Source organism: Vibrio sp. Vb1755 (assembly GCF_033338635.1).
GTDB lineage: Bacteria > Pseudomonadota > Gammaproteobacteria > Enterobacterales > Vibrionaceae > Vibrio > Vibrio alginolyticus.
On the sequence record NZ_JAWOTA010000002.1, the window covers coordinates 288,358 to 403,700 of the forward strand.

Annotated in this window: 113 protein-coding genes (1 of these 113 running past the window's edge); 54 read left to right on the forward strand and 59 right to left on the reverse strand. The window is 43.6% G+C overall.

The window, feature by feature from the left end; all coding sequences use genetic code 11:
- Positions 1–215: 215 nt before the first annotated feature.
- Positions 216–623 (reverse strand): nucleoside diphosphate kinase regulator, encoded by a 408-nt coding sequence (rnk, locus tag R7E00_RS03840; protein ID WP_005376048.1) that lies wholly within the window; start codon positions 621–623, stop codon positions 216–218.
- 527 nt (positions 624–1,150) lie between these two features.
- Between rnk and nirB the strand changes: the two genes are divergently transcribed.
- The 4 genes from nirB to cobA all read left to right on the forward strand — a co-directional run bounded on the left by nirB (position 1,151) and on the right by cobA (position 6,031).
- On the forward strand, positions 1,151–3,715 hold the full coding sequence (nirB, locus tag R7E00_RS03845) for a nitrite reductase large subunit NirB (protein ID WP_213893396.1): 2,565 nt from the start codon (positions 1,151–1,153) through the stop codon (positions 3,713–3,715).
- A gap of 13 nt (positions 3,716–3,728) precedes the next feature.
- On the forward strand, positions 3,729–4,052 hold the full coding sequence (nirD, locus tag R7E00_RS03850; protein ID WP_054575426.1) for a nitrite reductase small subunit NirD: 324 nt from the start codon (positions 3,729–3,731) through the stop codon (positions 4,050–4,052).
- A gap of 195 nt (positions 4,053–4,247) precedes the next feature.
- The gene (locus R7E00_RS03855; protein ID WP_262606016.1) at positions 4,248–5,099 is read left to right on the forward strand and encodes a formate/nitrite transporter family protein; all 852 of its coding nucleotides are present in this window, start codon (positions 4,248–4,250) and stop codon (positions 5,097–5,099) included.
- A gap of 173 nt (positions 5,100–5,272) precedes the next feature.
- The gene (cobA, locus tag R7E00_RS03860; RefSeq protein ID WP_025767740.1) at positions 5,273–6,031 is read left to right on the forward strand and encodes a uroporphyrinogen-III C-methyltransferase; all 759 of its coding nucleotides are present in this window, start codon (positions 5,273–5,275) and stop codon (positions 6,029–6,031) included.
- 16 nt (positions 6,032–6,047) lie between these two features.
- Here the strand turns inward: cobA and R7E00_RS03865 are convergent, their stop codons facing one another.
- Positions 6,048–6,488 carry a DUF4174 domain-containing protein gene (locus R7E00_RS03865; protein WP_005387976.1) on the reverse strand — a complete coding sequence of 147 codons (441 nt, stop codon included), beginning with the start codon at positions 6,486–6,488 and terminating at the stop codon, positions 6,048–6,050.
- A gap of 119 nt (positions 6,489–6,607) precedes the next feature.
- Between R7E00_RS03865 and R7E00_RS03870 the strand changes: the two genes are divergently transcribed.
- A complete protein-coding gene (locus tag R7E00_RS03870) occupies positions 6,608–7,096 on the forward strand; it encodes an NYN domain-containing protein (protein ID WP_005387978.1) in 489 nt (162 codons plus the stop codon).
- Positions 7,097–7,184: 88 nt separating this feature from the next.
- On the opposite strand, the gene R7E00_RS03875 is transcribed toward R7E00_RS03870, so the two are convergent.
- Complete coding sequence (locus tag R7E00_RS03875; protein WP_033907036.1) at positions 7,185–8,516, reverse strand: anaerobic C4-dicarboxylate transporter; 1,332 nt, start codon at positions 8,514–8,516, stop codon at positions 7,185–7,187.
- 419 nt (positions 8,517–8,935) lie between these two features.
- Here R7E00_RS03875 and R7E00_RS03880 point away from each other — a divergent pair, with 419 nt between their 5' ends.
- Positions 8,936–9,673 (forward strand): siderophore ferric iron reductase, encoded by a 738-nt coding sequence (locus tag R7E00_RS03880; protein ID WP_005376062.1) that lies wholly within the window; start codon positions 8,936–8,938, stop codon positions 9,671–9,673.
- An 89-nt stretch (positions 9,674–9,762) separates the two neighbouring features.
- Positions 9,763–11,934: a TonB-dependent receptor gene (locus R7E00_RS03885; RefSeq protein ID WP_258460753.1), complete on the forward strand. Its 2,172-nt coding sequence runs from the start codon at positions 9,763–9,765 to the stop codon at positions 11,932–11,934.
- A gap of 49 nt (positions 11,935–11,983) precedes the next feature.
- Here the strand turns inward: R7E00_RS03885 and R7E00_RS03890 are convergent, their stop codons facing one another.
- Entirely contained in the window at positions 11,984–12,175 is a 192-nt protein-coding gene (locus R7E00_RS03890) for a DUF2986 domain-containing protein (RefSeq protein ID WP_005376066.1), read from the reverse strand.
- Between the two features lie 136 nt (positions 12,176–12,311).
- Between R7E00_RS03890 and R7E00_RS03895 the strand changes: the two genes are divergently transcribed.
- The gene (locus tag R7E00_RS03895; protein WP_005376068.1) at positions 12,312–12,821 is read left to right on the forward strand and encodes a GNAT family N-acetyltransferase; all 510 of its coding nucleotides are present in this window, start codon (positions 12,312–12,314) and stop codon (positions 12,819–12,821) included.
- A gap of 14 nt (positions 12,822–12,835) precedes the next feature.
- Positions 12,836–13,225 carry a nitrous oxide-stimulated promoter family protein gene (locus tag R7E00_RS03900; protein ID WP_025767744.1) on the forward strand — a complete coding sequence of 130 codons (390 nt, stop codon included), beginning with the start codon at positions 12,836–12,838 and terminating at the stop codon, positions 13,223–13,225.
- Between the two features lie 49 nt (positions 13,226–13,274).
- On the opposite strand, the gene R7E00_RS03905 is transcribed toward R7E00_RS03900, so the two are convergent.
- Entirely contained in the window at positions 13,275–14,435 is a 1,161-nt protein-coding gene (locus tag R7E00_RS03905) for an MFS transporter (protein ID WP_017634647.1), read from the reverse strand.
- A 176-nt stretch (positions 14,436–14,611) separates the two neighbouring features.
- Positions 14,612–15,046: a thioredoxin TrxC gene (gene trxC / locus R7E00_RS03910; RefSeq protein WP_005376074.1), complete on the reverse strand. Its 435-nt coding sequence runs from the start codon at positions 15,044–15,046 to the stop codon at positions 14,612–14,614.
- A 162-nt stretch (positions 15,047–15,208) separates the two neighbouring features.
- Here trxC and R7E00_RS03915 point away from each other — a divergent pair, with 162 nt between their 5' ends.
- The gene (locus R7E00_RS03915; RefSeq protein ID WP_053349917.1) at positions 15,209–16,303 is read left to right on the forward strand and encodes a ketoacyl-ACP synthase III; all 1,095 of its coding nucleotides are present in this window, start codon (positions 15,209–15,211) and stop codon (positions 16,301–16,303) included.
- Positions 16,304–16,389: 86 nt separating this feature from the next.
- Here the strand turns inward: R7E00_RS03915 and R7E00_RS03920 are convergent, their stop codons facing one another.
- From R7E00_RS03920 to R7E00_RS03965, 10 genes are all read right to left on the reverse strand, one after another.
- Positions 16,390–17,715 (reverse strand): DUF1501 domain-containing protein, encoded by a 1,326-nt coding sequence (locus R7E00_RS03920; protein ID WP_053349916.1) that lies wholly within the window; start codon positions 17,713–17,715, stop codon positions 16,390–16,392.
- A 9-nt stretch (positions 17,716–17,724) separates the two neighbouring features.
- Positions 17,725–19,293: a DUF1800 family protein gene (locus tag R7E00_RS03925; RefSeq protein ID WP_262606017.1), complete on the reverse strand. Its 1,569-nt coding sequence runs from the start codon at positions 19,291–19,293 to the stop codon at positions 17,725–17,727.
- Between the two features lie 407 nt (positions 19,294–19,700).
- Positions 19,701–20,963 (reverse strand): hydroxymethylglutaryl-CoA reductase, encoded by a 1,263-nt coding sequence (locus R7E00_RS03930; RefSeq protein ID WP_025767748.1) that lies wholly within the window; start codon positions 20,961–20,963, stop codon positions 19,701–19,703.
- A gap of 351 nt (positions 20,964–21,314) precedes the next feature.
- Positions 21,315–22,532 (reverse strand): mannose-6-phosphate isomerase, class I, encoded by a 1,218-nt coding sequence (gene manA, locus R7E00_RS03935; protein WP_206957547.1) that lies wholly within the window; start codon positions 22,530–22,532, stop codon positions 21,315–21,317.
- Positions 22,533–22,656: 124 nt separating this feature from the next.
- Positions 22,657–23,997 carry an MFS transporter gene (locus R7E00_RS03940; protein ID WP_053307712.1) on the reverse strand — a complete coding sequence of 447 codons (1,341 nt, stop codon included), beginning with the start codon at positions 23,995–23,997 and terminating at the stop codon, positions 22,657–22,659.
- Positions 23,998–24,003: 6 nt separating this feature from the next.
- Complete coding sequence (gene uhpB / locus R7E00_RS03945) at positions 24,004–25,506, reverse strand: signal transduction histidine-protein kinase/phosphatase UhpB (protein WP_053307711.1); 1,503 nt, start codon at positions 25,504–25,506, stop codon at positions 24,004–24,006.
- Positions 25,506–26,114, reverse strand: a complete 609-nt coding sequence (gene uhpA, locus R7E00_RS03950) for a transcriptional regulator UhpA (protein WP_005376090.1) — start codon at positions 26,112–26,114, stop codon at positions 25,506–25,508. The genes uhpB and uhpA overlap by 1 nt, the downstream gene beginning before the upstream one ends.
- Positions 26,115–26,252: 138 nt before the next feature.
- The gene (uhpT, locus tag R7E00_RS03955; RefSeq protein ID WP_021707729.1) at positions 26,253–27,647 is read right to left on the reverse strand and encodes a hexose-6-phosphate:phosphate antiporter; all 1,395 of its coding nucleotides are present in this window, start codon (positions 27,645–27,647) and stop codon (positions 26,253–26,255) included.
- Positions 27,648–28,053: 406 nt separating this feature from the next.
- Positions 28,054–28,884: a formate dehydrogenase accessory sulfurtransferase FdhD gene (fdhD, locus tag R7E00_RS03960; protein WP_085569019.1), complete on the reverse strand. Its 831-nt coding sequence runs from the start codon at positions 28,882–28,884 to the stop codon at positions 28,054–28,056.
- A 53-nt stretch (positions 28,885–28,937) separates the two neighbouring features.
- On the reverse strand, positions 28,938–29,822 hold the full coding sequence (locus R7E00_RS03965; protein WP_054730252.1) for a LysR family transcriptional regulator: 885 nt from the start codon (positions 29,820–29,822) through the stop codon (positions 28,938–28,940).
- Between the two features lie 667 nt (positions 29,823–30,489).
- Between R7E00_RS03965 and R7E00_RS03970 the strand changes: the two genes are divergently transcribed.
- Together R7E00_RS03970 and R7E00_RS03975 are read left to right on the forward strand one after the other, a co-directional pair.
- Complete coding sequence (locus R7E00_RS03970) at positions 30,490–32,814, forward strand: FdhF/YdeP family oxidoreductase (RefSeq protein ID WP_085569020.1); 2,325 nt, start codon at positions 30,490–30,492, stop codon at positions 32,812–32,814.
- 195 nt (positions 32,815–33,009) lie between these two features.
- Entirely contained in the window at positions 33,010–33,486 is a 477-nt protein-coding gene (locus R7E00_RS03975; RefSeq protein WP_054575435.1) for a DM13 domain-containing protein, read from the forward strand.
- A 198-nt stretch (positions 33,487–33,684) separates the two neighbouring features.
- Here R7E00_RS03975 and R7E00_RS03980 read toward each other — a convergent pair whose 3' ends face one another.
- Complete coding sequence (locus tag R7E00_RS03980) at positions 33,685–34,134, reverse strand: YkgB family protein (RefSeq protein WP_005376100.1); 450 nt, start codon at positions 34,132–34,134, stop codon at positions 33,685–33,687.
- A gap of 146 nt (positions 34,135–34,280) precedes the next feature.
- Between R7E00_RS03980 and R7E00_RS03985 the strand changes: the two genes are divergently transcribed.
- Both R7E00_RS03985 and R7E00_RS03990 read left to right on the forward strand, forming a co-directional pair.
- Positions 34,281–35,099, forward strand: coding sequence for a PhzF family phenazine biosynthesis protein (locus R7E00_RS03985; RefSeq protein ID WP_054575436.1), 819 nt, complete (start codon positions 34,281–34,283; stop codon positions 35,097–35,099).
- Between the two features lie 118 nt (positions 35,100–35,217).
- Positions 35,218–35,916, forward strand: a complete 699-nt coding sequence (locus R7E00_RS03990) for an aspartate/glutamate racemase family protein (RefSeq protein WP_054575437.1) — start codon at positions 35,218–35,220, stop codon at positions 35,914–35,916.
- A gap of 67 nt (positions 35,917–35,983) precedes the next feature.
- Here R7E00_RS03990 and R7E00_RS03995 read toward each other — a convergent pair whose 3' ends face one another.
- Entirely contained in the window at positions 35,984–37,687 is a 1,704-nt protein-coding gene (locus R7E00_RS03995; RefSeq protein ID WP_053349908.1) for an FAD-dependent oxidoreductase, read from the reverse strand.
- 151 nt (positions 37,688–37,838) lie between these two features.
- Between R7E00_RS03995 and R7E00_RS04000 the strand changes: the two genes are divergently transcribed.
- The 3 genes from R7E00_RS04000 to R7E00_RS04010 are packed head-to-tail and all read left to right on the forward strand — an operon-like array spanning position 37,839 to position 39,003.
- The gene (locus R7E00_RS04000; RefSeq protein ID WP_005376206.1) at positions 37,839–38,129 is read left to right on the forward strand and encodes an ArsR/SmtB family transcription factor; all 291 of its coding nucleotides are present in this window, start codon (positions 37,839–37,841) and stop codon (positions 38,127–38,129) included.
- A gap of 5 nt (positions 38,130–38,134) precedes the next feature.
- Positions 38,135–38,548, forward strand: coding sequence for a YeeE/YedE family protein (locus R7E00_RS04005; protein WP_372058356.1), 414 nt, complete (start codon positions 38,135–38,137; stop codon positions 38,546–38,548).
- 14 nt (positions 38,549–38,562) lie between these two features.
- Positions 38,563–39,003: a YeeE/YedE family protein gene (locus R7E00_RS04010; RefSeq protein ID WP_239939094.1), complete on the forward strand. Its 441-nt coding sequence runs from the start codon at positions 38,563–38,565 to the stop codon at positions 39,001–39,003.
- 53 nt (positions 39,004–39,056) lie between these two features.
- Here the strand turns inward: R7E00_RS04010 and R7E00_RS04015 are convergent, their stop codons facing one another.
- On the reverse strand, positions 39,057–39,920 hold the full coding sequence (locus R7E00_RS04015) for an endonuclease/exonuclease/phosphatase family protein (protein WP_064369248.1): 864 nt from the start codon (positions 39,918–39,920) through the stop codon (positions 39,057–39,059).
- A 309-nt stretch (positions 39,921–40,229) separates the two neighbouring features.
- On the opposite strand from R7E00_RS04015, the gene nrdD reads away from it, so the two are divergent.
- Both nrdD and nrdG read left to right on the forward strand, forming a co-directional pair.
- Complete coding sequence (gene nrdD, locus R7E00_RS04020; RefSeq protein ID WP_005388026.1) at positions 40,230–42,350, forward strand: anaerobic ribonucleoside-triphosphate reductase; 2,121 nt, start codon at positions 40,230–40,232, stop codon at positions 42,348–42,350.
- A gap of 83 nt (positions 42,351–42,433) precedes the next feature.
- A complete protein-coding gene (nrdG, locus tag R7E00_RS04025) occupies positions 42,434–42,904 on the forward strand; it encodes an anaerobic ribonucleoside-triphosphate reductase-activating protein (RefSeq protein ID WP_005376213.1) in 471 nt (156 codons plus the stop codon).
- Between the two features lie 84 nt (positions 42,905–42,988).
- Here nrdG and R7E00_RS04030 read toward each other — a convergent pair whose 3' ends face one another.
- Positions 42,989–44,374, reverse strand: coding sequence for an MATE family efflux transporter (locus R7E00_RS04030; RefSeq protein ID WP_005388027.1), 1,386 nt, complete (start codon positions 44,372–44,374; stop codon positions 42,989–42,991).
- 120 nt (positions 44,375–44,494) lie between these two features.
- Here R7E00_RS04030 and R7E00_RS04035 point away from each other — a divergent pair, with 120 nt between their 5' ends.
- From R7E00_RS04035 to R7E00_RS04045, 3 genes are all read left to right on the forward strand, one after another.
- Positions 44,495–45,352, forward strand: a complete 858-nt coding sequence (locus tag R7E00_RS04035; protein WP_262606018.1) for an AraC family transcriptional regulator — start codon at positions 44,495–44,497, stop codon at positions 45,350–45,352.
- A gap of 155 nt (positions 45,353–45,507) precedes the next feature.
- Entirely contained in the window at positions 45,508–46,695 is a 1,188-nt protein-coding gene (locus tag R7E00_RS04040) for an aromatic amino acid transaminase (RefSeq protein ID WP_017634625.1), read from the forward strand.
- Positions 46,696–46,706: 11 nt separating this feature from the next.
- Positions 46,707–47,390, forward strand: a complete 684-nt coding sequence (locus tag R7E00_RS04045) for an ATP-dependent zinc protease (RefSeq protein ID WP_005388032.1) — start codon at positions 46,707–46,709, stop codon at positions 47,388–47,390.
- A 122-nt stretch (positions 47,391–47,512) separates the two neighbouring features.
- Here R7E00_RS04045 and R7E00_RS04050 read toward each other — a convergent pair whose 3' ends face one another.
- Positions 47,513–48,049 carry a hypothetical protein gene (locus tag R7E00_RS04050; RefSeq protein WP_017634623.1) on the reverse strand — a complete coding sequence of 179 codons (537 nt, stop codon included), beginning with the start codon at positions 48,047–48,049 and terminating at the stop codon, positions 47,513–47,515.
- A 153-nt stretch (positions 48,050–48,202) separates the two neighbouring features.
- Positions 48,203–48,577 carry a YgiW/YdeI family stress tolerance OB fold protein gene (locus R7E00_RS04055; protein ID WP_005376220.1) on the reverse strand — a complete coding sequence of 125 codons (375 nt, stop codon included), beginning with the start codon at positions 48,575–48,577 and terminating at the stop codon, positions 48,203–48,205.
- A 155-nt stretch (positions 48,578–48,732) separates the two neighbouring features.
- Here R7E00_RS04055 and R7E00_RS04060 point away from each other — a divergent pair, with 155 nt between their 5' ends.
- The 4 genes from R7E00_RS04060 (at position 48,733) to modC (ending at position 52,829) form a co-directional block, all read left to right on the forward strand.
- On the forward strand, positions 48,733–50,184 hold the full coding sequence (locus R7E00_RS04060; RefSeq protein WP_262606019.1) for a cobyric acid synthase: 1,452 nt from the start codon (positions 48,733–48,735) through the stop codon (positions 50,182–50,184).
- Between the two features lie 69 nt (positions 50,185–50,253).
- Positions 50,254–51,009, forward strand: a complete 756-nt coding sequence (modA, locus tag R7E00_RS04065; RefSeq protein WP_262606020.1) for a molybdate ABC transporter substrate-binding protein — start codon at positions 50,254–50,256, stop codon at positions 51,007–51,009.
- Positions 51,010–51,036: 27 nt separating this feature from the next.
- Positions 51,037–51,726 carry a molybdate ABC transporter permease subunit gene (modB, locus tag R7E00_RS04070; RefSeq protein ID WP_064376841.1) on the forward strand — a complete coding sequence of 230 codons (690 nt, stop codon included), beginning with the start codon at positions 51,037–51,039 and terminating at the stop codon, positions 51,724–51,726.
- The gene (modC, locus tag R7E00_RS04075; RefSeq protein ID WP_005376229.1) at positions 51,723–52,829 is read left to right on the forward strand and encodes a molybdenum ABC transporter ATP-binding protein ModC; all 1,107 of its coding nucleotides are present in this window, start codon (positions 51,723–51,725) and stop codon (positions 52,827–52,829) included. Before modB ends, modC begins: the two co-directional genes overlap by 4 nt.
- A gap of 76 nt (positions 52,830–52,905) precedes the next feature.
- Here the strand turns inward: modC and R7E00_RS04080 are convergent, their stop codons facing one another.
- Complete coding sequence (locus R7E00_RS04080) at positions 52,906–53,343, reverse strand: DUF3069 domain-containing protein (protein WP_182016087.1); 438 nt, start codon at positions 53,341–53,343, stop codon at positions 52,906–52,908.
- Between the two features lie 273 nt (positions 53,344–53,616).
- On the opposite strand from R7E00_RS04080, the gene R7E00_RS04085 reads away from it, so the two are divergent.
- The gene (locus tag R7E00_RS04085) at positions 53,617–54,576 is read left to right on the forward strand and encodes a diguanylate cyclase (RefSeq protein WP_171053575.1); all 960 of its coding nucleotides are present in this window, start codon (positions 53,617–53,619) and stop codon (positions 54,574–54,576) included.
- A 252-nt stretch (positions 54,577–54,828) separates the two neighbouring features.
- On the opposite strand, the gene R7E00_RS04090 is transcribed toward R7E00_RS04085, so the two are convergent.
- Positions 54,829–56,067 (reverse strand): sensor domain-containing diguanylate cyclase, encoded by a 1,239-nt coding sequence (locus R7E00_RS04090; protein WP_130545642.1) that lies wholly within the window; start codon positions 56,065–56,067, stop codon positions 54,829–54,831.
- Positions 56,068–56,320: 253 nt separating this feature from the next.
- On the opposite strand from R7E00_RS04090, the gene R7E00_RS04095 reads away from it, so the two are divergent.
- From R7E00_RS04095 to R7E00_RS04140, 10 genes are all read left to right on the forward strand, one after another.
- Positions 56,321–56,689 carry a late competence development ComFB family protein gene (locus R7E00_RS04095; protein WP_047101090.1) on the forward strand — a complete coding sequence of 123 codons (369 nt, stop codon included), beginning with the start codon at positions 56,321–56,323 and terminating at the stop codon, positions 56,687–56,689.
- A 41-nt stretch (positions 56,690–56,730) separates the two neighbouring features.
- Positions 56,731–57,012: an HlyU family transcriptional regulator gene (locus tag R7E00_RS04100; protein ID WP_005376244.1), complete on the forward strand. Its 282-nt coding sequence runs from the start codon at positions 56,731–56,733 to the stop codon at positions 57,010–57,012.
- A 434-nt stretch (positions 57,013–57,446) separates the two neighbouring features.
- Positions 57,447–59,003 (forward strand): Re/Si-specific NAD(P)(+) transhydrogenase subunit alpha, encoded by a 1,557-nt coding sequence (locus tag R7E00_RS04105; RefSeq protein WP_213907660.1) that lies wholly within the window; start codon positions 57,447–57,449, stop codon positions 59,001–59,003.
- A gap of 8 nt (positions 59,004–59,011) precedes the next feature.
- Complete coding sequence (gene pntB, locus R7E00_RS04110) at positions 59,012–60,388, forward strand: Re/Si-specific NAD(P)(+) transhydrogenase subunit beta (protein WP_005376248.1); 1,377 nt, start codon at positions 59,012–59,014, stop codon at positions 60,386–60,388.
- Between the two features lie 155 nt (positions 60,389–60,543).
- Complete coding sequence (gene vxrA / locus R7E00_RS04115; RefSeq protein ID WP_262606059.1) at positions 60,544–61,998, forward strand: sensor histidine kinase VxrA; 1,455 nt, start codon at positions 60,544–60,546, stop codon at positions 61,996–61,998.
- Positions 61,973–62,635, forward strand: a complete 663-nt coding sequence (gene vxrB, locus R7E00_RS04120) for a response regulator transcription factor VxrB (protein ID WP_005376251.1) — start codon at positions 61,973–61,975, stop codon at positions 62,633–62,635. Before vxrA ends, vxrB begins: the two co-directional genes overlap by 26 nt.
- Before the next feature lie 6 nt (positions 62,636–62,641).
- Positions 62,642–63,523, forward strand: coding sequence for a DUF2861 family protein (locus tag R7E00_RS04125; RefSeq protein ID WP_262606021.1), 882 nt, complete (start codon positions 62,642–62,644; stop codon positions 63,521–63,523).
- Positions 63,524–63,583: 60 nt separating this feature from the next.
- Positions 63,584–64,705 carry a conjugal transfer protein TraF gene (locus R7E00_RS04130; RefSeq protein ID WP_053349901.1) on the forward strand — a complete coding sequence of 374 codons (1,122 nt, stop codon included), beginning with the start codon at positions 63,584–63,586 and terminating at the stop codon, positions 64,703–64,705.
- A 41-nt stretch (positions 64,706–64,746) separates the two neighbouring features.
- Positions 64,747–64,908, forward strand: a complete 162-nt coding sequence (locus R7E00_RS04135) for a YoaH family protein (protein WP_005376257.1) — start codon at positions 64,747–64,749, stop codon at positions 64,906–64,908.
- A gap of 809 nt (positions 64,909–65,717) precedes the next feature.
- Positions 65,718–66,107, forward strand: coding sequence for a universal stress protein (locus tag R7E00_RS04140; protein WP_042520919.1), 390 nt, complete (start codon positions 65,718–65,720; stop codon positions 66,105–66,107).
- Between the two features lie 90 nt (positions 66,108–66,197).
- Here the strand turns inward: R7E00_RS04140 and R7E00_RS04145 are convergent, their stop codons facing one another.
- Positions 66,198–66,410 carry a hypothetical protein gene (locus tag R7E00_RS04145; protein ID WP_005376260.1) on the reverse strand — a complete coding sequence of 71 codons (213 nt, stop codon included), beginning with the start codon at positions 66,408–66,410 and terminating at the stop codon, positions 66,198–66,200.
- Positions 66,411–66,706: 296 nt separating this feature from the next.
- The gene (locus R7E00_RS04150; RefSeq protein WP_262606022.1) at positions 66,707–67,546 is read right to left on the reverse strand and encodes a LysR family transcriptional regulator; all 840 of its coding nucleotides are present in this window, start codon (positions 67,544–67,546) and stop codon (positions 66,707–66,709) included.
- Between the two features lie 680 nt (positions 67,547–68,226).
- Here R7E00_RS04150 and R7E00_RS04155 point away from each other — a divergent pair.
- Complete coding sequence (locus R7E00_RS04155; protein WP_213907663.1) at positions 68,227–68,460, forward strand: hypothetical protein; 234 nt, start codon at positions 68,227–68,229, stop codon at positions 68,458–68,460.
- Positions 68,461–68,547: 87 nt separating this feature from the next.
- Positions 68,548–68,913, forward strand: coding sequence for a regulator (locus tag R7E00_RS04160; RefSeq protein ID WP_262606023.1), 366 nt, complete (start codon positions 68,548–68,550; stop codon positions 68,911–68,913).
- A 43-nt stretch (positions 68,914–68,956) separates the two neighbouring features.
- On the opposite strand, the gene R7E00_RS04165 is transcribed toward R7E00_RS04160, so the two are convergent.
- Both R7E00_RS04165 and R7E00_RS04170 read right to left on the reverse strand, forming a co-directional pair.
- Positions 68,957–69,274, reverse strand: a complete 318-nt coding sequence (locus tag R7E00_RS04165) for a hypothetical protein (protein WP_230850607.1) — start codon at positions 69,272–69,274, stop codon at positions 68,957–68,959.
- Positions 69,258–69,629 (reverse strand): hypothetical protein, encoded by a 372-nt coding sequence (locus R7E00_RS04170; protein WP_230850608.1) that lies wholly within the window; start codon positions 69,627–69,629, stop codon positions 69,258–69,260. The genes R7E00_RS04165 and R7E00_RS04170 overlap by 17 nt, the downstream gene beginning before the upstream one ends.
- Before the next feature lie 337 nt (positions 69,630–69,966).
- On the opposite strand from R7E00_RS04170, the gene R7E00_RS04175 reads away from it, so the two are divergent.
- Entirely contained in the window at positions 69,967–70,332 is a 366-nt protein-coding gene (locus R7E00_RS04175) for a regulator (RefSeq protein WP_262606024.1), read from the forward strand.
- A gap of 31 nt (positions 70,333–70,363) precedes the next feature.
- Here R7E00_RS04175 and R7E00_RS04180 read toward each other — a convergent pair whose 3' ends face one another.
- From R7E00_RS04180 to R7E00_RS04240, 13 genes are all read right to left on the reverse strand, one after another.
- Positions 70,364–71,572: a hypothetical protein gene (locus R7E00_RS04180; protein WP_262606025.1), complete on the reverse strand. Its 1,209-nt coding sequence runs from the start codon at positions 71,570–71,572 to the stop codon at positions 70,364–70,366.
- A 112-nt stretch (positions 71,573–71,684) separates the two neighbouring features.
- On the reverse strand, positions 71,685–72,377 hold the full coding sequence (locus R7E00_RS04185; protein WP_262606026.1) for a hypothetical protein: 693 nt from the start codon (positions 72,375–72,377) through the stop codon (positions 71,685–71,687).
- Positions 72,364–73,302, reverse strand: coding sequence for a HipA domain-containing protein (locus R7E00_RS04190; protein ID WP_275898636.1), 939 nt, complete (start codon positions 73,300–73,302; stop codon positions 72,364–72,366). Before R7E00_RS04190 ends, R7E00_RS04185 begins: the two co-directional genes overlap by 14 nt.
- 338 nt (positions 73,303–73,640) lie before the next feature.
- Positions 73,641–74,783, reverse strand: coding sequence for a zonular occludens toxin domain-containing protein (locus R7E00_RS04195; protein WP_140345158.1), 1,143 nt, complete (start codon positions 74,781–74,783; stop codon positions 73,641–73,643).
- Entirely contained in the window at positions 74,780–75,094 is a 315-nt protein-coding gene (locus R7E00_RS04200; protein ID WP_262606027.1) for a DUF2523 family protein, read from the reverse strand. Before R7E00_RS04200 ends, R7E00_RS04195 begins: the two co-directional genes overlap by 4 nt.
- A gap of 1 nt (position 75,095) precedes the next feature.
- Complete coding sequence (locus tag R7E00_RS04205; RefSeq protein ID WP_262606028.1) at positions 75,096–76,127, reverse strand: hypothetical protein; 1,032 nt, start codon at positions 76,125–76,127, stop codon at positions 75,096–75,098.
- Positions 76,091–76,624 carry a hypothetical protein gene (locus tag R7E00_RS04210; protein ID WP_262606029.1) on the reverse strand — a complete coding sequence of 178 codons (534 nt, stop codon included), beginning with the start codon at positions 76,622–76,624 and terminating at the stop codon, positions 76,091–76,093. Before R7E00_RS04210 ends, R7E00_RS04205 begins: the two co-directional genes overlap by 37 nt.
- A 131-nt stretch (positions 76,625–76,755) precedes the next feature.
- Positions 76,756–76,989 (reverse strand): phage coat protein, encoded by a 234-nt coding sequence (locus R7E00_RS04215; protein WP_262606030.1) that lies wholly within the window; start codon positions 76,987–76,989, stop codon positions 76,756–76,758.
- 10 nt (positions 76,990–76,999) lie between these two features.
- Positions 77,000–77,245, reverse strand: a complete 246-nt coding sequence (locus tag R7E00_RS04220; protein ID WP_017822034.1) for a hypothetical protein — start codon at positions 77,243–77,245, stop codon at positions 77,000–77,002.
- An 11-nt stretch (positions 77,246–77,256) separates the two neighbouring features.
- Positions 77,257–77,610, reverse strand: coding sequence for a DUF1293 family protein (locus tag R7E00_RS04225; protein ID WP_017822035.1), 354 nt, complete (start codon positions 77,608–77,610; stop codon positions 77,257–77,259).
- 3 nt (positions 77,611–77,613) lie between these two features.
- Complete coding sequence (locus tag R7E00_RS04230; RefSeq protein WP_262606031.1) at positions 77,614–78,762, reverse strand: replication initiation factor domain-containing protein; 1,149 nt, start codon at positions 78,760–78,762, stop codon at positions 77,614–77,616.
- Positions 78,746–78,961: a hypothetical protein gene (locus R7E00_RS04235; RefSeq protein ID WP_005488200.1), complete on the reverse strand. Its 216-nt coding sequence runs from the start codon at positions 78,959–78,961 to the stop codon at positions 78,746–78,748. The genes R7E00_RS04230 and R7E00_RS04235 overlap by 17 nt, the downstream gene beginning before the upstream one ends.
- Positions 78,958–79,569, reverse strand: coding sequence for a hypothetical protein (locus R7E00_RS04240; RefSeq protein ID WP_262606032.1), 612 nt, complete (start codon positions 79,567–79,569; stop codon positions 78,958–78,960). Before R7E00_RS04240 ends, R7E00_RS04235 begins: the two co-directional genes overlap by 4 nt.
- A gap of 126 nt (positions 79,570–79,695) precedes the next feature.
- On the opposite strand from R7E00_RS04240, the gene R7E00_RS04245 reads away from it, so the two are divergent.
- Entirely contained in the window at positions 79,696–80,064 is a 369-nt protein-coding gene (locus R7E00_RS04245; protein WP_213870928.1) for a DUF3693 domain-containing protein, read from the forward strand.
- 222 nt (positions 80,065–80,286) lie between these two features.
- On the opposite strand, the gene yciH is transcribed toward R7E00_RS04245, so the two are convergent.
- The 4 genes from yciH to R7E00_RS04265 form a co-directional block, all read right to left on the reverse strand.
- Positions 80,287–80,598 (reverse strand): stress response translation initiation inhibitor YciH, encoded by a 312-nt coding sequence (yciH, locus tag R7E00_RS04250; protein WP_005376292.1) that lies wholly within the window; start codon positions 80,596–80,598, stop codon positions 80,287–80,289.
- Position 80,599: 1 nt separating this feature from the next.
- Positions 80,600–80,986 carry a DUF3319 domain-containing protein gene (locus R7E00_RS04255; protein WP_005376294.1) on the reverse strand — a complete coding sequence of 129 codons (387 nt, stop codon included), beginning with the start codon at positions 80,984–80,986 and terminating at the stop codon, positions 80,600–80,602.
- 128 nt (positions 80,987–81,114) lie between these two features.
- Complete coding sequence (locus R7E00_RS04260) at positions 81,115–82,104, reverse strand: D-alanine--D-alanine ligase (protein ID WP_053349883.1); 990 nt, start codon at positions 82,102–82,104, stop codon at positions 81,115–81,117.
- Positions 82,105–82,253: 149 nt separating this feature from the next.
- A complete protein-coding gene (locus R7E00_RS04265) occupies positions 82,254–82,823 on the reverse strand; it encodes an SPOR domain-containing protein (protein ID WP_005390018.1) in 570 nt (189 codons plus the stop codon).
- Positions 82,824–83,059: 236 nt separating this feature from the next.
- Here R7E00_RS04265 and R7E00_RS04270 point away from each other — a divergent pair, with 236 nt between their 5' ends.
- Entirely contained in the window at positions 83,060–85,693 is a 2,634-nt protein-coding gene (locus tag R7E00_RS04270) for a bifunctional acetate--CoA ligase family protein/GNAT family N-acetyltransferase (protein ID WP_262606033.1), read from the forward strand.
- 77 nt (positions 85,694–85,770) lie between these two features.
- Here the strand turns inward: R7E00_RS04270 and R7E00_RS04275 are convergent, their stop codons facing one another.
- Positions 85,771–86,658 carry a LysR family transcriptional regulator gene (locus R7E00_RS04275; RefSeq protein WP_262606034.1) on the reverse strand — a complete coding sequence of 296 codons (888 nt, stop codon included), beginning with the start codon at positions 86,656–86,658 and terminating at the stop codon, positions 85,771–85,773.
- A gap of 231 nt (positions 86,659–86,889) precedes the next feature.
- Here R7E00_RS04275 and R7E00_RS04280 point away from each other — a divergent pair, with 231 nt between their 5' ends.
- The gene (locus R7E00_RS04280) at positions 86,890–89,028 is read left to right on the forward strand and encodes a TonB-dependent hemoglobin/transferrin/lactoferrin family receptor (RefSeq protein ID WP_033907072.1); all 2,139 of its coding nucleotides are present in this window, start codon (positions 86,890–86,892) and stop codon (positions 89,026–89,028) included.
- 335 nt (positions 89,029–89,363) lie between these two features.
- On the opposite strand, the gene galE is transcribed toward R7E00_RS04280, so the two are convergent.
- Positions 89,364–90,380 carry a UDP-glucose 4-epimerase GalE gene (gene galE / locus R7E00_RS04285; RefSeq protein ID WP_005376309.1) on the reverse strand — a complete coding sequence of 339 codons (1,017 nt, stop codon included), beginning with the start codon at positions 90,378–90,380 and terminating at the stop codon, positions 89,364–89,366.
- Positions 90,381–90,434: 54 nt separating this feature from the next.
- Positions 90,435–92,393: a diguanylate cyclase domain-containing protein gene (locus R7E00_RS04290; protein WP_025767774.1), complete on the reverse strand. Its 1,959-nt coding sequence runs from the start codon at positions 92,391–92,393 to the stop codon at positions 90,435–90,437.
- Positions 92,394–92,712: 319 nt separating this feature from the next.
- On the opposite strand from R7E00_RS04290, the gene R7E00_RS04295 reads away from it, so the two are divergent.
- Genes R7E00_RS04295 through R7E00_RS04305 form a run of 3 tightly spaced genes read left to right on the forward strand, consistent with a single transcriptional unit; the run spans position 92,713 to position 95,083 of the window.
- Positions 92,713–93,468, forward strand: coding sequence for a 5-oxoprolinase subunit PxpA (locus R7E00_RS04295; RefSeq protein WP_158173071.1), 756 nt, complete (start codon positions 92,713–92,715; stop codon positions 93,466–93,468).
- Positions 93,468–94,151 (forward strand): 5-oxoprolinase subunit B family protein, encoded by a 684-nt coding sequence (locus R7E00_RS04300; RefSeq protein ID WP_158173070.1) that lies wholly within the window; start codon positions 93,468–93,470, stop codon positions 94,149–94,151. Before R7E00_RS04295 ends, R7E00_RS04300 begins: the two co-directional genes overlap by 1 nt.
- Positions 94,148–95,083, forward strand: coding sequence for a biotin-dependent carboxyltransferase family protein (locus R7E00_RS04305; RefSeq protein ID WP_005376316.1), 936 nt, complete (start codon positions 94,148–94,150; stop codon positions 95,081–95,083). The genes R7E00_RS04300 and R7E00_RS04305 overlap by 4 nt, the downstream gene beginning before the upstream one ends.
- 28 nt (positions 95,084–95,111) lie before the next feature.
- Here R7E00_RS04305 and R7E00_RS04310 read toward each other — a convergent pair whose 3' ends face one another.
- From R7E00_RS04310 to R7E00_RS04320, 3 genes are all read right to left on the reverse strand, one after another.
- Positions 95,112–96,551 (reverse strand): FAD-dependent oxidoreductase, encoded by a 1,440-nt coding sequence (locus R7E00_RS04310; RefSeq protein WP_005376318.1) that lies wholly within the window; start codon positions 96,549–96,551, stop codon positions 95,112–95,114.
- Between the two features lie 352 nt (positions 96,552–96,903).
- Positions 96,904–99,360: an ABC transporter permease gene (locus R7E00_RS04315; RefSeq protein WP_258509111.1), complete on the reverse strand. Its 2,457-nt coding sequence runs from the start codon at positions 99,358–99,360 to the stop codon at positions 96,904–96,906.
- On the reverse strand, positions 99,360–100,052 hold the full coding sequence (locus R7E00_RS04320; protein ID WP_005376323.1) for an ABC transporter ATP-binding protein: 693 nt from the start codon (positions 100,050–100,052) through the stop codon (positions 99,360–99,362). The genes R7E00_RS04315 and R7E00_RS04320 overlap by 1 nt, the downstream gene beginning before the upstream one ends.
- On the opposite strand from R7E00_RS04320, the gene tesA reads away from it, so the two are divergent.
- The 4 genes from tesA (at position 100,051) to R7E00_RS04340 (ending at position 105,756) form a co-directional block, all read left to right on the forward strand.
- Complete coding sequence (tesA, locus tag R7E00_RS04325) at positions 100,051–100,653, forward strand: multifunctional acyl-CoA thioesterase I/protease I/lysophospholipase L1 (protein WP_005376324.1); 603 nt, start codon at positions 100,051–100,053, stop codon at positions 100,651–100,653. The genes R7E00_RS04320 and tesA overlap by 2 nt on opposite strands.
- Positions 100,654–100,735: 82 nt before the next feature.
- Positions 100,736–101,935 carry an enoyl-ACP reductase FabV gene (gene fabV / locus R7E00_RS04330; RefSeq protein ID WP_064354774.1) on the forward strand — a complete coding sequence of 400 codons (1,200 nt, stop codon included), beginning with the start codon at positions 100,736–100,738 and terminating at the stop codon, positions 101,933–101,935.
- 180 nt (positions 101,936–102,115) lie between these two features.
- Positions 102,116–104,029: a sensor domain-containing phosphodiesterase gene (locus R7E00_RS04335; RefSeq protein WP_017634164.1), complete on the forward strand. Its 1,914-nt coding sequence runs from the start codon at positions 102,116–102,118 to the stop codon at positions 104,027–104,029.
- A gap of 71 nt (positions 104,030–104,100) precedes the next feature.
- A complete protein-coding gene (locus R7E00_RS04340; RefSeq protein WP_262606035.1) occupies positions 104,101–105,756 on the forward strand; it encodes an ABC-ATPase domain-containing protein in 1,656 nt (551 codons plus the stop codon).
- A gap of 79 nt (positions 105,757–105,835) precedes the next feature.
- Here R7E00_RS04340 and R7E00_RS04345 read toward each other — a convergent pair whose 3' ends face one another.
- Together R7E00_RS04345 and R7E00_RS04350 are read right to left on the reverse strand one after the other, a co-directional pair.
- A complete protein-coding gene (locus R7E00_RS04345) occupies positions 105,836–106,456 on the reverse strand; it encodes a DNA-J related domain-containing protein (RefSeq protein ID WP_262606036.1) in 621 nt (206 codons plus the stop codon).
- A 128-nt stretch (positions 106,457–106,584) separates the two neighbouring features.
- A complete protein-coding gene (locus tag R7E00_RS04350) occupies positions 106,585–107,424 on the reverse strand; it encodes an isopenicillin N synthase family dioxygenase (protein WP_005376329.1) in 840 nt (279 codons plus the stop codon).
- A gap of 242 nt (positions 107,425–107,666) precedes the next feature.
- Between R7E00_RS04350 and R7E00_RS04355 the strand changes: the two genes are divergently transcribed.
- A complete protein-coding gene (locus R7E00_RS04355) occupies positions 107,667–108,263 on the forward strand; it encodes a DUF2238 domain-containing protein (protein WP_262606037.1) in 597 nt (198 codons plus the stop codon).
- On the opposite strand, the gene cutA is transcribed toward R7E00_RS04355, so the two are convergent.
- The 5 genes from cutA to R7E00_RS04380 all read right to left on the reverse strand — a co-directional run bounded on the left by cutA (position 108,225) and on the right by R7E00_RS04380 (position 111,270).
- Positions 108,225–108,557 carry a divalent-cation tolerance protein CutA gene (cutA, locus tag R7E00_RS04360; RefSeq protein WP_005376332.1) on the reverse strand — a complete coding sequence of 111 codons (333 nt, stop codon included), beginning with the start codon at positions 108,555–108,557 and terminating at the stop codon, positions 108,225–108,227. The two genes, R7E00_RS04355 and cutA, sit on opposite strands and share 39 nt — an antisense overlap.
- Before the next feature lie 14 nt (positions 108,558–108,571).
- Positions 108,572–108,823 (reverse strand): hypothetical protein, encoded by a 252-nt coding sequence (locus R7E00_RS04365; protein WP_005376334.1) that lies wholly within the window; start codon positions 108,821–108,823, stop codon positions 108,572–108,574.
- Positions 108,807–110,516, reverse strand: a complete 1,710-nt coding sequence (locus tag R7E00_RS04370; RefSeq protein ID WP_005386283.1) for an SgrR family transcriptional regulator — start codon at positions 110,514–110,516, stop codon at positions 108,807–108,809. The genes R7E00_RS04365 and R7E00_RS04370 overlap by 17 nt, the downstream gene beginning before the upstream one ends.
- Before the next feature lie 79 nt (positions 110,517–110,595).
- On the reverse strand, positions 110,596–110,829 hold the full coding sequence (locus tag R7E00_RS04375; protein ID WP_054575175.1) for a DUF3389 domain-containing protein: 234 nt from the start codon (positions 110,827–110,829) through the stop codon (positions 110,596–110,598).
- 6 nt (positions 110,830–110,835) lie between these two features.
- Positions 110,836–111,270, reverse strand: coding sequence for a hotdog fold thioesterase (locus R7E00_RS04380; protein WP_005376340.1), 435 nt, complete (start codon positions 111,268–111,270; stop codon positions 110,836–110,838).
- Positions 111,271–111,471: 201 nt separating this feature from the next.
- On the opposite strand from R7E00_RS04380, the gene R7E00_RS04385 reads away from it, so the two are divergent.
- On the forward strand, positions 111,472–112,260 hold the full coding sequence (locus R7E00_RS04385) for a M48 family metallopeptidase (RefSeq protein WP_262606038.1): 789 nt from the start codon (positions 111,472–111,474) through the stop codon (positions 112,258–112,260).
- A 77-nt stretch (positions 112,261–112,337) separates the two neighbouring features.
- Here R7E00_RS04385 and R7E00_RS04390 read toward each other — a convergent pair whose 3' ends face one another.
- Complete coding sequence (locus R7E00_RS04390; protein ID WP_042520855.1) at positions 112,338–113,366, reverse strand: site-2 protease family protein; 1,029 nt, start codon at positions 113,364–113,366, stop codon at positions 112,338–112,340.
- Positions 113,367–113,788: 422 nt separating this feature from the next.
- On the opposite strand from R7E00_RS04390, the gene R7E00_RS04395 reads away from it, so the two are divergent.
- On the forward strand, positions 113,789–115,033 hold the full coding sequence (locus R7E00_RS04395; RefSeq protein ID WP_161442135.1) for an outer membrane protein transport protein: 1,245 nt from the start codon (positions 113,789–113,791) through the stop codon (positions 115,031–115,033).
- 20 nt (positions 115,034–115,053) lie between these two features.
- Positions 115,054–115,343, forward strand: partial view of a VolA/Pla-1 family phospholipase gene (locus tag R7E00_RS04400; protein WP_262606039.1) — the start only. Its footprint extends 2,119 nt past the window's final position; 290 of the gene's 2,409 nt are visible here — the first part of the coding sequence; its start codon is at positions 115,054–115,056; the stop codon falls past the right edge of the window.

The following is a 115,343-nucleotide window of genomic DNA, read 5'->3' on the forward strand; positions in this document are numbered from 1 at the left end:
TCGGAGCGACAATATACGAAAAATACTTTGCAATTTCTATGATTGAGCTTGGAGATATAAATATTGAATATGCGGTAAATAATAAAGAATCGGTGATGTTACTTAAGAGCAGCAAAGTAAATGCTTGGAAAACAAAGAAGGAAATAGGGGGTAAGCGAGGGGCTCTCCTGGTGCAAAGTCTTAAATGGAGGCCTTTGCACCGGGACTACTGAGGGCTAGCGGTTTAGTGCACCACAACGCTCAGGTTGGTATGTGATATCGACAATTTCAATTGTCTTCACTTGATTATTTGGCATTGGCCATTCAAGTTTTTGACCAACAGACAAACCGATCAGTGCGCTGCCTACGGGCGCAAAAATAGAGATATCATCACTGCTTTTCAGTTCAGAAGGGTAAACCAGTGTCTTTGTCATGGTTCTATCTTCACCTGAAAATTTAAACTCTACAGTCGAGTTCATCGTGACCACGTTATCTGGCATTTGTTCTGGCTCAAGAACTGTTGCTCGGTCGAGCTCTGCTTCTAATTCCACAAGCTCCGCTGCGATGTTTGGCATTTTATCCAACAAAGCCGTGATTCGGTTCATATCTAAGCTTGAGATGTAGATAGAATTGTTTTCTGACATTTTATGACTCCCAAATAAAAGGCCGCCTCACAAAAATGGGACGGCACTCTATATGTCAATTACGGTATCAATCATATGGACGCTATTCCATATGAACTAAACCTGATTTTAGTCTTTATAGTGCGACTTAGCTAGTAAAAAATTTTTGTTGTGAAGCTTGATTTTTCTAAATCTTTCAATCACTTCAGATATTGTTCTCTGATCACCTTGAAACGGTGAAGTCAAGTGAGTGCGTCGTTTAGAAGAAAAGCAGGATTTATCGTAGGTGTGCTCGGTTTCGATGGTCAACCTAACTTCATAAAAGCAAAACGGTATAGTCCGTTGCTAGCATGGCTTCGGTTATCTCAGTTTGTTAAAACTACCAATATCCGTTAATAAATTACTTTTTATTTCGCAATAGTCAGATAAATACGTTCATCTACCCCTTTAGGGTAGTTTGAAATTGTAATTGATTTACATCATGTATTAATTTTCTTTCACAATTAACAATGAGCTCAGTGATAAGAACCTAACCCTTAGGAATTATAATGAGCAAGTTGAAGCTAGTAGTCATCGGTAACGGTATGGTAGGGCACCGTTATATTGAAGACTTAGTCGAGAAAGCTGATATGTCTAATATAGACATTACGGTTTTCTGTGAAGAACCTCGTGTCGCATACGACCGTGTGCACCTTTCCTCTTACTTTTCTCACCATACTGCAGATGAACTTTCTTTAGTAAAAGAAGGCTTCTACGAGAAACACGGTATTAACATGCTGATCGGCGAACGCGCGATTAACATCAACCGTGAAAACCGCATTGTTTACTCAAGCACTGGCCGTGAAGTTCAATACGACAAGCTTATTCTTGCTACTGGCTCATTCCCATTTGTTCCACCTATCAAAGGTCACGAAAGCAAAGACTGTTTTGTTTACCGTACTATCGAAGATCTTAAAGCGATCGAAGCGTGTGCGAAGAAGAGCAAATCAGGCGTTGTTGTCGGTGGTGGTCTGCTAGGTCTTGAAGCAGCAGGCGCATTGAAAGCACTGGGTGTAGAAACGCATGTTGTTGAGTTCGCACCGAAGCTAATGGCTGAGCAACTTGACCTTGCTGGTGGTAACCAACTTCGACAAAAGATCGAGCGTATGGGCGTGAACGTTCACACCAGCAAAAATACGCTTGAGATTGCGCCAGAAGGCACAAACGCACGCAACGTTATGCGTTTTGCTGACGGTTCAGAACTAGAAACAGACTTCATCGTATTCTCTGCAGGTATTCGTCCACAAGACAAACTAGCACGCCAAATGGAGCTAGAAGTGGCACCTCGTGGCGGTGTTGCTATCAACGACCATTGTCAGACTTCTGATGAGAACATCTACGCGATTGGTGAGTGTGCGTCTTGGAACGAAATGTTCTACGGCCTTGTTGCTCCTGGCTACAAGATGGCGACCGTTGCTGTTGACCACCTACTAGGTAACACAGAAAGCAAATTCGAAGGCGCTGACATGTCTGCGAAGCTGAAACTTCTAGGTGTAAAAGTAGGTTCAATCGGTGACGCGAACGGTCGTACTGAAGGCTGTAAGAGTTACGTTTACCAGAACGAAGAACAAGAAGTTTACAAACGTCTTATCGTTTCTAAAGACAACAAGAAACTGCTTGGCGCGGTTATGGTTGGCGACACCTCTGACTACGGTGACCTGCTTCAACTTATGTTGAACGAAATCGACCTACCAGAACACCCGGATGCGTTGATCCTTCCTGCACACGCAGGCGCTGAGAAACCAGCACTCGGTGCAGACGCTCTACCAGAAAGCGCAGTAATCTGTTCTTGTTTCGACGTAACCAAAGGCAAGATCGCACAAGCGGTTGCTGATGGTCACCACACATTGGGCGACATCAAAGCAGTGACTGGCGCAGGTACAGGCTGTGGTGGTTGTATTCCTCTAGTGACCTCTGTTCTAAATGCTGAGCTTGCTAAATCTGGTATCGAAGTGAAGAACGACGTGTGTGAGCACTTTGCATACTCACGCCAAGAGCTGTTCCACCTAATCCGTATTGAAGAGATCAAAACGTTTGATGAGCTTCTAGAGAAATACGGTAAAGGTTACGGCTGTGAAGTTTGTAAACCACTGGCTGGTTCTATCTTGGCTTCTTGCTGGGGTGAGCACATTCTTAAGCCACAACTGGTTAAGCTGCACGACACGAACGATAACTTCCTAGGTAACATCCAAAAAGACGGTACTTACTCTGTTATCCCACGTATGGCGGGTGGTGAAGTAACACCTCAAGCACTGGGTGCGTTAGCGAACGTTGCAGCAGAATACAACCTATACACCAAAGTAACCGGTGCTCAACGTATTGGTCTGTTTGGTGCTCAAAAAGACGATCTTCCAGAGATCTGGCGCAAGCTTATCGACGCTGGTTTCGAAACAGGTCAAGCGTACGCAAAAGCACTTCGTATGGCGAAGACCTGTGTTGGCTCAACGTGGTGTCGTTACGGCGTTCAAGACTCTGTTGGTCTGGGTTCTTACATCGAGAACCGTTACAAAGGCATTCGTACACCTCATAAGATGAAGTTCGGTGTTTCTGGCTGTACTCGTGAGTGTGCGGAAGCACAAGGTAAAGACCTTGGTATTATCGCGACTGACGCAGGTTGGAACATGTACGTATGTGGTAACGGTGGTATGAAACCTCGTCACGCAGACCTACTTGCAAGTGACCTAGATAAAGAAACGCTAATCAAGTACATCGACCGCTTCATGATGTTCTACATCCGTACTGCTGCGCCACTACAACGCACATCAGTTTGGATGGAAAACATGGAAGGTGGCGTTGACTACCTACGCGAAGTGATTGTTAACGACAAACTTGGCATCAACACTCAACTAGAAGCTGACGTAGCGAAGCTTGTAGACGAGTACGAGTGTGAGTGGACTGCGACCATCAACGACGAATCACAACTGACTCGTTTCGCGCACTTCATCAACTCTGACAAGCGCGATGAAAACGTCGTGTTTGTACAAGAGCGCGAACAGCACCGCCCAGCAACCTTCACGGAAAAACACCCTGAAGCGAAAGGCGACATCCTACACGTAGCGATCACTGAAGCATAAGGGAAGTTTGATTATGTCATTTGAAAAGATTTGCCAAATCAGCGACATCGTACCGGGCACGGGTGTTTGTGCTTTGGTTAATGGTCAGCAAGTTGCGGTATTTCGCCCAACACAAGCAGAAGAAGTGCTGGCGATCAGCAACACAGACCCGTTCTTCCAATCAAACGTGCTTTCTCGCGGTTTGATCTGTGAGCACCAAGGCGAGCTTTGGGTGGCAAGCCCACTTAAGAAGCAGCGCTTTAACCTGACAACAGGTGCGTGCATGGAAGACGAACGTTTTAGCGTGAAAGCGTACAAAACGCGTGTAACCAACGGCGAAGTAGAAATCTCTGCGTAAGCTTGGTTTTCATTCCCTCCTCTTAGGGGGAGGGAATGAACTGAAACCTAGATTCAATAGACAAAGGCTTTCCAAGCATCATCTCAGGGGAACAGGGAAGCGAGGTGTTGTAGATAGCGTTCAGGTGTCAACGGGAAGCCTTTCTCTATTCAATCTTTAACTTTTTAACTTTCAATTTTGGATAAGGACACATTCATGTCTACTGATTTTAAGCCTGCAGAATTCGTGCAAACCATGATCAATGTTGGTGAAGCGAAAACTAATACAAGCACGCGAGACCTTCTGCTTCGCGGTACGATGGCTGGCGTTATTCTTTCGCTTGCGGTGGTGGTTGCTATTACCGCGATTGTACAAACGGGTATCGGTCTTGTAGGAGCACTTGTTTTCCCCGTTGGTTTCGTAATTCTAAGTGTGATGGGGTATGACCTAGTAACCGGTGTTTTTGGTCTAGCGCCTCTGGCTAAGTTTGCTAACCGTCCGGGCATCACTTGGGGTCGTATCTTCCGTTGTTGGGGTCTTGTAGGCTTGGGTAACCTTATCGGTTCTCTGATCGTTGCTTACCTAGTGGCTATCTCTCTAACAGGTAACTTTTCTCTAGAACTGAACGCAGTAGCGAAGAAATTTGTCGCTGTTTCTACCGCGCGTAGCCTTGGTTTTGAAAACATGGGTATGGACGGATGGATCACATGTTTCGTACGCGGCATCTTCTGTAACCTAATGGTGTGTCTAGGCGTTATCGGCAACATGACGGCACGTTCGGTGTCTGGTCGCGTAGCAATGATGTGGTTCCCAATCTTCATCTTCTTTGCGCTAGTATTTGAACACACCGTAGTAAACATGTTCCTATTCCCACTAGGTATGATTCTAGGTGCGGATTTTGGTATCGCGATTTGGTTGAACTTCAACCTTATTCCAACCATTCTAGGTAATATTGTCGGTGGTCTCGTAATGACTTGTATTCCACTGTACCTAACTCACGCAAAAACAGCGCCTTCTATCAACGTAGTTGAAGAAGAAGTAAAAACAGAGCCTGCAATCGCAAAATAAACCGCTTTTATCTGGCCCTACCTATGGTAGGTAGGGCTGTTCAACTCATTTAACTTTCGATAAGTATTGTATTGATTTAGCTATAAAAAGTAATAACTCCTTGGGGTGATTTTAACCTTGAGTTAATGACTTGAGTGTTACTTTTTATGTCCAAATTTTCGATAGGCGTTGATATGACAACTGTTAACTCATCTTTAAACAGCGGCTTTGTTTCTCTTGTTGGTGCAGGTCCTGGTGACCCTGATTTACTCACAGTAAAAGGCTTAAAAGCCATTCAAGCGGCTGAAGTTGTTGTGTATGACCGATTGGTATCAAAAGAGATTCTTGAGTTGGCGCATGCATCAGCAGAGATGATTTATGTTGGGAAAAAGCTCGATTTTCACTGCGTGCCTCAAGATCAAATCAACCAAATCTTGGTGCAAAAAGCGCAAGAAGGTAAACGCGTTGTACGTCTAAAAGGCGGCGATTCATTTATCTTTGGTCGTGGCGGTGAAGAGCTAGAAGAGCTAGCAGAATTCGGCATCAAATACGAAGTGGTTCCGGGTATCACAGCTGCTGCGGGTGCAACGGCTTACGCAGGTATTCCATTAACACACCGCGACCATGCACAAAGCGTTCAATTTATCACTGGTCATGTACAAAAAGATGGTCGTGAGATTGAATGGCATTCACTAGCGCAATCCAACAACACACTTGTGTTCTATATGGGTTTGAAGCAAAGCGGCCATATTATGGATAAGCTGATCACTCATGGGTTAGATCCTGAGATGTCATGCGCCATTATTGAAAACGGTACGCGCCCAGAGCAGCGCGTGTTCCAAGGAAAGTTGAACGAGCTATCGATCATGGCAGAGCAAGCCGTGAGCCCAGCATTGATTGTGGTTGGCAGCGTGACTCAACTTCACAACAAGTTGGATTGGTTCGCAAAGTAATACTGCCCAGAAGTGACTATATTTTACAGGGGCTTTGTTGCCTCTGCATTTCTTGCTTACGCATAGGCATTTGATCAATGAGGTTGTTGATAAACGACCAGTCTGTTTCTGCGCCCCAGCGGTGCTTTTCTAGACCATCTTTACCAAGCAAAATAGCGGTATGAGAACCTTTTTCGACCTCATAAAGACGAGCTAGCATTTTTAGGTCGAACTCTTCTTTAAGCCAAGCAGGAAAAGTATAACCTTGCTCTGTAATGACCAGCGTGACGACATCTCTGTCTTCCAACTCACACTCATTCATAAGTGTTTCTAGCAAGAATTGTTTGACGTATTCATCATTTTCTGGCGCAAAGTAGAGCACACTTCTATGTGGCCAGTATTTGGAGTGCGCTGGATAACCAAATGCTGTCGATGACAAGATACAAGAAAGCAGTATCACTAGTAACTTTCCGCCCATGACAGTTCCCCTAGAAACCCAAATAACTTTTTATACGTTAAGTTTAGTGGAATTGGCTCATTGTGCTTTTTCCAAAACTGGCATAGGGTAGGCAGCAAATAAATTGAGCGTAGAAATAGATGAGTTCGGAAAGCAAACAAAAAATCGCCATTTTGGTTGATGTACAGAATGTGTATTACACTTGTCGCGAAGCGTATCGAAGCAATTTTGATTACAACCAGTTTTGGTATGTTGCCACACAAGGGAAAGAGGTGGTAAGTGCTCGTGCTTATGCTATTGCGAGCAATGATCCCAAGCAACGTCAGTTCCACCATATTCTTCGTGGTGTTGGATTTGAGGTGATGCTTAAACCCTACATCCAGCGTCGTGATGGCAGCTCGAAAGGCGATTGGGATGTGGGTATTACTCTCGATGCAATTGAAATTGCTCCCGAAGTTGAGGAAGTGATTCTAGTTTCGGGAGATGGAGACTTTAGTCTGCTAGTAGAGAGAATTCAGCAGCGCTTCAATAAAACGGTGACCGTTTATGGTGTACCTAAACTTACATCTCAAACTCTGATTGATTGTGCCGACAATTTTGTCGCGATTGATGACGATTTCTTGCTGTAGTTAAATAGTGTAATAAAGAAAGGCGAGTCACTCAGGCTGTACGAAAACGTACAATGACTCGCCTCTAATTTATCGTTGATTTGGCTAGTTACGAAGGAATGATCATTTGCCCTAGCAAGTAACCCAAGCAACACGCACCAATCACGCCGATTAAGCCCACAGACATGAATGAGTGGTTGAAGTACCACTTACCAATCTTAGTTGTGCCCGAGGTATCGAAGTTCACAGTCGCGATATCTGAAGGGTAGTTGGGAATAAAGAAGTAGCCGTATACCGCTGGCATCAAGCCGATAAGCAGCGCAGGTTCCAAACCTAAGCCGAGACCAACAGGCAGCATCATGCGAGCCGTTGCAGCTTGAGAGTTCACCACAACCGACACAATGAATAACGCAAGCGCGAATGTCCAAGGGTAGTTGGTTACCATCTCTACGATGCCGGATTTAAATTGAGGCATAGCGTACTGGAAGTAGGTATCTGACATCCATGCAATACCGAAGATAGCAATCGCCGCCACCATACCTGACTTAAACACCACGCCATTTGGTACGTCACGCGGGTCAGTTTTGGTCGCAAGCAAAATGATACCGCCGAAGCAAAGCATCATCATTTGAATCACAACGGCCATGCTGATTGGCTTCGCGCCATCTACGATGGTACGAATGTCTGGCCACATCGCGATAACGACGATCACCAAGATCGATGCAATGAACAGCAATACAGAGTTACGAGCACTTGTTGGTAGTACTTCATCAAGAGACGTTGCAGTTGTGTTGAGGATTTTTTCTCTCCACACAGGATCTTTCAAACGCTCTTGGTATTCTTCATCGTCGTCTAGTTCTTTACCACGCTTTAGGCTGTAAAGTGACATCAACAACGTACCGAATAAGGTTGCAGGTACAGTAACGAGCAGAATTGAGAGCAGAGTGATCTCGTGTTGAATGTCGGAGAGTTGCGCCAAGTAGTAAACCACTGCTGCTGAAATTGGCGAGGCTGTGATTGCGATTTGAGACGCGACAGAAGCGGCAGCCATAGGACGCTCTGGACGAATGCCATTTTTAAGTGCAACGTCGCCAATGATTGGCATGATAGAGTAAACCGCATGACCTGTACCAAGTAGGAAGGTCATAAAGTAAGTCACGAACGGAGCAATAAGGGTGACGCGTTTTGGGTTCTTACGAAGCACACGCTCGGCAACTTGCAGCATGTATTTCAAACCGCCAGCGGCTTCAAGAATGGAAGCACATGTTACCACCGCTAAAATGATCAACATAACGGTGACAGGAGGAGAGGTTGGCGGCATCTTAAAGATGAAGACTTCAATCACCAAGCCAATTCCGGATACGACCCCAAGGCCGATACCACCATAACGTGAGCCGATATACAGCATCACGAGCAAAAATAGAAACTCAAGATACAACATGTGGATTTCCTTATTCAAAACAGAGGGCTACATAGCCAAATTACCTCTTTGTATTGTCTCGATATTCAGAAAGAAAATACTTCATGTTGTTCACAATCCGCTGGATAAGAAACAGCAATATTCAATTATTGGCAATAACTCACGCTACACAGGGAAACTGTTAACACAGTTTTATCAGGGTGTTTTTATGCTGTGTATTTTTGCGATCATGTGAGCGTTAAATGCGAAGAGGTTTAAGAGTTTGTTGCTATTCATCGCATACGTAACCAGACCTTACAGCTTCACAGAACTCGGAAATACATTCATAACTAACCCTAAGAGTGCTTCTTTGTTATGAAAACGCAAAGGATAATAGTTTGCATTGCGATTGGTGCTTGGGTATAAAGGTGTCAGAATGACTACACCAACAATAAGCCATCATGTCTGAGCAATTTTTCCCGCAACTGTTTCAAACTTCGAGTGAGATTACACCTTACCTACACGGTGATATCGGCGAGATAGGGCAAGAAGCTATCCATATCGAGAATGATATCAACCCGATCATCCAAGGCCTTTACCAGCAAATCTCGGAGGCTCATCCGGAAGCGGGAAAAGCATATTGGTTGACAAGAACGTGGGATTTACTTTGTTGGCAGCCAGTTTATGTCGCATTCATCTCTATTTACGGTTACCACACGTTGCCAAACATTCGCGAGATAGCGCAGCACCTCAAACCTTGTTTTGTTTCTGGGTACCGATTCGCCGACGAAGCGCATATACATGGCGAGCCAGAAGCGTTGATAAAAGAGGCGGGGCGTCAAATCCGAGAACTGTTCGACTTCTATCAACAAGAGATGAGTCAATGGACACGCATTCGTCCTGGCTTCACCCATCAATTGATGTCGGACGGAATCATGGCTTGTTTAATTCGTCTCCAACAGCGCTTTCCGCAAATGACTAACTCGACACTTCAGGAGCATGCGGTCTTGTGGCTAAGCGCAATGGGTTTGGATGTTGATAATAGCCGCTCACTTCATGAGACGGAATCAGATCAGTCGCTAAAGTTAGTAAGAAAAAGTTGTTGTTTAGTCTATAAGTGTGAAGGCAGAAAGCTTTGTGCAGATTGTCCTCGTTTAGAGGAAAATCGACAGCTTATGAGCAAGAAGGTTCTTAATTAACATTTATTTAACTTGTGTAACAGTGCTCGATTTGAGAGTGAGAATAAGTATCATTGCATGCTCTTGTTGACAACAAAAAGATAAATACAATGATGAAAAGGACGTTTTCTTTCAATCTCATCGTACTTGCGATGAGCAGTGGATACGCAGTTAGCTCAATAGCAGCAGAAGATCTTCAACAAACATCGACTCCAAGCGATGAGCAATTGGTTGTTGTAGGCAGTGTGATGCCGAAATCGATCTCCGATATTCCAGGAACGGTTTGGTTTGTTGGCCAAGAAGAGATTGCTCAGCAATATCGTGCGGGCAAGACACTGGGTGATATTCTTTCTGCAACCATCCCTTCTTTAGACGTCGGCACCGGTGGTCGAACTAACTATGGTCAGAACCTTCGCGGTAGAGCAATGTTGGTAATGATTGATGGTGTCTCGTTACAGTCTTCTCGCCCGATTAGTCGTCAGTTAGACGCAATAGACCCATTCAACATCGAGCGAATTGAAGTACTATCTGGTGCAACCTCCATTTATGGTGCAGGCGCTACTGGTGGTGTTATTAACATTATCACCAAGAAAGCGTACTCGGATGACTTGTCGTTTGAATCCTACGTGAGTGGCACTACAGGCTTTAATAGCAGCGATGACTTTGATTACAAACTCGCTCAGTCTATCTCGGGTGGTAATGAGCGAATTACCGCTAGAGGTTCGGTTGTGTACACCGAGACACAAGGTGCATTTGACGCAAATGGCGACATTGTCACCCCAGACATTTCACAGGGCTCTTTGCAGTATAATTCAACGCTCGATGTTATGGGATCGACCGAGATTCAAATCTCCGATGCCAGCAAGTTAAACCTTGTCGCACAATACTATGACAGCCAGCAAGACTCGCCATACGGTTTGTACATTGTTAACAATAAATTTGTTGATGTACGAGAGGGGTTCGATTCCGACCGTGAACATGGTACAGAGCGAGTTCTCTTAAGTGCGAACTACGCTCACGACAGCGTATTCGGTCATCAACTGATAGGCGAGTTATCTTACCGTAGTGAAGACCAAACCTTTACTCCTTATTACCAAAGTGCCTCTCAACAAAAAACAGAAGTTTTTGCTGGGCGCTTAGCATTAGCTAAAAGCTGGGAGTCATTCAAACTTGTTTATGGTGTCGATGCGTACTTAGACCGTTTTGAAAGTAACCAGGCTCTGTTCGATTCAACCATTGCGAACAGCTCTGGGAACTTAATTAATCGAACCTATGCCGAAGTGGGGCGTTACCCAGATGTTGATGTGGCGTCTTACGCAATGTTTGTCCAAGGGGATTACCAAATCAATCAAGATTGGTCAGTACAAGCAGGCTACCGCTACCAATACATGGACAATAAGATTGATGATTTTGTTGCCTATAGTATACAAAAGAAGATCGCATCGGGTAATGGTGTATCAGCGGATGCGGTACCAGGTGGCAGCACTGACTACTCTGTGAGCTTATTTAATTTGGGCACCATTTATCAGCTTAACGATGAATCTCAGCTTTGGGCGAACTTCTCTCAAGGTTTCGAACTCGCTGATCCTGCAAAGTACTACGGCCAAGGTAGCTACGATGCCGCGGATGCAAATGGTCACTACGCGTTGAACAATAGCATTAATGTATCTGACTCAAAAATGTCGGGCATCAAAACGGACAGCTATGAAATTGGTTACCGATTAGATACCGATACTGTCGCACTGCAAGCGGCGGGTTACTATTCGGTTTCGGATAACTCAATCAAGTATGACAAGAAGACGCTCCTAATCACCAATGTTGATGACGAGCAACGTGTATACGGTGCCGAAGCAAACATTAACTACTGGGTAAACCGTGATATTTTGTTAGGTGCATCAGGTCACTATGTGGTTTCTGAGCTTAAAACCAACGGTAAGTGGGAAGATCTAAGCGCGGGTAAAGCAAGTACATCAAAAGCGAACGCGTGGGCGGCTTACTATCAGGATGGCTATTCAGTACGTTTACAAAGCCAGACGATGTTTGATTACGAAGATGACGCAAACAATAAACTAGATGGATACACTACGTTTGATCTTCTTGGTAACGTAACACTACCTATCGGGCAGTTAGGTTTTGGTATTCAAAACCTATTTGACGAAGACTACACAACCGCTTGGGGACAACGTGCGCAGATTCTTTATGCAGCACACTACGATGCTGCAGCGTACGACTACAAAGGAAGAGGTCGCACATTCACACTGAACTACAGTGTCGAATACTAAAGCTAACTATCTCCGAATATCAAAAAAGCCGCTTGAAGCGGCTTTTCTTTTAGGCTTGATCTGTCTGCGCTGTGTCTACAACGTTTTCCGTGTGTTCTGAAGCTTGGTTTTGTTCTTCAGCTTCCATTTTCGCGCGTTCAGCTTTGGAGATATAACGCGGCTTATTGCTCTTATGTAGCTTAGCGTTATGCTTCTTCTGCTTCGCTTTCAAGATCTGATTGATTTTCTTCTTGCGGTTCATGGTGGTGGTCCTTTAATTTAGCGAGGCAGGATAGTTACTTTTTTATCAAGTTACAACTAAATAAGCGCCGGTATCGGTCGCAAAATTCAAGTACGTTCCTATGTCCAATCATCTATCGCGTTTTAATGGAGCCCAAATGAAAACACTGTACACCGAACGTTTGATACTGCGTCTTGTGAGTGTAGATGATGCACCATTTATACTAAAACTTTATAACCACCCAGACTTCTACCGTTTTGTCGGAGACAAACAAATTCGTACCGAATATGAAGCGGCGCGTTACATAAAAGAAAATATGCTACGCATGCAACAAATTAAAGGCGTGAGTTTACTCGTTGTAGAGAAGAAAGAAGATGGGCAACCCATCGGGATTTGTGGGTTGGTTAAACGTGACACATTACAACACTATGATCTCGGATATGGATTTTTACCTTCCGCTTATGGCTTCGGCTACGGAACGGAGTCTGCAACCGCAGTGCTGGAATACGCTAGAGAGGAAATGAAACTCGATAATTTGGTTGCCATCACCAACAATGACAATATTCGTAGTATAAGTTTGCTCAAAAAACTGGGCTTTGAGTTTGAACGAGTTGAGCAGCAATATGATAATGGCCGCACGTTAGAACTTTACACAATGATGTTGTGATTTTTGGATAGCGCATGAGCGATATTTTACTTGGCAAACTCGCCACTGAATTTAAGACAGTAAAAGCCATGGTAGAGGTTTACTGTCATGACCATCATGGAACAAAACGTGACTTATGCTCAGAATGTCATGAGCTGCTTGAATACGCAGAAGTGCGCCTCGACCGCTGTCCTTATGGAGAGAATAAACCGACGTGTAATAAATGTCCGATTCACTGCTACAAACCAGAGCCGAAAGAACAAATGCGTTTGGTCATGCGTTACTCTGGCCCCAGAATGTTACTGAAACATCCCATCTTGGCGGTTCGTCATTTGCTTCATGAAAAGCGAATGGTACCGGAAAAGCCTGCAGCGAACGCGTCAAACCGTCACAAGCGTTTATCTAAACAAAAATGCGAAGAATAAAAAAACGAGGGCGACATGCCCTCGTTTTCGTTGAGTAGAAGCGGCGTGGTTAGAGGCCAGCGGCCATACGCTGCTTGGTTTTGCTCGCAGCAAGTAGCATGTATACGCCAGTCGCAACCAAAGCGGCAAACAAGTAGCCTAGCAAGCCGTGTTCTTGGCCCATAAATTTATCAGCGACAACAGGACCAGCAACAGAGCCGATGCTGTAGCTAAACAGCATGACTTGTGTCGCAGAGACAATAAAGCGTTCATCAAGTCCTTCGCAACCTAAGTTGATTGCAATCGGGTACAAGGCAAAAGTAGCTGCACCTAAAAAGAATAATGCAGCAGCCAATACCACGGCTGACGAGGAAATAAACGTCATACCGATCGAAAAAATACCCAAAATACAGAAAAACGCCATTAGCACTGTGCGGCTCATGTATTTGTTTAACGCGGTCACCATTGGTTGGACTAGCATGCCACCTAGAATCACTAGCGCCATCAATGTACCAATGTCTTGATGGCTAATTTTACGGTTAGTTAACTCAACTGGCATTAATCCGTAGATCGCGCCTAAGGTCAAACCTGAAACAACACAACCAATAATTGCTGCATGGTTTAGTTTGGCAATTTGCTTAAATGATAAAGCGGTTGATTCATGGCTGTTTGGCTGCTCACACTCAATGAACATTAGCACCAGCATCGCCATTAAGATCAACGTCGTGATCGCAATAAACGGAACGCCGCCACTTACGCCAAGCACGCCAATACCAAACTGGCCTAATGCTGAACCACCATAAAGCGATAGCATGTACAAGCTCAAACGTCTCGCACGCGATGCTTCGTCTCCAGACATTAGCCAAGATTCAACAATGACAAAAACACCAGCAACCGCGATACCCGCAATAAAGCGAGCGGCAAGCCACATCAATCCGTTAGCAAACACGGGTAGTGTGACGATAGTTAGCGAAAATACGGCCAAGCAACCAATAAACGCGTTACGGTGACCAACTTGACGTACGATACGTTCAATAAAAATAGCACCGGTTAATAAGCCGCCATAAAACACACTCGCCAACCAACTCGCGTAATCTGCTGAGATGTTGTATTCACCGAGCATGAGAGGGATCAAGCTCATTAAATAGCCCGAAGCCACCGCATAAAGAGACAGTGCGACGACTGGAACTGTAACTCGTGGTGATGCTGCAGGAACGACTGTGTTTTCCACTGTTTTGCGCCTATAAGTTAAATGAAATCTAAGGGTTATTCGGCGCGAATATGAGGCTAATAGTTAGGCAAGTAAAATGATAAATTTAAGTCGTTTCGACAAATAATATTTGTTAACTAGATAGGTTGATAAGTTGCATAAAAACGCCAACCTACAAACAAGGTTGGCGTGGAAGATTATTTAGTAAGTGCTTGATTTAACCATTGATCGAATTGAGTTTTAGGTAACGCACCATTGATCATATCAACGCGTTGACCATTCTTGAAAACCATAATGGTAGGAATACTGCGAATACCAAATTGCGCCGCAAGTTGTTGTTGAGCTTCGGTATCAATCTTAACAAAACGAGCCGTTCCGGCTTGCTCATGAGCAACATCAGAGAAAACAGGAGCAAAACCAACGCACGGGTTGCACCATGGGGCCCAAAAATCTACTACAACAGGCATATCACTTTGTAATAGAGCAGAAAAGTTATCTTGTGTACCTTCGATAGGCGAGCCGTCTAAAAGTGCACTTTTACATTTACCGCAAGTTGCAGATTCGGCAACGCGCTCATTAGGGACACGATTTAGACCGCCGCACGAAGGGCAGCGAGTTTTAAACGATGACATGACTTCTTCCTTTATTACGTATTGATGAAAACATGACTTACCAGTCAGCCTCATTATTTGTATACTTATTTTTTAACCTGCCGAAATAACGCAGCGCAGGTTTGTATTTGAGCCTAAGGTTCTAAGAAATTTTATTAAAATACAACAATAAATAGGTCTGCGATGACAAATTACTACGCTGAAATTACAGGTTGGGGGAAATGTGTTCCGCCAGCCGTGCTCTCTAACGATGATCTTAGCACTTTCCTCGATACTTCCGATGAGTGGATTCGTACCCGCACTGGTATCGAAAACCGCCGTATTAGTCATGTAAACACGTCAGACATGGCGACCGTTGCTGCTAAACATGCATTAGCTCGAGCAGGCGTCGATGCAACAGACGTGGATTTAATCATTGTGGCGACTTGTTCACCAGATTCATTGATTCCAAATATCGCGTCTAAGGTACAGCAGAACCTAGGTATTCGTGCAGCCGCTGCCTTTGACTTAAATGCCGCATGTACGGGATTTGTCTATGGCCTAGAAACGGGCACACGTTTGATTCAATCAGGTAACTATCGTAACGCGATCATTATTGGTGCGGAAAGATTGTCTTTCTACATCGATTGGGCAATGCGAGATACCGCTGTTCTATTTGGTGATGGTGCGGGCGCCGTTGTGTTATCAAGAACGGAAAAAGAAACGGGTTTACTGCAGTCTCAAATCGGTTGTGACGCAAAAGGCCGCGATATTCTGTCCGTACCAAAGTTTGGTACTTGTATGGATCGCTTTGCGGAAGACAACGGTTACTGGGATTTCAACTTTGTAGGACAAGAAATTTTCAAACGTGCAGTAAAAGGCATGGGGCTAGCTGCGAAAACCGTACTGAAAGCATCACAGTTAACGACGGAACAAATCGATGTTGTGATTCCGCATCAAGCGAATATTCGTATTATTCAAACCTTGTGTGACCTGTCTGGAATTCCGCACGACAAAGCGTTTGTTAACATTCAAAACTATGGCAATACTTCAGCTGCGACGGTGCCAATTGCATTGTGTGAAGCGGTAGAGCAAGGTCGAGTTAACCCAGGTGATAATATGCTTCTTGCTGCGTTTGGTGCAGGTTTGACATGGGGTGCGGCAGTATTGAAATGGGGTGACCGCGTAACGCCAGTTTCTGAAAGTGATGCGGTTCTGCCTGAATGTGAGCAATCCGCGTTAGAATTACTTGAGCGTGCCATTAAGCTGTGTAACGAACGCCGTCGCGACGAGGTGTAACGGACACTCTGCAAACATAAGATGGGTAAGGGAGCGCGAGGCTCCCTTATTTGATGATGCGTTCTACAGCTAACCTGAAAAATATCTTAAGCCATAAAACCCAGGTTTGAATGAGTAAAATTACGGATGTTCGGGAAGACGTATTCCAGTGCAGCGTTATCACTCACGCCCATCCACTGTGCTAGTGTTGAACCAACTTGATCAGCGGCAATTTTGGGTATGAGTCGGCCTTGAGAGTAATCATCGTTTCCGCCCAGTATTAGTTCCGGCCATGTACCGATAGGTTGTTTCCCATTTACCGCGCCTCCAATTAATAGTTGATGGCCACCCCAGCCATGATCGGTACCATTTCCGTTGCTCATCATCCTTCGACCGAAGTCAGACATAGTGAAAGAGGTGACTTGCTTGTTTAGCCCTAACCGTTCGACCGCACGATACATTGCTAAAAGGTTTGTCGCGAGATCCTCAAGTAACACTGGATGACGTGCCAATTGCGAATCGTGCAGGTCATACCCAGAGTGTTTAACGAAAAAGACTTGTCGTTGCTGCTTCAGGACATCTTGGCTTGCTATCAATTTGTACACGGTTTGCATCTGCTTGCCGAGCGTCGATGACGTAAACAGCGGCTCGTCAGCAATGTGGTTGAGTTGCTCGCTCAGTACACTACTCATTACCATCGACTCATCAACCATCAAATTAAAATGACCATTAAATGGATTGTCAGTTTGATGAGAGAGAAGGCGATCATAGATCCCCTTGTATAGCGGGTTATCAATCGCGGTAAGCTGAACTGCGCGATCTTTTTTCAGGACGGTTTGGCGGTGTTCCATTGCCCGTAACCAAAGCGAGTTGCCATGCACACTGTATAGCGGTGTTATTTCTGATTCAGAGTTTAATACATCCAACATTCTGCCAGCCCAACCAAGATTTTTAGACTCGCTCATTCCACCAAGTAACCAAGCGTCTGTTTGAGAATTATGAGAAAACAGTTGCTCGGGAAGTGATGCTTCACCTTGCTCAATAGCTTGTTTGGTGACGGGATGGTTGAGAATGCCACTATTGAGCACGATGCTGGCATCGCCTTGTTCGAAAACGGAAGTTAACGCATTTAACTTTGGGTGTAGGCCGAGCTTCACTGGGTGATTTGAGCTATCGACAGCACTTAAATTGATAGGGAGTATGTCTTCTTTGGCGACAGAGAGTGGCCCTCTGACTTTGGAATATTGACGATAGTGCGCCTCCGATAATGGCAGTATGGTGTTGAATGCATCGTTTCCGCCTGCTAAATACACACATATTAATGCTCGAAAGTCATTGGATGGCGCTGCGAGAGAGTAACCTGGCAGACTAAGAGAGGCTAGTGCGCCCATCGATAGCGTGCTTTGTATAAAATGTCGTCGTGAAATATCCATAATTCACTCCTAATCCTGAATATAGAATTCGTCGCCAGAAATGGCGGTAAATATCACTAGAGCGAGTTTTGTTGTTGGCACATAGTCCCCACGATAATCATTCAGGGCGGTGAGCATGAGCTCTTTCAATTCAGCAGAAGCCGTTCCAGCAAAGAAACGCTCGTTAACCAATTCGACTAAGGCACGGTGATCGTCCAGAAGAAGATAAAACTCGTTAAGATCGAAGTGGTAGGAATCACCACCTCCTCTACGAGTGCTGGTTAACATATAGTTGACCAAATCGGTATAAACAGACCAATTGAGAAGTTCATACTCTGGAGAGTTAATACCAGACTCCGTAAACTCGTTAGACGGCTGATAGTCTGGAGAGTAAAAATTAAACACGGAAGGAGAACGAAGCGGCCCTTGATTAGCGATGTTCATCATCGTTGTTGCGTCTTCGTAACGTGATCCTTTAATCGTAAAACCTGATGCTCGATGAAAATTAGTCAGGACCAGTATCGGTTCTTTCACTTTTATAGGCGGGGTATCCGTCATCCCTAATGCTTCAGGGTCGAGCAATATGGCTCGAACAACGGCGGTTAGATCGCCTTTTTCTCCTTCCCCATTGTTGTTAAATATCGTAGCAACACGCGCGACGTACTCTGGGCTTGGATTTGAACTGACCAAACGTTGGATAAGTAACTTTGAAACAAATGGAGCAACATTTGGGTGAGACATCAACATATCAATCACTTTTGAAAGCTCTTCTTGTGCGGTTAGACCCGATGGGATCACGTTCCCTAGAAATCGCTTCTCGCCGGTGTCGTGTCTTTGACTGATAACTCGCATCGGTTTCACGAATGCGATGTCGGAATTTTTCCATCCAGTTAATGCTCGCGCGAGCTCTTGAATATCAGTTTGATTGTACGTGGGGATAGGTTTGCCTGTTTCGTGGTTTAGCTTTTTACTGCCATCTAAATTGAGTTCATACAAACCGATAGTGAATAACTGCATTAACTCTCGAGCAAAGTTCTCATCGGGAAGCGTTCCTGTCGCACTATTTTCTTTTGCACTACCGAGCATAGACAAATAGCTCCCCATGACTGGATGGATGGAAACGTCATACAACAGGTCTCGGTAGTTGCCAAACGCATGCTCAACCAACAGATCGTAGTAATTCACTAACCCTGTAGGTTTGCTGGAAAGAACGCCGCCATAACGAGAAACGACTACGATCTGACTCAATGCATAAGCCGTTCGCTGTCTGAGCTGATCTTCAGCAGTAACAACAATTTGATACCAAGCATTTTCTCGGTTTGACTGTAGGCCTTTAGAAAAAGGCGTTTGATAAAGTGGTTGATGGTAGGTTGCTGGCAGGTTGATTTGCTTCTGTATCCAATCCTCTAACCCGTTTTCCCTAACCTCATTAATTAACGCAGGTGTTGGTCCAAAAGAGGTTTGATAGAGAAAACGCGCAACGGTTTGATCGGATGGGGATTGCTGTATTTGTGCTGATACATTAGACACATGGCTCAGCAATAAGATAGCCAATCCTAGTACCCAAGCAGAGATTTTATTTAGCTTCTGACGTCTCATAGTTAACTCGCTTACCCGAAGTAACGATTTAAGTCCATTTAACGGGAGTTATTAAGCTCTTTTGAGCTGTTTAGTAAATTTATGAAAATCAAGCAGCTGCATAGGCGAGTATAGTAGCTATAAGTGGTGAACAAAAAACTCAAACGGTGAATTTGGTACTATAGTGCTAGAAGTTTTTGATGCTATTTTTTCTAAGATACTGATATTAAATATGGCCAGTGAAGAGTAATAAGCAGAGATATCGCAATGGATATAGAAGGGGGACAGCTAAAGTACTGTTAACAAGAGATTGGTATGTTTGTTAAGGCTTAAGTTAGTTTCAAGAAATTATTGAGCCAATAAATAAAGTCCATTGGTTTGCACAAGAGAAAACCACACGGATGTTCTCTTGTACAAAGCAACAAAGGTTATTTTCGGGCAAGCTTATGGTGAGCACGAGAAAAGTGATCGGCACAAAATGCGCCCACGATCGAGAGTTCGCCAGCCAGACAAAGCGCAGCTGCGACTTCGGCTAACGCTTTCGCATTGCCGTTGCCGTGCAAACCCAAAATATCCAAACATGCTTTTTGCGTTGGAAGGCCAGTACCACCACCAACCGTCCCCACCATGATGTTTGGCAAGGTCACGCACGCGTACAAGTTGCCTTGAGCGTCCACATCCATACGAGTGATTCCAATGGCAGACTCTGCAACGCAAGCGGCATCTTGACCACAAGCAATGTACAGCGCGGCAAGCGCGTTTGCGTAATGCGCGTTGACGCCAATTGTCCCGCTGAGTAAACCGCCCACTGTGGTCATTTTGCCAAATTGAACCATAGACTCCGGCGTCGTATGCAGATATTTTTCCACCAACTCAGCAGGAATGGTCACTTCGGCGGATACTTTCTTACCGCGTACCGAGCGCAGTGTGTGCGCGTTTGGTTTTTTGTCGCCTGATAAGTTGCCGTCCAAGAATGCTTGAGTTGGTTTGATTGGGCTGGTCGCCAAAATATGATGGAACACTTCGTTTGTTGCGATGGTCACCATGTTTTGTCCGGAAGCGTCACCAGTCACGTATTCAAAGACCAAATAAACGTGGTTTCCTTCGATATTTACATTGATGTCTTTGAGTTTGCCATGTGAGGTGGTGGATTCCGCAATTTGACGAAATACGTCAAACTGGGTCACAACCCAACTGACGAACTGGCCGGCGTCAGCAAGGTGATTAAAGGCGAATACTGGTGTTCGGCTCACCCCTTCACTTAGTAACAATGCGCTCGCGCCACCAGCGGCGGTGATAAGATTTGCGCCACGGTTGTAGGAAGCGACTAACGCGGCTTCTGTCGTTGCGAGCGGAACCAAAAAGTCATCGTTCGCATACAAACCGTTGACGCGCAAAGGGCCTGCGATGCCGACCGGCACATTGACAGTACCAATGAAGTGCTCGATGTTGTTGGAGTAAGCGTCGCAATGTGACTGTGTGAAAGGATCAAGAAGATGATCTTTATTGGTCACGTGTTCCAATACTTGCCAACGGCGCGCCAAATGCTTATCCGATAGGCCAGGGCTTAAGCAGAGACGTTTCTCTGGCTTGTGAAACTTCGGTTCTAATGCCGATTGAATCTTACTGCTGGTTTCGATATCGGAAAGGGCGGAGCTTTGAACAGGGTTATCTTGGTTTAACTTCGGCATACAAACGTTAACTGAAAAATCGAACCAGAGATTGTAGTGATTGAGGCTTTGATTACAACGTTGATTATACGTTTTGCAACAAATACCACTGTGCAAGCGCTTTTATTATCCAAGTGATTTGATATTGGAGCGACGAATTTATCGGACATAAATGGGTTTTGACAATGAATGTTGAGTAAATGGTAGATCCGGGAGGTTATGGCTTTTAGAGAAACTGGCCTGTAGGTGTTTGGATTCGACAAGGTGTAAGCATGAGTGCCTTAAGAGCGGAATGGTTCAATCTATGAAAGGAATAAATTGTCTAACCCAGTCCCTTGGGTCAGACGTTAGTTTGAATCGGTTGTTCAAAAACTAGTTGAAGGCGCGAGCCACACGTCCCGCACTTTGAATACGGTAATGGCCAACGTAAGCAGGAACAAATACAGATTGTCCCTTCGCGGCGGTTAACGTCTCACCGTTATCACTGATGAGTGTCAGGTCGGCATCAATCGCTATCAAAATCTCTGCGCTGTTTGCCTCAACCACGTCGTGATTCGGTTGGTTAAGAATGCTGAAACTAAAGTCTTCCACTGGAACGGGGTAAAGGCTTTGGCAACCATTGGCATTGGGTTCGAGAACAAGGCTGTCAAAAGGCTTAGGCACAAAATCTGTGCATTTAACCAGTTCTTCAACATCCATATGTTTCGGCGTGAGTCCTGCACGTAAAACGTTATCTGAGTTCGCCATGATCTCTAATCCCGTACCTTTAATGTAAGCGTGTGGCGTTCTTGCGCTCAGGAACATCGCTTCGCCAGGTTGCAGCGTGATGACATTCAACAGTAATGGCGCAAACAAGCCGACATCGCCGGGGTATTGAGTGGATAGATCCAAGATGAGCTGGAAAACGTCGCTGCCAGTGCCTTGCTCCGATTGACGTGAAGCGTGGGCAAGAAGCTGTTTCAGTGCTCGCTCTTTTGTTTCTCCTTCCATGGTAAGAATGTGCACAAAGAAATCGCGTAAACCTTGTGAGTTGATTTCGCGTTTGAATGCATCTAGCGGTGTGCGTAGCTCATCGATATCGCAAAGGCCAAATGCCTCAATAATCTCGTCATACGAACGAAAACCGTTCATGGCTTGGTAACTTGTCAGCGCGTACACCAACTCAGGTTTATGGTTTGGATCCTTGTAGTTACGATGGCTTGCGTTTAGTGGGATCCCGGCACTTTGTTCTTTTTCGAAGCCTATTTCGGCATCTTGTTTGCTTGGGTGAACTTGAATCGACAGTGCATGTTCGGCCGCTAAGATCTTAAACAGAAAGGGCAGGTCGCCAAATTTCGCTGCGGTTTCTGCTGATAAGTAAGCGGGTTGGTTTTGTTTGATCAGTTCAGACAAAGGCAGCGTGTTTTGCTCAATCTGAACTTCAGAGCAGCCGTTTGGGTGAGTACCCATCCATACTTCTGCTTGAGGCTCATTCGTTTCGTTAGAAAAGCCAAACAAATCTTGAATAGAAGAGGTGCTTCCCCAAGCGTAGTTTTGGATTTTGTTGTTCATTTGAAAGAAGCTATGCGATGAAATAGTGTTCAAATTCATGAATTTTTCCCATAGTTAACCCTCCGAACTGAATCGGAAGAAAAATTGAGCAGAGATACGTTAAATAAGGAGGGCGAGCGCGGTTAGGTCACTCGCCAATTTGCCCGAAGGGCGATAAGTCGATTTATAACCGAGGTTTTGGTTCGAGTGGTTTTCGTGATGGTTGCGCTTGCAAAAATGGCAGCAACAAAAGGCCAATGACGGCTGCACAAACTGAAATGGTGATGAAGAAACCCGTCCAATGATATTCTTCAAGAATTAACGCCAGTGGATAACCAGACAATGCTGCGCCCATGTAGGCGAACAAGCCCACGAATCCTGTTGCCGCGCCGGCAGAGTCTTTGTGAGAGCACTCCGCCGCCGCCATACCGATCAGCATTTGTGGTCCAAAGACAAAGAAGCCGATGGAGAACAATCCCGCCGCTTGGAATGCAAAGTTGGTCAGAGGCATCAGCCAAAGCGCAGAGACAGATAAGAAAATCCCAATCGCGAACAGCAAGTTCATTGGCCCACGGTTACCGCCAAAGAGTTTGTCTGAGCCCCAACCCGCAACCAATGAACCAACAAAACCGCCGATTTCAAACATAGACAGAGCAGCGTTGGCGTTAATCAGGCTATAGTGATGCTGCTCGGTCAAGTACAGGTTTCCCCAGTCATTGATTGCGGTACGAACGATGTAAACCAACACATAACTGAACGCGAGCAGCCAGATGTATTTGTTGTTAAATACGTACGATTTCAGAATTTCGCGGTAGGTGAGGCCACGTCCGTAATTTTCTTGCGCAAGTTCTAGCGCGTCGTTGCGCCATTGTCCGACACTTGGTAAACCCATTGTTGTGGGTTTATCGCGCAATCGCCAACAAACGAATAGACCGAGCAATACCCCGATGATGCCGGGTAGAATAAAGCCTTCACGCCAGCTGTAGTGCAACGTTAAATAGCCCACCCAAATAGGGATCAGCGCGCCACCAACGTTGTGTGCGGTGTTCCAAATGGCCCATAAGAAGCCACGCTCGGAGCGTGAATACCAAGTGGTTAACAGCTTGGAGCATGAAGGCCAGCCCCAGCCTTGGAACCACGCGTTTAAGATCCACAGAGTAATGAAAGCCGCGAGTGAGCTAGAAAAACCGAACGCGATATTGACCAGACCTGTCGCAATCAATCCTAATCCCATGAAATAACGAGGATTAGAGCGATCCGAAATCGTGCCAGAAATAAACTTCGAACAGCCGTAAGTAATGTAGAAAAGTGTACCGATAAGGCCCAAATCGCCTTTATCTAAGCCAAGATCGGTAATCATCGCTGGTGCGGCGTAGTTAAAGGTCTTACGGGTAAAGTAGAAACCTGCGTAGCCGATGTACATCCCCAACATAATGTGCAAACGCCAATGGTGGTAACGCTGGTCGATTTGCTCGTTGCTCAGGCTCGGTTGAGTAAATTTAGGTGAACGTAAAAATCCAAACATCTTGAGTTACACCTTAGGTAAAGTAATGCTGATTTGTGTGCCGATCACTTGATCGCTGGTGGAGTAGATAACCATTTTTCCACCTAACGCGTGCACACGTTCTTGCATGCCGCGAACGCCCATGCCTTTCATGCTGTCCTGAACTTTGAATCCGACACCATCATCGTGAATCATCAGTGACACCGCAGCTTCTCCAATTGTCAGTTCAATATTGATCAACTGCGCTTCTGCGTACTTGGCAGCGTTATTTAATGACTCTTGGCATAAACGGAATAGGGTTACTTTGAGTGTGTCACTCAGGCTGGTGTAATCGCCTTGCCAGTTCAGTTGAACAGTTGTTCCGTGATTGGCGAATTCCATCTCTCGCGTCAGTTGCTCGACGGATTCTTTCAAGTCCAAATCATCCAGCATTTTGGGTCTTAGCTTGCTCAACAGTCGCTTAGTGGTGTCGTACACGTTGAGCGAAAGTCCTTCAATCATGTCTGCGCAACCTACGCGTGTTTCTGTGTTATTTACCCGCTTAATGATGTTGGCTTGTGTGCGGATTGCCGTGATGTTCTGGCCGATTTCGTCATGTAGCTCGCGCGCAATATCGCGTCTTACCGATTCTTCCGCTTTGATAAGCTGGCGAGACAAATTCTGATTGCGTGCAAGTTCGCCGCGCAGTTTGTGATTGAGGTCTTTTTGTTTCTGAACCCCTAAGCCGAGCATAATGCCGGTGATGGTTTGCGCCGAGAGAGATAATAACAAATCGGTGATTTCTAGATTTGATACGCCGCTGCGAGCCGCAATCAGCGCAATGCTGTTGAGCATGGTGGCGAGCAGGGCTCCTTGCCAGCCGTAACGAAGTGCCAACACGATAATTGGGATAGCCATACAAAATGGCGCAAATCGTTTTAGCTCTTCAGGTAAACTGGTTTGCACCAAAATACTGCCGATCAAAAGCAGCGCATAAAGCACGATATGACGCACCTGAAATACGACGGCATTACTAAGTAGGAGAGAGCTAAGCGGAGACCAACGACTTTGGAACAAATAGCTCCACAACAGGTAGCACATAGGCACCACGAGCAAGCCTCCAGAAATGCTAGCCAGCCATACCATGTAAACAGAAGGCACGTGAAATCCGACCGCCATTACGTTGATGAAGGCGGTAATGATGATCACAATGCCCATGACGGCTAAGTGGCGGTTTTGGTCTCCGTAGTAGTATTTTTTCGCAATCAGAGTGACCGGGATACTGGCAATGCTCGCAATCAGCACGGTAAGCCACTGCGGTTGACCCAGTAACATTGCAAGTGCGATGGAAAGTCCCCACTCCGAAAGGTAAATCGTCGGCCAATAAGCGGTGCGAGTGTGTAGGGCGACACCTAATCTTAAAGCGAAAGGAAACAATAAGATCGCCAGTTCGGGATCATTGACAAAGTAATAGGCAATCACCCATAAGCAGAACCAGGCGCAAGCCATAACAAATAGTCCGCAAATGGTGGTAACAGCGTAAGCTCGCATTAAAAGGACTCTTGAGAAAATAGTTTGGCGAGCTCAACGTTGTTTTTCACGCCGAGTTTGTCGATGGCATTCGCACGATGCACATGCACGGTCTTGTGGCTCAAGCCAAGCTCTGCCGCGACAGACTTTACATCCAACCCGGTCGCAAGTAGCTGACATACCTCGTTTTCACGTTTTGTCAGTTGGCATAGAGAGGTGGTGTTGTCGCTAGGCGTTGCAAGTTTAAGTGCAATATCTGATGTGAGGTAACAGCCGCCAGAAGCACTGGTTCTCACGGCTTGAATAAGTTCGTCTGGGCTACAGCGTTTACTAAGATAGCCTTTTGCACCTAGCTTTAGTGATTTTTCCACCATCGCAGGGGAGTCATGCACGCTAAGCATCACGCAGGCAATGCCAGTTGGTATTTCGCTAAGAAAGTTTAAGCCGCTTTCATCTGGCATGGAGATATCTAGGATGACGACATGAGGGTGTACCGCAGGCAAGCCTTTGCGCGCTTCGGCGACAGAGCCGAATTCACCGACAACGGTAATATCACTTTCTAAATTTAATAATTGTGCGAAACCTGAACGCACGATGACGTGATCATCAACTAGAGCAACATGAATCATTATTACAACCAAATAGAGCAGACGACTAACAACAATAAGCTCCAACAGGAGCCAATAGAAAAACCTTTAATGATACTGAATTGATCAACTCATTTTAATGATCTTGCGCGCTTTACCGAAGTAAAGCGCGCAGAGAAGTTAGGCTTGGTTTTGTGCAAGTTGAAGCTTCTTCGCGTGTCGAATCTTCTTCTCTTCCGCGATAGCGACGAAAGCAAGCAAAACAATACAAATCATGGCGGAGGTATCTAGAGCTGCGAAGGTACCTTTCCAACCTGTTAAGCCGAAGATAGGTGTACCGTCTGCAATCATACCGAGACCAAGTTTCGCGAAGCTGTCACCGATTAGGTAAGCGAATGTACCTTTTACGCCGTCAGCCACACTGATTGCTTTTTTAGGGACAAAACCAACCGCGGCAACACCGATAAGAAGTTGCGGACCAAACACCAAGAAGCCCAATACAAATAGTGAGGCTAAGTACATGAACTCGCTAGTGGCGTGTTGGTAGAACTCAAGCGATACGATGATCAAACCAAGAGACACACAAGCAACCAATGCGCGGCGACCGTTTGCTAAGTCAGATAAGTAACCCCACATCAAAGTACCCACAAGCGCACCGACTTCGAATAGAGTAAAGCCAGAGATTGCCGTTTCTTTTGACAGACCAAGTTCTTGGTACGCGTATACCGTTGACCATTGGTCGATACCGATACGAACGATGTAAAGGAAGATGTTGGCAAAGCAAAGTAGCCAGATAACTTTGTTTTTAAGAACGTATTCAACAAAGATTTCTTTTTTGGTCATCTGGTTTTCTTCAGCGGCGGTGTCTTCTTCACTCACTGCTTCATCGAAAAGTTCTTCTACTTTACCTAGACCGTAAGCTTCTGGAGAGTCGCTACCAAAGCGCATACCGATAAAACCAACGATGATCGCGATGATAGAAGGGAACACGAACATGCCGATTACGTGTCCGTCGAATAGGTAGTTGGCACCGAAAAGAGCAACACCCGCTGCGCCCGCACCACCAACGTTGTGTGACATGTTCCACAAGCCTAGGTAAGAGCCGCGTTTGTTACGAGGTGTCCATTTTGTAATGGTTGAGTAACTAGAAGGGCCACCAGTACTTTGGAAGAAACCACTCAGAGCGTAGAAAGCCACCATCAAGAACAGGCTTGCACTACCGCCGCCCATGCTGAAGCTGAAACCAAGCATTGCAAGACCAGAAAGGATCAGCATAAAAGGGAGGAATTGCTTGGTGTTCTTACCGTCAGCGTAGTAAGACACAACGGTTTTACCGATGCCGTATGTGATGGAGAAGCCAAGGCCAATAAGACCTAGGTCTGTCATGCTCAAACCGTAAGTTGAGATCATGTCGTTTTGCGCGACATTGAAGTTCTTACGAATCAAGTACATGGTTAGGTAGCCGATAAATACGACCAAGTAAGATTGGATGAACGGTTTAAACCACATCTTTCTTCTAACTTCGACAGGAAGATCGAGGGTCGGCTTCCGCACCTGTTCGAGGAATTTTAACATGATGAACTCTCTTGTAATTGTTTTAGAAACACAACGGAGACCGTTATGCGCTCTTGTTACCTTTGACTGAGCGGAATTCTAGAGAGTGGTTTTGTGAGGCACATGAGATGGTTGCCTAGATCGGCTAGGAAAAATTCCTAGAAATGCCTAGGAAGGAGGAAAAGCGTGAAAAGAGTCACACAAAATCCTTACTAATCTATGGGTTTTTGACTGGGTTCTTATCGGATTGGAAAGCGTTCAAATGCAAACGGGTTAATATGCGTAAGCTTAGTGCTGGCAAGGGGGGAGCACGTTTGGTTGGAGAGAATAGTGGCTTGTCGCTAAGTATCAATTGGGAATGAGAAGCAAACAACAGAAACCCGGAGGTCTCTGTTCGAAATATTAGGAATTCGGCTAAGTTGACGTGTTAAGGCGCAGGGCTGTATAGACGCGGCGAGCCGTGTTTTGGGAAGTGAATTAGGTTCAAATGGTTTCTTCTTGCCCATTCGACGGTTAACGCTGTCGGTGCAGATAAGCAAACCAGAGTGGGGATACGCGCGCGAACGGCTTTGTGGATCAACTCTAAGCTGCAACGGCTTGTCATGATTGCGAAGCCACTTTGAGGTTCGATGTGATTGTTGGCCAATGCGCCAATCAACTTATCTAGCGCGTTGTGGCGGCCGATGTCCTCTCGGCACAACTTGATGTTGCCTTGTAAATCTGCAAATAAGGCGGCGTGTAACGCGCCAGATTCACGTGCGGCTTCTTGATGCAGTGCGACTTTGTCTCGCAGCCCTTCGAATACATCGGAGCGCGGAGGAAGAGACGGTGTTAGCGGTGCTAAATCAGGCAAAGCTTGTTCCAGAGCCTCGACACCACAAATGCCGCATCCAGTTGTGCCGGCAAGATTCCGGCGTTGTGTTTTTAACGCCCAGAAAGCGCGGTTGCTGATTTCCACTTCCGCATAGTGAGATTCGTGATCGCCACCAACTTCAATGTCTTTGATCTCTTTGAAGTCGTGGACGATGCCTGTGCTTAGGCTAAATCCTTTTACGAAGTCTTCCAGATGGCCTGGCGTCACCATCATGACCGCTTGGCTAATGCCGTTGTAGCTGATAGCTAAGGCGGATTCACTCGCCAGCGACATTTGTTGCACTGGGCGGCCATCAATCAATTCTCGGTAATTGAACGCACTTGGTTGAGGTGGTGCTTGATTGAAATCGGATAGTTCAAAATAAGATTGAGTAGTACATCTCATGAAATCACCTCATAAGCCGTTATGTATGCCAAACATTGACGTGTGGGTTGTTGTTATCGATTGAATATGTTTTTTGCTTCTGCGAAGCACTGATCGGTTAGCGCGGAAAAGGGTTCTTGTTTTCGCTTTAACAAACCTAGCGGGGCGTGAACGGCGGCTTCTTCGATAGGGATAATGCGAAGCGTATCGTTCAACTCTTCTAATCCACAGTTCAGCGGCATAATGGCGCAACAAAGGCCACTGGTTACTGCTTGGATCAAGTGAAAGGTGGAGTTACTTTCAATGACGGTTTGCGGAACCAGCCCTTTACTCACAAAGCTAAGATCAATTGAGTGGCGATAGTGCATACCCTTCGAAAGCAGCCCTAGCGGAATGTTATTGAGTGACTCCCACAACACTTCAGATTCGGCAAAATCGAAATGACGCTCATCGAATAAAACGCCAAGTTTGGTCGAGTATAGCTCGATAACATCGAAGTAAGCGGTGTTAACTTGATCGACATAACACATCCCCAAATCAAGTTGATTGCGATTGAGTTGGTCTATGATCTGTTCGGTCGTCATGGAGAGTATTTGAAAGCGTAACTCAGGGAACTGTTGAGCTAATGGTTTGAGCAATTCCATCGGGTTTTGGCTGGCGAGTGGCACCATTCCAAGCCGAAGTGAACCGACCAACTGACCACGGCAGTTAGCAGCCTCGGCTTGCAGTCCATCATGAGCGGCTAAGACGGTTTTCGCCCAAGCTAAAATGCGTTCTCCTGCTTCAGTAAACCCTTCAAATCTTTGACTTCTTTGGATTAATTCGAGATCGAGTTCTTCCTCTAAGCTTCGGATTCTCATGGACAAGGTAGGCTGCGTAATGTGGCACAATGCGGCGGCTTGACCAAAGTGTTTGGTCTGTTCAAGTGCGATGAGATATTTAAGTTGTTTGATATCCATAATGGCTTGTTAACCTTGCGTTGTGAGTCACATGTACGGGGGGAACTCCCTAAAAAGGGCACAGCACTACCGTACTTTTTAAGCGCTGGAGCGTTTTAACTGGGGAATGGAAAACCAAAACCAAGTCAAGAATAAAACCTCACTCAAAATTGATCTGAATCAAGGCTATTCCTGATATTAATTAGGGTCAAATTTAAAGTATCTATAGTGTGATAGATATTATCTATTATCAAGAGTGGCGATTTTATTGAGTTCGTTAAGCGAACTAGGTGGAATCGGATGGGAAAACGATTAACCTCATAAATTGTATTGATTAAAAATGTGATGACCGTCAGTGGAAAAATTCGTCATAGATTTTGTTTATCACTCGGTCAGGATTATCAATTGGACGCATATTGAATAACGACTTAATCTTTGATTTAGATCAAGACGCAACAATGCGCATTGAATCTAACAGTCTTAGAAGCAGTAGGCGGGTATCCGATATCAAGAATCTAGATAAGTAAACGCTCGGACAAGCGAGAGCATGTTGAGTGGTTACTTATTTGGATTAAAAAATACATGGATTAGAAACTAAGCCCTTCAATACTTCCGCATTATCTCAATAAATAACGCGCTTGTTTTCACGGGCACCCTGCTTGCTGGTATATCTGCGAGGAGTAAAGTCGTGAGCCAAAAAGAACAAATAAAAACATACAAAGGTCCAGCTGGTGGTTGGGGTGCACTGAAAGCCGTAACCAGAAGTTGGTGGGGCAGTGAAAATGCAGTTAAAAACATTCGCACTATGCTCAAAACCAACCAAAATGGCGGTTTCGACTGCCCTGGATGTGCATGGGGCGAGTCGCCAGATAGTGGTAAAGTCAATTTCTGTGAGAATGGCGCGAAAGCGGTAAACTGGGAGGCGACCAATCGTCTGGTTGATCCTGAGTTTTTTGCCAATCACAGCGTTTCTTCTCTCTCAACGCAAACCGATTACTGGTTGGAATACCAAGGCCGTATCACGCACCCAATGCGATACGATGCTGAATCCGATCACTACGTGCCAGTCTCTTGGGATGAGGCTTTTGCACTTGTCGCGAAACATCTCAATCAATTGGATTCACCACACCAAGCTGAGTTTTATACCTCTGGTCGTGCAAGCAACGAAGCGGCGTTTTTGTATCAGCTATTTGTGCGCGCATTCGGTACCAATAACTTTCCAGATTGTTCCAACATGTGCCACGAAGCCAGTGCTATCGGGATGAAAGACACCATTGGCGTTGGTAAAGGCACAGTGATCTTTGATGATTTTGAAGAAGCTGATGCGATTTTCGTGATTGGTCAAAACCCGGGTACGAACCACCCACGAATGCTTGAACCTCTGCGTGAAGCGGTAAAACGTGGAGCACAGGTTATCTGTCTAAACCCGCTGAAAGAGCGCGGATTAGAGCGTTTCCAAAACCCACAGATGCCGATTGAGATGTTGAGTAACGGTTCAGAGCCTACCAACACGGCGTACCTGCGTCCTGCTTTAGGTGGAGACATGGCAGTGTTTCGTGGCATCGCGAAATTCTTGTTGCAATGGGAACGCAAGGCATTGCAAAACGGTGGAAAAGCGGTATTTGATCGTGAATTCATCAAGCAACACACAACAGGTATTGATGAGTATTTGGCTGAAGTGGACGCAACCTCTTGGGAACACATCGCGGAACAATCGGGTCTTGATTTAAGTGAAATCGAGATGGTGGCGAGCATGTATCGACGTGCAGAACGTGTGATCATGTGTTGGGCGATGGGGTTGACTCAGCATCGTCACTCTGTGCCAACCATTAAAGAAGTCGCAAACGTGCAAATGTTACGAGGTAACGTTGGTAAGCCGGGAGCGGGGCTTTCACCAGTGCGTGGTCACAGTAACGTTCAGGGCGACCGTACGATGGGCATTGATGAAAAACCTTCAGATCTGTTGTTGGATCGCATTGAAAGTCGATTTAACTTTGACGTCCCGCGTGGTGAAGGCCACAACACTGTGCAAGCCATTAAAGCGATGGAAGAAGGGCAAGCGAAAGTATTTATCGGTTTGGGCGGCAACTTTGCACAAGCAACGCCAGACACAGAACGTACGCACAACGCGATGCGAAACTGTAATTTAACCGTACACATTTCGACGAAGTTAAATCGTTCTCACCTTGTCACAGGTAAAGATGCGCTTATTCTTCCATGCTTAGGCCGTACTGAGATTGATCAGCAAGCGACTGGCCCACAAGGCGTGACGGTTGAAGATACCTTCAGCATGGTACATATTTCATTTGGTCAGCTAAAACCGCGTTCGGAGCATTTGCGTTCAGAACCAGCGATTATTGCCGGTATTGCCAATGCTACACTTGGAGCAAAACCAATTGATTGGTTGTGGGCGATTGAAGATTACGACCGTATTCGCGATTTGATTGCCGACACGATTCCGGGCTTTACCGACTTTAACCATAAGCTTAAACACCCAGGTGGATTCCACTTGGTAAACCCAGCTGCCGAGCGTCGATGGAATACACCAAGCGGCAAAGCGCAGTTCAGCTCTAGCGAGTTGCCGAAGCAGTTGATCAGCGAAGCGATACTCGAAAAAGGCCAAAAGCCAGATTTGATCTTGCAAACCATGCGCTCACACGACCAATACAATACGACACTTTACGGCTTGAATGACCGTTATCGTGGAGTATTTGGTATGCGCGAAGTGCTGTTTATCAATGAAGCGGATATTCGTAAACTCGGTTTTGAACCGGGCGACAAAGTGGACATGGTGTCATTATGGGAAGATGGCGTAGAGCGTCGCGTAAGCGGATTTACGCTTGTTGCCTATGATGTGCCAGCAGGTCAGGCGGCGGCTTACTATCCAGAAACAAACCCATTAGTTCCTTTGGACAGTTATGGGGATAGAACGTTTACGCCAACCTCTAAGTTTATTGCGATAAAATTGGAAAAATCGACATCCGATAAGATCGCTTTGGTGGAAGCGGAATAGTGACCAAACCGGCACAACGACATTTCCGATAAGCAAACGGCTGATATTAATTATCAGCCGTTTTTAATTGCGCTCAGTCTGCATTTAGTGCGCATAGCTTGTGTATAATGTTAATGACATTATGCTGCTCGATAATAGACAGATAAGGCCGATTTGAATCTAAATTCAAGTAGTAAAACTAATAAGAAGATGCTTATGACCTTGAAAAATATAATTAAATTAACAATCAGTCACTTAGTGTCAGTTTCTATTGGCATTGCGATAGGTATCTATACTTTACCGATCCTTATTGCACCACCTGCGCCGACCGATGAGCAAGTTGCTAAGAGTAAGCAAGGCGCAGAATACAGCGCAGTGTTTAAGAGGGAACTCAAAGGTAGCGATGCTTTTCATTGGGGAGAGGGAGAGATTCATTTGAGTTCTGAAGTCATTACGTTGGTAGGAAAACTCGCTCCCGGACCAGACTATAAACTCTATCTATCTCCTAAGTTTGTCGAAACGGAACAAGCGTTTAATGACCTTAAATCTGAGATGAGCTTAATTGGTGATGTCAAAACGTTCGATAACTTCGTTGTTGAGGTTCCTCAAAGCACTTCAATTTCTGAATACAATACGGTTGTTGTATGGTGCGAGACATTCGGTGAGTTCATTACTTCGGCAAAGTATCAATAAACCTTAGCAGTAGAGTGAAAGGCTTTTCTTTTCACTTTACGCTAGGATGTTGTTTCGCATAATTAAGAGGCAAAGACTCTTAAACACTCTAAATTTAAGAGCCTTTGTTTAGAGTTATTGACAGAACCATTCGACTTGTAAGTCGTTTGCACCTTTCAGGCTACGTTCTGGAAAAACAAGATTTCGAACTATTTAGAGTTATTCTCTGTTTGGCTTGTTTCGTTCGATGACGCTAATCGCAATGGCTAAAAATAGAATATCTTTTACTAAAAAGAAGTTTGTCACCAAAACCCCATCAGACACTTTCCATGTATTCGGTGTCGTAATTAGAAAGCTGAGTGTCGCAAGAAAAATAATTGCGGCGGCTATGCCAGAAAAATAAGCGACTCGTGTGTTTTTAAGGCCAACGATTAATCCAATAGCGACAATGATTTCTGTTGCGCCAATGATGTTTGATACGGCTTGAACTGACATCACATCATACAACCAACTCATCAGAAAATGATTTTCAACGAGCGGTTGTATAAGCTTGGCCTCTGTAGGTGTGAATTTATAAATACCAATCCATATTAGAACTAAAGAAACGCCGAAAACTCCGATAAGATATCCAATTGAGTCACATTGATGATGGCTTTTTACGTTTTGCATAATTAACTACATTCTCCTGTTTGTTAGCGCTTCCAACAAGACCTATAAGGTTGGTAGAAAATTTCATAGGTTTTTTCGCTCAAACAACAGATATTAAAAATCACGTGATACAGAATTACGTGTTTGATAGAACTTAAGGATATTTCGTGGAAGTTAAAATTTTTCAGGTTGACTCGTTTACATCAGAGGTTTTCAAAGGTAATCCCGCGGGTGTTTGTATCACAGAGTCAAGCCTTGATGAGGAAACGATGTTGGCCATCGCGGCCGAGATGTCGTTATCTGAAACGGCATTTCTGTCACTCAGTACAATGCAACTTCGTTGGTTTACACCGAGAACGGAAGTTGCTTTGTGTGGACACGGCACACTTGCAACGGCGCACGTTCTGAAAGAGCAGGGGTTATATAATACTGGAGATACGATTGAGTTCGTTACGCTATCTGGGGTTTTAACTGCACAACTCGATCATGAAGAAATTCATTTGGTGTTTCCTGCTCCAACTTTAGATATGCGAGCTAGTATTAACAAAGACTTACTTCATGGTTTGGGGCTAGATGCCGCCAATGTAGTCGCCTACGGTCATTTTGATAATAAGCAGTTGGTCGTCATTAATGATGAATTTGTGCTTGAACAGCTCAACCCTGATTTTGGTGCGCTGCTTAAACAAAAAGGCCGTGGCGTCGTCATCACTGCTCAATCAAGCACTGACGCCGATTTTGTCTCTCGATACTTCGCGCCTTGGGTAGGTGTTAATGAGGACCCAGTTACAGGCTCTGCACATTGCGCTTTATGTGTTTACTGGGCTAAAGAGCTCAACAAAAAGCAACTGAAAGGCTTCCAAGCCTCCAAGAGAAGTGGGGTCGTTCATACAGAGTTGTTAAGCACTGAGCACGTTAAACTTTCTGGAAGTGCGGTAACGATATTGCGAGGATATATGAGAATCGCGCAGCGGTCCCTGTGGGAATGATTTTATTTTCGTGTTACCCAATGCTCAATAGTGAATACGCTTGAATGCTTCTTATTTAAGTGGTTAATTTTGTTTGTAACCCCCCTGACACGGTGGTGTATAACGATTGGAGAGTTATATGAAAACTATCGGCCTTCTAGGTGGTATGAGCTGGGAGTCGACGCTTAGCTATTACAAATTGATCAACGAAGGAGTCAAAGAGGCGTTAGGCGGCCTAAATTCCGCAAAAATTTGTATGTATAGCGTGAATTTTTCGGAGATAGAGAAACTTCAACATCAAGGTAAATGGGAAGAAACGGCAAGCATTCTATCTGATGCTGCATCTTCAATAGAAAAAGGGGGCGCTGACTTTATTCTTATTTGTACTAACACAATGCACAAAGTTGCGCCTCAAATTGAAGCCAGTATTAATATCCCCATACTACATATCGCAGACGCGACTGCTGAGTTACTTCGTGAGAAAGGGGTTCAAAAGGTCGGACTCCTTGGTACTCAATTCACAATGGAGCAAGACTTTTATAAAGGAAGGCTTTCCGACCGTTATGGGCTTGATGTCATCATTCCCGATCAAGACGACCGCTCTAAAGTACATAACATTATTTATAAAGAGTTATGCCAAGGTGAAATCAAAGAGGAGTCAAGGACGATATACTTGCAAATTATTGAAAAACTAAAAGAGCAGGGAGCTGAAGCTGTGATTCTCGGGTGCACTGAAATTGCCTTACTTGTAAACCAAAGTCACACCGATGTTACACTACTCGATACCACTTCTATCCATGCTCAAGCAGCAGTCCGTTTGGCAATTGAAGGTGAATGATCTACGCTTTCTTTCCTGCAAAAAAAGAGAAAACCAAGCACAAGGTTTTCTCTTTTTTATTATCAAGTTATAAGCGAGCAAATTTGAGTGTTCTGTATCCACCAATCAAGTTGCGGGCTTTGTAACCATTGTTGACCAGCTGACGGTATGCTACGTTACCGCGTAACCCAACTTGACAGTAAATCACGATCTCTTTGTCTTTAGGAAGTTCGTGCATGCGACGACGTAGTTGATCGACAGGAATATTAATTGCACCTTCAAGATAACCAACGGACTCCAATTCACCAGGATTACGAACATCAAGTAACAGTTGGTCTTCTGTCAGTGAATCCATTTCATCATAATGAATCGCGGTCGCATCGCCTTTGATGATGTTATTTGCCACAAACGCCGCTTGGTTAATTACATCTTTAGCAGAGCCATAAGGTGGCGCGTAAGTTAGCTCGAGGTGTTGCAGTTGCTCTACCGTCATACCAGCACGCTGAGCAACTGCCATTACGTCGATACGTTTATCAACACCGTCTTTACCTACTGCTTGCGCACCTAATATTTTACCTGTTACTGGATCAAACAGCATTTTGAATGACACGGTTTCTGCACCTGGGTAGTAACTCGCGTGACTTGCTGTATGCACATACACTTTTTCATAAGCGATGTTTTCACGTTTCAGTTGTTTCTCGTTTTTACCAGTAGAAGCGACGGCTAAATCAAAAATCTTACAGATCGCCGTGCCTTGCGTACCTTGGTAAGTTTCTTGGCGGCCAAGCATGTTGTCTGCTGCCATTCGGCCTTGACGGTTTGCCGGGCCCGCAAGTGGCACTAGAGTTTGCTCGCCAGTCACAAAGTCTTTCTCTTCTACCGCGTCGCCGACAGCGTAGATCGAAGGATCGCTGGTTTGCATGTATTCATTGGTATAAATACCACCAAGAGCGCCGATTTCTAAGCCAGCTTCTTTTGCTAATTTGGTCTCGGGGCGAACACCAATTGCCATAATCAAAATATCGGTGGTGAGTCTTTCACCATTGTTTAGTGTTAATTCCAATTCACCTTCTAGATGTTGGTGTTTTTCGCTTTCACCAGAGTCGAAACTTGCCACGTGCTCGTTAGGTACGAATTTCACCGACTCAAGTGCGACGCCAAGTTTAAGGTCGATGCCTTTCTCACGAATTTCAGCATGTGCGAAGCCAGCCATTTCACGGTCAACGGGCGTCATCACTTGATCCGCCATTTCGACTAATGTGGTTTTTATGCCTAGCTGGTGGAAGGCTTCCATCATTTCCAAACCGATAAAACCACCACCAACGACCGTAGCGTGTTCAACTTTGTTGGTTTCGATCGTTTTAATGATGCGATCCATATCTGGAATATTGCGCAGCGAGTGCGTTAACGGGTTATCAATACCCGGAATAGCTGGCACAACTGGACCTGCGCCAGGGCTGAGTAGAAGAAAGTCGTAGCTCTCTTGGTATTCAGAGCCATCAAGCAAATTGTTAACCGTAACCGTTTTGTCTTGACGGTTAATAGAAACCACTTCGTTCATCACACGGACATCAACATTGAAACGCGCTAGAAAGCTCTCAGGCGTTTGAAGAAGCAGTTTGCTGCGCTCTTGGATATCGCCACCAATGTGATAGGGTAAGCCACAGTTTGCAAATGACACAAATGGACCGCGTTCAAACATAATGATTTCTGCGTCTTCACTAAGACGACGAGCGCGAGCTGCTGCAGATGCACCGCCAGCAACCCCACCAATAATCACGATTTTGCTCATGGATTTCTCCTGCTGAATGATCGAAAACGCCTACACCTTACTTAAATAAATTAGCTGAGTCTAATATTATTTAATCTACATTAGCATTGACTTAATAATATTAATTAGTAATATCTAATAAAATGTAATGTAGTAATGAAGAGGCATAAGAATGGGCGACAGTATGCTACAAAGTGCGACCGAAGCGAGTGAGCTACTTAAAATTATGGCTCATCCAGAGCGCCTAATCGTGATGTGTAAGCTGATTGAAGGCGAGAAAGGGGTCGGTGAACTGTTTGAAGGTTCATCATTAAGCCAATCTGCTTTTTCACAACATCTAACCGTATTGAGAAAGCACGACATCATTAAAGCTAGGAAGGTTTCTCAGCAGGTATTTTATTCAATTTCTGATGAAAGAGTTGGTCCGCTGGTTGAGGCATTTAAGCAAGTTTTCTGTAAGTAATTAGTTTGGCGGTTGCTATGTTTGAAGTTCCTTGGATGTCGCTTTTGGGCGGCATAATAGTTGGCGTATCAGCGATAACACTGATGCTATTTACTGGCAAGACTGCTGGGATCAGTGGGATCTTAAACGGTGCCGTTGAGAACGCAGATCGCGTTTGGCGCATTGTTTTTTTAATTGCGATGGTATTAGGTGGCGTGTTTGCTGTTTATGTTCTTGGCGGGCATGTACCAGAACAGTACAGCGGTTCTGTTGTTTTAGTTATCGTTGCTGGCTTGTTAGTCGGTGTCGGTACGCGTATCGGCAATGGTTGTACTAGTGGTCATGGCATTTGTGGGATAGGGCGTTTCTCAATCCGTTCTGTGGTCGCGACGTGTACTTTTATGGCCACAGCCATGTTAACCGTCTTGCTAGTATCGTGAGGAATAGTGTCGTTATGAAAACTCACGTAATGAAAAGTATTAAGCAAATGTCCGTTGTTGCATTTTCTGGTGTGCTCTTTGGTATTGGTATGGTGGTCTCTGGTATGGCAGATCCGGCAAAAGTGATCGGCTTTCTTGATATTACCGGTTCATGGGACCCAAGCTTAGCCTTTGTAATGGGCGGAGCACTTGCGGTGTTCGTTCCAGCTTATCTTTTATTAATAAAGCCAAGAAGCGAATCTGTGTTTGGTGATGAGATTGTCTGTCCGACTTCTAAAACGATAGACAAAAAGTTAGTCGGTGGTGCAGCACTGTTTGGTATTGGTTGGGGCTTACTGGGTGTGTGTCCTGGTCCTGCGGTTGCCAGCCTTTTTACTGGCAACACACAAGTTCTGCTCTTTATAGCGGCAATGTTGGTTGGGTCATTCACCGCTAAAAGAATGGTTCGTGGCTAAAGAGTTCTTCAACGCAAAAAAGAGTATCTCAACGTTAACAGAGAACTTAAACGCTAAAAAGTGAGTGTCGTAGAAACCGGGCAATGGTCACTCAGTTTATAGTCGAGTACATCTTGTGTTTTGAAAACGGTTTGAACACCAGACGACGCCTTTAAATCACCACTCACAATAATGTGGTCTATCACCGAGCGGAATTGGTGGGTTTTATTCGGATTACGATTAGAACGCACTTTACATTCCGCTTTAGTGTCTTTAGTCACTAGCTTTGCACTAGTATTGTCCGATATCACGTCCCATAACCAATCTCCTTGATAACCCAAGTTGTGGTTAAAGTCGCCAAGCACGACATAATGTTGTTTGTTGTCCTCGCGCGCCTTTATCCACTTAGCTAGTGCCTGTCCTTGTTGTTTCACTATCTTACAATCGCGGTTATTACGATACGCGCCACTGCAACCCGCTTTCAGATGTACAGAGAGTAGGTGAGTCTCGTTTTCTTGGTTTGGATTTAAAACAAGGTAGCTCGCGAAGCGAAGCTTGCTGTTGCCTCGTGTGATAGAGAAGTCTGGCTTGTCTAATACGCTTACGCCATTGCGCACGGCAAAGCCTGTGTATTGGTTGGTGTCGTTAAACTGAAGGTGTCGGTTGGAGGCGTTTGAACGATCGGAAAGATAGATAGTGAAGTCATTGCCAACAGCTTTTTGCATTGCAGCGACGCTTTCGACTTCTTGAAAAGCAAGAATGTCGGCTTGTGTTTTATCCACATAGTGGGTCAGTTTTTCAAAATCTTGTGGTGTTCTCGACACTTTTCCACCATCTATAGATAACCATTCTATGTTCCAACTGGTTAGATTGATGGAGTTTTGAGCAAATGAAAGAGAACTAAAAAGTAATATTAACGTAACAAAAAGTGATCGCATTTTGGCCTGTTGCACTCCTATCTTTTAGCGTATTCCTTTCCATCCTTTATCCTACAAGACCTCCAAAAATAGCAAGTAGATTTAGTACCAATTTTGCAATTTTCATGGTTTTCTTCGCAACTGAGATCAACGCCAATAAGATCGATTTCTTCTTGTTCGCTAGCCAATCTTTATTGATCAAAATCAATGTTTTCGAGTGGTGCTTCTCGTTAAATACGCCACAATATATTGTGTTGCTAGAATAAAAAATAACCCCATATAGTGTGTTTGTGGATAACTCTGTGAGTATGCTCGGGTAAGGAGAACAAGGTGAAACCAATCGTAATCAAACGCGACGGATCAAGAGCTCCGTTCAACAGGGATCGTATCCAAGCAGCAGTTGAAGCAGCAGCGGAAAACAAAGATAAAGATGTCGCTATTTATGCTCTTAATGTGGCTCTTGCTGTCGAGTTACAGTTAAGAGAACACGATGAAGTTCACATCCATGAGATTCAAGACTTAGTCGAAAATGAACTCATGCAAGGTCCTTACAAAGCCCTAGCGCGTTCTTACATTGAATATCGCCACGATCGCGACATCGCTCGTGAGAAGCAAAGTGCACTAACTCGCGAAATCGAAGGTTTGATTGAAGAAAGTAATCTGGATCTAATCAACGAGAACGCGAACAAAGACGGCAAAGTAATTCCGACTCAACGTGACTTGTTGGCTGGTATCGTAGCGAAACACTATGCGAAGACGCACATTCTTCCTCGCGATGTGGTTCAAGCGCACGAAGTGGGTGACATTCACTACCACGATTTAGACTACGCACCGTTCTTCCCAATGTTTAACTGTATGCTTATCGATCTTAAAGGCATGCTGACGCATGGTTTTAAAATGGGTAACGCTGAGATTGATACGCCAAAATCAATTTCGACTGCAACAGCGGTAACAGCGCAAATCATTGCTCAAGTCGCGAGCCACATTTACGGCGGTACAACCATCAACCGTATTGATGAGGTTCTAGAACCGTACGTAATCACAAGCTACGAGAAACACCTAGAGATCGCAAAAGAGTGGAACATTGCTGAGCCAGAAGAGTTCGCAAAAGCACGCACTGAGAAAGAGTGTTACGACGCGTTCCAATCTCTAGAGTACGAGGTAAACACGCTACACACGGCGAACGGTCAAACACCATTCGTTACGTTTGGTTTTGGTCTTGGTACAAGCTGGGCATCACGCCTTATCCAGAAATCGATTCTGAAGAATCGTATTGCAGGTCTAGGCAAGAACCGTAAAACAGCGGTATTCCCTAAACTTGTATTCGGCATCAAAGATGGTTTGAACCACAAATCAGAAGATCCAAACTACGACATCAAGCAACTTGCGCTTGAGTGTGCGTCTAAGCGTATGTACCCAGACATTCTTAACTACGACAAAGTAGTGGAAGTAACCGGTTCATTCAAAACGCCAATGGGTTGCCGTAGCTTCCTTGGTACTTACGAAGAAAACGGTGAGCTGATTCACGAAGGTCGTAACAACCTTGGCGTCGTGAGCTTGAACCTTCCTCGTATCGCTATCCGTGCAAACGGAAGCGAAGAGAAATTCTACGAGCTTCTAAATGACCGCCTACGTCTTGCTCGTAAAGCACTAGAGACACGTATCTCTCGCCTTGAAAACGTGAAAGCACGTGTGGCCCCAATCCTATACATGGAAGGCGCATGTGGTGTTCGCTTGAAAGCAGACGACTCAATCGCAGATATCTTCAAGAACGGTCGTGCGTCTATTTCTCTTGGTTACATCGGTGTACACGAGACAATTAACGCGCTATTCGGTACAGAAGCGCACGTTTATGATGACGCTGTTTTGCGTGAAAAAGCGGTCGCGATCATCAAGCATCTAAAAGATGCTGTGAATCAATGGGCTGACGAAACAGGTTATGGTTTCAGCTTATATGCAACGCCAAGTGAAAACCTATGTAGCCGTTTCTGCCGCATCGATGCGAAAGAGTTCGGCGTAATTGAAGGCGTAACAGACAAAGGTTACTACACCAACAGCTTCCACCTAGATGTTGAGAAGAAGGTGAACCCATACGACAAGATCGACTTTGAGATGCCTTACCCAGAAATCTCAAGCGGCGGCTTTATCTGTTACGGCGAGTTCCCGAACATGCAACGTAACGTTGAAGCACTAGAAAACGTATGGGACTACAGTTACACCCGAGTGCCTTACTACGGAACTAACACGCCAATTGATGAGTGTTACGAGTGTGGTTACAACGGTGAGTTTGACTGTACAAGTAAAGGCTTCACTTGCCCAAGCTGTGGCAACCATGATTCAACCAAAGTGTCAGTGACACGTCGTGTTTGTGGCTACCTAGGCAGCCCAGATGCACGCCCGTTTAACTTCGGTAAGCAAGAAGAAGTGAAGCGCCGAGTTAAACACCTGTAAGGTTAACTACCACTCGTTTTACACTTTGAAAATCAACTTTAAACAGGTTGATTTTCTCTTTCGCGATAACACAGAGACGCATTATGAATTACCACCAATACTATCCAATTGACGTTGTTAACGGACCGGGTACGCGCTGTACGCTGTTTGTGTCGGGTTGTGTGCATCAGTGCCGTGGCTGTTATAACCAGTCGACGCAACGTTTGGATTCTGGTGTACTTTTCACGCAAGAAGCGGAAGACAAAATCATCGCTGACTTAAACGACACGCGTATCAAACGCCGTGGCTTGTCGTTGTCGGGTGGAGATCCGCTTCACCCTGCTAATGTGCCTCATATTTTGAAGATAGTGAAAAGGGTGAGAGAGGAGTGCCCAGGTAAAGACATTTGGGTTTGGACTGGCTACACGCTGACGGAACTGAATGACGCGCAAAGGGAAGTGGTGCAATACATCGATGTTTTGATTGATGGTAAGTTTGAACAAGACAAGAAAGACCTCAATCTCGAATGGCGTGGCAGTTCAAACCAAATCATTCATCGCTTTACGGACATCTAATCAAGCATTCTCCGCACATAAAAAGGGCTCACGCGTGCATAACGGGTGAGCCCTTTTGGTGTGAGTTCGTTAATGTCTTTTTGGTTACGCTGTCACCGATTGGTCATCTTCAACCATATTATTTATCCAACGTTTAGATTGAATACGGTAAGTCGTCAGTACGCCTTTCACTAACTCTTCCGCGAGCAGAGACATCAAGACAAAATGCAAAGGCAGCCCTAGCACCATGCCTGTGTAATAAGTAAGGGGGATGCCAATAGCCCACTGACCGAACGTGTCGATGAAAATGCTATAGCGAATATCAGCGCCACTCTTTAGTACGCCGCCAATCCCAACCATGTTAAACACCCTCAAAATCATACCTAGCGCCATGACTAAACATACGTTAAGTGCCATGTCTGCATCGGTTAACGGGCTCAGTACCAATAGGTGATGAATCATGGGCGAGCTCAACCACACTAGGAAAAACAGCAAGGTGGCTAAGATTGCGCTGGTTAACACATACCACCACGCCGTTTTCTCGACTCGGTCATAATGTTTTGCACCAATATCATTCCCAAGAAGAACGGATGCAGCGACCGCAAATCCCATAAAGGTTGAAATCAGTACCCCTTCAATCGGTGATAAGAATGAGATGATCGCCAGTTCTGAAACGCCCAATTGCCCATAGATGATGCTGTAAACGATCAATCCACCAGTCCAAAGCGCATCGTGGACCAACATGGGTAAAGAAACCTTAAAGTACTTTTTTCGATACTGTTTTAGGCGGCCTTGTACCCAATCGAACTTAGTCGGAATTAGGTAAGCATATCGTTTGTAGAAAAAATAAATCAAGACGGCGGTTTGGAAAAATCGAGAAACAAAACTACCTACGGCTGCACCAAATACGCCCCATTGAGGGAAACCAAATAAACCAAAAATCAAAACATAATTAAGCGCGACGTTAACGACAATGGCGGAGATACTAACGTTGGTTGCCAGTTTGGTTTGGCCCACGGAGCGCAATACCGCTTCAATCGGTACTACTATCGCCGTAGCAATGAGGCTAAAGCCCGTAACCACAAGATAATCACGTGCATAAGTGACGTATTCAGGATCGTCTGACATAAAAGAGACGATCTCTTCATCAAAAATCGCATAAAGAACGATAAACGGCAGCGTCACCAAAATGGAAATAAACCAAGATTGCGCCAACGTTCTGCGAATTCCGGCTAGGTTTCCTGAGCCGTAGTATTGAGAAGCAAGTACGGTAACTGCACCGCACAGGCCAAAGACAACCGCTAGGTTGAAGAAAAAGATACGATTTCCAACTCCAACTGCTGCCGTTGCAGATTCTCCGAGTAGGCTTACCATGAAAATATCCACGACGCCGAGCAAAGCAAAAAGCATGGACTGAAGTGAAACAGGTAGGCCAATCGTAATCAGCTTTTGCCAAAATGCTTTATCGATGTATTCGCGTGTTAAGAGCATCGCATTTCTCCTTAAAGATTAATGCGAGTAGTTTATCCTCATGATTTGGCGGTGTATTTTTCAAAGGAATCCAAAACCTTTGTAAAACTCTCTACTAACGCACATGTGAGCCAATAAATCATGGAAGATAAACAAGAACGCTACGCGATTTCAGAAAAAACTTATCAAGAGTTTATTGATCACAGTCGAGTATTAGCACTTGAGGAGAGAGGCATTGTGCAGTGCGGCATTGCCACTTGTCGTGACTTCTTCTCTGTTTATCGTAAAAACCAAAAGAAACACATGCTGCTCTATACGGTGCGTGGTAAAGGGTGGCTAGAGAGTGGGACTTATCGATACGATTTGGAACCGGGCTCGTTGATTACAGTACCCGCAGGTGTTGAAAACGGTTTTGGTATAGAAGAAGAACCTTGGCAGATCGCGTGGCTTTTTCTTGCTCCTGATAGAGAGTGGCCGATATTAGAATGTGATGTTCGCTATCAGCTTTCATCTACACCTGAAGTGATGTATGCATGTATCCAAACACTACTACGCAGCATTCACCTTCCAATCGATTATGTTGGTGCGGTAGGTGAGCATAGTGTGGCTCAGTTAGAGCTGATGTTAAACATGCCGCCCTCAGAGTCGATATCACGCAGCCAATTGAGGCTTCGGCGTGTATTTGACCTTGTCCAACGTCAGCTCCATAAGGATTGGAGCGTTGAGCAGGTGGCGGCTCTATATCCATGTTCGGAGCCTCATTTGCATCGACTGACTCAAAAGCAGTTTGGTCGAAGCCCAATGGCACATTTAACGCGTATGCGCATGGAATATGCTGCTAGGTTACTTCGTTCAACAGAATGGCCAATTCAGCATATTGGAGAAATAGTCGGATATCCGACAAGCGCTAACTTTAGTACACGTTTTAAAGCGTGGTCGACCATGACACCAAGAGAGTTTAGAAAAAACGGTAGAGTGGATTGGTACGACGAGGAGTGAATCGTTCTTTTTCTGAACGATAGAGCGCACAAAACTCACCGCAATCCAGAATTTTGTTCTCTAATTGATGAAATAAGTGAAAAATCATTTCGTCATTTTTTGCGATGGTGTTAACGTGAGGTTCGGTACTTGAATTTCAAAGGGTTATGACTTTCATGTTTTCTAATCTCCCAACTCCCGTATTAGATCCTATTTTATCTCTATCCGTTGCATACCGTAACGATGAACGTCCAAACAAGGTTGACCTTGGCATTGGCGTATACAAAAACAGCGCAGGCGAAACGCCGATTATGAAAGCCATTCAAATGGCGCAGGATGTCGTTGTTGAAACTCAAAAAACCAAGTCTTATGTTGGTCTTGCGGGTTGCGAAGAATTTAATAAAAGCATGATCGATTTGCTGCTGACGGGAACGTCTGCAATGGATCGTGTTGCAGCTATTCAAACGCCAGGTGCAAGTGGTGCGCTGCGTATGCTCGGTGATCTAATGAAGATCGCACAGCCAGATACGACGGTTTGGATTTCCAACCCAAGCTACGTAAACCACAAGCCAGTGATGGAAGCAGCAGGCCTTAAAGTTAAGTTCTACCACTATTTCTCTTCGGAAACGAAACAAGTAGACACCGCAAAAATGATGGATGATCTTGCGAAAGCTGGGCCTTCAGATGTGGTACTTCTTCATGGTTGTTGCCACAATCCAACTGGTGCGGATATTGACTTCTCTGCTTGGCAAGCCATTACAGAATTGTCGCAGAAGAACGGTTTCATCCCATTTGTGGACATTGCTTACCAAGGCTTCGGTGATGGCCTAGAAGAAGACGCAAAAGGTCTTCGTTTTATGGCAGATAACGTTGAAGAGATGTTGATTACTACTTCATGTTCGAAGAACTTTGGTCTGTACCGTGAACGAACTGGTGCAGCGATTGTGGTTGGTAAGAACATGCATGATGTAACCAATGCAAAAGGTAAACTCCTCACTCTAGCTCGCTCTACTTACACGATGCCACCCGACCATGGTGCAGCTTTAGTTAAGACCATTCTGCAAGATGACAATCTCACTTCCGTTTGGAAGCAAGAATTGAGTGAAATGCAACATCGTTTGGTTAGCCTTCGTCAAAGTTTGTGTAACGAGTTGAGAAACAACCATAATACAGATCAATTTGATTTCATTGAGGGTCACAAAGGCATGTTTACTGTGCTAGGCTTTAGTGGAAACCAAATGGCGCAACTGCGTGAAGATTATGGCATTTATGGTGTTGGCGATGGTCGAATTAACATTGCCGGACTTACCGAAACTCATATTCCATACGTAGCGGACGCAATTAAGAAAGTATCTCAAGCTTAATTGGAGTGTGGATGAAAAACTGGAAACTGATTCTGCCGCTTATGATGAGCGGCAGTTTAATTGCTTGTACGTCAACTCAAACGACGCAGGAACCTGTTGAGCCAGAGTCGCCAAAGGTCGAAGAGCCCGTTAAAGTCGAGCCAGAAGTGAAACCTGATGTAGATCCAAAGCCAGAGGTGGAGCCCAAACCAGAAGCGAAACCTGAGAAAAAGCCGGAACCAAAGCCTAAGAAGCCAGTCAAGGTCACAAAAACACCCGATGGCATGTTAATTCTTGGTTCTGAAGAATGGGTTTATGTTCCTGAAATTGACCAGACTTTCAAGGCTAGAGTCGATACAGGTGCGACAACATCATCAATTAGTGCGACTGACATTGTTCCGTTTGAGCGTGATGGTAAAGACTGGGTTAAATTTAAGATAGATTTAGGTGACAAAGACACCAAAGAATTTAAAGTACCCGTTGAGCGCTGGGCTAAAGTTAAGCAGTCTTCGTCAGAAGAGGTGGATAAACGAGCGGTGGTAAAAGCCTACATTACCGTTGGGGATCACAAAGAAAAGACAGAGTTTACGTTAGCGGATCGCGGACATATGACGTTTCCAATTTTGCTTGGTCGAAGCTTTTTTAGAGATATTGCCGTTGTGGATGTATCGAAAAAATATGTGCAAGATAAACCTAAAAAAACCGCTAAAAACTGATGTATTAAAGCTAGTTTCTGCTACAAGCTAATAATTCTTGATTAGCAAAAAATGGCCTCCAAAATCGGAGGCTATTTTTATTGAATCATATGCTTGCTTGTGATGCCTGGTAGTCATATCCACTAAAATGCAAAACGAGCAGACATTACAATTTGCTGGCCATAGACACCATTATTTTTGAAATCTGCACCAAGCGATAGTTGTTGAGTTGAGTGGAATCGTGCGCCCAGATTGTAAATGGTGTTCGAATCGTCATTATCTATGATTTGGCCGATACGGCCATGTAGCTCAACATTTTGCATAAACCAAATACGAGTGCCAATATTCACTTCCGTGCGCCACTCGTCACCCACTTTATCACTGCCGTTCTCTTTAATGTTGTGTACCAACATTTGGCCATAAATATCTGCAAATTGGCCTGCTGGCCCATTAAAGCCTATACCACCAGCAATGTCCCAGTCTCCGCTAAACTCACTGTCTGCGCGAGCAATGAAATGGGTATTCTCTGTAAAGTAGGTATTGAACTCGCCACCAAATGTACCAGGGCTAGTGCCCATGCGAAATTCCATCGTGTTGTAGTTGAAATTATTTGCATGTGCGGAAAGTGGCAAAATAGCACACAAACCAAAGGCTGCAACCTTTAGAGCTTTACCTAGCATGGTGTCTCCGGGCAAGATGATTAAAATGAACAAAAAATGGTCTGCAAAAAGCAGACCAAGATTGATAAAGCTATCATTTTAAGTGCTTGCCGTCACTATTTAGCTGTAATCGTCACTACATCATGTTGATATGCACAGCAATCGGGGTTTGTTTTACATGACTACGAGTTGTTCGACTTCAATCTCTGGTTTGTTCCCGCCTTCAAATTCGCCAAACAGACGGACTTTAGTCGTGTGATCAATCGGAGTATTTAGCTGAATATCGTCATCGAGTTCGACCATCACTTCACCGGAACCATCGCTAAAGACAAACTTATCCGCGCGAACTTGACGCAATAAGTTACCTTCAACGACCACATCTTTTTCAGTAAACATATTGGAGTCGTTTAGCAAGGCATCCAATTTTTCCACAGTGACAGGACCGTTAAACTGCAAGTTTGATTGGTTTTGAGCGTTATCTTTCGCGAACGCGATAGAAGGAGCAATAGCTAAGGCGGCGATTGTTGCGATAATTGTATTCTTTTTCATGTTACATCCTCATCGGTTTGTTTTGATGGGGTCATTAAAACAGGGCTTGTTTGAACCAATGATGATTTCAACATTCATATTCTATTCATTTGCTTGAGTAAGTGGGGACGATGACGTTATGATTGTTCATCTTCCTCTATTCCTTACGAATGTTCATGAAATCAGCGATCCCATCTTTAATGGTTCAAGGCACCACTTCGGATGCCGGAAAAAGTGTCCTTGTGGCAGGTTTATGCCGTGTATTAGCAAGAAAAGGGATAAATGTTGCCCCATTTAAGCCACAAAACATGGCACTAAATAGTGCGGTAACCAAAGATGGCGGTGAAATAGGTCGAGCACAGGCCGTTCAGGCACAGGCGTGTAATATTGAGCCAACCGTACATATGAATCCGGTTTTAATTAAACCTAACAGTGATACAGGTGCTCAGATCATTTTGCAGGGTAAGGCGATTTCCAATATGGATGCGGCTGGCTTTCATGATTACAAGAAAGTGGCGATGGACACGGTGTTAGATTCCTTCTCTCGTCTGACTCAAGAATTTGATTCGATCATTATCGAGGGCGCGGGGAGTCCTGCTGAAATCAATTTACGAGAAGGCGATATTGCAAACATGGGTTTTGCTGAGGCCGCTGATGTACCAGTGATCATTGTTGCTGATATTGATCGTGGTGGAGTGTTTGCACATTTGTACGGAACACTTGCGTTACTTTCTGAATCTGAACAAGCGCGAGTAAAAGGATTTGTTATCAACCGTTTTCGAGGTGATATTCGTTTATTGCAATCGGGCCTCGATTGGCTAGAAGAAAAAACAGGTAAATCTGTACTTGGTGTACTTCCTTTTCTTCATGGTTTGAATTTAGAAGCAGAAGACGCGATCACTGCACAGCAAGAGTTGCACTCTGAGGTAAAACTGAATGTTGTTGTGCCTGTTTTAACCCGGATTAGTAATCATACTGATTTTGATGTGCTGCGATTGAATCCAGACATCAATCTACGTTATGTAGGTAAAGGCGAAAAAATAGATAAAGCCGACCTGGTTATTTTGCCTGGGACCAAATCAGTGAGAGACGATCTGGAGTATCTAAGAAGCCAAGGGTGGGATAACGATATCTTGCGTCATATTCGTCTTGGTGGAAAAGTGATTGGTATCTGTGGCGGCTACCAGATGCTTGGAAACTTGATTGATGATCCAAACGGCGTCGAAGGCCAACCAGGTCAAAGCGAAGGACTTGGCTTGCTTGATATCACTACGACGCTAACTAACAGCAAACAGCTTACAAACACACAAGCACAGCTTTCTCTTAACGGCAAAACAGCCAATGTAAAGGGTTATGAAATCCACGTAGGGCGAAGTGAAGTACGGGGCCTGCAACCTCTTACATTCAGTTCCGGTGAAGCGGAAGGGGCGATCAGCGAGTGTGGCCAAATCATGGGAACCTACCTTCACGGGTTCTTTGACGAGGAAGATGTCTTAAGCCTGGTATCAGAATGGGTAAACGGCACCCAAATCAAACAACAAGACTTTGAAGAGTTAAAGGAGCAAGGCATTAATCGCATCGCAGATGCGATAGAACAACATGTGCGCCTTGATTTTTTGTTTAAATAGCCCATTAACTGATTGAACTTTATATTTAAATAACCTGTTCTTTCGCTTGCCTTGTATTGGAGTATCTCTATGAAAGCATGGAAAAAGCATGCTTGCCTTGCGGCAGTATTAAGCATTTCATTTTCAGCAAACGCAGCAACGAACCTAAAAGTGTATGCAGCCTCTTCTATGACGAATGCGATTAACGAGATCGCGCAAAACTTTGAAGAAAAGTATGACGTTTCTATCACTCCCGTTTATGGTGGTTCTTCTTCTATCGCTCGACAAATTATCAATGGCGCACCAGCGGATGTATTCATTTCTGCGAACACGAAATGGATGGATTATTTGGTCGATAAAGACGTCATTTATCGTGACAATGTCACAAATCTAGTGCGCAATAGCTTAGTGTTGATTGCGCCTCAGTCTTCAGAATTAACCTCATTTAACTTTTCTGATGCAAAGGCATGGGAGAAGGCATTGCATGGAAATCGTCTTGCTTTAGGCAATCCGACGTCAGTACCTGCTGGTATGTACGCGAAAGAGTCATTGACTACACTGGGTGTATGGAAAGCGGTTCAAACTCACGTCGCACCAGCAAAGAATGTGCGCTTAGCTTTGGCGTTGGTTGAACGTGGAGAAGCGCCTTTAGGTGTGGTCTACAAAACCGATGCTCAGTTAACTGATAAAGTCAAAATTGTCGGCGAATTTGCGAGTGATACGCGTGCGGCTATTGTTTACCCGGCTGCAATTGTGAATGATTCTACTGAGTCGGAGCAGTTCTTCCAGTACCTAAAATCGGACGAAGCCGCACGCGTTTTTGCTCAATATGGCTTTCAGCAATAAATCGACCTTCAATTATAGGAACGAAGCGTGACAGAACTGGAATACCAAGCCTTAATGTTAAGCCTCAAAGTAGGCGCGTACGCAGTACTTTGGCTGATTCCTCTCGGCGTTTTTCTTGCTTGGCTACTTTCTCGAAAAACGTTCTTTGGTAAATCGATTCTCGATAGCTTAATTCATTTACCACTGGTATTGCCGCCAGTGGTAATCGGCTATTTGTTGTTGATTTCTTTAGGACGACAAGGGTTCCTTGGAAAGTGGCTCTATGAAAACTTAGGGGTAGTCTTTAGCTTTAATTGGAAAGGGGCAGTAGTCGCTTGTATTGTCGTGGCTTTGCCTTTGATGGTTCGTTCAGTACGCTTAAGCTTAGATAGCGTCGACCCTAAATTGGAGCACGCAGCCTCTACGTTAGGCGCTTCTCCTTTAAAAGTGTTTCTCACCGTCACGTTACCACTGACCATTCCCGGAATTATTACGGGCACGATGCTGTCATTTGCTCGTAGTCTTGGCGAATTCGGGGCGACGATCAGTTTCGTCTCTAACATTCCGGGTGAGACCCAAACTATTCCGCTGGCAATGTACAACTTTATTGAAACGCCAGGTGCAGAAATGCAGGCGGCTCGTCTGTGTATCATTTCTATCGCGTTAGCCTTGTCTACATTAATGATCTCTGAATGGCTAAATCGTAAAGCGGCAAGCAGATTGGGTGCGAAACAATGACGATTAAAGTCCAATTTAAACAAATGCTTGGTGAGACTGACTTCGACATCAAACTTAAGTTACCCTGTAACGGAATTAGTGCCTTGTTTGGACGATCTGGTGCAGGTAAAACGACGTTGATTAACATCATCAGCGGATTGGTCACTCCAAGGCAAGGGTATGTTGCGGTTGGTGAGCATGTTTTGTTTGACAGTGAACAGGGAATCAACCTACCAACGCACAAGCGTGGTATTGGTTATGTGTTTCAGGATTCACGTTTGTTTCCTCACTATTCGGTTCAAGGCAATTTGTTATATGGCGTTAAAGAAAAAGATGACGAGTATTTTGATGCAGTCACCGAACTCTTGTCTATCAAACCGTTACTAAAGCGCTTTCCGGTATCACTTTCTGGTGGTGAAAAGCAACGTGTTGCGATTGCGCGCGCATTGCTATCTAAACCCAATTTGCTTTTGATGGATGAGCCACTTGCCTCACTCGATATGCCAAGAAAGCGTGAGGTAATGCCTTTTCTCGAGGAGTTGTCGGAGAAGGTAAATATCCCTATTATCTATGTCACACACAGTCTCCAGGAAATTTTAAGGCTTGCTCAGCACCTTGCAATTATTGACCAAGGTAAAATTTCGAGTTCAGGTAAGCTTGAAGAGGTGTGGGCTTCTCATGCTATGCGTCCATGGCAATCTTTCTCAGATCAAAGCAGCTTATTTGAAGGCCGGATTGCTGAACATCATGAACGTTATGCACTGACTTGTATCAGCCTTGCACCTAATGTATTCCTGTGGGTGCAAAAGATTGACGGAACACCAGACACGCCAATACGCTTGCAAGTGCGTGCCAACGACGTTTCTATCACGCTCGAGCAGCCCAAGGCGACGTCGATTCGAAATATTCTGCCTGCTATTGTCGATTCCATCGAAGTGTTTAACGCAGCCGATGACAAACAGAGTATTAATGTATCACTCAAGCTAGACGAGAAATGTTATTTGTGGGCAACGATCACACCGTGGGCCCTTGACGATCTCAACCTAAAAATTGGTAGCCGTGTTTTTGCACAAATTAAAGGTGTCAGTGTGACACAAAAAGATATGGCACTAGCGCCTCATTAACCGTTTAGACTGATTTACGCTTCATGATCAAAAAAGGCCGCAAAGTACGGCCTTTGTTACTAGAAGAATGTCGGAATTACTTCGTGAATACTTCTTTGAATTCACGCTTAAGAAGTGGGTCACGACGTGCTTTCTTAAGTTGCTTAACCATGTCTTTCACACAGTTGTGAAGCACATTATCAAGTAGTTGAGCACGGTATTCTTCTTTATCTTCATCTGTCATGTTTTCTGGCAGATTAAGAGTAGGAAACTCTTCCATCACATTAATACCAGCGAATGCTTGGCCTACAGAAACTAGAGCATGAAACTGTTCAAAGTTGTCTAGAATGTTCTGTGCGCTTGCTGGCATTTCGTCCCATGATTCACGTACCGCTTCTTCAGACACTTCATGGATAGAGGTAACCATTTCGAACATTTGCTCTGGAACTTCGTCAAATTCGATAACTTTACGTAGCTCTGGAGAAATGCTGGCTAGATCGATTTTTTTGCTTTCGCTGTTAGTTGCTTCTGACATGGTGTGTCTCTCATTACAAAAAGGCGGGAATATTAATACCAAATGCATCAAATAGCTATACCCATTAATCCACAAGATGACCAAAGTGAATGAGTTTGTTGAACTTCTGCTCACAGGCCATGATTAGATAGGGTAACGTCCAGTCTAACTGCTTTATGCAATGGATTCCGTGATATTCAAACAAAAATATAGCACTTAATTATGAGTCGAATGCAACAACTCTATGAGTATGGTATATGTTTAATAAAGACATAATTAAAAATGGAACGCGTTATGCAACCGACAGGGACATCGATGCGAATCCTTCTGGTTGACGATGTTCAGCTAGACAGGATGCAGTTGGCTATTCGTCTAAAGCAACTTGGACATATTGTAAAAGCCGTAGGTAGTGGACTAGAGGCGTTAAATACCTACGAGAGTTTTGATCCGGAACTGGTGTTGCTCGATATATCAATGCCAGATATGAACGGTTTTGAAGTCTCTCTTCATATAAGAGAAACGTTTCCGGATTGGATCCCAATTATTTTCTTGAGTAGTCACGAAGAGCCAGAAATGATTGCTAAAGCCATAGATGCGGGCGGTGATGACTATTTAATTAAGCCGGTAGATAAACTGGTACTGAACTCTAAACTTATCGCAATGCAGCGTATTGCTCATATGAGACGAGAGCTTAAGCAAGCGACAGCTCAATTAGAGCAAGTTAATCAACTTTTGACTCAGCAAGCGAATGAAGATGGCCTAACCAAACTCTATAACCGCCGTTATATCGACCATAAGTTGGAATCGATGGTTGCATGGCATGGCCGTCACAACATGCCAATGGCTTTGATTCTATTGGACGTCGATTTTTTTAAACCGTTTAATGATAATTACGGTCATATTGAAGGCGACCGTTGCTTGCAAGCGATTGCGAATCAACTCAAGGCGACGTTTTGTCGCTCTGGGGAATATGTAGGTCGATATGGTGGAGAAGAGTTTGTTGTGTTGCTAGGGTGTACCGACACTCAAACAGCAGAAAGAGAAGCCGAGCGTATACAAGAGGCTATGTATTTTCTCGATTACCCACATGAGTATTCTAGTGTGTCAAGTAGAGTGACGGTGTCACAGGGTGTTTTTGTTTTTCAACCGACAGGGAAAGAAGTGCAATCAGATTTGTATGCAACCGTTGATAAAGCACTATATACATCAAAATCTTTGGGAAGAAACACACATACTGTGGTTAATTCTTTTTAAAAACAAAATCTTATGAATACTACTCCTTTTGTTGCGTTGTCACTTTTTGGTGGTTATTTTAAAGCTAACTCAAAGTAAGATAGGCAAAACAGTGCGAACGGAATGTCGCAATCGGGCGTATACCTTATACCTTTGATTAGATAGATAACATCGGGATAGTGGCAACGATGAGTGCTGTTATTATGCTGATGGGGAAGTTCGGTTTTGTTTTAAACCCGGACAAGCTTGTTAACTTTCACGATTGGTGAGGGTCTAACGAAGCTTTATGCAGTTACGTCCGGCCTTTTTCGCTTTGTAAAGTGCTTCGTCCGCTAATTTAATGACGTCCAGAGGAGCTTGCCCATTCCGGCTATCAGCAACTCCGAAACTTGCGGTAACAAAAACCGACTTTCTTTTCGAGCTGTTGCTACCACGACGTTTTTGTCCTTGTTTATGGTTCTCAGGGCGAGATTCTTCATCGCGTAATATCATCTCGTATTCTGCAATCGATTTGCGAGCTTCTTCCAAAAAGTTCTTACATTCGTCAGCGTATTTGCCTTTAAAAACGATGGTAAATTCTTCTCCGCCAAATCGATAAACTTTTGCGCCGCCTGGGGTTTTAGTGAGGCGCGAAGCGACCATTTTTAGAACGTCATCACCAGTATCGTGACCGTAGGTGTCATTAAACTTTTTAAAATGGTCAACATCAAGCATTGCGATCGTGAACTTCTTACCCATGTGTTTTAGATCGAGATCAAGTGCACGTCTGCTCGGAATCAGCGTTAGGCTATCGGTGAAAGCCAATTGATGGCTAGCGGAAGCGGCATAAATAATGATAAGCAGCCCTGTTAGCGTAAACATGGTGCTTGATATGTACTGCACATCAAAGAAAATGAACGTCGCAGACGCCAATACCATGGCAGAGTAGGTCATCGCATGGATAATTTCATTCTTCTTTAAAACAAGAATTCCAAGAAAACAGACAATACCCACGCAATATAAAACAAGAATGAAAGGCAGTTTAGAGACCGTCGGTACAATAAATAAAATACCGCTTGTCCATTGTTCAAACCCTCCTTCAACGTAATATGCTAGCGTTAGATAAGACCAAAGAACGAACATTGCTAACATCAAGATGTAAGTCAACATGGCTCTAGAGTCAAAACCTTCTTTACTAAACAAAAATACCGTAAGAAACGAGACAGGAAGTAACGTGGCTAAAATGGTTAGCTCAAGTAAAGCGGTACCACTTTGAAGCGGGACTTGTAGGCGGTGCTGTATCACGAAATAGGCTAGCAACATTGCCAAGCACACCATGGACTCTCTGCCTTGCTTAAATGAATAACAAAGGAGTAGCGCACAACCTAATAGTATGTACGGCAAGTTTGCGGCAATGCCCCAGTTTGCCTGAGTCATCTGAATAATGCTGTCCATGCCCGAACTCACTATGCCCAGTAGCAAAAAAGGGAATAAGAATCTGAAGCCTGATGAAGTCATTGACGATGAGGACATCTATTACAAACTGCCTGAAAATAGTTGACTATATAATTGGTTAGGTAAATCGTTTTATCAATATGGATATTTATCCGTTATTGAATTTCGAACTTTGAGAACTAGCAAGAATACGTCTATTTGTTCCTTTTCCCAAGTATTTTGGAAGACATTACCGCAAAAAGAGAGAGATTGATTAAATTAAGAGCAATCAATAAGTTGTTATAAACAAGTCGTTGCTATACTCATTTCATAGGAAAAAGGAGATTTACAGATGCAGATAAGCTCAGATGTGCACAATTACATGGAAACATTAGTAGGTCAGGTTCTCAGTTTGCCCGAATTTTTAGAACAGTATGACAACGAACAGTTAGCCGATATTGCTTGCCTTGCGCTTATCCAGCTCAAGCCTGTCTATATCCGTTATGATATTGATTTTTTGTCTTCACTTCCTGAACAAAAATTAAGCCAGTTTAAGCAAAGCGCGGATATAGCGGTGAAAAACGCCGCAGAAATGGTGAAAGAAGACAGGCGTAAGAACCGAGAGTATGATGTGCCTGTAATTTTTTCCCATACTAGTTATGATGATGACAAAGAGTTGGATTGGTATGAAAAACCGATCCTTAACGTTAATATTAAGTAAGAGTCGCTCAGTTGACTAGTGAGCTGACCCAAGGAGGAATCGTGGGATTTTTTTCGCGTTTGTTTGGTGGTAGTGAGAAAACGGTTGAAGCCAAAAATATCGAACCAGTTGAATATAAAGGTTTCCTTATTTACCCAGAGAGCCTTTCAGAGGGCGGACAATATCGCATCGCTGGTCGAATAGAAAAGCATGACAATGATGAAGTGAAAACACATCGGTTTATTCGCTCCGATTTGCTTGGCTCAGAGCAAGATGCCAATGACCTTATGTTGAAGAAATCTCAAATGTTTATTGATCAAATGGGCGATAAAATCTTCGACTAGCAATTTACTGCAATTTGATTCCAGTCATCTTAAAAAGAGCCATTAGTGTATATGCTAGTGGCTCTTTCTTTTTAACGCTTAAATCTCTGTTAAGTCAGTATTTAATCGTTACCTGGTTAGACCTCAGTCTAGTACGGTGTTGCGTTGTTATTTTTCGTGCACAGAGCGACAATCATTCATTACTTAGCGTTATATGTAATGAAATTTAGTATTTAAATTACAAAACACTTGAAGTAATGAGACGCGTTCGATACAAACAGAATAATAACAGGGCTGTTAGTCAAGGTGTTATTATGCAAATGGGTGTCCCCAAACATCATCTTTCGTTTGCAATTGTCTTGCGTGGTAAACAGATAGAAATAAAAAAGAATTAGAGTAGAGCGACGCTCTGTTTTGGGACTAATTTATTGATATGTATACAAGGAGTATGCGTTTTGCAAATCGGTGTACCTAAAGAGATACTCGCGGGTGAATCGCGAGTGGCTGCATCGCCGAAGTCGGTTGAGCAGTTAATAAAATTGGGATTCGATGTCGCGATTGAATCCCAAGCGGGGGTGCTAGCGAGTTTCGATGATGCCGCTTATGAAGCAGCTGGTGCGAAAATCGTTTCTAGTGAAGAAGTTTGGGCATCTGGCCTTATTTTAAAAGTTAATGCGCCAATTGTGGATGATGAGCAAGACATTGACGAAATTGCGTTACTGCAAGATGGAGCAACACTGGTTAGCTTTATTTGGCCGGCTCAAAATGCTGAGTTGATGGAACAACTTTCCAGTAAGAACATTAACGTTCTTGCCATGGATTCCGTTCCTCGTATCTCACGTGCACAAGCCTTAGACGCGCTATCTTCGATGGCTAATATCGCTGGTTATCGTGCAGTGGTTGAGGCAGCTCATGAGTTTGGTCGTTTCTTTACAGGTCAAATTACGGCTGCCGGTAAAGTACCTCCAGCGAAAGTATTGGTTGCGGGTGCTGGCGTCGCTGGCTTGGCGGCTATCGGTGCTGCAGGTAGCTTAGGTGCCATTGTCCGTGCGTTTGACGTCCGCCCAGAAGTAAAAGAGCAAGTTGAATCGATGGGCGCTGAGTTCCTGACCGTTGACTTTCAAGAAGAGTCAGGCTCTGGGGATGGCTACGCAAAAGAAATGTCTGATGACTTCAACAAAAAAGCGGCAGAGTTATACGCAGAGCAAGCTAAAGATGTTGATATCATTATTACGACCGCGCTCATCCCTGGTAAACCTGCGCCGAAGTTGATCACCAAAGAAATGGTCGACAGCATGAAAGCGGGCAGTGTAGTTGTCGACTTGGCAGCTGCTAATGGCGGTAACTGTGAATATACAGTGAAAGACCAAGTTATCATGACGGATAACGGCGTAAAAATTGTTGGTTACACTGACATGGTTGGTCGTTTGCCAACACAATCTTCTCAGCTTTACGCGACAAACCTTGTCAATCTTCTAAAACTGCTGTGTAAAGAGAAAGATGGCAACATCAATATTGATTTTGAAGATGTTGTTATCCGTGGCGTTACCGTGGTGAAAGCAGGTGAAGTTACTTGGCCAGCGCCACCAATTCAGGTTTCAGCTCAGCCGCAAGTGAAACAAGAACAGCCTGTAAAGCCAGAGCCTAAAGTAGAAGAACCTACGTCTCCAACGAAGAAAATTATTGGTGTGGCAGCGGCTGTTGGAGCCTTTGCATGGGTAGCATCGGTTGCTCCGGCAGCGTTTCTTTCTCACTTTACTGTATTTGTTCTAGCGTGTGTTGTCGGATACTACGTAGTATGGAATGTTACCCATGCACTTCATACTCCACTAATGTCAGTAACGAATGCTATCTCTGGCATTATTGTCGTTGGTGCATTACTGCAAATTGGACAAGGTAATGGCGTCGTTTCATTCCTATCTTTTATTGCCGTATTGATCGCGAGTATCAATATCTTCGGTGGTTTCACCGTCACTAAGCGTATGCTTGAAATGTTCCGCAAAGATAAATAGGAGTCACAATGTCTGCAGGATTAGTACAAGCAGCTTACATTGTTGCTGCATTATTTTTCATCATGAGTTTGGCGGGGCTTTCAAAGCAAGAGTCTGCTCGTAATGGTAACTACTACGGTATCGCTGGTATGACGATCGCGCTAATAGCGACGATCTTTAGCCCAGATGCGCAAGGTTTTGGTTGGATCATTATCGCGATGGCGATAGGTGGTGCGATCGGTATTTTCTATGCGAAGAAAGTAGAAATGACCGAGATGCCAGAACTGGTTGCGATTCTACACAGTTTTGTAGGTTTAGCTGCGGTTTTAGTTGGCTACAACAGCTACCTAGATGCGCCAGAAGCAGCAACACATGCTGAGCATGTTATCCACCTTGTAGAAGTATTCTTGGGTGTGTTCATCGGTGCCGTAACTTTCACCGGTTCAATTGTCGCATTTGGTAAGCTGCGTGGTGTGATTTCTTCGTCGCCACTTAATCTGCCTCATAAGCACAAAATGAACCTCGCAGCGGTTGTTATTTCTACGCTTCTTATGATCTACTTCGTAAAAGCAGATGGCAGCATGTTCGCTCTTATTGTGATGACTTTGATCGCGTTCGCATTCGGCTACCATTTAGTCGCTTCAATCGGTGGTGCTGATATGCCAGTTGTTGTCTCTATGTTGAACTCATACTCAGGTTGGGCAGCAGCGGCAGCAGGTTTCATGCTAGCAAATGATCTATTGATTGTAACAGGTGCTTTGGTAGGTTCATCAGGTGCGATTCTTTCTTACATCATGTGTAAAGCAATGAACCGTTCGTTTATCAGTGTTATTGCCGGTGGTTTTGGTCAAGAGATAGTGATTTCAGGTGACGAAGAGCAGGGCGAATATCGTGAAACAACGGCTGAAGAAGTTGCAGAGATGTTGAAGAACTCAAAATCAGTAATCATCACTCCAGGATATGGCATGGCAGTAGCTCAGGCACAATACCCTGTTCATGAAATTACTGATGTACTTCGTTCACAAGGTATTGAAGTTCGCTTTGGGATTCACCCAGTAGCGGGTCGTCTACCGGGGCATATGAATGTGTTACTCGCTGAAGCAAAAGTACCGTATGATATCGTTCTTGAAATGGATGAAATCAATGATGACTTTGCAGAAACCGATACCGTATTGGTTATCGGTGCTAACGATACGGTCAACCCAGCCGCACTGGAAGATCCGAACAGCCCAATCGCTGGTATGCCCGTATTGGAGGTATGGAACGCGAAAAACGTAGTGGTATTCAAGCGCTCAATGAATACGGGTTACGCAGGAGTACAGAACCCACTGTTCTTCAAAGAAAATACATCAATGCTATTTGGTGATGCGAAAGAAAGTGTTGAGTCTATTTTTAAAGCACTTTAACCATTCTTGATTTAAAACTATACAGGGTCAGCAATCGCTGGCCCTTTTTTGTTCCGTTTCAATGTTATAGTAATGCAAATCCTTCTGTTAGCAGATGTCAATTGCTTGTAGATTGATGTATAGTTTTGGCTAATGTAACAAGTGACGGTAACAGTTTGATTAAAAAGTTTTTGCTCGGTTTTGCAACTGTATTGCCGCTTTTTTCGGCACCTGCATTTTCCGATTCACTACCAGAAAGAATAGATACGTTTACAGAGCTATTTAACTATGAAGTAGCTCTTAAGTCGTACGATATTCGTATTCTGCAATCAAATTATCCTACCAAGTTACTTGCGCCAGATTCGCTTCTGCCGCAAACGTCTGACTATCCGTTAAAAGATATCCAACAGCTTTACAGCTTGGCGAATACTTGTCGTGGCAAATTACCATTAAGTCCTTTAATTACTGAGCCTTTAGTATTTACAAGGGCGATTTGTAAAGGGACGCAGCTGACACCTCGTTGGTTCTCGCGTAGTGGTCTCATTCACCCTGGTGGTGGGACGTATGCGGCACGTTATGTGGATAAGTATCCAGAACTCAAACCCAAACTATCTCAGTACATGCATATAAAAGAGCGTGATAACGAGGAAGGGGATGAGTTGCTAGAAAGCTTGAAAAACATGGATGACGACGCCATTAATGCTTTGATTGCAGGCGCGAGCATGTTTATTGAAGGTAACGAACTTTGGTTAAGACGTGGTGACCGTTACTTTGTTTTCGAGAAAGATATCTGGCAAGAGAACGTAGCGAATGCGGGTCTGTCATACGCTCTAGCGTCTCAAAGCAAAAGTTGCTTTGTTAAACGAGGTAATATTTGTTGGGATGTAGAAGATCACTCGCAAGTTTTGCGGATCAGTATGATCATACTGGTAATCGCCAATATTCTTTTGGTGATTGGTTGGGCGGTGTACCGTTGGAATAGCAAGCGAGAAGAACTACGTAGTAGAATGCTCGTGTTGCAAATTTTAACGCATGAGCTCAGAACACCGATTGCATCTCTGTCACTAACGGTTGAGGGCTTTCGTCGAGAGTTCGAGCATTTGCCTGAAAGTGTGTATGACGAATTCCGCAGATTGTGTGAAGATACGCGCCGCCTGCGTCAATTGGCAGAAGCGAGTAAAGATTATTTGCAATCTGATAACCAAATGCTTGCAACAGACTGGGTACCATCCGTTGCAGATTGGTTAGAATTTAAGATCGAAGAAGAATTTGATAGTGCCGTGCTTTTTAACATCAATGAAGATGTGGCTGCTAAAGTTAATGTGTACTGGTTAGGAACTTGTATCGATAACTTGCTTCGTAATGCGCTTAAGTACGGTGTCGCACCGGTTGAATTGGATGTCTCAACTAGTGAAGAAAAAATAGTATTCCAAGTCCGAGATGCAGGAGGCCTAACGGCTAAAGATTGGGCAAATTTGAAGAAACCGTTCGTAAGTAAGAGCGGGTTAGGACTTGGATTAACAATCGTTGAATCTATGGTAGGCCGCATGGGCGGAAAAATGTCCTTAATGGGACCACCTACAACTTTTATATTGGAGATACCTTGTGAAACAGACTCTGCTTCTCGTTGAGGACGATAAAAACTTGGCTGACGGCCTGTTAGTAAGCCTGGAACAAGCAGGATATGAGTGTTTACATGTGGAGCGTATTGCAGACGTAGAGCCACAATGGAAAAAAGCTGACTTGGTAATTCTCGATCGCCAACTCCCTGATGGTGACTCTGTACAATGTCTCCCAGAATGGAAACAGATTAAAGACGTACCAGTTATCTTGTTAACGGCACTTGTTACCGTAAAAGATAAAGTTGCAGGCCTTGATTCCGGCGCGAACGACTACTTAACAAAGCCTTTTGCTGAGGCGGAGCTTTTTGCGAGAATCCGTGCACAGCTACGAGCACCGGATTCAGCAGAACAAAGCAACGCTGATAAAGTGATTACAAAAGACTTAGAGATTGACCGCTCGACTCGTGAAGTGACTTATAAAGACGAGCTAATTACGCTTACTCGAACAGAGTTTGATTTGCTGCTTTTTTTGGCGTCAAACTTAGGTCGCGTGTTTACTCGTGATGAGCTACTTGACCACGTTTGGGGTTACAATCACTTCCCGACAACACGTACGGTTGATACACATGTACTACAGCTTCGTCAAAAACTGCCAGGACTGGAAATTGAAACACTTCGTGGTGTTGGCTACAAGATGAAAGCATAAGTCGTAATGAAAATACTACTCCCTGTAGTTCTCTCATTAGCGTTAGTGAAACCAGTCCATGCAATGGACTGGTTTCAAACTAACACGCCTTTAACACAGGCACATCAACACTTACTTGAAGATGATCTTGCGGGTATGTTCAACTCTCTTGTTGAACTCTGGCAAACGGAACCAAGTAAAGATTTGACTCCTCACCTTAATGATCTTCTTGGTCAGTCACTATCTAAAAACTGTGGCAAGGCTCTCACTGGTGTAACGCTGCCTGATTGGATAAGTGGTGTGAACGTTATTCGTCAGACTATTCAAAGCCCTGGGCGAGATACATTTAGATTGGTAATCAAGCTAAGAGCTACAACTGACATCGAAAATATTTCATTTAATCGATGGGTGGATGATTCTATATCCGCGGACAGTTCATTCAGCTATGAACAACAGCCGAGCGGGACAGAACTTGCCAACGAGCGTAGCTACTCGAAACGCTATAACTTAACAGGTAAACTTGAAGCTGGTTTATATCACTTAACCGTTGTTTCTACTGATAAACAAGAGTATCGAACTTGGGTAATACTTGGAGATTCAAACTCTTCTCAATATGTTCGTTGGATATCTAAAGAGAATTGGAAAGTAGAAAAGAGCGCACTTCGTAATCCCCATTGTCCATTACCGCAACTTGAAGTCGGTTTGTATGACTACATTGATGGCCAGTACGAGCAAATGTGGAAAAAGACTTACGAGTCTAACTATCCAAATTCATTGGAGCTAGCGGGTGTCCCAAACGATAGATACGTATTGGCGGTAAGTATCAATAGTCGCCGTTGGCAGGGCGATATAATTGTTGAGCAGGCTCAAACTATTAGCCGAACCTATGATCTTTCCCAGGAAGAATAGTTAAAGAAATACTACTTGTGCCGATAAAGGTTCAGGACGAACTAAAATCATAAGTGTAGTATGAAAAACAAATATAAAATTCTTGCCACTTCTGTTGCTACTATTCTTTTCGCTAATGCTGCTTCTGCTGCTACTTATGCGATAGAGGCTCGTAGTGATGCAATGGGGGGCGTTGGTACCGTATCAGCAACTTATCTAACTGCGCCTTTTTTCAACCCCGCTCTTACTGCGATTTATCGCCGAAATGACGATGCAGGAATGATCGTGCCAAGTTTTGGTGGCAGCTACGATGATCAATATGATCTAGTTGATGAAATCGAACGCATCAGCAAATTGACAGACGTCGATGAAATCAAAAAATCGATGGATGCTATCGATGGGAAAAAGACAGACTTTGATCTTGGTGGTGTCGTTGCCATTGGTATCCCCAACAAATTCTTATCTGCAACTGCATACGGTAAGCTATACACTGAATCATTCGTACAACCAAATGTTGATACCTCAGGTACTAATCCATTAGATGATAGCTATGTACAAGGTGTTTCTATTGGCGTGGCTGAAGCTGGTATTTCACTTGCTAAATACACTAATTTCATGAACCAACACCTTTCTTTTGGTGTTACTCCTAAACTTCAGCGTATATACACATACTCATACGCCACGAGTTTTCAGAATTTTGATACTAAAGACTTACGTGAAAATGAGACCGCGGAAACGATGTTTAACTTAGACGCAGGCGCACTTTGGTTCTTTGGCCCATATCGTCTCGGTATTTCAGCGAAAAATTTGATCGGAAGAGACGTTAAAACAAAATCATTCCAATATGGCAGCGATACGATAAAATCATACGAATATAGCATGCGTCCTGTATACACCGTTGGGGCAGGGATTGTTGCCGATTACTTTACGATGAGTGTTGACTACGATCTTAACGAAGAAAAACGTTTTTCATCCTTTGATGATAATACGCAAATGATTCGAGCTGGTATTGAATTTGATATTTTGCGTCAAATGGCATTACGAGCAGGGTATATGAAGAACTTAGCTCGAAGTAAGGACGAAGGAACCATTACTGCTGGTATCGGGTTGTCTCCACTTAAGTTGTTCGAATTGGATATCGCAGCTCAGTACACAAACGAGAACGCTATGGGTGCATCCATTAATTTCCTTGCTACCTATTAATTGAATCGTTATAGTCAGCTCCTCAAAATGAGGAGCTTTTTATGTTTGACGATTTACCCCCTCTATCTCACCAAGAGCAACAACAAGCTGTAGAGAGAATTCAAGAATTGATGGCGAAGGGCACAAGTACTGCAGAAGCTATCAAAATTGTTGCCGAACGGATTCGTTCTGAGTACGCAGAAAAACAACAGCAACAAAACTAATCAATTCATGGACAGGGCATACGCCCTGTTTTTTTTGCCTTTCTATTTTCAATTCCTTTACATTCCCAAACACCACCCTAGTTACGCTGTAACTACAATTTACTAAACCTATATGATTTTAATCTTGTTCAATTGCCTTTAAGACTAAATAGCGAGTTAGTAAAATTTTACCCAATCGTGTTAACCTTAGTTTTCGTAGCACAGGTAATTAGGCGTTTTTTAAAGAACTCATAAATTAAACTCAATAATATCAATTCTTTACCTCGGGCATTTAATCTGCCGACCATATTGGTTGCGATTAATCTTGTAATTTAATTACAAAGTGCGTGAGGGCTTCGTTCCCAGGTAGAGGATTATGCTGAAAAAAGAAAAAAAGATACACCGTAACTTATAACGGTAATTAAACTAGACTTATTAAATAAGCGATATAAGAACAGTAAGCACTCGCAGACATATGTAATAGATGAATCGAAGTTCATCTTATTGAGCTGCTTTTTTAGCCGAAATACGTCTCCTGGATTTGAGCGGAGCGTTACATATTGAACACGCTTAACCTAAAGTAGTTTTACTAAACTAGGCGACGTTGAAGTGGGTAATATGAAACCTCAAGAGTAGTAGAAATCAAGAGCAGTAACGCCTATTACAACGTAACGTTTCCTGACGTCCTTCCTGTTAAATAGTCCGATAATTAGAGAAGAAATTGGGAAAACATCGTTGATCTTTGGATGAGTAGCAGTAGTTTTGATGTTGTGTTCGCTCTATGTGGACTAGACTTAATATGAGAACAAAAACTAACCAAGGGAGGAATGATGGGTTACAAGCACGTTTTGGTTGCTGTCGACTTATCTAAATCTAGCCAAGCCGTTATCGAAAAAGCAATAATGCAAGCAGATAACTCAAGCAGCAAACTCTCATTTGTTCACGTAGATGTTGATCGCATAGTCATGGAAGCGAAGGAAGAGCAAGAATTGGAAAGAAGGCTGCAAGAGCTCGCTGATAAATGCTTATACCCAGTAAACGAGACCATGGTAGTAATCGGCGATCTTCATATAAAACTATCGGGAATCGTCAAAAAAGAGGGGATAGATTTAGTTGTCTGTGGTCATCATCACAACTTATTGAGTCGCTTTTTTTCATCGATACCAAAGGTTGTGAACGAAGTTGAAGCTGATTTATTAATCGTCTATTTAGACGAGTGATCGACAACTCTTGTTCGCACTCATCATTTTTTGTCACTAACAAGCCGAACGTTTATGTTCGGCTTGGTGTATCGGTGATAATAAAAGTTTTTAGCCAGGAATGATTGATGCCTCATGAGATAAAACAGATGCAGACTCCGCGTTTGACTGCAGATCAAAATGTACGTTAACTTGCACGCCTTCTCGCTCAAAAGTGACATCATCAAAATCGGTCATAGCGATTTTGAATCCATTTCTAGCAAAAAAGCCAGTCACCATAGTTCGCTGCTTAATTTCTAATGCAGACGCGAGTAGCTTATCCATGGCATTCTCCTTGGTTATTGTGGGGATATGGGTAGAAGATACACATAGATTGGTATGAAATCAATTTTATATAAAGTTGCTTTTGATGAAAATTTTAATGTAAGTCAATCTATCGTTTACCCCACGTGATTTATTCCACGCAAAACCTTGATAACAAGACGGCAGAGCATCTCACATTGTGATAGCAAGCATAAAGATGGGGGTGTTAATAAATACCGCCGAAACAATATGTTACAAAGATTAGTGTTAGGCCTAGTTGAGTAGACAACGCAAAATTCTAAATCTGAACAACCGCCCTAAAATGACTCACTCTTCAATACTTGTGATAACTCAGACCTAATAAAAGTAGATATCTCAGCTAGCTTTCTTGGCAAAGGGTTTTGATAAGGGTAGGCAATATACATGGAACGTTCTATATCAAAAGTTTGCGATATTCGGATGTTTTTGTCTATATAATTACTTTTAACAAGATAGTTTGGAATGACACCAACCCCAACTCCCTCAGAAACAAAGTTTATTAAAATAGAGGTGTTATCAACTTCGATAACATCAGTATATTGATTTTTAATTGATTCCTTATTCGAATGATGTTTGTAGATTAATAGTGTTTTGTTGTTAGTATTACTTATCCTAGATATCAAAACATCACTATAATCACCAATTTTATGTGCAATAAGAGTGTCATCAATAACATTATTAAGCCTAATCGCTAAATCTACATTGCTTTCTAATAAATTTTCTACATTGTTACTTGACGATATTTCAAAATCAACTTTTGGATATCGTTCTTTTAAGTCTTTAAGAACAGAACCAAAAATAGAAGAGGCTATAGAGTTGGGCATTGTGATTTTAAACTTTCCATCAATGCATTCACTCAACGAGCTAGCTCTGTAATTTAACTCGTGCAAACTCTCTAACGTCTTGATAGCAAGCTCTCTAATGCTTTCGCCATGATCAGTTAAAACGAGTTTCCTTGTTGTTCTGTGGACGAGTGTTACGCCAAGTTGTTTTTCTAATGCTGCTAGCTGCCTGCTGACTTGAGCTTTAGACTTTCCAAGTTCTTTTGATGCCTCTGTAAGAGAGAGGTGTTTACAAATGGCTGCAAAGCAGATCAGCTCATTGTTCATCAATTCCATGATTGTTACCTTTTTGCAACTCTGAGTCACGTTGTCTTTTAACTGGTGGGAAAGTATAACTTGCATCATCGGAGGGGGACAATGATATTTAAAAGCCGCCATGAAATAATGGCAGACTACTATCTTAATAAAACCATATTGGATATTAAGTTAAACCGATATCCTGAAGGAATTAACTCAATCGGATTAAATATAGAAATAAAGATTTAAAAATAAAAAAAATTGTCTCGCGAAATTACTAAGTTGGATTCGGGTGATTTAATTGTTGATTGTGCATCATTGATAATGACTCATTCCATATCGGAAAAAGTAATAATAAAAGTTGAAATTGATTCTTTAAATTATAAAGTTAAACGTGTGAGGATATTTAAATATGAAGACTGCAATACAAAATTCGAAAAGATCTGTTTATCAGAAAGATACATTGTATAGAATTATAAATAATATTAGTACTTTGTATACCAAATCACTAGTAAAATTATTTGGTGAAGAGTTGAGAATCCATCATTGCAAACATAAGATTAATGTAAGAACCACTAACGAGTTGAGTGAACATATGAAGAAAGATCTAGGTATAGATTGAAAAGTAGAGAGTTTACATCTGTTAGATTCCTTGTTCCTATAAAACTAATGTAGTACTTACACGTTTGAGTTAAGCAAATGCGTGTCCATGTTGACTCATGTTGAATGAGCAAGATGCAGAACCAACGTGTACAGTGTTGAACGTAACCCAAGATACAATGAAGGAACTTAATCAGCCACACGGTTTTAAAGTTGATGACTGGTTATTATCAAGTTGTCGCTTTGGTGAAATCGAAGTTCACGGTCCATACAAGACAGCTGATGAGGCTTGCAAAGCAGCAACAGCCAAATACGGTGTAACTAAACTGACTTCACCAATGCTAATCTTCTAACTCTTAAGTTCGCATTATGGGCGCTTATGTTGAATACGATTGCATATGTGTGTCCTATCAAATGTCTCTCTTTTGAGGGACAATTCAATGAAGTATCACGAAATGACTAAAAACTATATTTTTCGTGAACTTGAATGTGGTTTAACCGTCGAAGAAGCTGCCAAACTTTGTTTAAAAAGTGTGAGGACGGTCAAACAGTGGGATAAGGGAAAAGCCATTCCGCCGGAGTGTAAAAGGCTGATGCGCATGAACAAGGGTAGAGAACTGAGCATCTGCGATGGGTGGGAAAACTTCGTAATGAGGCATTACCGCTTAGAGTTGCCGACTGGTCAACGGGTGACGCCTCAGCAAGTACTGATTGGCGTAGCGTTATTAGAATTGGGGGCTTCAAATGATAGAGAAGTTGCTCACCGAATCCTGAAGTATGCCAGAGTGTTGAAGAATATGGTGTAATAAAAAAGGCTCCGAGTGGAGCCTGTATGATTTAGCAAAATATTTAATGCCAACAACCTTGTCCATTAAAATAAGACGGGTCACGAGGCAGTTTGCGCAGCGTGCTTTCATCTTGTAAGTAACGCTTCTCGAAATTTGCTCGTTTAGCTCCCCAGGCGGGTAATTCTCTAAGTACACTAATTATTCCTTGAACCTCTGGAGTGTCAAAACCATATCCACGAGACAAAAGATCTTCTAAAACTGGGTACAAATCCTTATAAATTCGGTTTGCATCAGCTTTTGAATCTAGTTGACCTTTCATCTTCATTAAAAGAGAACCTAGAGGGGATGCTTTTCCTAACTGTTCAAGAATTGCGTTCATGAGCTATTACCTTCGCTATGTATACATTAAGTATTAACTGAATAAAGAATACAAAATAGTAATCATCAGGGAGAGTCTGGTTACTATAAAGTATCATCGGACAAACATTTTCAACGATGGTCATGACCACAAAACTGATGCCAATGTAGGTTCGAATTTTAGAGTCGATTACATCAGCTCCCATGAAAACTGAAAATAAAGTCACAATGACGGCATATGTAATCAATGTTGAAAAGAAAGAAATTACTTGTTCTAAGACACTAGCTACCATGCCATAAGCATTTAGAAACGCAGAACCGACAGTTAAAAATGCGAATAGTACGATCGCTTTCTTTTGATTATTAATATTAAGCACGACTTATACCTAATGTTGAAATGACGAACAATTATATTAAAAAGCTCGAGCATTTTTAATCTCAATGACCACAAATAGTTATTTTTCCTACAAAAAACATCACCCTAACTACACAGCTGCACTCGTTCATCTCATTTGATACTCACCAAGGTGCGCATGGGTGGGTGGAATTTTTACTGATACTAATATGTAGAAAGATACCAAATGTATTGGAACAATATTGGACAATGAAACTTGGTGATGAATAACCAACTCTACAGCGCATTATGGGCGCTTATGTTGAATACGATTGCATATGTGTATCCTATAAAATGTCTCTCTTTTGAGGGGCAATTCAATGAAGTATCACGAAATGACTAAAAACTATATTTTTCGTGAATTTGAATGTGGTTTAACCGTCGAAGATGCTGCCAAACTTTGTTTGAAAACTGTGAGAACGATCAAAGAATGGGATAAGGGCAAATCCATACCTCCAGAGTGTAAACGCTTGATGAGGATGAATAAGGGTAGAGAACTGAGTAGTTGTGAAGACTGGGAAAACTTCGTAATGAGGCATGATCGCTTAGAACTTCCAACAGGGCAGTTGGTGACAGCGCAGCAGGTATTGATTGGGGTAGCGTTGCTTGAGCTTGGAGCTTCAAATGATATTGAAGTGGCTCACCAAATTCTGAAATATGCGAGAGTGTTAAAGAAAATTGTGTAAAAAAAGGCTCCGGAAGGAGCCTTATAAGCAATCAAATCTCAGGTAGTGCTGAATTAATAAATTTAACATCAAAAGACTTATTTTCTATACAAATATCAAAGCGGAGTTCTAACGATTTAGAGAAACTTTCGATATCTGAGTTATAAAGCTTCATTGTGTAAATAAACTCAGAAATTGGAATGACATTAATCGAAATACCAAGTTCAGACTTAACATTTTCAACTAAATTGAAAACCTCATCCCAAGAAGGTGAATACTTAAATTCATCTATCAACACCACCCCATGGAGTGAGAAGTCCTCAATTATAGGGATAATCTCTCCAGATTCATTGGTAACTTCTTCACCTCTTTTTAGTGCTTTATATCCCCCTTGAAGTTGCCCAATAGCCTTCTTGCAATGCTTTACTAACCTTGATGCCAATCTTTCATATGTCTTGTCAAACTTGTCTCTGTCGACCTGCAAACACTTTGACTCAATTGCAATTAAGTCTGATGATTTAGTAACACATAAGATATCTGTCAGCTCTCTGGTTTGTTTGCCTATCGTTACATTTGGGGATAAATAGCATGTCGAATTATTCATCAAAGACAGCGCTTGAAACGCCTGCTTCTCTTGTCTATCTCCATCAATATCATCGACTAACTTATAATCAGTAACACCTGTCTCGTTAGCGTGTATTGTTAACAATGACTGAAGTTCAGATATTTCAATGTTAAACTTGAACTCCTGTAAACTAAATCCATGTGTTTCGTATTCCTTTTCTCCAAGTGCATTAAATATTGCATCCAAAAATTTATTTACATTAGAGTAATCATTTGCAGATTCAATATCTTTATTATCAATGAAAAATAGTGATTTTTTATTTCTGAAATTGGTTTTTATTTTTATTTTGCCAAATTGAACGGGAGCATCAGTGTCATCATATAAGACAAATGATATATCTTCATTAAAGAAATCAGAATTGATTCTATTAAACAAATTATCATGCCAACGTTGGGGCATAACAGCGAACAATGGAGATTCGCTATCATGTACCTTCAATACTAATGCAATATATTTGGGATAGTTTCTTGATATAAATACTAACACTTCACTTTTAGCACCTAAGGCAAGAGCTTTCAGTGTGTTGCTTGGAAGCTTAGCGATTATAGATTTTTCTCCATCGGAGTTAGATTCACAAAAAATTCCTAACTGCTCGGAAGAGATTACATCGAAAAGAAAGCGAGAAGGGATGTACACGGCGCATTGACTCCATATGCTACTATATGAACTTACAATTTTAACCGCTGATATGATTTTAAGGTATTCTTTTTGGATGAAAAAAGCTCCTTCAAAAGGAGCTTAATGTTAATTAGCGCACTGATAACAGCACATAGATTAGTGGACGTTCTTCAGTTCCTGACTTTTTAGCTATACGACATGAAATTTCACGGCTCATTAAACTACGAATAGTTGAGCACATTAGTTTGTTGACATAACCAATCAGTAAGTCTCCTGAATGTACTGCAATTGCTTTGCAGTCGAACGCATTGTCATCTTCACATTGTAGTTGCACATTAGAGCCTAACTCTAACTCAAGAGTTTGCTCATAAGTTAGGTGATAACGAGTACCAGCCAATTCAAGCATATAATCAAAAGGGCATTCAGCTTCCTCAAGATTAGGAATTAGGTCAAAGCCATCACTTGGTAACTGAATACCAGTGTGTGCTATTAAATCAAAATCACTCCCTTCAAACGTTTCCGGAAGGTTATGGTTAGATAAGTATTTTTTAAAATCTCTACGAGACCTTGGAGGAAGCCTTTTCATAAATGTTGTCATAACATCATTTTTGAAAGGTCCATTGCCCAACGGAAAAGCTGGATAGCCCATAAAGCCAGCTTCTAACGCAGCATTGTAATCTTGAGTTTCCGTTAGATACGAAAACTCAAAATCATCGCTAAGTCGTTTAAGCTGCCCAACAAGATAGCGTTGATTTCGATATTTGTTAGACTGCCACGTCAATAGCAATGTATTTACATGTATTGAGTTTTCAATTGATATCATTTAGTAGTTCTTCTTTAATTAACTCTAGTCTTATCGTTAAATTTTTAGCTATCCATTCATAACGTCCCACAGAGAACGTAATCGGAGCATCTACACGAGTCAGACTTTCAATTTCTGCAAGCATACCTTCAAAATCTAGGTTATCAAGCTTTTGCTGTATATAGTTTTTGATCTCTTCGCTAAACTCGGAAACACCTTTGACTAAGAGAAAGTGAGGTATCCTAACTCTTGTATTTTCTCGTTCATATCTTAAGTGATGGCAACCACGTTTAACGTACGCTTTGATACGATTATCATCCCAACCTTGAATATTTTCGATGAACCTTTCATGGCCAAGAGAGGTTCCGTTATCAAACAAAGGACTCAAACGAGACTTTCCATCTTCTTGGTATACAACGCCCCAGTTTTCTTGATGTCTATCAGTATTACCGATCAAGGCGTCAAACAACGCCATATCAGCAAGCCATTCAAATCTATTGTTAGTTAAGCCTGCATTTCGAGCCAAAGCTTTTATAAGCCTATTCATATCGAAAAGGTTATGTTGTTTACCAGTTTTGTCATCAAAATCAGGGATGACTCGCTTAAAATATGAGCCCGCATGCACTAGGCGCTCAGTGTTTACATCATAGAACCATTCAATTAGCGACCCTGAGATAGTTTCATCGCCGACAACTTTTATAGCAGGAAACACAGGTGGAACTTCGACACCTAAATGTTTGGATACTATATAAGCAACGAGTTCTGTCCAATATTGATCTGGATACCGATAAATAGACTCTTTAAATAGATATGGCCAATTAGGTTTTATTCCTTCTAGAGTGGTTTGAGTTGGTGACCAAATCATTCCTTTATCTCTAGCTCCCACGGGGAAGACTTCGTGGTGTTCATCACCGAGCCAGTCACTGACGTCTATAACATGTACCAACAGTTATTCCTCTTTTAGTTTTACCTTTGGCATGTCTATCGAACATATCATATTTTTTAATAAAAAAACGAGAAAACAAGTGGTTAAAGCAATCAGGTATCTGTTTGTTTAGGAATTTACCCCCGTAATACAGATTCGGGGGTTTGCTCCGCTTTTAGGTCCCTCCCGCAAAGCGGGCCCCTCCCAAAATGCTCGCAATACCGCGCACATAATAAAAAAGGGCTCGTATAGAGCCCCATGATTAAGTTCGGTGTGGAAGTGCCAAGGTTTGGTGTCCTACATGTTCCGCTTCCTCGGTCTACGCAGACTGCGCTAGCTTCGACGCTGTGGCGAGCGGTCTAGATATGGACAGGCATGTTTTGCTGCAATATGTCTGACGGCTTTTCTCTTTGCCCGCACGTGAAGATCCTCTCTGTTTCTTCCCAAGTCACTCGATATACGCAGTCGCTCAACACTTCGAACTGATACCCAATCTTTACCAAGTCCAGATGATCGAAACTGAATAGCTTGTCGCGGCCATCGTACACATCAATGTATATCTTGTAGAACGTCAGGTCACGGTCGAGTTCGGCAGCATACTTCAGCCGTTTGGCGTAGGCGATTTGCTTTGCGTATCCGGTGATGTAGAAGTCGTAATCTTCCAAAGGCCCGAATCCTGATGCTTTCTTTTTCTTCTTCGCTTTGGTTTCTGCCGTATCTACCGTTGGCGTTCCGTCAGGCAGCTGCGCTTGTACTGGTTGTGGTGGTTTAACGGGGTCGGGCGGTTGCTCTGACTCTGGCCACCAAGCCCAGATATTGAAAACCAATCCAAGCGATAACAGCACAACCGTTCCGACGACAGGCCAACGCTTCCAGAACGGGCGAATGTCTTTTGCTTCGGCTTCCTGCACTTGCTTGTTGGATTGCGAATGACTCTTATAGAACGGGAAGTACTCTGACTTGTAAAATCGGGTAGAGGTGTTCACCACTTCACCGGCACAACCATCTTGCACTTTCTTGGTGTAAGAACTGGTTGAACCCATGGCCGTGTTCTTTGTGCATCGGTAGGTCACTTCAATCATGTCCTTAATGTCTCGATGCACTTTGCGGATGTTCTGCGTGAGCAAGATGATATCGACACCGTAGTGACGGTGTATTGAGTACCATTCTAGAATGGGCGCGGCCAAGCCTCGACTTGGCAAGCTCATGTGCGCCTCATCGACCACATAAAGTGGCCCTTGTCCTTTTTCATTGCGCCATTCGTCCGAGTAGTCTTCAATCTGACTGAACGGACGCGAGGTTGAACCAAAATCCGTTAAACGGCCATCCACGATTTTGATGAGTTCTCGAACGTCTTCACCAAATACCTTAACGAACCAATCAATGTTTAAGGTGATATTGGTAATGACTTTGCGGCCATCTTTAATGGCCGGAATAATATGGTAGGCAACCGCCTCATAGGTTTTACCGCCACCTGGTCTTCCTGCTATGGCATATATCATGAGCCTAACCTCGTAAACGGAATCAATTGCAGCATCAAACGCACCGTAATAGCGGCCAGAATGATGGACAGACATTGAGGCACACCGACCGCCGCCAAGACCCAAGCCACCGTAGGCGGAATACTGGTCATGTACTGGCTTATATCGACCGGAGCGAATAGGGAGAACACACCAGAGAGCAACAGATTCACCATTGCCATGATTTGCTCAACCGCCCAAAAGAACAGGTCTTTGAGCATGTTGACCAGCGAGATTAAGAGCTGGTAGAGGAACACCAACAGCTTGTTAAATAAATCGACTAACCAATCCATATTAACCTCCAAAAATAATACGACGCGCCGCAAACACTGACGTCATGATGAGAACCGCACGAATAAAACCGAACACCCAATCAAAGCTGATTTGTTCCTCAAAACTGAAGTCACCGAAGAACGGCACAGGGAGCACGAAAGAAGGGCGCTTAGCATTGGATAAGTCGAGGTCACCAAACGAGTTCACAAAGTTGTCGATGGTGTTGTGTTTAAGAGCATCTAACTGACCGGACACCAAACCACCTAAACCATCGGGATAGCCCGACTCATAAAAGCCAGTACAACTTTGGGACTCGATACACGTACCACCCGTACCTGCGCCAGACGTATCTGTGTTTGCGATACCGTCTAAGGTGTCAGAAATACCGGAAATTTCATCCGCGATACCATCCATTGCCCCTGCAATTTTCTCTACATCGTCACCCACACCATTAATGGCATTGGTGTTCTTGTTCATGGCCGTGGTGATGTCAGCATTCGCTTGTTGGATAAGGGCCTTAGTGTTTTCGTAAATCTTGTTGTCGTTGATTTGCTGCTTTTGAATGGCTTGCGTGTTGGTGACCATCGACGCATTCAGCGCAATGATTTGGTTTTGAACGTCAGCACTGGCTTGATTGATGTCGATGTTCATGTCATTCAACGCTTTGTTGACGTCCTTATTCATCCCAGTAATGGCTTTCAGAACTGCCGTGTCTGTCGATTCATCGGTGTCAGGCTCTTCTACGTCTGGCTCACTGTCGGTATCCGGTGGATTCACCGTATTGGTTGAGTCGTCAGGTAATACGCTAGGGTCTTCGATGTCACCTGTCGGGTCGTCAGGTTCATGAATTGGGTCATCAGGAATAATAGGGGTGTCAGGGCCATCTTTACCCCAGAAGAGTGTGCCGCCTTCACACTGATTGCCTTTGAACTGGAACGTTCCATGACAGATTGTGTTTTGTGTCCATTCGCCAGAATCAACGCCCGTACACAGCGTGGTATCACTAGGAATGCGTTCTAGTTCGCATCGGGTGCACCAAAGTCGCCATAACATGCCCCAGTAACTTGTTCACCGTAGACGTACGCCAGCCATTGAAGCAGCTTGGTTTCATCAATGGATTTTTTGAACTGGCAAGCGTCCATACAGGTGCCGTCAGGGTTTTCACCATACTCACAGGCAGGGACGATAGGTTCGCAGGTGACGCCGTCACCATCTTCTATCATTTCATAGTCAGCTGGACACTTAGCTGTATCATGACGGAACCATACAGTTTGAATTTTCGGGAAAGAAGAGCTGTCGGTATTACACATTATACGTAAGCCGAACTCATCGCTATCCATGTAACATGACTTAGTAGAGAAGTCTTTGTATCGAACAAACTTATTTTCATAACAAGAGACATAAGAATAAGGATTAACTCTCATCCCCCTAGACAGTTTACAGTCGGGATAAGCGATAACATCTCTCACGGCGTAAGTAGGTTGAGCTGCGCTTGCATGCCATGACAGGAACAAGCACGAAAACAGAAGTAAAAAGAGTGATTTATTCACGTTTTCACCATTAAAAAAGGGGACCGAAGCCCCCTTATCCTCTAAAGTTTTGGCTGGCCACGTATCCGGCAATGCCACCCAAAAGCACAAAGACGATGAGTTGGACATCGTGGAGAACGGCCAACATAAACTTAAGCCTTGTTCACAGCACGCTTAGCAAGAGTGATGGATTTGTAAGCCATAGTAATGCCGACAATCACCAGACCTGCCGCGCCGATTTTGGTTGCCACACCAGATAAGTCGATAGCGGAGAACGGGTCAGCGGCACCACCTTCCGCCGCCATAGCAGGGACAGAAAGCACCGCGACAGTGACGGTTGCCGTCGCTTGTTTACCGAACTTTTTAAGCGCGTTTAGACGTTTCATAACAGATTCCTCAAAGTAGTTTTATTAAACGTATTGCCATTTTGATGGCGTAAGTTGAGAGATATCCGCCAACGAACACCAAGGTGAAACCCAAGCCGAACGCTTGAGATATCTCTCCTGGAGTCAGCTGTGTGTAGCTCATTAACGTGTCATATTCTTGAGCCGTCACCATGACATAACCACGGCATGAAGCCGCTTCAATGTCAGGAACGACAGCGAGAAAACCGTCCGCGTTAGGTAAAGCACACACAGGCATAACAAAATTCCTTATTTAGCCTTTAACGAGGCTTCAAAATGTTTCTTGATGTCGTCATCCACAGGGATGAGTTCTGTCACAATGGCACCTGCCAATGGGTCGTCTGGGTTAATCTCCAAACGCAATTGGTATTCACGACGAGGAACGAGTGCGCCCGTACGCTCAAGTAATAGGGCGTATTGATGATCAATCATCAACGGTTGGTCCCATTGGGGATTCACATCACCCGATTCACCGATAGTGCGGCGTTTGAATTTCTCTGAGTTGATTTCACGTAGAGGACGCGACACGTTCAGTTGAGCACTGTCACCACGTGCCGAGTTCCAAGTGATATCCATGCCAAGTACAAAAACGGATTTAGCCATTTGTTAAGTCTCCAATATGTGAGTCACCAACTTGCCGTAGGTATCGGGGAAGGTGAATTTCGTTCCATCACGGACAAGGGAACCGACGACGGTTTCAATGTCGCCCTCATGGAACTCGATAAGTGAATTAAGGATTTTCCCGTACTGACGGCGCATCCAGTGCGCAGAGGCCAACAGGTCTAACGCCGCGCGTTTAGTCGGGACAGGTTTGGTATTGAATTTCTTTGCAGTAGAAATTGACGCAGCAAAATCATTCAGCGCGGCATACGCGCCAGCCGGATTCAGCAACACATCAACATTCCATTTTTTCAGCTCGACTTCGGAGCGGTACCAGACAAGACCCGTGTTCGCGAGTTTCTGCTCAAGTGCCTTGTTGTAGATACGCCAGTAAATGCGCGAGGTACGCGAACCAATCGAGTATTGCTCTTTGGTGTAAATCGGTTTGCCGTCTTTTCCGATACTGGCAATGGTCATATCTTCATGAAGCACAGGGCCACGACCACGTTCTGCGGTGCGGAAACAGTCGTCACGCCACGCCTTGTAAGCGTATTCGCAATCAAAAATCCCGTCGTAATCGTCATAGGCCAAGTCAACACGCGCCAAAGTTTGCACACCAAGTACATTGGTCAGCCAGTCATGCAGCGACCACGTAGGACGACGGTCAAATACATGCTTGCATCCCGTTCCGTTGATTTGGAAATGCACCGTGTCATTGTTACCGCCGATACCAACGAAGCCGCAGAAGTCCTCACCATCTGGCGAAGTCAGTTTCATGGATTCGGTGTAGAACTGGAAACCCAAACCGCGAGGCGCAGACAGCGACAAACCAAGCACTTGGTTGGTGAAGATGCGCAAGCAATCTTCCAAGTAGTTGCGGTAACAGATATCAAAGGCTTTGTTGTACGCTTCAATTTCTTCAGACGTCTTAGCGACGGTCGGATTAAACACAGGTGGAGCAGGGAACTTAGGTGCGCGACAGTGACGCTGTAACAGTCCTGATTTGGCAAAGCCTTTGTATTCCTCATGCTTGTGCAACCGACGAACCGCATCATGACAATGACGTAAGTCTTTCACAGCAAACGTAAAACACAGGTAATCAATATGAACGCTTTGCTCATCGAAACTTTTAAGGATGTTAGTTGCAGTAGTCATCGAACACCCCCATATTGATACGTTGTTCAACGGTCGTGTTGGTGATGGACACCAACTCATAAGAAGCGAACTGAGACGAAGCCCAAGACTCAAGATGAGACATGGATTTAAGCAAATCCCATTCGTCGCAACCTTTGACCAACACAGACACCGTGTAGTCAGGCAGCAAGTCGTAATAGATGATTTGAGCTTCGTTCATGAGTACTGAGCCTCCAATGTTGGAGTGCCAAAGCTGAGTGGCGAACGAAACCAAGTTAAAATCGGCAGGGCGCTGATATTCAGTTCAAGCGGTACGGTGTCGTTCTTAGCCTGTTTAGCTTGCAAACAAGCAAGGATTTCAGTGACAGCGTCACCACAAAATAAAGCCCCGTTAGACAAAGACTTACCAATGCGATGTACGCCAAGTTTCTTGAGATAGCGACGAATCCATTTGGTTGGAGTTGGCATTGAACGAGAAACCGAGCGAACCATCAGAACGCCTTGATTGAGTTCAAAGCGAAGAGAGCCAATGAACTGAGCTCGTGACTGGTTAGCGGATTTCTTTACGGACTGATTAACGCGTTTAACTGATTCTTGCTGTTGTTCGTGTTGGAGACGACGTTGTTCAAGACGAGCATGAAAGGCTTTTTGCTCAGCAGCGCGTTTGAGTTCGTTAAAGTAGTGATGACATTGAATGGCGAACTCAGTGAGTTGGCCGTCATCATCATACATAGATTGATTCAGGTGCTTACGGAAGAACACGCCAGTAAGTCGAGGACTAAGCGCACATTCATTTTCGATAAGGGATTTGATTTGTTCCGTAAGCATAACCACACCAAGCTAATTTAAGTGAGTAACCAAATTTGGTTATTAGCGTAATCACCAAAATTGGTTAGCGCAAGACACCAAAAATGGTGATTGATAAGCTAAACTGACGGAAACGGAGGAAGCGGTATGTATCAGAACAAACTATTAGATGCCTACAAAAAGGCTCAAAGTTACGTACAAGACAAACAAATTGCAGCGGATATGAATGTGCCGCCGCAGAGAATCAGTGATTTTCGCAAAGGAAAGCGTTATATGACTGATACACAAGCAATTTTTCTTGCAGAGCAATCAGGTTTAGACCCTGAGATTGCATTGTTGGGGTGTCACGCTGATCGCAATGATAATCCGCAGATAAAAGCAGTATGGGAAGGAATTGCAAAAAAGTTTAATGGGCTTGGATTATCAGGAATCTCAATGGCTTGCACTGGATTAGCTGTCGTGATTGCAAGTCCTAAAGAATCACTATATCAGTGCGCATTATGTATATTATGTTAAATTGTATATCGCCGTACGCTAAATGTTGTCTGAGTATGCTCCTATTCCCCTGCAGATTTTAAATTTAAGGGCCTTACTGTGAGCATTAAACATAATGGTTATTTACCATAAAATAGCTAATATCGATCTATCAATCTACGATTGCTTGCTCTTCAATTAGCAACTTATAAAAAATGGCGTCTATTTCTTTAAACGCCATTTTTGTTTACTGGAAATATTAAATTAGCCACCGGCTAATTTGACTGTCATGCCTTTCTTTTCAAGATGTGCCTTGATCTTGTCTCTAGCATCACCTTGAATCTCGATATTGCCATCTTTTACAGAGCCACCACAGCCACAGACTTTTTTGAGTTCTGCCGCTAATAACTTTAAAGGTGCATCATCCAAGTCTAAACCTGTAACAATGCATACGCCTTTACCTTTACGGCCTTTCGTTTGGCGCTGAATCCGAACAACACCATCGCCTTTAGGGCGAGATACTTTTTCTTCTTCCGGTTTAATTCGACCGGTTTCTGTTGAATATACCAGAGTCATTCTATTGTTTCTTTTGTTGTTGAGCTTGCATCGCTTTTTGCTTTGCAACCAAATAAGCTTCGATATGGCGTTGAATAGCGGCTTTACTGCCCTTAATCAGTTTACCATTAAACATACAGTACCAAGAGTTAGGTTGGCCTGTATCGTTTTGAATAGTATAGCCGTTAAAGACCTCTGATTTTGCAACACCAGTTTGCTGCACTCTTTGTCCGAGTGAAGCAAACTCTTTGGGATCAATAATCGATGCGGTGTCACACCACCAATCAATGCTTTTCTTTACCGCCGTCAAACTGCCCTGTAAAACGTGGTTCTTGATTTTAACCTTCCAAACACTGCCATCTGATCCGACTGACTGCAGGTTAAAACCTCTATAATTTGAAATCGCCATACCACTGAGTCATCTGTTTAATGCGTTGATATAATCATAATTGCTACTGAGCAATATTCAAATACGGCTTGAATAATCCTTGCTCTAGAAAACAACTTGTATCATAAAACGCGTCTCGATAACGTTAATCACTTTGCACTGTTTATACAATCTTCCAAGAACTCATGAAATTTGTGCCCGTTGTTTTGAAGCATTTTAGGGAACATTGAGATCGGAGTCATTCCTGGAAATGTGTTTACTTCGTTTAAGTAAATCTCATCATCTTCCGTTAGGAAAAAGTCGATACGAGATAAATGACGAAGATTCATTTGTTTAAATACCGTCTCTGACGCGTGTTGGATGGAATCTAATTGTATTTGAGTTAGATTCTTCGCCTCAACTTCTGTGAGCGAGTGACTTGAACTGCTGTACTTTTCATCGTACGAGTAAAAAGCACCATCAGGCGCGATGACCTCGCCTGGCTTAGTGATATGTAGTTGGCCATTCATCTCATATGCAGCAACTTCAAGTTCTCGAGGTTTTACTGCTTTCTCAACCAACACTTGGTCAGAAAACCCAAAAGCATCATTTACTGCATTAGAAAGCTTGTCTTTTTCTATGACACTGTAACAGCCAACGGAAGAACCTTGGCGAGCGGCTTTAACAAAAACTTTTCCCCACTTTTCAAAGGCTTTATGAGCTTGAACGTGAGCTTCTTCATCGTTTCGCGTTAAGAATAAGTATGGCGTATTGGGTATGCCAATAGCGTCGTACCAAAGCTTAGATGTGATTTTATTGAAACTATTGCTACTCGCTTCTGGCCCGCAGCCAAGATAAGGAATACCTGCGATTTCAAACAGAGATTGAATGTCGCCTGTTTCGCCAGGAAAACCATGTATACAAGGCACGATGAAATCAATGGTTTGATTAGATTCACTTGAGCACAACTGCTTGGTATTGAGATCCAAGTAAACCAACTCACCTTGGTTGGTCATCCAACCTTCGTTTTTTATTTCTACGCGTGTAACGTGAACGTCTTCAATAAGATTTAGTTGTTGTTCGACAAAGTTTGCAGACAATAATGAAATCTCGTGCTCAGAAGAGCCACCGCCGCATAGTAAAAGAATATTTTTAATCATGAATCCATCTTTCCGTGACCTACAAAAGATACTATTTATTATGATAAACCTTTGAAGTGTGACGTACAGTAATTTTAATGTGAGGAATGTTGTTCGAATAGGATTTGAGCAAATAAATAAGGGAGCTATTCGCTCCCTTATTTGATGTGTTAATTTAATTTGTTAAGCGTTGGGTAAGCTGAGTTTTTGATTGCATCAATGCTTTTAACAAATGGTCTTAACTGCTGAAATTGAGCTGGCAAAGTCGAAATCGCTTGCTTGGCTTCTGCGCTTGTTGCGTAGTCTCCGTATAAAACTGAGAACCACTTAGTACCGTTTACAACTTTGTAGTTTTCCCAAATTGGCTGACCGTTCTGTGGCAGCTTATTTGCAAACTGATCGACTTTAGCTTGGCTACCCACAGCTGCGACTTGAATGGTATAGCCGAATCGTTGAATGCCAGCTTGCTTTTTACTTGGTGGTACGATCTTAACTGGCTTCGCCTGCTCTTTTGGCGTTAGCTTGACTACTTTCTTTTCTTCAGGCTTTGCCGTCATTTTCACAACAGTTGGTTGTACGTCTTTTTCTACTACAGCGTTTTCAGACGCCATAATTGGTTTAGAGATACGATCTGATTTGTAGTCCTCTCGGTAACTTTCTGAGGTCACATCCGTGATGTAAGTTTCAGATGCACAAGCAGAAAGCAGAACTGACAAGCCGATGATTGCGATTTTTTTCATGAAGTAACAAATGCTCTGGATAAATATTACGATAAATCATGCCGATAGCAGGGCCGTTTATCAAGCATCAAATACAATAATCTGTGATTTTGATGTGATGAATAACACAAACTCCATAAGCATCGTACACATTTTCTGCAATGTCTGGTCTGAAGATGTTTTATCAGTAAATTATTCGTTTATGATTGATATGAAACCGAGAAGCCAACGTGACTTACAAACGGCCAGGAGTCAGCATGAATAAACTACATAAACTCTTTAAACCCAACTCTGTGGCCGTTATTGGGGCATCTCAAAAAGCATTGCGAGCAGGACATGTTGTGATGCGCAACCTTCTACAAAGTGGATTTGGTGGCGCGATTATGCCAGTAACGCCGCGATATAAAGCCGTATCTGGCGTGATCGCTTACCCTGATGTAGCTTCCCTGCCCTATACGCCAGATATTGCAATTTTGTGTACGAACGTTTCACGTAACGAGCAATTGCTTAAAGAGCTAGATGAGAGAGGCACACCGTTTGCGATTGTTATCTCTGATGACCCTAATCCTTTAGATATCTCATCATTGAACATTCGAGTCTTAGGCCCAAACAGCTTAGGTATCATCCTTCCTTGGCACAATTTTAACTGCACGTTTTCCCCTGTTGCAGCTAAACCCGGAAAAATTGCTTTCATCTCACAATCCGCGGCGGTTTGTACCACGGTTTTAGACTGGGCAAATGATAAGAACATTGGTTTTTCTTCGTTCATTTCGATTGGGCGCGGACAAGATATCGATTTTGCAGATTTGCTCGACTATTTGAGTATGGATGGAAACACTGAAGCTATTCTGCTTTATGTTGATAATATCCAAGACGCTCGCCGATTTATGTCTGCTGCGCGCGCCGCTTCACGTAACCGACGTATATTGGTGCTAAAAGCGGGCCGCTCTAAAGAGATGAATACTTTTGAGCAGCAAGACGGAGATACACTTGACGTAATTTACGATTCTGCTATTCGCAGAACTGGTATGTTACGAGTCAGCAATACGCATGAGCTTTTTGCCGCGGTAGAAACACTCACGCATTCTGTGCCACTTCGTGGAGAGCGTTTAGCGATCATCACCAATGGCGGCGGCCCTGCTGTTATGTCCGTTGATACTTTGATTGAACGTGGTGGCCAACTCGCAACGCTTGATGACGCTTCCATTGAGCAATTACAAGCAGTACTTCCATCCAACTGGCGTGCTCGAAATCCAATTGATCTGTCTGGTGACGCAACCCAAAAACGCTATATTGATACCATTAACGCGCTGATGAATAACGACTGTGCAGATGCGATATTGATTATGCATAGTCCTTCTGCTGTTTCTGATCCTCTTGAAACTGCTCAAGTCGTTATTAATGCCATCAAATCTCACCCTCGGCATAAGCATTTTAATATCTTGACCAACTGGTCAGGAGAACAAACGTCGAGAGAAGCGCGACTGGCCTTTACTCAAGCAGGCATTCCAACCTATAGAACACCTGAAAGTTCGGTTGTAGCATACATGCACTTGGTCGAATACAGACGAAACCAGAAACAACTAATGGAAACGCCAACGACGGCAGAGCCATTACATTCTGGAAGTGTGAGTTCAGCAAAAGAATGGGTAAACGAACAACTACTGGATAAAAACACAGTCACCTTGGATACGCATCAAACCAGCCCATTATTTAAGCTGTTCGGGTTTAACGTTTTGCCTACGTGGATTGCATCTGACGACATTGAAGCTGTTCATATGGCAGAAAATATTGGATACCCTGTTGCGGTTAAATTACGTTCTCCAGACATTCCTCATAAATCGGATGTTCACGGTGTCGCTCTAAATTTAAGAAACAGTCGAGAAGTTTCCAACGCAGCGCTATCCATTTTAGATACCGTAAAGCTCAGTTACCCTTCCGCCAATGTACATGGGCTGTTGGTACAAGGGATGGCAAAGCTCGGCAGCGCTGAAGAGCTACGGGTTAGTATTGCAGTAGATAAAGTCTTTGGACCAGTGATCTTGCTTGGTCAAGGCGGCTCTGAGTGGAATATCGCCCAAGATGCCGTCGCTGCACTTCCTCCTTTGAACATGACGCTTGCGCGCTACCTTGTCGTTGTTGCCCTAAAGTCTGGAAAGATTCGCCTGCAGAAACACAAAGATGCGCTCGATATTACTGAGTTGTCGAAGTTCTTGGTTCGTATCTCCCAAATGGCAGTTGAGTTACCAGAAACACAAAAACTGGATATCCATCCAGTACTAGTGTCCGGAAGCGATTTAACTATCCTTGATGCAGATGTCACACTGTGTAAGTACGAAGGAGACGCCCAAAAACGGCTAGCGATTCGCCCTTTCCCGGCAGAGTTTGTCGAAACGGTGACGCTTCGAGATGGCCAACCTATCCTGCTCCGTCCTATCTTGCCAGAGGATGAGCCGCTGCATGCTCAATTCATTAATAGCGTATCGAAAGAAGATCTCTATAAGCGTTTCTTTTCTGAAGTTGGAGAGTTCAACCATGAGGCTTTGGCAAACTTTACTCAAATCGACTACGACCGCGAAATGGCGTTTGTTGCGGTAGCGTTTAATACTGACGGACCGTCTATCATAGGGGTAGCCCGCGCATTGATTACACCAGACAATAGTGACGCTGAGTTTGCTATTTTGGTTCGTTCAGATTTGAAAGGAAAAGGTTTAGGCAAAGTGCTGATGCAGAAAATAATCAGCTATTGCAAAGTTAAAGGCACAAAGCAAATGTCTGGAATGACCATGCCAACAAACAGAGGGATGTTGATGTTGGCTCAGAACTTGGGGTTTGAGATCGATGTCCAGTTTGCAGACGGTACGGCAGATATGGTGCTCCCTTTAAATTGAAAAGCGCAGCATTAGCGATGACTTTTACTTCTTACATTCGGTAATCAATGGGAATCTAAGAAGTAAAAGTTACGTTGTTACTTTAGTTTCCAATTCTTTTTTAAGTACTGAATACACCAGGATTTTGCCTCACCCATAGTGTTCCGGCGCCATGCCAAAATAATATCCATCGGCTGTTCTTCAGTGCCTTCGATTCGTTTCAATACACCACTATCAATAAGAGGTTGTGCAATTTGGCTTGGTAATGTACCAATACCTAAACCTGCAGTGAGCGCTTCTACTTTTGCCGTAAAGTTGGTGACGGTCAAGCGAGGCTGTTTTTGAATGATATTAATTGAGAGCGCTGGTTGCTCACGTGCGGTATCTGCAATAGCAATAATCCGATACTTTTCTCGCGCTGCTTCATCAAAATTACCACTACGCTTGTGAACATAGTGATCAGCGGAAGCTACCCAATACATACTCATTTTACCAATTTTTTCTGACTTAACTTCTTGAGGAAGCGTATCCAGTGATGGGCAAATCAGTAAATCAGCTCTCCCCGTATTCAACGACTCCCAGCTACCAGCCAGAATCTCCTCTTGCAGCCTGACTCGAGTTGAGCTGACCTCGGCCAGCGCATCAACCATCGGGAAAAAATTGGATATAGGAATAATGCCATCAAAGGCAATGGTAATATCCAGTTCCCAACCATTCGCCAATAACGTTGCATCGTTCACTAACTTTTCACTGGCTTGTAAAATGGCTCTTCCTCTTTCAAGAATAAGCTTACCTGCTTCAGTAAAATGGGCTTTGTGACCAGAGCGATCGAAGATAATAATGTCTAAATCTTGCTCGAGTTTCTGGATTTGATAGCTCAGCGATGACGGGGCTCTGTCTAACTCATTCGCAGCAGCAGCAAAACTCCCTCTTCGATCAATAGCATCTAGAATATGGAGTGCTTCTAACGTAATTGGACTCTGCACATGGCCTCTCTTAATGTGACATTTATCACATTCGTTGTATTTGGATGAACTTATCAAGAACTAACGACAAATTATATAACATATTGATAACTAAAGACTAGGAATGCTAATAGCCTAAGAAGAAGATTCAATACAAATCAATAAATGACAATGGTAATGATAGTAATTACCATTTAGATCCATTAATATCCGCGTGTTGTTACCTATTATGGATCTAAGGTATTGAAGCCAATGTATAAAAAATCAATTTTGTCAGCCTCCATTTTAGTTGCCCTTTCCCATACTGCTTATGCGGAAGAAGCTTCTAAGTTTGAAGAAGTCGTTGTGTCGGCCACCCGTACCAACCAAACCATAAACACTGTTGCTGCTTCTGTTGCTGTTGTATCAGAGAAAGACATCGAAGAAAACATGGTAAAGGACTTGAATGATCTATTCGAGTATACGCCAGGTGTTACTGTTAATGGCACTCAACGCCAAGGCGTCCAAAGTATTAACATTCGCGGGATGGAAGGTAAACGCGTTAAAATCTTAGTAGACGGTGCATCTCAACCAGGTGTATTCAGCGGTGGACCATATTCGTTTATCAATTCTAGTGCCGTTACTGTCGACCCCGATATGCTAAAGAGTGTCGAAATTGTTAAAGGAGCAGCTTCTAGCCTACATGGTAGTGATGCAATTGGCGGTGTTGTCGCATTCGAAACAAAAGATCCGAAGGATTTCCTCAAAGATGGCAAAGACTTTGGTGGTCAAGCTAAACTCTCTTATTCATCGGAAGATAACTCTTTTAGTGAGCATGTAGCTTTAGCAAAGCGTTTCGGTAGTACAGAAGCACTTGTAGCCTTTACACGCCGTGATGGTGCAGAGCTACAAAATTTCTCTAAGGCGCCTTACGATAACTATTCTGTGGACAACCAAGATTATTACAAAAACGATCTATTGGTAAAACTTCAATCTCAATTGAATGACGCTCATCGCTTGGAGTTTTTGGGAGAAGTTATTTACAACGAGACTGACTCAGAGATCGCACATAAAAGTTACAAAAACTTCAACGCTGAAGACACAACCAAGCAAAATCGCATTGGGCTCAAGCACATTTGGTTTGCAGATGCAGCTATCTCGGATACGATCACGTCCAAGCTTACATGGATTGGTAAAGAAGAAAACGGCGTCTCTAATCGCTTTATCGAAGCTAGCCCTGGTTACCCACCTTACGTACCGCCTAGTGGTGACAACCAACAGAAAAAAGATTACGAATATACTGAAGACAAATTTGAATTCGAAACTCAGTTAGATAAAGAGATTCAAAATCACTATATTGTTTACGGAATATCGTACAAACATAGTGACATCAGTAATACCAATCGCGAGTTTAATTCCGATCCTGGCACGCCAGATACTGTTTACGTTTACACACCGGATGCAAAAGAAGAAAGCTTTGGTTTATTCTTGCAAGATGAAATTTCGCTTCTTAATGACAAGCTAATTCTGACTCCAGGTGTGCGTTACGATTACTTCTCTACTAATCCTTCAAATACTTCTGAAGAGTCATTCGAGAAGTTTAGCGACTCTGCATTAACTGGTCGTTTAGGAGCAACTTACTCTATATCGCAACCAGGCACGATCTTCGCGCAAGTGAGCCAAGGGTTCCGAGCGCCATCGTTCGACGAGCTTTACTACACCTACGATAATCCGGCTCATGGCTATACCAACCGCCCTAACCCAAATTTGGGATCTGAAAAGAGTTTGTCTTATGAGCTTGGTTACCGTCATAACACTGCAGCGTCGGCAACTGAAGTAGCGTTCTACTACAGTGATTACAGTGACTTTATTGAGCAAACGTCATCAAACAATGGTGGTTTAACTGAATTCACAAATATCAATATTAGTGAAGCAAACATTAAAGGGGTTGAGCTCTCTAACCGTCTTGATTGGCATGCCATTGCTGGTCTTCCATCAGGCGTGACAACTCGCTTTGTTGCAGCATACACAGAAGGTGAAGATGGTGATGGTAATCCTTTGAACAGTGTAAACCCATGGAATGCCGTAGCTGCTGTAAATTACGATTCACCAAATGCACTTTGGGGGACAAGCCTAAAAGTAAACTACACGGCTAAGAAATCGAACAGTGATATCAACTCTGATGGTGATAAAGGCGGAATCAAAGACCAAGTTGCTTTGCCGTCTGCGACAGTCGTTGACTTAACGGCGTACTACAAACCAATGAAAGATATAACCATTCGTGCTGGTGTTATGAATCTAACGAATGAAGAATACCATCTTTGGAACGATGTTCGCGGTAAGACTGAGTTAAGTCGAGACAAAACGCAAGCTGAGCGTAATTATAACATTAGTGTTAAATACGAGTTCTAAACCTTAAAAACACAAAAGCCAGCGTAATGCTGGCTTTTTTTATGGCTTTCATTTCAAAAATGTAAAGAAAAGTATGAAAAATGAAAGTTTACTGTTTTGCCATCTCTTTTTTCACCATTACTGCTGCTGCAATGATGAAAGTGATGATCAGACCGAGTTCCATGAACTACCCCAATAGCTATGAGAAAATTTATAACCCAAATTAAGAGTCGGGCATAGTTTAACAGCTCTATATATACTTGCTACCTTTTAACCAGTAATTTACGATTTTTTCCGATTTGGATCAAAAAAGACGCAATCACGCGCCTTTTTGTTACTATTATGTAAATTAAAGATTAGGCATCTGGATAACCTTGAGGGTTAGTAGACTGCCAGCGCCATGTATCGCCAGTCATTTCTTCTAGAGTGCGAGTTGCTTTCCAACCTAACTCATTCATCGCTTTTGATGGATCCGCCCAACACTCTGCAATATCACCTGGACGACGCTCAACAAGTTGGTATGGGACATCTTTACCACTTGCGGCTTCAAATGCTTTCACCATGTCCAGTACACTGTAGCCGTTACCAGTACCGAGGTTATAGATATGAAGGCCAGCTTTGCTACCTACTTTTTCTAATGCAGCAACGTGACCATCAGATAAGTCCATTACATGAATATAATCACGTACGCCTGTGCCATCTTTGGTCGGATAATCACTACCAAACACAGAAAGGAACTCTCTGCGCCCTACCGCAACTTGAGAAACAAACGGCATTAAGTTGTTTGGAATACCTTGAGGATCTTCACCTAGCTCGCCTGTTGGATGTGAACCTACCGGGTTAAAGTAACGAAGAAGTGTAATGCTCCAGTCAGGGTTCGCATTTTGGAAGTCGGTTAAACACTCTTCTACCATTAATTTGCTGCGCCCATATGGGTTAGTTGCGCTAGTTGGAAAGTCCTCTGTGATGGGTACAGATGCAGGATCACCATATACAGTCGCTGATGAACTAAATACCAACGATTTAACTCCGGCTTCACGCATTGCATCAACCAATACTAAAGTGCCATTAACGTTGTTGTCGTAATACTCTAAAGGTTTTGCTACAGACTCACCGACGGCCTTTAAACCTGCAAAATGGATAACAGCTTCAATATTGTGCGACTTTAGTGCTTCTACCATCGCCAATTTATCTCTGATATCGGCTTTAATGAAGGTTGGCTTTACACCACATACCTTTTCAATTCGATCTAATACCGTAGATTTACTGTTGTACAGGTTGTCTAGAATCACTGGCGTCATGCCAGCTTCGATCATTTGAATACACGTATGACTACCGATATAGCCCATACCACCCGTAACGAGTACTTTCATTTTATTATTCCTTCTGACGCGAATTGAGTTAGTTTAAAGCTTTGACGTTACGATTTAAACTGTCTCTTGTAATTCGCATCCCATTAATATTGCTTGGCCTTTTCCGGCTTTCTTTGCTTGATACATTGCCGTATCCGCACTTTTTAAAACTCGAGTAGCATCGCGCTCATTTACGCCGACTAATTTTACGCCGATACTAACGCCAACTTTGAGTAAGTGACCTTTGTACTCAATTGGAGCACATATGCTCTCGAGCAACTGTTCTGCTATTCGGGTGACCACTTTTTGATTGGCGGGATTTACCAACATGACAAATTCATCACCAGAAAGTCTTGCGATTAAATCACTATGTCTCGTCGCAGATGTTAGACGCTCGGAAACTTTTTTCAAAACTTCATCACCTGCATCATGACCGTAGGTATCGTTAACTTCTTTAAATCCATCCAGATCGAGGTACAAAACTGCAAATTCGTCACGCAAGTATCCAGAGCGTTGTACTAGTTGTTCCAACTCTAAATGGAACTTAGATCGATTGGCTAACCCCGTTAAAGCATCGTGATGAGCTAAATGCTCCAATCGTTCCATCTCTTTTGCGCCGGAAAGGTCGGTAAGAACAATAACCAGATCATAGAAACCATAGTCTTCACACTTAACGATACGATTGACTCGAGCAAACATCGGTACAAACTGACCAATATGGTTCTTCTCGATAACTTCACCTTGCCAAACGCCATAATTTTCTATCGACTCGATGATACTAGGCATCATTTCCTGTAACTTGCGCCACTTTAGCGTTTGGATGAATGATTTCCCAATAAGCTGATCCACCTCTAAGCCGACTAACTTAGTGACGGCAGGGTTTGCCATCGTAATGACACCGCGATGATTAAGAACAATGAGACCATCTTGGCTGCTTTCAAAAACACGCCCCGCAACACGTTGCCGGTTTATGGCTTCTTCAATTTCGGTGATATCTTGAATCGAAAACAGTAAGTATTCATGTGTCGAGAGGCGACGACTGGTTAGGCTCAACTGCTGTTCGTTATCTGCATTTTTGAGGTGAATATCATCGCACTCTAGGCCTCGACTCAGGATCTGACTCAGCTCATTCGGTGTTTTGGTTTTAATTAGATCACGAATATTGGCATATTTAAGTTCATCTAATTTTTTTTGAAATATTTGCTGGGTCGCCGTATTACAATGAATAACACGTCCGGAATTGTCGGTAATAACTAATGCATGCTGAACAGATTCGATAACCTCTTCTGAAAATGCGCGCTTTTGTTCTAGTGTGTCTAGCGAATGTTGCCGCTGCTTCTCACGTACTGTTAACCTATTCATCATTTGATTGAAAGAGCGCGCGAGGTCTCCAATTTCATCCTTGGCGTAATAGCGAGCTTGATTTTCCGTGTTTCGTCCGTGTGTCACATTCTCTATTACGCGGTTGAGTTCCATCACGGGCCTGAGAACAAGCCTCTCGATACTTATGTAAAAAACAGTGCCACCAGCGATCAGAAACAGAAGAAGTAAAGCGCCATCTTGAAGTAAAGATTGTATGGCTTCTACAATTGGGCGATGAGAAAGCGTAACTCTCATGCTACCAATGACATAGCCATCATGGATAATCGGCTCTAGAACATAAAGAAATTTGGTTGATAAGGCATAGCCTAGAGCGTGCAACCTACTTCTTTCGGTTTGACTTGGAACGGGTGCCAGTGCCCCACTTATCTCCATAACAGCGAATGGTTGGTCATCTTGGTCATAAAGTTTGACCCGAGTTACATTTGGCTGGTTTAAAAAGTTGGCGAGAATAGTTTGAGCTTTTTGCTTGTCCTTTGTCGTCAGCGCATCTTTAATTGAGAAAGAAACGTTGTTAATCAACTTTCTTGTCTGCTCGACCAGTTCATGCTTAGACGATTGGTATACAGTATACGAGGTGTAACCTTTTGAGATAACAAAGATAGCCGTTAAAAAGACCAGAAGAGGCCAAATAAGCTTCGCTCGTAATGACATATATATTCCTGTCGCAGACAACCACAAAAATGACAGAAGAACCATTATGCAATCTATCACCCATGAAGGGCGACAAGATTAACACGATGCTAATGCAAAATAACCTTAAATTCTCAAAAATTGGATGGAAAAGAAACGAAATACCTTAAAATTCGGATCAACTCAAATAACGGCAACATCTTTATGGACTAACGTGATCTTTTTCGTCAGCTATCTGCTCAAAAAGCTTCGTTTTCATGATAGAAGAATGAAGTGAGTCACTGAACCTAGATGCATTTTCCTGCATCGTAAACCCATTGCTTGTGTAGAAATAAAACGTATGGCATTGAATAAACAGCAACTTACATTGAACTGTGATATGGGCGAGAGCTTTGGCTCTTGGAATATGGGCGCAGATGAAGACGTGATGCCCCATGTTGATATGGCGAACATCGCGTGTGGTTTTCATGCCTCCGACCCTAATGTCATGCACGACACCATCACCCTAGCGAATGACAACGATGTTGATATTGGCGCACACCCAGGTTACGCCGACCTACAAGGCTTTGGCAGACGAAGCATAAGCATGACGGGTGATGAAATGACGAACATGGTTATATATCAGGTTGGTGCTTTACAAGCATTATGCCGGGCGCAATACACAGACATCAGTTACATAAAGCCTCATGGCGCTCTATACAACGACATGATGAAAAGTGATGCGATATTTAGAGCGGTAGTAAAGGCGGCAGCACTGTTCAAAGTACCGTTAATGATCCTAGCTTCACAGGAAAACGAAAAATACTTAGAAATCGCAGACGATTATGATGTTCCCTTGCTATTTGAAGCATTTGCAGATCGTTTGTACCAAGATGACGGCTTACTGACTCCTAGAACACAGCCCAATGCCGTGTTAAAAAGCGAGCACGCGATACTTGAGCAAGTCCGAACCTTAGCTGACTCTGGGCGTGTCAAAACCGCTTCAGGCGGTTACATATTATTGGAAGCCGACACAATTTGTGTTCATGGTGACAATGAAGAGTCGATCGCGCTGATCCAAAAGATCCGCCAAAGCCTATACGCTGGAGGAAATTAATGCATAAAGAGAAATTTAATATCTCTTTGATCTCCGAGTGCAGTATTTTCATTAAGTTTGATGAGAGTATTCCTGAAAATGCAGTCGGAGAGCTTGCTCGCAGCATAAGAGAAACTTTCGCTTCAATTGTTATGAACGTTGTCCCCTCCTATCAAACTATTCTCATTGATTACTTACCTTTTCGAATCAACGAAAAGAACTTAGCCAATGAGCTGCAACAAATCGTGAGCCAGTTTGATACTCAATCACTTAAGCTTTCCCAGCCGAATCACATTACTATCCCTGTATATTACTCTGAAGAAACCGCGTTAGATCTATCTCGTTTTAAAAAGCGAGGTCTGTCATTAGACGATCTTATTACCCTGCATACGAAAACCGAGTACGCGGTTTCTGCAATTGGCTTTGCTCCAGGCTTTGCATTTCTCTCGGACGTTGATACTCAATTGCACATGGCAAGGCTTGCCACACCAAGAACTCAAGTGCCGGCCGGAAGTGTAGGAATCGCAGACTCTAAAACGGCCGTCTATCCATCAGATAGTCCTGGCGGATGGAACATTATTGGTAAAAGCCCGCTTGCGCTCTTCTCCGACTCTCCTCCTTTTATACCGTTTGAAGTGGGTGACAAGGTCACCTTTAATGCTATTTCAAAACAAGAGTTTATCGATTTAGGAGGCGTACTATGAGTTACGGTGGATTACTGGTGGAAAAGCCAGGACCGCTCTCTTTAGTTCAAGACTTTGGTCGTTTTGGCTTAGCGCATGTCGGTGTGACTCAAGGTGGCCCGGTCGACGACTATGCTTACAGTTGGGCCAACCATTTGCTTGGTAACGTAGTCAATTGCGTTGCGATTGAAATTACTCTGGGTAACGCTTGTTTTATTGCATTGCATAACTGCCACCTTGCTATATGTGGCGGTGATTTAAATGCAAAAATAGATGGTGAACCTATTTCAAATTGGTCTGACTTTACGTTGAAAAAAGGACAGAAGCTTCAGTTCGGAGTCGCAAGGAATGGACTTCGCTCCTACCTAGCGGTTAAAGGTGGGTTCAATGTTGCTCAGCACTTAGGAAGCGCATCGACCGTCTTGCGAGAATCTCTAGGTGGTTATGATTCAAATGGTGGCGCTTTGAAAGCTGGCGATATTCTTCCCTTTGTCCCTCATAACTTACCGAAACGTAAACCAAGGCAAATGACGTTTCGCTTTAAGCCAGATTACAACTTACCCATTAAGTTGAGAGTGATTGAAGGCTATCAGAACGAGGACTTTGATGAAGACGCTCGCCAAGCATTTTACAACAAAGCATTCATCATCTCCCCCAATTCGAATCGCATGGGCTACCGTCTTGAGGGCAATAACATTCGTCCACCTTACGAAGGCGTCCTATCAGAGGGAATTGCATTAGGTTCAATTCAAGTACCTAGCGATGGTAACCCTATTGTGCTGCTCAACGATCACCAGACTATTGGCGGGTATCCTAAATTTGGCTGCGTAGCTCGTATTGACTTACCTAGACTGGCACAGGCGAAACCCGGACAAAAAGTCAATTTTGTGAAAGGAGATAGACTAGGCTTGCAAGAAGTATGGTGCCAATGGGCTCAGTTTTTTGGGTATTAATACAACCACTGAGCCCAAACACAGCCGATTATGCAGGCATACCATAACGCACTGCTAAAGCTTGTGGATAGCCTCGCTCTTGAGTGAGTTTAATCGCGTACTGCTCGACCTCTTGTTCAGACCACTTTACAGCGACCGGATGCTGTGTTTCCACATTTTGGTTAGGATCGATGTCAAACCAGAATTGAAGCATTTTTTGCGCTGCGAGTAGTGTCGATGACGCTTTTACCACCTCTATTCTCGCGTAGTGGTTATCTTCAAAAGTCACATCTGCCGCTCTGAGTACTGGATCTGTTCCGGGAATTTGCTGAGCGCCAAATAATGCTTTTCCTCCTTTTACAGCAGAGTGATAGTCGGGAATGAACTGTGCCATGTGTTTGATGGCGTTGTTCGTTCGCTCTTCTAACACTTCTTCTCTCCAGCCGTTACGGATCTTCGAGAGTAAAGGCATAGGCAGTTCAGGTTGAGCAGATGAGTTCGTGCTCTCCACTAAACCATCTTCAAACAGCGTGATTCCTTTTGTCATACCATGAAGTTGAAAGTAACCATCGCCATAAGGCGTCAATTGAGCCATTCCTTTATCGGTTCCACGCGGGCCATGAAAAATAACTTCTGGCCATTGTTGTTGACAGTCTGCCCACCTCGTAACGTAAGCGGCTTTAAACTCCACCAACCTGTCTCGCTTGGCACCAACTGTGTTGTCAATTGAGCCTGTTTCAAAGCCACACGCGTTAACCAAGTAGTCGCATGTCATAAGGTAATCGATACCTTCACGTTCATAGCCAAGTTGCCAGTGTTCCCCCATCCAATCGGCTTGCTTAAACGTTGCTTGTGTGAAGACCGAAGCATTAGGAAGCGTATCTAGTGTTAAGTTGGCAATTGCGGCGAGGCGAAAAACACTCCAACCATATTCTTGAACTGCGACAACAGGATACTTTAGCGCTTCAAGATCAGCATGTTGAGCAAAAGGAATGCACCACTCATCGAAGTTTGTAGGATGACTTGGTTGAGTACGTTGCGCGAGAGCTTCTAGCTCCGCTTTTGAATACAGTTTGTAGTATTCGCTTGGCTCGCCGAGCACTTTATTACTCTCATCTTTATCAACGAGCGTCTGATAAGCACTTTTCACAACCTCTAATCGCGGAATTAGTGTGGATGGGTCTCCACCATCGGAATGAGGAACCGCGATGATTGTCGGACGAATATTCAGTGAAAGCGGATACAGGCGAACAGTATCAATAGATTGTGCTAACAAGTCTAAGCACTGTTGCTCGGAAATCTCTCGATATAAATTACCACCAGCATGCAAATGACAAATGGGTGGACCATTTACTAGTGATACGCCCTTCTCTATTACGGAAACTTTAAAACCCAGCTCCGCAAAATGAATTGCTGCTGTTGCACCTGCTACACCGCCACCAACAACAGCGATATGCTTATCTTTATAACTTGGAAACTCAGACTTCATTGCTTCACTAAAAATTTTATAAGGAAAATTCTTTACTAACGGTGAATTCTACTCGTGTTTGGACTTGATTAAAATCACAAAAAGTTCATGGGTTTGCGAAATATCCAACAGCGCCTGTAAAGTGCATTAAAGTGGAAAAAATTTGCGAAAAAGTACTTGACTACATGGTTAAGAAGACACTTTTTTGTGTCTATGTGAATAAGAATTTCACTGTAAGACCCATGGCGCAAAGCCTGCAGAAACACCCCACTTTTTACCCCATTTAGTTATCCCAAAAGTTATCCACTGTTTTTGTGGATAACTAAAATAAAAGTGTCATGGAGTGTTCCAAACTTGATAACACTCGCTGCGATTAAGTGTTTACTGGCGTTAACAATCTTTTCAACAAACTCATCACTACAAGTGCCAACGTAACAAATGTAGCAAGCGGTAAAGCTATCCACAATTCGGGGTGAATTTGTACATTGAGATCGAATCCATATGTCATGACTGCGGCCACACAAACTTCCGCAGCGAATACCGCAACACCACTAGCAATCAACGCCATAATTCCGTACTCGGCCCACAGGGTTGTGTTGATCCGTTTCTTACTTGAACCTAATGTGCGATACAAACGAATCTCTTGTTGACGTTGGGACAAGCTTAACCTCAGTAGAGTAAAGATGAGCAGCAGACCAGCAACAACGCCTAAAAGAGCAAGGATGGTGATTGCTGATACGATTTGCTGAATCAAAGCCTGAATTTTCTCGCCCATAGTTCGGATATCTAAAACAGAGACCGTTGGGTGAGCACGTGACATTGACGTCAACAACGCTTCATTTCCTTCTTCAATCCTATAACTGATGAGGTAAGAACCAGGTAAATTAGCCATCACGTCAGATGAGAAAATAAAATAAAAGTTAGGCTTCATGTCACGCCATTCGACATAACGGATGGTATCTACTACTGCATCGTAATTCTGACTGTTTATTACAAAGCGCAGCGTATCACCGAGTTTGATGCCTAAGTCATTTGCTACATCCGCTTCTACAGATACACTCCCTTTGTTTGTCCATTCACCCGAAAGCACATCATTATATTCTGGTAGGCTGTCTCCCCATGTCAGGTTTAGCTCTCGACGTATCGCGTCAGAACCTTCTCCTTCGTACTCAACCTCTTTGACGTTTTGACCGTTGATCTCTGTTAGTCGTCCACGAATTATTGGATAAGCTTGGGACCGCGTAACTCCATTTTTATCTAGGGTTTCTAGGTAGTTATCGAGCTCATAATCACCAATGTTTAAAGCGAACACATTTGGCGCGTCTGCAGGTAAGGTTCTCTCCCAATCAGCGAGAATATCGCTGCGCACAAGCCAAATGATAGACAGCAACATCAAAGATAATGCCAAAGCACCAAACTGTAGACCGCTGGTTACTGGCGTCCGGTTGATACGACTCAACGCAAGCTTCATTGCAGAATGGGTTGACATACGTGCAAACAGCTTTGTGAGTGTGACGCTAACTGCTGCGAGTACCACAAACAGTACCGCTATACCAGTGAGCACGATCCAAACTAAGGTGTTATCAGCATACAGTAAAAGTAATGGAATAACGGGCACTAGAACAAGTAACATTCGCTTCCAAGAACGTTGCGCTTTACCCTGCTGTAGCACTTCTAACGCGGGAGTTTTAATCAAGCCTAAAAGTGGTATACCGAGAGCAGGCACCGTAATCAAGACTGCTGAGATAAATGCCACCAAAAATGGTGTGACGCCGTAACTAGGGAGTGGGTCGGGTAATAAGTCTTTGAGTGGAATACGTAATAAATATTCCAGCCCGCTCCCTAACAATAGACCGACGACACTGGCACTAATGAGAAGGATTGTGACTTGAATAAATAACCACTTTTCAATCCATCGGCGGCTCGCACCAAGACTTTTCAACATCGCGATAGTTTGTGTCCGGCTGTTCACGTAATTTTGACAAGTAAGAACCAATGTTGTCGCTGCCATAATGATGACAATCGCTACGGTCAACGACAGATACTGCGTCGTGCGTTCAAAAACCTCATTACTACGACTGGCAGTATCTTGCGTGCGCCAGCGATCGCTCGGAGAAAGCTGCGTATCATCTTGTAAGCTCTTTAGTGTTTTATCATCGGCTTGTAAAAACAGACGGTATTGAACTCGGCTCCCAACTTGAATTGCTCCTGTTTTATCTACGTCACTTTGATGAATGTATGCAGAAGGCATTTGCTGAAATGGATTAAAGCTCAAGCCAGGTTCCATCAATACTGCGCCTGATACAGTAAACTCGGCATCGCCTATCGTGACGCTGTCACCTGAGTTTACGTTTAGTTGAGTCATAATCCGCTCATCAAGCCAGAGTTGGTTCTCTTTAACGCGACCGGCCGGATTATTTTCAAGAACGAGCTCTCCCATTAAAGGGTAATTATCATCCACCGCCCTTACAGAAATAAGCTGCATACCATTATCGCTAAATGCCATAGTGGCAAATCGCGTCATCATCGAACGTTCAAGGTTTTCAGTCGAGGTTAACAACGTGTCCGGAATGGGATTAGCAGACACAAACACCGCATCTGCCGTTAATGCATCCTTCCCCTGCTTGACGATCACCTGCTCCATTCGTTCTGCTAATGCAGAAAGCGCAAAGATACTCGCAATCACGAGAATAAGAGCAACGCTAATAGGCCAAAGATTCCCCTGCCTTATTTCGCCGAAACTCCAACGTATCAAACTTTTATTCGACGAGTGCTGTGTTGTACTGTTTTGCTCTGTGGATGTTGCTTCACTTGATGATACTGCAGACATTATATCTCCTCCTTAAGCTCACCCGCCTCCATACGATAGATACGGTCACATCGGCTTGCTAGATGACCATCGTGTGTTACTAAAATCAGAGTTGTCCCGTGCTGTTCATTAAGATCGAATAGCAGCTCAATCACTTTGTCTGCGGTTTGATGGTCAAGATTGCCGGTAGGCTCGTCTGCGAACAACAGCTCAGGCTGTGTCATAAATGCACGCGCTAGCGCAACTCGCTGTTGTTCACCACCAGATAACTGGCTTGGTAGATGATCGACACGTTTTTCCAATCCAACAGCAGCTAATAATTCCGCTGCTCTTGCTTCATCTTCGGCTTCACCACGTAAAAGACAAGGAAGCGTGACATTACGTAATGCACTCAAACTCGGGATTAATAAGAAACTTTGGAAAACAAAACCTAAAGAGTCAGCCCGAATTTTCGCGCGTGCTTCATCGTCCAGTTTTGATAATTCATGACCTAATAAAGTAATTTCGCCTGATGTCGGTGTATCAAGACCAGCTAGCAACGTCATCAATGTTGACTTACCTGCACCGGAAGTTCCGACGATGGCGATCTTTTCTCCTTTTCGGATGTCGACATTTACGTCTTTGAGGATTGTTAATTGTTCTTGATTAGTAGAGACTTGTTTAGAAACCAAATTGGCTTGAACAATAGGTGCATTAAGTACAGGTGTTTGCATGATTCGTATACTTTCCTTAGTTCTATTTTTTTGTTTTTCCGCTACTGCACATGCGAGCGAAAAGCTACTTGTCTTGGGTGATAGCTTGAGTGCAGGCTATCAGATGCCGATCGAAGAGAGTTGGCCTAGCTTACTCCCTGATGCGTTGTCAGAACATGGTCAAGATGTAACAGTTATTAATGCCAGCATTTCTGGCGATACCACTGGCAATGGCTTAGCACGGTTACCTCAGTTGCTAACTCAGCATAGCCCTGACATGGTACTTATTGAGTTAGGTGCCAACGATGGCCTAAGAGGTTTCCCTCCTAAACTTATTACGTCAAATCTTTCAAAAATGATTACCATGATAAAAGATTCTGGTGCGGACGTTGTCATGATGCAAATTCGGGTTCCGCCTAATTATGGTAAGCGCTATAGCGATATGTTTTACGATATCTACCCTAAGCTTGCACAGCATCAACAAGTTGCCTTGATGCCATTCTTCTTAGAGCATGTTGTCACCAAACCAGAATGGATGATGGATGATGGCCTTCACCCAAAACCAGATGCACAACCTTGGATCGCTGATTTCGTTGCTCAAGAATTAATTAAACATCTCTAATTTTAATGGTCTAGCTCAATAAGTTTTACGTAACTTTACGTTAATCTATTTTCAATTCCACTCATCGAGGATAGATAACAACATGCGAATAGAACCGTTAATTCAAGGTGTTGTTGCTCGCTCTGCGCACCCCAAAGGGTGTCATGCATCTATTAAAGAGCAAATTGAATACGTAAAACACGCCCCACAGATCAAAAAAGGCCCAAAACGGGTTTTGATTATTGGTGCCTCCTCTGGTTTCGGCCTAGCGGCACGAATAGCCCTAACGTTCGGTGGCGCTAACGCCGATACCATTGGCGTCTCATTTGAGCGTGGCCCTTCAGAGAAAGGGGTTGGGAGTGCGGGTTGGTATAACAACGTCTTTTTTAAGCAAGAAGCAAATCAAGCCGGGCGTACCGCAATAAATATTGTTGGCGATGCATTCTCTGGTTCGGTACGCAATCAAGTGATTGAAGCCATTGAAACGTACTTTGAGGGTGAAGTTGACTTAGTCATCTATAGCTTGGCAACCGGTGTTCGACCTAAACCTGAATCTGATGAGTTTTGGCGCAGTGTCATTAAACCTATTGGTGAACCTGTCACTGGCGCTTCTATCATGCTGGAGAACGATAAGTGGATAGAAACCACCTTAACGCCTGCAACAGAAGAGGAAGCCAATGCCACCATTAAAGTAATGGGCGGCGAAGACTGGGAAAGTTGGATTGACACACTCATCAATAACGACTCTATCGCAAACGGCTGCAAAACCATCGCCTTTTCTTACATGGGCCCTGACATTACGCACCCAATTTATCTCGATGGTACGTTAGGTCGAGCGAAAATCGATTTACACCAAACCAGTCATTCATTAAACCTCAAACTCGCCAACTTTGACGGCGGTGCTTACGCAACCGTGTGTAAGGCGTTGGTGACGAAAGCCAGTGTATTCATCCCTGCGCTAAGTCCCTACCTGTTAGCGCTTTATCGAGTGATGAAGGAAAAAGGTACTCACGAACGCTGTATTGAACAAATGCAGCGACTGTTTACTACGAAGTTATACGATCAAGAGAAAGTGCCAGTTGACGGCGAACGCTTGATTCGAATAGATGACTTGGAACTTGAACCGCAAGTTCAACAAGAAGTCCACGCTCTTTTAGAACAGATGAATGCTGAAAACTTTAAAGAGATTGGTGATTACCAAGGTTTTAAAGATGAGTTTATGAAGCTCAATGGCTTTAACTTTGAAGATGTCGACTATTCGCAAGACATTTCTATTGAATCGTTAATGTCGCTTAAGCCTTGATACTTGTTACCTGTTTCAAGGATGAGATATGTGACAACTATTCCTAGTCCTGAACACTTTTCAGGACTTTTTTTTGTTTCGAGCCCTAGCCACCCTATACTTAATTAAAAAGCGAGAACAAAATAGAGCAGTCTGCATTTTTAATTCACAGGAAGTGAAACCACGTAAAGGATGACCTATATGGGGAGATTGCAAACATTAGACTACGAAATCCCTGAGTCTATGCGAAGAAGTTGGCAGGAAATCGTCAACTTACTGGCTCAAATAACACACGTACCCACCACATTAATTATGCGTATCCATCCGGATCGCATAGAAGTAAATACATCTAGCGAAACTCTAGGTAATCCTTATCGTACTGGCGATGCAGAGCTGCTTGGTAACGGTTTGTATTGCGAGCAAGTTATAGAACAGAAAGGCGAGCTTGTAATCCCCAATGCGCTTGAAGATGAAGAATGGCAAAATAACCCAGACATCAAACTAGGCATGATTTCTTATTGCGGCTTACCGCTATTCTGGCCAAATGGGGAGACATTTGGAACAATCTGTATGCTTGACTCTGAGAGAAACGAGTACAACGATAGTTACCGTCAGTTGCTTGAAACTTTCAAAGATTCAATCGAAGCACAGCTTTCAGTTGTGTACCAACAACATAAACTTCAGCGACTTAACACCGAGCTAAAGAGTCGAATTGAAAATCGTACCACGGATTTAGCCCAGTTAAGTTACTCCTTAACACAAGAAATTGATCGCCGTAAAGCCGCGGAAAAACAAGTGAGCTACCAAAAAACACATGATCAGGGAACTGGGTTTCTAAATCGCTCTGCACTTGAGAACATTGTCCAATACACCTTACAGTCCCTTGATAGTGATCAGCAATCGCTTGTGGTCATCAACATTGGTTTTAGTAACGCTCGCAGTATTCAGACCAGGCACGGGTTCGAGGTCTTTGACAACATTTTAAAAGAATTTCACTCCAGATTAACCAGACACGGTGCTAGCGGATTTATCACTGGTAGACCAAGTTCGAATGACATGGTTTTATTGATTTGGGGAGAGGATATTGAAGCTCGGTTAAATCAACTATTAGATGATATCACTAAAATTAGCGTAGATGGGTTTGTCTTCAACAAAACAGAAATACATTTGCACACGTATATCGGTATAGTTCAAGCTTACAAAGATTGCAGCAATGCTAAGCGTATCCTTCAACATGCATGTTACGCGATGCTTCTATGTAAAGAATCTGGCGAACCTTTTAGTTATTTTAGAGAAAATCATTCGGCGGATCTCAATAGTCACAATGAACTGGAAAGTTACCTTTTACAAGCGGTGCGTAACGACGATTTAGTGTTGTACTTTCAACCTCAAGTAGACTCCAAAACACGTAAATGGATTGGCGCAGAAGCCTTGCTTCGCTGGAGACATCCAATACTTGGCGACGTTTCCAACGAAGCATTGATACATATGGCCGAACAAAACGGGCTTATCTTTGAAGTTGGCTCTTTTGTTCTGCGTACCGCGATAGACAAAGCGAAACAATGGTCTGAGTTAATCGATAACTTCAAAATTGCCGTCAACGTTTCTCCCATTCAATTACAAAACGTAAATTTTGCAGAACAAGTGCAACACCTACTCGACACTTTCCATTTGCCAGCACACTTTCTCGAACTCGAAGTAACCGAGAGCGCTCTAATTGCTGATGAGATAGTAGCACGCACAACGTTAAATAAGTTGCACAAACTAGGTGTGACATTGTCACTTGATGATTTTGGTACAGGATATGCCTCGTTCAGCTATTTAAAGAAATATCCGTTTGATGCCATCAAAATTGATAAAAGCTTCGTCCAGCAAATGGAAAAGTCAGATGATGATCGCGAGATCATTTGTTCAATCATACACATTGCAAAAAAACTGGAACTCCAAGTAGTGATCGAGGGCATTGAATCCCACCAACAAGAGCAGTTTCTTATTGGTGAGGGTTGTGATATCGGACAAGGTTTTCTTTATGGTAAACCTATGCCTTGTAATGAATTTGAGCAAAGTTTGTTTAATCAGCGCCTTTCTGGCGGGCAATACGCCTACTCTTCCTAAGCATTCTCTTTACTATGAGGGCGGTGGTTTCTATAATCGCCGCCCGCTTCTATTAAAAGGCCAATATCTTCATGGATCAGTTGACTGCCACGCTTAAGAAAATTGAAAAGCAGAACTACCGAGCTTATCAGCAAATCAAAGGTCAATACGACTTCACTGATTTCACTTTGTTTATCGATCATGTACAGGGTGACCCTTATGCATCGGCGTCACGTTTTCGTGCGACTCGCTCATGGTCTTTGACTGGTCTTGAGTGGCTAAGAGACGAGTCTCCTGCATTTCAAAGAGCTGCACGTGATTTCATTGCGCGTAGTTTTGAACAGTTTGCTAAACAAGAAAACTCAGTGTCAATTTCACTGACAGGCCAAACTGTACTTGATAGCACCGCGGTGTTGTTTACTGAAGAAGGTATTGAACTGCGTTTTCGAGTTAACTTACCAGCCGAAGGTCGTTCAGTATTGGGGAAAAAAGCCAACAACATACTGACTTTCCACCTGCCTAAGTTTATCCGTCGAGCAACTTTAGAGCGTGAACTCGACAAAGCCGCTTTAATTAAGCACTGCCAAGTTGTTGAAGACCAAGATGCCCTGCGAGAACAGTTGGAGGCCAATAACTTAGTCGCGTTTGTCGCAAACGGCAGTATTCTTCCTCGAATTGCAGGTAATTGCGACCTTCCAATGAAAGAAGCCGTTGAGTTTAAAGCCCCTGAATCTCTACAAGTCACTTTACATGCGCCAAACAAGGGCCATGTCACAGGATTAGGAATTCCAAAAGGTATCACACTGATCGTAGGTGGCGGCTTCCACGGCAAATCTACCTTATTAAATGCAATAGAGCGTTCAATTTACGATCATATTCCAGGAGATGGTCGCGAATACATTGTTGCCGATAACAAGGCTATGAAGATTCGTGCCGAAGATGGCCGATGCGTACACCACTTGAACCTGTCGAACTACATCAACCATTTACCGATGGGTAAAGATACGGCGGACTTTTCTACTCAAGACGCATCAGGCTCAACGTCGCAAGCCGCTTGGCTTCAAGAGTCTATTGAAACGGGTGCAAGCACATTATTGATTGATGAAGATACTTCTGCTACCAACTTCATGATTAGAGATGAGCGTATGCAGGCATTGGTGGCAAAAGGTGATGAGCCAATTACTCCTCTCGTCGACCGCATTGGTCAATTACGAGATGATCTTGATATCTCTACCATTATCGTTATGGGTGGGTCGGGCGACTACTTAGACGTTGCCGATACCGTCATTCAAATGCACGACTACCAAGCCGTTGACGTGACTGAAAAAGCGAAAGAAGTTATCGCTCAGCACCCTACTCAACGCCATAACGAGTCAGAAGAACGTTTACAGACCTTCCCACCTCGAGCACTGAACCGCGTTGCGTTGATGAATATTCTGACTGACGGCAAGTTCCGTGTGAATGCGAAAGGCAAAGAGTCACTTCGATTTGGTAAAGAGTTTACTGATCTTAGCGCTTTGGAACAGATAGAGTCAGCCGATGAAGTCAACACAATTGGCTGGTTATGGTTCCAAATTGCTCAACTTCCAGGTTGGTGTAATCATCCGGCGAAGGAGATTGAAGAAATGCTGTCTGGTGAGTGGCATGCCGCTCTTCCTAAACAAGGCGACTTAGCCAAACCACGCACACTAGACGTTATGGCTGCCCTCAACCGCATGCGAAAATCTCAGTTTAAGTCATCATGCTAGTTTTGATACGCTGACAGAGACAGTTCAATCAAAAGGCAGCTATAGTTAGCTGCCTTCCTTTATCTTTATTCTTAGCGAATCATTCGTTTCTCAGTACATTCCACGCTTCACAAAGAACTCTAAATCTTTCTGCATCGCCATTTTCTCGATCAGGATGCCAACGAAGCGCGAGTTTTCGCCATTGTTTTCTAATTTCCGCAGGCGTAGCGTCAGTGTTAAGTTCAAATAGTGACAGTGCCTTTGTCTTATCTACGCTGGCTACTGACGAACCACCGATGAACTTTTGATAAGTTGTCCAAAATTCATTCAACAGTCGACGCACTTCATCTTCGTCCGCTTCGTAATTGCGCCAATCTAAGTAATACTCACGCAAAGGATCATGAATATCGATCTTATGCCTCAAAGCTTCCATCGAAGACATGAGCTGAATATCCATGGCTTCGACTTGAAGCCAACTATCCGGATACAGAGTGTCTTGCAGTTGATATAATGCATTCATGATCAGGAAATTTCTTTTGAATAAATCCTTATCGGGAGAGTCGTCCAGCTTTGAAATATAACCTTGTTCACCCAACGAGCTTGCCAAGGTGTGCACTTTCCAATTAGAGGGCTGTTTTCTCAGAATTTCTAACATTGGCCAAAGCAGCGGATTTTCTATTGCATGAGGCTCAATACTATTGACAGTACGTTGTCCTTTCATTCATCCTCTCTGACACGAGTTTAGGGCCCCATTCACGGCACAAAAAACATAGTTTCCACTTTGTAGCATAAATGCAAAAAGGCCGATAGTCATTCACCATCGGCCTTTGTAAGGAGATCACGTAAAGGTTAAATAACCCCTAACTCACGTAAACGTTCCATAAGGTAGCTATGTGCAGTGTAGCGCTCAGATAACACCACTTCCGGCTTTGGATGCAGGAACAACGGTAATGAGATACGTGACTTTTCTTGACGGCCACCCGTAGGGTTGATTACACGGTGAGTCGTTGAAGGGAAATAACCACCTGACGCTTCTTGAAGCATATCACCAATGTTGATGATTAAGTTCCCGAAGTCACATGGTACATCGATCCAATCACCCTCTTTACTCTTTACTTGCAGTCCAGGTTCATTAGCAGCAGGCAAAACCGTTAACAGGTTAATGTCTTCATGCGCAGCAGCGCGAATAGCGCCGGGCTCTTCTTCGCCTGTCATCGGTGGGTAGTGAAGCACGCGTAGTAATGTTTTGTCGCTGTTATTGATCATTTCTGACAACGCGATAGAGAACTTCTCTTGAACGTCCTTAGGTGCGTACGCTTCAACCCAACCTAATAGCTCTTGAGCAAATGCATTGGCACGCTCGTAGTACTCTAAGATTTCAGCTTTAAGCTGCTCTGGGATCTGCCCCCAAGGGTAAACATGAAAGTACTCTTTGATGTCTTTCACTTTGTGCCCTTTCGCCACTTCAGACACTGAAGGTGGGAAATAGCCATCTTGGGTGTCTACGTTAAAGTGAAAATCATTCTTTTGATCTGAACAGAAAAACTCATGCCAGTTTTTGTAAATTGACTCTACAAGCTCTTGTGGAATCGGGTGGTTTTTCAACACACCGAACCCCGTTTCGCGTAGAGAGGTAACGAACTGTTGAGCAGCATCGTCAGCAAGATAATCGACAGTTTCCAGTTTCATGGCTTTACTTCTTTTTTATTAGACTGAATCATGGATTCTATGGATGGGCATGTTGTAAATCAAACTTTAATGAAAACTGCACGCGCAAACGTTTTAATGTTGAGCAGTTTGCCAATAAATCAACATTTTCAGTGATCAAAAAACCCATTAAAATATCAATTGCACAGCGTTCAATTAAGTGCAATCATTAACACAATCTATGGAGTCCCACTGTAAGATAAATTGAAGGATCAAGTAACTCTATGAAAAGCACCTCGACACTCTTAGGATTAACGATTTTTTATGCCATCGTGTTTTTAGTTTCTGCGTTGGAACCTAACTCACGCGCAGTTTGGTTTGCGGAGATTATCCCGGCGATTGGTATTCTTGTTGCTATTTGGGCGATTTCGATTCGCTATCAGTTCAGTAATACGGCTTACTTTTTAATGTTCATCTGGCTCTGTTTGCACACTATCGGTGCGAAATATACGTTCTCCGAAGTGCCGTTTGACTGGTTTAACGACATGATTGGTTCAGAGCGAAATAATTTTGATCGCGTTGCGCACTTTTCAATTGGCCTTTACGCATATCCGATCGCTGAATACTTGATAAACAAAAAACGGTTCAACAAAGCGTTCTCTTGCTGGTTTGCTTTGTTTGCTATCATGTCACTTGCTGCTGGCTATGAGATTATCGAATGGTGGTATGCGGAGTTGGCTGGTGGCGATGAGGGAATTGCCTTTCTGGGCTCGCAAGGTGACATATGGGACGCCCAGAAAGATATGTTGTGCGATACCGTTGGTGCAGTGTTGTCGTTATTCTTAATGTCGGCTCAACGTCGATTCTCTCAACCATTCTAAATAAGGGTTAAACCCATCAACAATTGGAACCTGTACGATTTGAGCTACCTCGTATTCGTGCAGGTTTTCTATTTTCTCTTCCACCAATTCATAAAGTTCTCGACGAGTTTTGATCACCAGCAACCATTCGTTGTCAGTACAAATCTCCCCTTTCCACACATAGTGACTTTCAATAGGCATCGTTTGAATACACGCGGCTAATTGAGCATCTAGCAAACCTTTAATGATCTGATCTCGATTTTTTTCATTACTGGTTGTACTTAAAACCATGCAATAGTCATGTTTCATACTCATTTTCTAGCCCTTTATTATTTCATCGTCACTTTGCCGCCAATCATTTTGTAAGCGGGGGTTCCTCTTACTAAAGTATCTCTTGCAAACTCTTGTCCGCAAGCGGGGCAAATACATGGGGTTTGTGTGAAATCGTCAACAATGCGCTCTTTGAAGCATTTAACCAGTGCGCCTTTCCCGCCTTTACGGTACTTAAATAGTTGAGTTTTACATTTAGAGCAAAAGATATCGACGGTTTTCGTCGGTTGTTTTTTATTCGGTTTCGCCATGGTTACTTTCTATATCCGGTTTGACCCATACATTATTAAAATCAAACCAACCTAAGGCATTACACTTTGCATTTTGTAACGCACCGCTGTGGTCTTTATTCACGCCTAGCCAGCAGTGAAACATAGGAATCACCTGACAGCTTTTTACTAACTGTCGTCCTAGCTCACGCGCAGGAAAGTCTGTGTGCATGCCGGCACGCCATTGATCGACAAGTTTAGCCCATTCACTAAAATCGTAACCTGAACTGAACTTCTCAATATCACTGTAATCCAGGAGCCAGCCCGCCAACGCGTCATTTCGGTTCGTTGCAATGCCCATAGCTTTCACCCAGATATCCACTTCCTCAGGCGCGGGCGGTTGAGAATCATAACGAATAAACTCAACCTCTATACCGTGCGGTTTTAAGAGTGTCTTGATGGCCTTGGCAACTACTGGAAACATCGGATGCTTTTTCTGATACGCTACGGAAATTACCTTATTAGCCTGTGGTACGCTGCCCGCTTCCGCTGGCCTGAGATCAATCCAACCGGGCTTAAGGCCAAAGGCTTGCAATACTCCCAGTTCCATCACTTTATCTTGTGGAACATGCGCGTAAATCTGGTGACTGTTGAGGGTTTGCGAGAGGAACTCTGCCCAACGTGGATCTTTTGCAATTCCGGTGTTTTTGTTTAGTAATAGGAATGTACAGCCAGGGTCCAGCTCGACTTCATCGGATGAACCTTGTTTATCCATCTTCGGTTTTGACAGGCTTGGATAAACCATTGAGGAATAGGCTTCATCGATTACCCACACCTCCACCTGGTCAAGTAAAGGGCGAAAACCAAAGTAGCCATCAAAAGCAGTCAAAATAAGACGCTTATCATCATTCATTTTAACTTGGAACGGCCCTGTCCCTATCGGTTGTCTATCGAAGCTTTCAGAACGCAAAGCACTCGGTAGCAAAATTTTTGCTTGCGACTCACTCAGAGCCAGAGGTAGGTAACGATCAGGACGGACGAGCTCAATATCAACGGTCCACTCTTGTGGTGAAGACACCCGCTTTATGTGAGAAAACAAGTTCAAGCCATTTAACGCAAGCACACTCTCAAGAACACAACTGGTTGTTAACGGTTCACCATTATGAAAGCGTACTCCACGACGAAGATAAAAACGCCAATGTGTATCAGAAATTGCTTCCCACGTGTGGGCTAAATCTGGTTGAAGTTGTTCATTTTCATCAAGGCGAGTGAGTCCGCTAAAAATTTGTCTGGCGATGTGCTGTTCAGAACGCCGCATCGGTTTCTGTGGGTTTAACATCGACAATGGTCGATAATAAGGCAAACGCACGACCTGCTCGCCCTGTCGATGCTGAAGCCCTAAATAACCTTGGATAACCTGCGTCAATCGTGCCGCATCGTTATCAAGCGCATCTAGAGCCTGACCGATTTTCCCTTCATCGAGATAACGCCTGGCGAGGTTTTCGCTGACGTCGCTTCGATTACGTTTAAAAACGAGTTTCGAAAGTTTTCCTCGACCCGCTGCCGGATGCCATTCAATCCAGCCCTCTTCTTCAAGTTTATTTAGAACAATACGAGCATTACGACGTGTACAAAACAACGCTTCGGTGATGTCTTCGAGCTGAACGTCCGTATCGTGACCGGAAAATTTTTCAAACAGTGTTTCGAACTGAACACGTAAACGAGGGCTACTCATAAAGAGGAAATTCTTATCTTGTTGTCGATAAGCTAAGTTTCCTCATTTTTACCAAAAAGTGCAAACATCACACTATAAATTATTGAATATCGATACCAATTTCTCGCGAAAGTTCGGCCAGTTGTTCCTCGCTGTCCAGCTTGATAGACCATTTGCACTCTGCTCCATGAGATAAAACAACGTTCGCTCCTCTACCCAGCAACTGAATTGCATCGGTTTGCGCTTGCAAGGTTACCATTGCGCTGCCGGAGATCTTAATCACTATTTCACGCTGGGTTGCAATGATTTTTCCTAATGAAAACTCAATCACCATCTTAGTTTATACCGACTTTGTTTTATGTTGTTTCACAGCGATGGTCAAGCGACTGGTACACACTAAACGGCCTCGCTCATCAGTGATATCGATTTGCCACACTTGCGTTGAAATACCCAGATGAAGCGGTTTTGCCGTACCAATCACATGACCACTTCGCATGGCTCGCACATGGTTCGCGTTAATATCTAAACCGACGCAGTAGCTGCCCTCATCGACAGAGAAGTTTGCAGCCAATGAGCCTAATGTTTCTGCGAGCACGACTGATGCACCACCGTGAAGCATTCCTAAAGGTTGATGAGTAAAGCTGCATACGGGCATGGTTGCTGTAAGGGAGTCGTCAGTGAAATCTGTATATTTAATTTGTAGGTGCTCGATCAGGGTATTTTTTGACGTGGCATTCAGAATCTCTATGCTTACAGGCTTTTTCCATATACTCATTGCTTTACTCTTAGTTTCACAAACTGGTTTGTTAGGTTGTAACGATGTGCTAGGAAGCTAGCATAGACGCTACTTGGGCATAACTTCAAGACGTAACATCTCACCTTCTTTATTAATCAGATGAATAACTTGATCCATGCATCATGTTACTATTTGGGTATATACTATTGCTTCAAAACAAAAAATTAAATGGAGCCTGTTATGAAGGTATGGATGAAAGCCTCTGCTCTTTTAACTATCGCGGGTTTAACAGCGTGTAGCGCATCACCGACGGGTCGCAACCAGATCCTGATGTTTTCAGATCAGGAAATGTCATCGCTTGGCGCTAAATCTTTCGAACAAATGAAGAAAGATATCCCAATCAGCAAAGACCGCAAAACGAATGCCTACGTTCAATGCGTTGCCAAACACATCACTGACACCATTCCCGCTCAATCTGGATTTAAAGACTGGGAAGTCGTTGTTTTTGATAGTGAACAAGTCAATGCGTTTGCTCTACCAGGTGGGAAGATCGGCGTGTATACCGGGCTTTTAGATGTCGCGAAAAACCAAGATCAGTTGGCAACAGTTATTGGTCACGAAGTCGCTCACGTCCTCGCTGACCACAGTAATGAACGTCTTTCACAAAGTCAGTTAGCAAATGCAGGGTTGTCTCTAGCAAACGTTGCCATTGGCGCTTCCGAGTACAAACAGTATCAACAAATGACGATGGCGGCACTTGGTGTCGGTGTTCAATACGGTGTTATCTTGCCATACGGTCGTACTCAGGAATCCGAGGCTGATATTGTCGGGCTGGAATTCATGGCAAAAGCAGGTTTCGACCCACGTCAAAGTGTCGATTTATGGAAAAATATGAGTGCTGCATCAGGTGGCTCTCAACCACCTGAATTCTTCTCAACCCACCCATCGCACAGTACGCGCATTAAAGATTTACAAGCAACCATAAATAAGCTGCCTGAGTATAACGCGAAAGCACCAAGATGCGGCTAATTGATTGCTACTATCGTCTACCTACTTAACTTGCCAAATAACAAAAAGCTCCCTAGGGAGCTTTTTAATGATTCTAATCAAGTGCCCAATATCTGTAGCGGCAAACTTAACAAACTATCTCCGAGAGTGGCAAAATACCAGATGATAGAAACAAAACCTCCGACAGAGACCAAGTACCAAGCCAGTGAGAATAGCTGCCCATAACGGGTTAATGGCAATAAATGGCTTTGATGTCGAGCTCTCCATTCCATCACCACTTCTAACATTCCCATTAACAATAAAAATCCTAGCAATGTCAGACCGAAATAGTAACTGATAAAAATGCCTAATAAAGCGGTCGCAATACTGCCAACTAACCCGACCCAAGTATTCATTGAGAAGGTAATACTTTTGAGCACATGGCCACCATCTAATGGTAAAATAGGCAGCAGATTAAATAGGTTTAGCAAGGCGTTAAACACAGCAAGCCCAGCGAAGATCACCTCACCAGTCATCCAATAAAGCAAAGTAAAAACAACACTAAGAACTAAACCGAAAAATGGTCCCATGATTGAGATAACCACATCCTGCCAGCGCGTGTTTATCTTTTCGTCACTTAGCGCCAAACCACCTAGGAATGGAATCAAATAGATCCCTTTGGTCTTCATTCCAAAATACTTCATCGCTCTAATGTGACCATATTCATGGAAAACCAAACAAGCGATCAACGCTAGCGCGAACTCGATGGAAAATAGCCAAGAATATGCAGCGAGACTTGCAGACGCTAACGCCACTTTAATAACTTTCGCACTTTTAAGTGCTTTCATCCCAAGAGATACGAGGCCTATTACACTTAGACGCTTTTCGGATGGTGGCGTAACTTCTGGCACTTGGCGCTCGATGTCTTTTTCATTTCGACAACCTTCGTTGACGAGCTCACCGTTAATTGTGACCTTGTAACTCAATTCAAACGGTTGCCATGTTAAAGAACACTCTAAATGACAGTTCAGGATTTCCTCACCCGCAGAGAGCTTAAACTGGTGTAGACAAGTCTCTGCGGTATTGTCACTGGCATCGATTTGAGACACCAACGTATTATCCCAATATAACTGCTGCCACCCAGCCATCGATCCTTCGAGCCTTAGCGAACGACCTAAAAATTCAACATTCAGTAATTCCAATGCGGTTCCTATTGCGTCTATTGAATAACTACATAGCGAGCGCGAATTATGCCTGTGAAGTGAAGAAACAGCAAAGCGAGCTATCTCTTGATTTGATCGTTATTTAACTATAAAGCTCGCAAAACAATTCTGGTCGTACCATTCTCTTCAAAAATATAACGATAATACATGCCCTTACAAGCCATCGTTTGACCTATGCATCATATTTAAAACGCAAAATACGCTCAAACTTTGACAAGTTATTAAACATACAATTAACATTACATTTACATCACCGTTGTATTTCGCGTATTAACAATTGGTGTAAGTACCACACAACAATTACAAGGACTTCGGTCCAGCATTATGACACCCTAGGAGGGTCAAGGATGAACAAGAAGCACTGCTCTCTGCTTACAATTTCAATATTGTTTGCGTGTAATGCCCACTCAGCGGGCTTCCAGGTAGCTGAACATTCGGCATCTGGTCTTGGTCGAGCATTTTCAGGTGAAGGGGCTGTCGCAGATAATGCCAGCGTCCTTGCCCGTAACCCTGCAGCAATGACACTTTTCAAAGAAGCTCAATTTTCGGGCGCGTTATCTATCATCGACCCTGAAGTCGATGTGTACGACACTGTAAACAATGAACACGCGAAAGATGTCGCCCCTTTACAGATCGTGCCAGCAGGTTATTACATCAGCCCTATCAATGATAACTGGGCTTGGGGTATCGGTATGTTCACAACATACGGTGTTGCCACTGACTATCCAAATGATATTTCCGCAGGTGATATGGCGGGTGACACTTCCCTACTTTCAGTAAACATCAACCCTAATGTCGCTTACCGTATCAACGAGTCTTTCAGTGTCGGTGGTGGTATCAACCTAGTTTACGCTGAAGCAGAGCTGACTCGCCACAAAGGCGCACTCGCCCGTATTTTAGGTGGTAATAAGTCCGATAACCTTGTCGGCATGGAAGGCGAAACTTTTGCTTGGGGTTGGAATATTGGCGCTTTGTACGAGCTAAATGAAAACAACCGTTTTGGCTTTGGTTACCGTTCTAAAGTTGATCTAGATTTTGACGACGGTGAGTTTAGTAGTTACGACTCAGGCCGAGCTCCATCACCAAAAGTGGATGGCCGTTTAAAAATCTCTCTCCCTTCAATTATCGAATTATCGGCTTTCCATCAACTGAATGAACAATGGGCAGTACATTACGGCTGGCAACAGACCGATTGGAGCACATTTAAAGAACTGAAAGCGACGAGTCCTCAATGTAATGATGGAACTGCTGGTCAATGTTTCTACAAACCAGAGAAATACGAAGACAACAACCGTTATTCTATTGGTGCAACTTACACCCTCAATGCGGATTGGACATTCCGTGCAGGTTTTGCGTACGACGAACAAGCAGGTGAAGCGACATTGAGTATCCCTGACAGTGACCGTTTTTGGTACAGCGCGGGCCTAACTTACGCAATGAATGAGAATTTAACTTTCGATGCAGGCTTTGCACTTGTTAAGAGTAAATCAGGCTCTTTCACTGAGACAAATGCTCTGGGTGAAGAGATTAAGTTTGACTCAGAAGGTACTGCTTACATCAGCGCGGTACAGATGAACTACACCTTCAAATAATGGGATTACGGAGTAAACCAATGAAACACACGTTTAAATTATCAATGCTTTGTTCTGCAATCCTTCTTGCTGGTTGTGGTGATGATACTTCCAGCTCTGGTACTTCCGACAAAGTTCAATTTGAAGATGAAGTGCAAGCATTGCTTGATCGCGAAACATCCATCAGTTTTACGCTTCAAGGAGCGAACGCAGATGTACCGGCACCATCTTACTTATTAATGGACACAAGCGATGGTACGCTTGGTCTGCCAACTGATGGCGATGATGCTTTAACCAACCCTAGAGCCTCGATGAATACGATGGATGGATG

Excerpts from the sequence above, each read along its gene's own strand:
- R7E00_RS04040 (WP_017634625.1), top strand. The coding sequence starts at position 45,508 with ATGTTTTCTAATCTCCCAACTCCCGTATTAGATCCTATTTTATCTCTA.
- R7E00_RS04220 (WP_017822034.1), bottom strand. The coding sequence starts at position 77,245 with ATGCCTGTGTGTGCTTTACCTAACGCGGACGGTTTTCTCGCTGTCGTT.
- R7E00_RS04365 (WP_005376334.1), bottom strand. The coding sequence starts at position 108,823 with ATGGCGAAACCGAATAAAAAACAACCGACGAAAACCGTCGATATCTTT.
- R7E00_RS04125 (WP_262606021.1), top strand. The coding sequence starts at position 62,642 with ATGAAAATACTACTCCCTGTAGTTCTCTCATTAGCGTTAGTGAAACCA.
- R7E00_RS04255 (WP_005376294.1), bottom strand. The coding sequence starts at position 80,986 with ATGGCGATTTCAAATTATAGAGGTTTTAACCTGCAGTCAGTCGGATCA.
- R7E00_RS04085 (WP_171053575.1), top strand. The coding sequence starts at position 53,617 with ATGCAACCGACAGGGACATCGATGCGAATCCTTCTGGTTGACGATGTT.
- R7E00_RS04385 (WP_262606038.1), top strand. The coding sequence starts at position 111,472 with ATGAAGGTATGGATGAAAGCCTCTGCTCTTTTAACTATCGCGGGTTTA.
- R7E00_RS04130 (WP_053349901.1), top strand. The coding sequence starts at position 63,584 with ATGAAAAACAAATATAAAATTCTTGCCACTTCTGTTGCTACTATTCTT.
- nrdG (WP_005376213.1), top strand. The coding sequence starts at position 42,434 with ATGAATTACCACCAATACTATCCAATTGACGTTGTTAACGGACCGGGT.
- manA (WP_206957547.1), bottom strand. The coding sequence starts at position 22,532 with ATGAATTTGAACACTATTTCATCGCATAGCTTCTTTCAAATGAACAAC.
- modA (WP_262606020.1), top strand. The coding sequence starts at position 50,254 with ATGAAAGCATGGAAAAAGCATGCTTGCCTTGCGGCAGTATTAAGCATT.
- R7E00_RS04265 (WP_005390018.1), bottom strand. The coding sequence starts at position 82,823 with ATGAAAAAAATCGCAATCATCGGCTTGTCAGTTCTGCTTTCTGCTTGT.
- uhpB (WP_053307711.1), bottom strand. The coding sequence starts at position 25,506 with ATGCGAGCTTACGCTGTTACCACCATTTGCGGACTATTTGTTATGGCT.
- R7E00_RS04295 (WP_158173071.1), top strand. The coding sequence starts at position 92,713 with ATGGCATTGAATAAACAGCAACTTACATTGAACTGTGATATGGGCGAG.
- R7E00_RS04205 (WP_262606028.1), bottom strand. The coding sequence starts at position 76,127 with ATGTTATGGCGACTTTGGTGCACCCGATGCGAACTAGAACGCATTCCT.
- R7E00_RS04315 (WP_258509111.1), bottom strand. The coding sequence starts at position 99,360 with ATGTCTGCAGTATCATCAAGTGAAGCAACATCCACAGAGCAAAACAGT.
- R7E00_RS04080 (WP_182016087.1), bottom strand. The coding sequence starts at position 53,343 with ATGTCAGAAGCAACTAACAGCGAAAGCAAAAAAATCGATCTAGCCAGC.
- R7E00_RS03880 (WP_005376062.1), top strand. The coding sequence starts at position 8,936 with ATGTCTGAGCAATTTTTCCCGCAACTGTTTCAAACTTCGAGTGAGATT.
- rnk (WP_005376048.1), bottom strand. The coding sequence starts at position 623 with ATGTCAGAAAACAATTCTATCTACATCTCAAGCTTAGATATGAACCGA.
- R7E00_RS03995 (WP_053349908.1), bottom strand. The coding sequence starts at position 37,687 with ATGAGCAAAATCGTGATTATTGGTGGGGTTGCTGGCGGTGCATCTGCA.
- R7E00_RS04165 (WP_230850607.1), bottom strand. The coding sequence starts at position 69,274 with ATGAACGCAATTCTTGAACAGTTAGGAAAAGCATCCCCTCTAGGTTCT.
- R7E00_RS04195 (WP_140345158.1), bottom strand. The coding sequence starts at position 74,783 with ATGATATATGCCATAGCAGGAAGACCAGGTGGCGGTAAAACCTATGAG.
- R7E00_RS03855 (WP_262606016.1), top strand. The coding sequence starts at position 4,248 with ATGTCTACTGATTTTAAGCCTGCAGAATTCGTGCAAACCATGATCAAT.
- uhpA (WP_005376090.1), bottom strand. The coding sequence starts at position 26,114 with ATGATTCATGTTGCTCTAGTTGATGATCACGTCATCGTGCGTTCAGGT.
- R7E00_RS03980 (WP_005376100.1), bottom strand. The coding sequence starts at position 34,134 with ATGCAAAACGTAAAAAGCCATCATCAATGTGACTCAATTGGATATCTT.
- R7E00_RS04000 (WP_005376206.1), top strand. The coding sequence starts at position 37,839 with ATGGGCGACAGTATGCTACAAAGTGCGACCGAAGCGAGTGAGCTACTT.
- R7E00_RS04095 (WP_047101090.1), top strand. The coding sequence starts at position 56,321 with ATGCAGATAAGCTCAGATGTGCACAATTACATGGAAACATTAGTAGGT.
- R7E00_RS04230 (WP_262606031.1), bottom strand. The coding sequence starts at position 78,762 with ATGACTACTGCAACTAACATCCTTAAAAGTTTCGATGAGCAAAGCGTT.
- R7E00_RS03895 (WP_005376068.1), top strand. The coding sequence starts at position 12,312 with ATGAAAACACTGTACACCGAACGTTTGATACTGCGTCTTGTGAGTGTA.
- pntB (WP_005376248.1), top strand. The coding sequence starts at position 59,012 with ATGTCTGCAGGATTAGTACAAGCAGCTTACATTGTTGCTGCATTATTT.
- R7E00_RS04290 (WP_025767774.1), bottom strand. The coding sequence starts at position 92,393 with ATGTCATTACGAGCGAAGCTTATTTGGCCTCTTCTGGTCTTTTTAACG.
- R7E00_RS04030 (WP_005388027.1), bottom strand. The coding sequence starts at position 44,374 with ATGCTCTTAACACGCGAATACATCGATAAAGCATTTTGGCAAAAGCTG.
- nirB (WP_213893396.1), top strand. The coding sequence starts at position 1,151 with ATGAGCAAGTTGAAGCTAGTAGTCATCGGTAACGGTATGGTAGGGCAC.
- R7E00_RS03890 (WP_005376066.1), bottom strand. The coding sequence starts at position 12,175 with ATGAACCGCAAGAAGAAAATCAATCAGATCTTGAAAGCGAAGCAGAAG.
- R7E00_RS04090 (WP_130545642.1), bottom strand. The coding sequence starts at position 56,067 with ATGTCCTCATCGTCAATGACTTCATCAGGCTTCAGATTCTTATTCCCT.
- R7E00_RS04050 (WP_017634623.1), bottom strand. The coding sequence starts at position 48,049 with ATGCTAGGTAAAGCTCTAAAGGTTGCAGCCTTTGGTTTGTGTGCTATT.
- R7E00_RS03940 (WP_053307712.1), bottom strand. The coding sequence starts at position 23,997 with ATGTTTGGATTTTTACGTTCACCTAAATTTACTCAACCGAGCCTGAGC.
- R7E00_RS04280 (WP_033907072.1), top strand. The coding sequence starts at position 86,890 with ATGTATAAAAAATCAATTTTGTCAGCCTCCATTTTAGTTGCCCTTTCC.
- R7E00_RS04270 (WP_262606033.1), top strand. The coding sequence starts at position 83,060 with ATGAATAAACTACATAAACTCTTTAAACCCAACTCTGTGGCCGTTATT.
- nirD (WP_054575426.1), top strand. The coding sequence starts at position 3,729 with ATGTCATTTGAAAAGATTTGCCAAATCAGCGACATCGTACCGGGCACG.
- R7E00_RS04260 (WP_053349883.1), bottom strand. The coding sequence starts at position 82,104 with ATGATTAAAAATATTCTTTTACTATGCGGCGGTGGCTCTTCTGAGCAC.
- R7E00_RS03875 (WP_033907036.1), bottom strand. The coding sequence starts at position 8,516 with ATGTTGTATCTTGAGTTTCTATTTTTGCTCGTGATGCTGTATATCGGC.
- R7E00_RS04335 (WP_017634164.1), top strand. The coding sequence starts at position 102,116 with ATGGGGAGATTGCAAACATTAGACTACGAAATCCCTGAGTCTATGCGA.
- R7E00_RS04345 (WP_262606036.1), bottom strand. The coding sequence starts at position 106,456 with ATGAAAGGACAACGTACTGTCAATAGTATTGAGCCTCATGCAATAGAA.
- R7E00_RS03915 (WP_053349917.1), top strand. The coding sequence starts at position 15,209 with ATGACAAATTACTACGCTGAAATTACAGGTTGGGGGAAATGTGTTCCG.
- R7E00_RS04350 (WP_005376329.1), bottom strand. The coding sequence starts at position 107,424 with ATGAAACTGGAAACTGTCGATTATCTTGCTGACGATGCTGCTCAACAG.
- R7E00_RS04045 (WP_005388032.1), top strand. The coding sequence starts at position 46,707 with ATGAAAAACTGGAAACTGATTCTGCCGCTTATGATGAGCGGCAGTTTA.
- R7E00_RS04375 (WP_054575175.1), bottom strand. The coding sequence starts at position 110,829 with ATGGTGATTGAGTTTTCATTAGGAAAAATCATTGCAACCCAGCGTGAA.
- R7E00_RS04215 (WP_262606030.1), bottom strand. The coding sequence starts at position 76,989 with ATGAAACGTCTAAACGCGCTTAAAAAGTTCGGTAAACAAGCGACGGCA.
- cobA (WP_025767740.1), top strand. The coding sequence starts at position 5,273 with ATGACAACTGTTAACTCATCTTTAAACAGCGGCTTTGTTTCTCTTGTT.
- fabV (WP_064354774.1), top strand. The coding sequence starts at position 100,736 with ATGCGAATAGAACCGTTAATTCAAGGTGTTGTTGCTCGCTCTGCGCAC.
- R7E00_RS04155 (WP_213907663.1), top strand. The coding sequence starts at position 68,227 with ATGTTGAATGAGCAAGATGCAGAACCAACGTGTACAGTGTTGAACGTA.
- galE (WP_005376309.1), bottom strand. The coding sequence starts at position 90,380 with ATGAAAGTACTCGTTACGGGTGGTATGGGCTATATCGGTAGTCATACG.
- R7E00_RS04175 (WP_262606024.1), top strand. The coding sequence starts at position 69,967 with ATGAAGTATCACGAAATGACTAAAAACTATATTTTTCGTGAATTTGAA.
- R7E00_RS04140 (WP_042520919.1), top strand. The coding sequence starts at position 65,718 with ATGGGTTACAAGCACGTTTTGGTTGCTGTCGACTTATCTAAATCTAGC.
- R7E00_RS04240 (WP_262606032.1), bottom strand. The coding sequence starts at position 79,569 with ATGCTTACGGAACAAATCAAATCCCTTATCGAAAATGAATGTGCGCTT.
- R7E00_RS04150 (WP_262606022.1), bottom strand. The coding sequence starts at position 67,546 with ATGGAATTGATGAACAATGAGCTGATCTGCTTTGCAGCCATTTGTAAA.
- R7E00_RS04355 (WP_262606037.1), top strand. The coding sequence starts at position 107,667 with ATGAAAAGCACCTCGACACTCTTAGGATTAACGATTTTTTATGCCATC.
- R7E00_RS04200 (WP_262606027.1), bottom strand. The coding sequence starts at position 75,094 with ATGGATTGGTTAGTCGATTTATTTAACAAGCTGTTGGTGTTCCTCTAC.
- R7E00_RS04035 (WP_262606018.1), top strand. The coding sequence starts at position 44,495 with ATGGAAGATAAACAAGAACGCTACGCGATTTCAGAAAAAACTTATCAA.
- R7E00_RS03920 (WP_053349916.1), bottom strand. The coding sequence starts at position 17,715 with ATGGATATTTCACGACGACATTTTATACAAAGCACGCTATCGATGGGC.
- R7E00_RS03930 (WP_025767748.1), bottom strand. The coding sequence starts at position 20,963 with ATGCCGAAGTTAAACCAAGATAACCCTGTTCAAAGCTCCGCCCTTTCC.
- trxC (WP_005376074.1), bottom strand. The coding sequence starts at position 15,046 with ATGTCATCGTTTAAAACTCGCTGCCCTTCGTGCGGCGGTCTAAATCGT.
- R7E00_RS04015 (WP_064369248.1), bottom strand. The coding sequence starts at position 39,920 with ATGCGATCACTTTTTGTTACGTTAATATTACTTTTTAGTTCTCTTTCA.
- R7E00_RS03900 (WP_025767744.1), top strand. The coding sequence starts at position 12,836 with ATGAGCGATATTTTACTTGGCAAACTCGCCACTGAATTTAAGACAGTA.
- R7E00_RS04160 (WP_262606023.1), top strand. The coding sequence starts at position 68,548 with ATGAAGTATCACGAAATGACTAAAAACTATATTTTTCGTGAACTTGAA.
- R7E00_RS04340 (WP_262606035.1), top strand. The coding sequence starts at position 104,101 with ATGGATCAGTTGACTGCCACGCTTAAGAAAATTGAAAAGCAGAACTAC.
- R7E00_RS04395 (WP_161442135.1), top strand. The coding sequence starts at position 113,789 with ATGAACAAGAAGCACTGCTCTCTGCTTACAATTTCAATATTGTTTGCG.
- R7E00_RS04225 (WP_017822035.1), bottom strand. The coding sequence starts at position 77,610 with ATGGCTAAATCCGTTTTTGTACTTGGCATGGATATCACTTGGAACTCG.
- R7E00_RS04245 (WP_213870928.1), top strand. The coding sequence starts at position 79,696 with ATGTATCAGAACAAACTATTAGATGCCTACAAAAAGGCTCAAAGTTAC.
- R7E00_RS04185 (WP_262606026.1), bottom strand. The coding sequence starts at position 72,377 with ATGATATCAATTGAAAACTCAATACATGTAAATACATTGCTATTGACG.
- R7E00_RS04300 (WP_158173070.1), top strand. The coding sequence starts at position 93,468 with ATGCATAAAGAGAAATTTAATATCTCTTTGATCTCCGAGTGCAGTATT.
- R7E00_RS04305 (WP_005376316.1), top strand. The coding sequence starts at position 94,148 with ATGAGTTACGGTGGATTACTGGTGGAAAAGCCAGGACCGCTCTCTTTA.
- R7E00_RS04310 (WP_005376318.1), bottom strand. The coding sequence starts at position 96,551 with ATGAAGTCTGAGTTTCCAAGTTATAAAGATAAGCATATCGCTGTTGTT.
- R7E00_RS04235 (WP_005488200.1), bottom strand. The coding sequence starts at position 78,961 with ATGAACGAAGCTCAAATCATCTATTACGACTTGCTGCCTGACTACACG.
- R7E00_RS03925 (WP_262606017.1), bottom strand. The coding sequence starts at position 19,293 with ATGAGACGTCAGAAGCTAAATAAAATCTCTGCTTGGGTACTAGGATTG.
- R7E00_RS03990 (WP_054575437.1), top strand. The coding sequence starts at position 35,218 with ATGAAAACTATCGGCCTTCTAGGTGGTATGAGCTGGGAGTCGACGCTT.
- R7E00_RS04010 (WP_239939094.1), top strand. The coding sequence starts at position 38,563 with ATGAAAACTCACGTAATGAAAAGTATTAAGCAAATGTCCGTTGTTGCA.
- R7E00_RS03975 (WP_054575435.1), top strand. The coding sequence starts at position 33,010 with ATGACCTTGAAAAATATAATTAAATTAACAATCAGTCACTTAGTGTCA.
- R7E00_RS04320 (WP_005376323.1), bottom strand. The coding sequence starts at position 100,052 with ATGCAAACACCTGTACTTAATGCACCTATTGTTCAAGCCAATTTGGTT.
- R7E00_RS03865 (WP_005387976.1), bottom strand. The coding sequence starts at position 6,488 with ATGGGCGGAAAGTTACTAGTGATACTGCTTTCTTGTATCTTGTCATCG.
- R7E00_RS03885 (WP_258460753.1), top strand. The coding sequence starts at position 9,763 with ATGATGAAAAGGACGTTTTCTTTCAATCTCATCGTACTTGCGATGAGC.
- R7E00_RS04390 (WP_042520855.1), bottom strand. The coding sequence starts at position 113,366 with ATGGCTGGGTGGCAGCAGTTATATTGGGATAATACGTTGGTGTCTCAA.
- modC (WP_005376229.1), top strand. The coding sequence starts at position 51,723 with ATGACGATTAAAGTCCAATTTAAACAAATGCTTGGTGAGACTGACTTC.
- R7E00_RS04060 (WP_262606019.1), top strand. The coding sequence starts at position 48,733 with ATGAAATCAGCGATCCCATCTTTAATGGTTCAAGGCACCACTTCGGAT.
- R7E00_RS04380 (WP_005376340.1), bottom strand. The coding sequence starts at position 111,270 with ATGAGTATATGGAAAAAGCCTGTAAGCATAGAGATTCTGAATGCCACG.
- fdhD (WP_085569019.1), bottom strand. The coding sequence starts at position 28,884 with ATGAGATGTACTACTCAATCTTATTTTGAACTATCCGATTTCAATCAA.
- R7E00_RS03870 (WP_005387978.1), top strand. The coding sequence starts at position 6,608 with ATGAGTTCGGAAAGCAAACAAAAAATCGCCATTTTGGTTGATGTACAG.
- R7E00_RS04145 (WP_005376260.1), bottom strand. The coding sequence starts at position 66,410 with ATGGATAAGCTACTCGCGTCTGCATTAGAAATTAAGCAGCGAACTATG.
- R7E00_RS04135 (WP_005376257.1), top strand. The coding sequence starts at position 64,747 with ATGTTTGACGATTTACCCCCTCTATCTCACCAAGAGCAACAACAAGCT.
- R7E00_RS03965 (WP_054730252.1), bottom strand. The coding sequence starts at position 29,822 with ATGGATATCAAACAACTTAAATATCTCATCGCACTTGAACAGACCAAA.
- yciH (WP_005376292.1), bottom strand. The coding sequence starts at position 80,598 with ATGACTCTGGTATATTCAACAGAAACCGGTCGAATTAAACCGGAAGAA.
- tesA (WP_005376324.1), top strand. The coding sequence starts at position 100,051 with ATGATTCGTATACTTTCCTTAGTTCTATTTTTTTGTTTTTCCGCTACT.
- uhpT (WP_021707729.1), bottom strand. The coding sequence starts at position 27,647 with ATGTTAAAATTCCTCGAACAGGTGCGGAAGCCGACCCTCGATCTTCCT.
- cutA (WP_005376332.1), bottom strand. The coding sequence starts at position 108,557 with ATGAGTATGAAACATGACTATTGCATGGTTTTAAGTACAACCAGTAAT.
- R7E00_RS04055 (WP_005376220.1), bottom strand. The coding sequence starts at position 48,577 with ATGAAAAAGAATACAATTATCGCAACAATCGCCGCCTTAGCTATTGCT.
- R7E00_RS04370 (WP_005386283.1), bottom strand. The coding sequence starts at position 110,516 with ATGAGTAGCCCTCGTTTACGTGTTCAGTTCGAAACACTGTTTGAAAAA.